A 115,343-nucleotide genomic window follows, 5' to 3' on the forward strand; every position below is an offset into this window, starting at 1 on the left:
CATGTATGTAGTTTTGAAGGTGCAAACCTTTATATTCCTCCTTAGCTCAGTCGGTAGAGCATTCGGCTGTTAACCGAAGTGTCGTTGGTTCGAGTCCAACAGGGGGAGTTTAATCGGAGCATGAAGCCCGATTTCATAAGGCTCCATGGTCAAGCGGTTAAGACACCGCCCTTTCACGGCGGTAACAGGGGTTCAAATCCCCTTGGAGTCATTCGCTTCGGCGAATAATTAAATAATATGGTGCCATAGCCAAGTGGTAAGGCAAAGGTCTGCAACACCTCTATCCCCAGTTCAAATCTGGGTGGCACCTCTTTAAGCTCTTGAATTTTCAAGAGCTTTTTTTATTATAAAGAAGCTAAAAAGTTTCGGAAAAGGCAATGACAAAAGAGAGTGTCAGTGCTATAATCCATATAACGATGGCGCAGGAAGAGGTTTCATGAACCTCTTTTTTGCGCTGGATTGCTATAGAATTTTTGGGGGTTACTAAAGGAGAAAGAGTAAAATGAAAAATGACAGACAGGACCTGACTTGTGGCTCTATCTGGGGGAAAATGCTGGTTTTCAGCATCCCGTTAATGCTTACAAATCTTTTACAGGTGTTGTTTAATATGGCGGATATTGCAGTTATCGGCCAGTTTGCCGGATCTTTGTCTCTGGGGGCAGTTGGGTCTACCACTACGCTGGTGACACTGTTTACAGGAATCCTGATCGGCATGGCAGGTGGAATCAATGTTCTGGTAGCCAGATTTTTTGGAGCGAAGGATAAGAGAAGCACGGTTCAGACCATTCATACAGCCCTTCTGGTAAGTCTGGCAACAGGTTTGATCGTACTGTTTTTTGGAATGGTTTTTTCCAAGGGAATCCTGGAGCTGATGAATACGAAGACAGAACTTCTTGGCGGGGCAGTACTGTATATACGAATCTATTTTCTGGGAATGCCAGCCCTTGCTTTGTATAATTTTGGAAATGCTGTGTGCAGTGCTTTTGGTGATACCCGGAAGCCGCTGTATTATCTGGCGGCAGCTGGTGTGGTCAATGTGCTTTTGAACCTGTTTTTTGTAATCGTCTGTAAAATGGATGTTGCAGGGGTTGCGACAGCAAGTATTATTTCCCAATATATATCTGCTTTTCTGATTTTGCGGGCACTTGTGAAAATGGGCGGAGATTACGCATTGCGCCTGTCAGAGCTGAAATTTGATAAGAGAATGGCGAAGTGTATTATTCAGATCGGTCTTCCGGCAGGTCTTCAGAATGGAATTTTCCAGCTGGCGAATCTGTTTATCCAGGCAGGTGTTAATTCTTTTGATGCCACAATGGTTGCCGGTAATTCAGCAGCTGCAAATGCAGATGCCCTTTTATATGACTCCATGGCTGCTTTTTATACGGCCTGTGGAAGCTTTATGGGACAGAATTATGGCGCTGGAAAAAGAGAGCGGGTACGGAACAGTTATCTGATCAGTCTCGCTTATTCCTTTGGAATCGGGCTGATAGGAGGCATTGCCCTGGTTATTTTTGGAAGACAATTCCTGGGGCTGTTTACAAATGATCTGGCAGTGGTGGAGGCCGGAATGAAGCGGCTTACCATTATGGGATACTGTTATGGATTTTCTGCTTTTATGGACAGTACCATTGCAGCTTCCCGTGCACTTGGCAAGAGCGTTGTTCCCACAATAATCGTTATTATGGGGTCCTGTGTATTTAGGATGATCTGGGTAAATACCGTGTTTGCATATTTCCGGACGATACCGTCTTTGTACCTGCTGTACATTTTCTCATGGGGAATTACGGCAATTGTGGAAATTATATATTTTGTACATGTTTATAAGAATACGAAGATTGGATAATGATGGTGGAAAATTGTAGCTGATAAACTATGATTTGGGTAGACGAAATTGTCGCGAAGAGTTATACTGCCAGAAAGAGCTATATAACCGGGAAAAACAGCATTCACGGAAATTGCTGTATTCCCGGAAAGATAGGAGGATTATTCATGGAAGAGAAGAAAAAAAAGATTTTCAGGGGGCAGATTCCCACAGCTGTTTTTTACCTTTTGTTTGGCTTATGCCTGGCACTTATGCCTGTAGAGACGGTAAATGTCCTTTGTAAAGTGGTATTTGGTCTGGTGCTGATCGGAGCTGGCATTTATCACGTTGTGATTTTTGTTCTGGAGAAGGAGAATTCTACCATACTGGATCTTTTTTCTGGAGTGATCGTATTGGTAATCGGTATTTTTCTGTTTATGAATCCCACGGTAGTTGTGAAACTTCTCACTTTAATGCTGGGTGCTTTTATTCTGGTAGACAGCATCTGGATGCTTCGGGGAAGTCTGAAGCTGAAAAAGAGAAAACAAGGAGTGTGGAAAGCATTTCTGGTGGAAAGTCTGATTTTTATCGGACTGGGTGTGTTGATTCTTGTAAACCCATTTTCTGAAATCAAGATGACAGTGCAGGTTTCCGGATGGATCTTTGTGGCAAATGGGGTGCTGGATATTATTTTTTATCTGATCCTGTGCCATGGACTGAAGAAAGAGACTGCACCTGACGAGAAGGATACTGGAAAGAATGTATCAGCAAGTGAGTCATTGGGAGCAAACGCTGATATGTCAGAAGAAGCTAAAAGTGAAAAAGCCCAGAGTGTGGGAGAGATAGATGATACTATAGGAGCAGAGACTGTAAGTGCCGATCAGGACAGCATGGAAAACTGGGAAAGCAAAGATGTCCAGGAACTAAAAGATCCTCAGGAGACAGGGGAAAACCAGGAAACTCAGGAAGAAGTTCTGGAGGAGTGGAAGGATTGAACTTAAATATTGTGATCATGAATTTTTCCGGAATTTATGAGGAAGAGCTGTTTTACCAGAATGAAGAAGTTTTCTGGCTTGATCTAAAGGATATTTCAGGGACAAACTGCTACTGTGATGAAGAAGCCGTAGATCAGATTCTGGAAAGGCTGGAAAAATGTCCTGGTTCCGGTATCTATTTTATCGATTCTGGTAATTATCATTATATGAGTCGGATTGGGGCACAGAGAGTGAAGGAGCCTTTTAATCTGTTGGTTTTTGATAATCATACGGACATGCAGCTGCCAGCTTTTGGAGGACTTTTGTCCTGCGGCGGGTGGATTGCCAGTGCATTGGAAGAGGTGGAGAACCTTAAGGAAGTCTGGCTGATCGGACCAGATGAAGAGGCGTACAGCCAGGTGGAAGAACCGTTTAAAGACAGGGTAAGGTTTTTGTCAAGAGAAGAATTGTCCCAGATGAGAATGTACCATGGAATCATACAAGATGATGAAAAAACAGGAATTAATGGAAAAGTACAAAAAAATATAGAAATACAGGATAAGAAAATCCGAAATTGGATACAGGAAATTCCAGCAGAGATTCCATTATATGTATCTATTGATAAAGATGTGCTTTGTAAAGAGAATGCCAGTACAACCTGGAGCCAGGGAGATATGACTCTGGAAGAGCTGTTGGAAATGTTAACTGATTTTACCACTGAGTTCTGGAAAAAAGGTGGCAGGATCCTGCAGGTAGATATCTGTGGGGAGTGTGATCCGGATGAAAGCGTGGAGAACAATAAGAACGACCATGCCAACCGGGAACTTCTGAAGTTTTGGAAAGGCTGCTTTGAGAGAGGAATTTTACTATGAAAAATGAACTTCTGAAGATAGGTCCATTTACCGTATATGGGTATGGATTGATGATCGCCATCGGTATTCTGGCTGCGTATTTTACAGGGGAAGCCAGGGCGAAGAAGCGGAAACTGCCTTATGAGCATGTTTTTTACCTGGTGGTATGGTGTGTTCTGGGTGGCTTTCTGGGTGCAAAAATTTTGTACTGGATCACGGAATGGAAAAGCATCGCAGAAAATCCAGGATTTCTTAGAGATACATTGACAGATGGATTTGTAGTATTTGGCGGCATTATCGGTGGAATCATTACTGCTTATGTATATTGTAAGGTGGAAAAGCTGGATTTTCTTCGCTTTTTTGATACATTGATGCCATCTGTGGCGTTGGCACAGGGCTTCGGCAGAATTGGGTGTCTGCTGGCTGGCTGCTGTTACGGAAAAGAGACCAGCAGTCACCTTTCCATAACGTTTCAGGACTCTGCATTTGCGCCTAATGGCATAGCATTGATTCCTACCCAGATTTATTCCAGTATTCTTGATTTCTTACATTATGGATTACTGCTTCTGATCTTGAAAAGACAGAAAAAGGATGGAGAGACTGCAGCTGCTTATTTGATTTTTTACAGTGCAGGACGGTTTATACTGGAATTTTTCCGTGGGGATCTGGCCCGCGGAAGTGTGGGCGTTTTGTCTACCTCGCAGTTTATTTCTTTGTTTACGTTTGCCGCGGGAGTTATATTGCTGGTGTATTTTGCTGGAAAAAGAAGTGTAAAGTCGTAACTGTCCAGAAAAAGACTGGAAATTAAATTGGGCTGATATCTTGTATAAAGCAATATGAAAGGCATGTTTCAGGACGAAAGTGAAGAATTGTGAAGCATTGTAAATGCATAACAAAGATAAAAGAAGCATACTTTATAATAAAAATTATAGGAGCAACCATGCAAAAAATGGACATGGAAAACAGGGTGTCACCAGCCCAGAATGAGATGTATGCAGATTTTATTGTAAAATATATGAGTGAGTTTCCGGAAGACCTGGGCGATGTCCCAGGTCTTAGTTTTCAGAGGATAAATGCAATATATGGGGTTGTTTATGCGCCTTTGACAGAAATTGGAGAGCTGAATATCAATACGTATTCCTATAGTTTTATCCCAAAATGTTATACTTATATGGATCTGGGCGGCTTAAGTGCATCTGGAATCACCAGATTACAGGAACAACCCTATCTGCAGCTGAAAGGGAAGGGAACGGCTATTGCAGTTGTGGATTCTGGAATTGATTACCGGAATCCTCTTTTTCAGAACGAAATGGGCAGCAGAATCCTTTGTATCTGGGATCAGACTCTGGAAGGGGATGGAAAAGAAGTACCTTATGGCCGTGTTTTCTGGAAAAATGATATTGACAGAGCTCTTTCCTCGGAAAATCCTTTGGAAATTGTACCGTCTACAGACACAAATGGGCATGGAACCAGAATGGCGGCCATTGCAGCCGGAAATTATTTTCCAGAAGAGAATTTCTCAGGAGCTGCACCGGAGGCTATGCTTATTATTGTGAAAGTAAAACAGGCAAAAAAATATCTCCAGGAATTTTATCTTTTTCCATCGGATGCTGAGCTGTTTCAGGAAAATGATATTATAATGGGGATGGATTTTGCGGTACAGACAGCTGGTGCCAGGAAACTTCCTCTTTCCATATGTCTTGGAATCGGAACCAGTCAGGGAGCCCATATTGGAAAAAATCCATTGAGCATTTATGTGGATTATGCATCCCAGTTTTCCCAGATTTCAGTGTCTATTGCTGCAGGAAATGAGGGGGCTGCGAGACATCACTACGCAGGACGTCTTACAGAACGGGAAAACCAGATTGGCGCAGAACTTAGGGTTGGAGAGAAGGAACCTGGATTTACTATGGAATTCTGGGGCGAGCCGCCGGAAATCTATCATCTTTCCCTGCAGTCACCTACCGGAGAAATTCTGGATATCAGCGCATCCATTGGGGATGTGACACAAGTGCTGAGGTTTGTTTTCGTGGAAACCAGGGTGGAGGTAAATTATATTCCAATTGAAAGGCAGACTGGACATACTCTTGTATATTTTCGGTTTATCCAGCCGGCGGCAGGGATATGGCGGATTCTGATAAACGGCCGGGATAACCAGAATGTAGGTTTCCATATGTGGCTGCCTGTGCAGAGCCTGATTTCTGAGGAAACTTACTTCCTGGAGCCATCTCCCTATAATACAGTGACTGCGCCGGGAGATTCCCTGGAAAGTATTACCGTGACATCCTACCAATATAGGGATAACAGTTTGTATGTGCAGGCAAGCAGGGGATTTATGCCAGATGGAAATATAGTGCCGCAGGTAGCCGCACCAGGAGTGGAGCTTCGTGTACCTTTACTGAACGGGCTTTATGGAACCGCTTCCGGAAGCAGTCTTTCTGCGGCGCAGACAGCAGGAGCTGCTGCACTTTTGTTTGAGTGGGCTCTGATACGCGGAAACCGTCCCTACTTTACCGGATCTAGTGTAAAAAATTACATTATAAGAGGGGCAAAACGGGAAGAAAAGATGCAGTATCCCAATAGGGAATGGGGGTTCGGCAGGCTGGATCTGTATCGGACGTTTGAGTTGCTGACGTGAATGGGTTCTAATCAGAATCAGGTTGAGTGCCTGATGGAAGCAGCTCTTTCCATCAGGCATAAATGTAAAGATTGCCGTCTATAAATATCCTTTTTAACTGCTAATTATTCTGCACTTTCTTCAGAAACTTGTGCTTTCTTTGTCTTGGACTTTCCAGATATCATTTTATGCCCTGAGTAGATTGACATGCTCATGCTGTTGCTAGAATATAAATAGTACAAGCCAAAATGAGAAATTTCAAATACACATAAGCATGGTACAATAGAAACATGCTGAAGGAGGATCTCATATGGCAAAGCAACATGACAAACAATTTAAACTTGATGCAGTCCAGTACTATCAGGATCACAAAGATCTCGGAGTACGTGGATGTGCAGAAAATCTTGGCATCGGCTACAGTACATTAACAAAGTGGCTGAAAGACTTCCGGGAATCAGGTGATATTCCTGTTCGTGGTTCTGGTAATTATGCATCTGATGAGCAGAAGGAAATTGCCCGTCTCAGGCGTGAATTACGTGATGCCCAAGATGCACTTGATGTGTTAAAAAAAGCAATCAACATTCTGGGAAAATGACGGAAGCCATTTATCTCGAAGTGTCTGAGAAGACGGAAGCTGCCAAAAAGGCTGGACGCCGGGTTTCCGTCTCCGGAATGTTGAAGTTTTTAGGTGTCTCTCGCTCAGGATATCTTGCATGGCTCCACCATGTACCTTCTGATACAGAAAAACGTCGTGAAGCTGTGAAAGCAAAAATACAGGATATTTATGATGATTCCAAGCAGAACTACGGTGCTCCGAAAATCACTGTAGAACTTCGAAAAACTGGTGAAGTCATTTCGGAAAGAACCGTTGGTACATATATGCGCCAAATGGGGATCCGTGCTCAGTGGAGCAAACCATGGACAATCACCACAAAAGATTCCGATTTCAGCACTGAATTACAAAATATCCTTGATGAGCAATTTAATCCTGATCGTCCGAATGCAGTCTGGTGTTCGGATATCACCTACATCTGGACAATAGATGGAAATCCGTATGAGAAAGAACATGATTTGGCACAGGAAGCATTTACGGAAAAATATGGAAAGTTCGGGGAAAATTGAAAACGGAAGAGGAGATTGCAAGGGAAAAGCGGGAGCATACGCGCCGTTTGTATACAATAAGCGATGTACCGGAATATGCGGAGATTTCAAAAAAGTGGATGACAGCCGAGGCTGAACTGCGCAAGTACAGGGATAAATGCATGAAACAGGGGATGGCACTCATGATTCCAAATTTATCACAGAGCAGAAATCCAATCAGCTGATCCGGAAATTGGAGAAGCTTTGCTGCAGGTCCGATGCAGAAATTCTGGCGAAGCAGGTTTTCGTGGTAAATCGTCCCAAAACAGAGAACGAAACTATTTATTATAACGTAGATGATATTCATACCGCTATATTTGAGAATAAGGAGATTTCCTTCCAATATGCGGAATGGACGGTACAAGAAGAAGCTGCGCCTGAAAAAGAATGGCGCCATGTATGAGGTGAGCCCCTGGGCACTGACCTGGGATGATGAGAATTATTACCTGGTTGCCTATGATGACAAAGCAGGAATCATTAAGCATTACCGGGTAGATAAGATGCTTCATATGTCTGTGCTGGATACAGAACGTAAGGGAAAAGAATGCTTTGATCATTTTGATCTGGCTGCATTTGCGAAGAAAACCTTCGGAATGTATGGAGGCGTTGATACGGAAGTTACGTTAAACTGTGCCAGTTATCTGGCTGGAGTGATCATCGACCGATTCGGGCATGATACCTGGATGGTGTCCATAGATCAGGAACATTTCAGGGCAAGAGTTCTGGCAGCAGTCAGTCCACAGTTCTTTGGATGGCTGACCGGCATTGGAGCAGGAATGCAGATTGAAGGACCGGAAAATGTCAGGGAGCAGTATAGGGAGTATCTGCAGGAGATCATTGAGAAATACTGAAGACAGTTTCCAATATTGACCGTTCAATGAATTGCAGACTTTATTTACAATAGAAAAAAGAAAGATGAAAAGAGCTGGATGATGGAAAGAAGATCATCTGGCTTTTTTTTGATACTGATTTTGGAAGTGCAGATTTTTGCACACCTATCTATGGCATAATACACCTATCAGGAACGAAGAAACGAGTTTTCAGACAGGAAGGTGAATGGAATGAAAGGTTATTTTGTCAAAGATGGTTACATGGGATTGGTAGACGGCGTTTACAGACTGTTCGCCGATGAAACTGATTACTATGAGTACATGGCTGATTAGAGCAAATAAGAAAATAAGAGACTAAAAATGATTGGATTAATTTACAATCTGGATTAATAAGAGTTCAAGCAAGGAGGAGAAGAACATGAGCAGTAAGGATGGTTACAGTAGAAAGGGATTTTTCGGTGAGATTAAACATTACGACAGCAAAGGACATAAGATTGGAGAGAGTAGACCGGGGCTCTTCGGTGGGTATAACAATTATGATGCAAGCGGTCACAAAGTAGGAGAGAGCAGACCAGGGCTTTTCGGCGGAATGAATCATTATGATACCAATGGTCACAAAATGGGAGAATCAAGACAGGGATTCTTTGGCGGTGTCAATCATTATGATTCAAACGGACATAAGACAGGTCACAGCAACAGAGGATTTTTTGGTGACTGGAATAATTATGATGACTGACAGGGAGGAAAGAAAGATGTCAAAACTTTATTTTACGCTTACAGGAACAAAGTACCCATCTATGCCAGAGCAAAAGAAAGCAAAAGCCGCGGTGTGATTTGTGATAAAAAAGCTGAGGAAATCGTCAGCAGGCTCGATTACGATTTTTCTCTTGCGGACAAAGATACCGCCATGCATAGCGGTGTTATTGCCCGCACCATCGTGCTGGACCGTTTGACAACGGCGTGGCTGGCAGCACATCCCGGTGGCGTTGTGGTTAACATTGCCTGCGGGCTGGACACCCGGTGTTATCGGATGAAAGGGTATGCACACTGGTATAACCTTGATCTGCCAGAAACGATGGCCGTACGTGCAGAACTCCTGTCGGAGAGTGGCTTGATTTCGCAGATTGCCATGTCCGCTATGGACAACTGGGGCGATGAAATCAAAGAGAAAACTGTACCGGTGCTGGTCATCATCGAAGGATTGACCATGTATCTGTCCGAAGCGGACGTGCAACGAATCTTTGCAGTAATTTCTGGGCGCTTTCGGAAAGCGACTGTGTTTGTGGAAACTATGAATCCGATGATTGTGAAGCGGTTCAAGGAAAAATCCATTGATGCCAGCAACGCAAAATTTGCGTGGGGTGTGAAAAATGGCGCTGCCCTTGCGGAACTTGTTCCGAATTTCCGACTTATGGAGGAACACAGCCTGACGGAAGGCATGGCGGTCTTTGTGCCGGTCTATAAGCTGCTGGACCAGCTGCCGTTTGTGAGGAACATTTCAAACAAAATCATCGTACTGGAAAAGGAGGCATAAAGAATGTTGTTGCAAACAATTCTGGAAGGGCTGGGACTGGGCGCACTGCTGGTTACAGTCTGTGCCGTCGGTATCCGCAAAAGTGCTGTTGGCATGGTGCATTTGTATGGCCAGAACGTGCAGGAACGGTGCATTGCACTGGGTCTGACCACGAAGGAGAATATCAAACGGAACGCGCTGCGCTTCAAGGTAATTTGTATTCCGATGTATCTTGCCTATGTGATGGCGTGCGTGTATGCCATCAATGGAGCGCAGGGCTTTTGGAATGGCTTCTGGCAGTGCTTCGTCATCCTGTCCGTGATGAATCTCATCGACCGACTTGGTATTGATGGTTATTGGGTCGGCCACACCAAAGCGTGGGTGATTCCGAAAACGGAGGATCTGATGCCGTATATCTCAAAAGCCGATAAGAAAAAGAAATGGTTGTTCGGAACCGTGGGAATGCTGCTGATCGCTCTGGTTCTTGCGGGGATTGGAACACTGCTGTAAGAGGAAAAGTAAAATGGAAATCAAACGGTTCGGCAACCTGGATGGGTAAAAGAACATGCTGGAGTGAACAAAATGAAACGAAATTATCTGATTGAGGTATTCTATAAAACGACTGTAAGCGATTTCTTTCAAGAAATATGTTGCAAACCATAAGCCGGAACACGCCTTCCGCTTTTCCAAGCGTGGATACCGTAAAGATGGTGACTTTACGAATCTTCCGCTTTACCTTGCCCGAAAAACCAAAGACCTGCTGTAATCTGGTTTTTATAACCGCAATTGACTGGATTCTTTTTTAACGAAATGGAAGAGGAAAGACGTAAGAGCCTGATGGAAGCGGCTCTTCCACCAGGCTCTCTTTTATACTTAAATTCATGAGACGGGGCTCTTACATGATGTAGCTATCAGCATTAATCATTTTAGTAGAGAGCAAATCATTAAAGCCGCCCGCCATTCCTGAAAATTTGTTGTCACCAGATTCTCCAATTTTAGCTACATTTTTGGCAACAGCAGCGATAGCACATTCCTGTTCCTCACTACAAGATACTTTGGCACAGTTTTCAATCATAAGACGATCCAGTATAAGTTCCGATGTTACATCTGGCGCAATCTTTATAGTAGCAGTATTTCTCAAAAGAACTTTATTAGGAGAACTTTCAAGCAGTGTCTTATCAACTCCGACATGTGGCTTATTTTCAATGATTCTACCTTCACATTTAAATTCCTCAAGATTAAGAAGAAAGCCCTTTTCCATTGTAATGACAGATTGGGTGTACTGACGTATCCCATTACATGGAAAGGGGCTTTTGTTCCGGATTATTTTCTATAGACGCATACCGGCAGTCCATCTTCTCCCAGAGGAAGCTCTACATTCCCTTGAATAAGAGGACGTGCATAATGGATAAAATCCTCTGTTACATCAGAGCCATCCTTACAGATCCAGGAAAGAGGAACTGTTTTTTCTTCGTTACAGATCAGATTTACATCTTCAAGGCCACATTTCATCTGGTAAACACCATCAGGTGTCTCCTGGCGCACAAAGGAGACCATTTTGCCTGTTTCGCCCTTAAGAGCAGCCTGGACACCGAAAATACCAGCAGCAATGGCTTCCTGGCGGTCTGTATCGGAAAGCATGGAAGCGCTGCAACGCTGGTTCACGTTCAGCTCAATGGAGCGGGCCTTTACGCCGAGGCGGTTACGAACCAGATTTTCCAGATATTTGCCGCAGCCTGCCAGCATTTTATGACCGAAAGTGTCTGTTCCAACGGAATTATCGTATTCGCAGATGAAGGTTCCGTTTGCATCATGGATTCCCTCGGAAACGCAAACCACAACATTACAATTCTTATCAAATGCTGCATTTACTTTATTAAGAAAATCCTCTGTATCAAAGGCTGTTTCCGGAAGATAAATGAGAAGCGGATTGTCACCTGTGTATCTGCGTGCCAGAGCACTTGCGGCAGTAAGCCATCCGGCATGGCGTCCCATGATCTCTACGATGGTTACAGATTTTTTTTCATAAACATTTGCATCCAGGGTGATTTCACGGACTGTAGAGGCTACATATCGGGCAGCACTTCCAAATCCGGGAGTGTGATCGGTGTGGACAAGGTCATTATCAATTGTTTTCGGCTCGCCGATGATGCGGATATCACTTCCGGTCATAGCAGCATAGCGGGAAAGCTTGCTTACCGTATCCATAGAATCATTGCCGCCGATGTAGAAGAACCAGCCAATGTTCATATTTTGGAATTTCTGGAAAAGCTTGGGATATACCGGGTCATCCAGGGATTCTGGAAGCTTATAGCGGCAGGAACCAAGATAAGCACCTGGAGTGTAGGTAAGGTATTCCAGTTTATCCCCTGGAAGGGCTTCTTCGAAGTCCAGAACAGTGCCTGCAAGGAAGCCTTCAATCCCATTTACCATGCCGTAAACATGTCCGATTTCTTCCTGACGGAGTCCTTCAGATACTACGCCGTAAAGACTACTGTTGATAACTGCGGTAGGTCCGCCGGATTGTCCGACGATCAGATTCTTTTTTGCCATTTCAATGAAACCTCCTGTGTTTTGTATCTACATTATAACAGGGGAAAGGGATTGTGGCAAATCTGAAAAATCCGATTGTAGGAAAAGAGGGATTGGATTATAATAGTAGGCAGGGAAACTGCGTGGAAGAAAAAATTATGGGCTTTAGAACCTTTTTCAAACAGGCTTTAGCATGGAGCAGAAATGGAAAAAGAACAGAATATGTTATACCGGAAATTCCAGACTACAGGTCAGGAGCGAATTAAGCTTGCCTGCGCCCTGGAGGGATTTTTTTCGGAAGAGGAAGATCAAAAAGAGCAAAAAGCAGACTATAGGGAATATCTGAAACGGAGAATCCGCCCGGCAATGGAGAAACTGATCAAAGAAGAAGACACGGCGGGAATGGAGCTTCTGGAGGCGCAGGGATGGTTTGGCGAGAAAGAACTGGAACTGTTTATCAGGATAGCCCGGCAGGAGAGAAGTCTGGAGAGTCTGGTATGGCTGATGAAGCTAAAGGATTCCAAATATGGATATACAGAGAAGAAATTTGAATTCTGAGAGAAAGAAAGCAGACCAGTATCAGGATATTGGGCTGGAGATATTGTACAACTGCCAGAAAGAAATTTGCGCGAGATTTCCTTACTTTTCCCGTGCACTGATGGAGCTTCCTTTTGTGGTAGAATCAGAGGAAAACGTGGGTGACATTGCAGATACGACTGGAATATTGGGCGGGTTTCATGGGATTGGTACAGATGGGGAAAAAATAAAAGCAGACGCCTTATTTCTAATCAGGACCTGTTCAGAGGAACCGGAAAAATTAAAACGTGGGTATCTGCACATGCTATTTCATTGCCTTTATCTCCATCCTTTCTATGGGGAAAAGAAAGAAAAAAGGATATGGAATCTGGCATGTGATCTGGCTGCGGAACTCCTTATACAGGCAGATATACCTGGAAATCTGTGGCCTTTTCAAGCACAAATACAAAGAAAAAGACAGTCGGTTTTTAATTTTTTTAAAGGGAAGATTCTCTCTCCAGAGGTAATTTATCAGCTCCTGACAGAGCAGAAAATCCCCTTTGAAATCGAAAATCTGGAGTCACTTTTTTCATTCGATGACCATTCTTTGTGGAATCAGAATACAGGTAGAAAAGAAGAAAAAAGAAGCAGGTGGGAGAGAATCCTGACTTATACAACTCTTGGAAAAGAGAGGCAGAAGCATCGGATCGGAGCAGCAAAAGGAAAACGCGAAGAGGAGCTGGAAGAACTATATAGAAGCAGATATGATTACCGGAAATTTCTCCGGAAGTTTGCCTTTCCAAGAGAAGAAATCCAATTGGATGAGGAAAGCTTTGACTATATTTTTTATAATCTAGGCATGGAAAAATATGGAAATCTTCCCTTGATCGAACCGTTGGAATACAAAGAAGTGAACCGTCTGGAAGAACTTGTGATCGCGATTGACACTTCCGGTTCCTGTTCCAAAGAGCTGGTACAGAGATTTCTGGGGGAAACCTATGAGATCCTTAGCAACAGGGAGAATTTCTTTCGGAAGATGAAAGTGTATATTCTACAATGTGACTGTTGTATTCAGTTGTATAAGGTAATCCATTCCGAAGAAGAGTGGAGAGAATATATTCGAAATGTAAAAATAGAGGGGCGTGGAGGAACGGATTTCAGACCTGTTTTTGAATTTATCCGTAAAGAAAAAGAAAAACAGAAACTTAAGAATCTGAAGGCTTTGATCTATTTTACAGACGGAGATGGAATCTATCCAAGGCAGAAACCGGATTATGAGACGGCTTTTGTATTTGTAAAAAAGACGGAAAATATGAGACTTGTGCCAGACTGGGCATATAAACTGGTCGTTGGTGAAAGGACATAAGGATGAACATAAAAGAAGCGAAAAGCGAAATCGTGCATACTCTTGCGGCATATCTGAAAAAAGATGAAAATGGAAATTATACCTATCCACTGGTACGGCAGCGGCCCATTCTTCTGATCGGTCCGCCAGGCATTGGCAAAACTGCCATTATGGAGCAGATTGCAGCGGAGTGCAAGGTAGGGATGGTTGCATATACCATTACCCATCATACCAGGCAGAGTGCAGTTGGCTTGCCCAAGATCGTTTCCAGAAATTATAGTGGTATCCAGATGAATATAACAGAATACACCATGAGTGAAATTATTGCTTCGGTTTATGATTGCATGGAACGGACTGGGAAAAAAGAGGGAATTCTCTTTATTGACGAGATCAATTGTGTTTCTGAGACTCTTGCCCCGGCCATGCTCCAGTTTCTGCAGAATAAGACCTTTGGAACCCATAAAGTACCGGATGGCTGGATCATTGTGGCAGCAGGAAATCCACCGGCGTATAACAAGTCTGTCCGGGAATTTGATATTGTTACCCTGGATCGTGTCCGGAAAATTTCCATACAGGCAGAAGCTGATGTATGGCTGGAATATGCCAGGAAAAGAAAGGTACATGAAGCAATCATATCGTATCTTTCCCTGAAAAAAGAGAATTTTTATGTAGTAGAAAATACGGTAGACGGTAAGTTTTTCGTGACGGCCAGAGGCTGGGAGGATCTTTCAGAAATCCTGAAAAGCTATGAGGAGCTTCAGATAGAAATAGGGGAAGAACTGATCGGGGAATTTCTACAAAAAGAGGAAATTGCAAGAGATTTTTGTTCTTATTATAAGCTGTATGATAAGTACAAAAATGACTATCAGATTCTGGAAATACTGAAAGAAACTGTTTCTGAAGAACGCTATCAGCTCAGTTGTGATATGGCAGAAAAGGCACCTTTTGAAGAGCGTTTTACAGTTACAGAATTGGTGCTGGATGCAGTTGAAAATCAGGTTTCTGCGTTTGAAAAATGTGATAAAAAGATAGAAAGGCTTTATGAAAATCTCAGGCAGTTAAAGCTTTATCTGCAGGGGAAAGAAAATATAGAAGCCATGCAGCAATTCATTCTTTCCAGAAGAAATTCACTTGAGGCAAAAATAAATGCAGAACTGCTAACTGCTGGTGAGAAAGCTATAGAGGAAGAACAGATAAGAATCCTGGAGAGGTATTTGCAGGCTATAAGAGAAAAGCATATTACGGATATTGCTGATGGGATCAGGCTGATCCTCAGAATGTTTGGAGAGCTTTGCCAGGATAGAAAAAAGAAGCTTGAAAAGACGAAAAAAATGCTGGAAAATGGTTTCCTCTTTTTGGAAAAATGTTTCGGGGAGGGGCAGGAGCTGTTACTTTTTGAAACCAGTCTGACAGCAGATGACAGGATTAATACTTTTATCGCAGAGTATGGATGCGATTCTTATTTCAGGCATTGCGATCTTATATTGTATCAGAAGCAGGAGCAAAAACTGCGGGAAGAGTGCAGAAAAGTTCTGGAAGAAGTAAAATGTGAAGATTACCAGAAATAAGTATGCAGAGGGTATAATCAGGTTACCGAGAGGTGTGTGAACAGAAGTCTGATCAGAAAAGGTTAAGTTTCTGTCTCATAGTTGCGTGAAATTCCCATACCCATTATAATAATGAAGGATTGTGGGAGTAGCATAGCTGCGGAACAATCCATGGCGTCGGGTTAGTGGCAAAAGATCTTTTCCATTAACATCATTATAAGAATATGGGAGTAAATTAGTATCTTACATAAAAGGAGGTTTGTATGAGCGAAGATAAGAAGCCGAAAAAAAAGAAAAAAGCAGGAGATGTTCTGCTGACAGTTGTACTGATTGCAGCAATCTGTATATTCTGTTATGCAGCGTATAATCTTTATCATATTTATACAGAGTATAAAAAAGGATCAGATGAGTACAATGCGATTGCGCAGATGGCAGTAACAGAGCGGGATCCGGATAAAGATAAGGAGAATAATGAGGTGGCAGGACCGAATGGCCCAACATTAAAAGCACCTCTGGATATCGATTTTGATTCTCTGAGAAGCATTAACACAGATGTGATCGGATGGATTTATGTGGAAGCGCTGGATGGTGTCAGTTATCCGGTTGTTAAGGGAACGGATAATGACCAGTATCTTCATATGACCTATGAGAAAAATTATAATTTCGCTGGAACAATTTTCATCGATTATGAAAATAAGGCAGATTTCAGTGACTGCAATACTTTGGTGTACGGCCACAATATGAAGAACGGAACTATGTTTGGACAGCTGAAGAATTTCAGTAAGGATGATTCTGCATATAATAAGAACAAATATTTCTGGATCTTTACCCCGGAGAAAACCTACAGATATGAGATTATTTCTGCATATACCACAGCGGTAAACAGTGATACCTATACGCTGTTCAAGGGGCCTGGTCAGGAATTTGTGGATTATATGAATAAAATTGTTTCTTATTCAGATATCAAGACTACACCAGGTGAGCTGGGCGTAGAGGACAAAATCGTGACCCTTTCCACCTGCACCGGCAATGAATCTACCCGTTATGTGGTTCAGGGAAAAAGAGTAGATACGCTGGATACTGTAAAGAAAAACGATAACACGGAGCAGAGCTCTACACCAAGTGGAAATTAGATATGCGCACTGAGTGAAAGTGAAATACACCGTAAAGTGGGAAGCGCAGATTGGAGGAATGGACATGAGTAAGGAAGTTGAAAGGCTTCAGGAGTTGATTGACCAGTATGACAATATTGTATTTTTCGGAGGTGCGGGAGTTTCTACTGAAAGCGGAATCCCGGATTTTAGAAGTCAGGACGGACTTTATAATCAGAAATACGATTATCCTCCGGAAACCATTTTAAGCCATACCTTTTTCATGCGTCATCCTGAGGAATTTTATCGTTTCTACCAGGACAAGATGTTGTGTGATACAGCGAAACCGAATGTGGCTCACCTGAAGCTGGCAGAGTTGGAAGAAGCTGGAAAATTGAAAGCTGTTATCACGCAAAACATTGATAACCTTCATCAGATGGCAGGCAGTAAAAATGTGCTGGAGCTTCATGGAAGTGTATATCGTAATTATTGTATGAAATGCAAAAAAGCATATGATTTCAAATATATGAAAGCTGCCAAAGGTGTTCCAAAGTGTTCCTGTGGTGGAAGCATAAAGCCGGATGTAGTTCTTTACGAGGAGGGACTGGATGACAGTACCATCAATGCGGCGGTACGTGCTATTTCCCAGGCACAGGTCCTGATCATAGGAGGGACTTCCCTGGCTGTTTATCCGGCAGCAGGACTGATCGATTATTTTTCAGGGGATCATCTGGTAGTGATCAATAAGTCTCCGACGCCCAGAGACAGATATGCGGATCTTTTGATCAAGGAGCCTATTGGCCAGGTCTTTTCCCAGATAAAAGTAAAAAAATAGAAGAAGTGAGCGTGTTTGAAAAAGGAGTTTATAAATAGATGGCAGCAGTTGTATATGAAATTGGAGATATTGTAACATTGAAAAAAGGCCATCCCTGCGGCAGCAGGGAATGGGAAATCCTAAGAGTAGGAGCGGATTTCCGTCTGAAGTGTATGGGATGCGGTCACCAGATCATGGTACCGCGTAAAATGGTGGAGAAAAACACAAAAAATCTTCAGAAAAAGGAAAAATAATGCTTTACAGTCCGTAAAAAGTATGTTAGAATCAAAAATCGTGATATATAAAATATCCTTGCTCTTTGACAGGCAAAGGGCCAACAGACCATAAGGAGGTAAGACAAGCATGAACAAGTACGAGTTAGCATTAGTTGTTAGCGCAAAAGTTGAAGACGAAGTACGTGATGCAGTAGTTGAGAAAGCTAAAGGATACATCACTCGTTACAACGGCGTTATCACAGACGTTGAAGAATGGGGTAAGAAGAAATTAGCTTACGAGATTCAGAAAATGCATGAAGGCTTCTACTACTTTATTCAGTTTGAGGCAGACGCACAGTGTCCGGCAGAAGTAGAAAGACATGTACGTATCATGGACAACGTATTAAGATACTTAGTTGTCAGAAAAGACGCATAATCTTTTTGCATAATCGGATTTAGAAAGCACCATTAAGAGCCCGTTCACTTAGCATATTAAGAGAGGTAAGAAAAATGAACAAAGTAATTTTAATGGGACGCTTAACCAGAGATCCTGAGGTAAGATATTCCGCAGGAGAGAATGCACTGGCGATTGCCAGATACACATTAGCGGTAGACAGAAGATTTCGTCGTGATGGAGAAGCAAGTGCGGATTTCATTCCATGTATTGCTTTTGGACGTGCAGCGGAATTTGCAGAGAAGTATTTCAGACAGGGACTGAAGATTGCTGTTACAGGCCGTATTCAGACTGGAAGCTATACCAACCGCGAGGGACAGAAAGTCTATACTACAGAGGTTGTTGTGGAGGATCAGGAGTTTGTTGAAAGCAAGGCTGCCAGCGACAATTATGCTGCTTCCCATCCACGTACAAGTGCTCCGGAGGCATCCATGCCGAACCCGGGAACTGCTGCAGAAGGCTTTATGAACATTCCAGATGGCATTGATGAAGAATTGCCATTTAACTAGAGCCTGGCTCTAAGAACTGAATAAAACAGGAGGAAAACCAACATGGCTTACAATAATAGAAGCGAAAGACCAGATTCTCCAATGAAGAGAAGAGGCGGCCGCAGAAGAAAAAAAGTTTGCGTATTCTGTGGTAAAGAGAATAACGAAATCGATTACAAGGATGTAGCTAAATTAAGAAAATATGTTTCTGAGAGAGGAAAAATCCTTCCTAGAAGAATCACAGGAAACTGTGCAAAACATCAGAGAGCTCTGACTGTTGCTGTTAAGAGAGCACGTCATCTTGCTATGATGCCATACATCCAGGACTAATTGGACGTATCAACCGCCATCCGGAAGGGTGGCGGTTTTTCTATCTAATCTTCTATGGAAAAATCCTTGGAAATCTGTTATACTATACTACAAAGACAGTTTTAACAGTAGTTATGTAAACAAGCTATCTGAGGTTTTGTAAGTGAGGATGAACTTATGAATAAAAAACTGAAATTCAAGGGCTCGATGAAACAGTTCATGAGATGGCCACTGTATCTGACGATACTTCTGGTGTGGTTAGATATTCTTATTTTTATGGTAAGTGTGAAAGCCGGGTTTCTTGCCACACTGGGAATCATCATTTATGTTGTGGCAGCTCTTTTACTTACCCGTTTTCACAGGCCGTTGATTCTTAATGACCTGATCGCGTTTGCGAATCAATATGAATCCCTTGAGAAGCGTCTTCTGGATGATTTGGCACTTCCCTATGCGATCATGGATTCCAATGGAAGAATGATTTGGTCAAATAAAGTGTTTTCAGAGCTTACTGGGAAAGAACAGCTCTATAATAAAAATATCAGCACTATTTTTCCAGAGATAACTTCGGAACGTCTTCCGATACCGGAGAAGCAGGAAATCGCAGAAATGAGCACCAGCTTTGGTGACCGTATTTACCGGGTTTCCATGCAGCTGGTGACTATGAAGGATGTGGTGAATGAAGCGCGTATCCTGGAAAACGTAGACACAGATATCAATCTTATCGCAATGTTTTTCTACGATGAGACAGAACTGCAGGAATATATCCAGAAAAATGAGGATGATAAGCTTGTAGTGGCACTTGCATATCTGGACAACTATGAAGAAGCGCTGGAAGGCGTGGAAGAGGTAAGGCGCTCCCTTTTGATTGCACTGATCGACCGTAAGATCACCAAATATTTTTCCAATTTCGATGGCCTTGTCCGTAAGCTGGAAAGAGATAAGTATTTCCTGATCATGCGTCAAAGTTCCCTGGAGGCCTTGAAGGAACAGAGGTTTCACATTCTGGATGAAGTCAAGACGGTCAATATAGGTAATGAAATGGCAGTTACGTTAAGTATTGGTATCGGGCTCAACGGTGCTAATTATCTGCAGAATTACGAATATTGCCGTATTGCCATTGAGATGGCACTTGGGCGGGGCGGAGACCAGGTTGTGATTAAGAATGGGGATTCCATTACTTATTTTGGCGGGAAATCCCAGCAGATGGAGAAGAATACAAGGGTAAAGGCGAGAGTAAAAGCACAGGCCCTGAAAGAGTTTATGAGCACAAAGGACCGTGTGGTAGTTATGGGGCACAAGATCACAGACGTGGATGCTCTTGGAGCTGCTATCGGTATTTACCGCGCCGGTAAGACACTTGGGAAGCCGGTACACATTGTGGTAAATGATCCGACTACATCGATCCGGCCGCTGATGGCAGGATATATCAATAATCCGGACTATGAACCATCTATGTTTGTAGACTGCAGCCAGGCAAAAGAGCTTGTAGATAATAATACCGTTGTGGTTGTGGTTGATACGAATAAACCAAGCTATACAGAATGTCAGGATCTTTTGTATCTTACCAGGACGATAGTAGTTCTGGATCACCACAGAAGGGGCAGCGAAGTAATCCAGAATGCGGTCCTTTCTTATGTGGAGCCTTATGCGTCCTCTACGTGCGAGATGGTCGCCGAGATCCTTCAGTATTTCGATGAGGACTTAAGGCTTCGCAGTCTGGAAGCAGATTGTCTGTATGCAGGTATGGTGATCGACACCAATAATTTTACTACACGTTCCGGTGTGCGTACCTTCGAGGCAGCTGCATATCTTAGGAGAAACGGTGCGGATATTACAAGAGTACGCAAAATGCTCCGGGACAATATAGATGCATATAAGGCCAGAGCCGAGGTAGTGCGGACGGCACAGATCTATAGAAACTGTTTTGCCATCGGAAGATGTCCAAGCAAGGGGCTGGAGAGTCCTACTGTAGTAGGTGCACAGGCTGCAAATGAACTTCTGAACATTGCAGGCGTAAAGGCTTCTTTTGTTCTGACTCCATATAATAACGAGGTATATGTAAGTGCACGTGCCATTGATGAAGTAAATGTGCAGGTTATGATGGAACGCATGGGCGGCGGCGGACATCTGAACATTGCAGGAGCCCAGGTGAAGGCTACCGAGGATGAGACAGAGCAGATGATCAAAGAAATTATAGATCAGTTATACCAGGAAGGAGAATTTAAAGAATGAAAGTAATTTTATTAGAAGATGTAAAATCTCTTGGAAAAAAAGGTGAAATCGTAAATGTCAGCGACGGATATGCAAGAAATATGATCCTGCCGAAGAAGCTCGGCCTTGAGGCAACGCCGAAGAACCTCAACGACCTGAAGCTTCAGAAAGCAAATGAAGAAAAGGTTGCCCAGGAGAATCTGGAAGCTGCAAGAGCATTTGCCAAGAATCTGGAAGATAAAGAGGTTATCCTTACCCTGAAAGTCGGAGAAGGCGGAAGAACATTCGGCTCTGTTTCCACCAAGGAAATTTCAGAGGCAGCGAAGAAACAGCTGAATCTTGATATTGAGAAAAAGAAGCTGGTTCTGCCGAATCCAATCCGCAATCTTGGAGTGACAAATGTGCCGGTTAAGCTTCATCCTAAGGTAACGGGAAGTCTGAAGGTGTGGATAAAAGAAGAGGCATAATGCAGATTACAAGAGAGGATGTTTGTCACTAAATGGAAGAAGCGTTGATCAAAAGGATCCTGCCTCATAGCATTGAAGCGGAGCAGTCCGTGATCGGTTCCATGATTCTGGACCGGGATGCGATTCTGGTGGCATCAGAGATTCTTACAAGTGATGATTTCTATCAAAGCCAGTATGGTATTATTTTTGATGCCATGGTGGAATTGTGCAATGAAGGAAAACCAGTGGATCTGATCACTCTCCAGAACCGTCTGAGGGAGAAAGAGCTTCCGCCGGATATCAGCAGCATGGAATATGTCAGAGATCTGATCTCTGCTGTTCCTACCTCTGCAAACGTGAAATATTATGCAAATATTGTCAGTGAGAAAGCAGTTCTTAGAAGGCTGATCAAGGTAAATGAAGAAGTTGAGAATGCCTGCTATCTGGAAAAAGAGGGCACGCAGATGATCCTGGAGGAGGCGGAAAAGAGGCTGTTTAATGTTCTTCAGCGCCGTTCCAGTGATGAATTTGTGCCGATCCAGCAGGTTGTTCTGAATGCAGTCAATAATATCGAAAAAGCATCTAAGATGAAAGGAACGGTGACTGGTATTCCTACCGGTTTTGTGGATCTGGATTACAAAACATCGGGAATGCATGCTTCTGATCTGGTATTGATCGCAGCACGTCCGTCCATGGGAAAGACCGCTTTTGTCCTTAATATTGCCCAGTATATGGCTTTCCGTAAAGATGTCACAGTTGCTATATTTAGTCTTGAGATGTCCAAGGAACAACTTGTAAACCGTCTCCTTGCAATGGAATCACATGTAGATTCCCAGAATATGAGGACTGGTAACCTGAAGGACGAAGATTGGACCAAGCTGGTGGAAGGTGCTGATATCATTGGCCGTTCCAATCTGATCATTGATGATACACCTGGTATTTCCATTTCGGAGCTTCGTTCCAAGTGCAGGAAATACAAGCTGGAGCATAATCTTGGAATTATCATGATCGATTATCTTCAGCTGATGAGTGGAAGCGGACATTCGGATTCCAGACAGCAGGAAATTTCAGATATTTCCCGTTCTCTGAAGGCTCTTGCCCGTGAGATAAATGTCCCGGTTATTGCACTTTCCCAGTTAAGCCGAGCAGTTGAACAGCGTCCGGATCACAGACCGATGCTTTCTGACCTTCGTGAATCAGGTGCTATTGAGCAGGATGCGGATATGGTAATGTTCATTTACCGTGATGATTATTACCATAAAGACACAGAGAAAAAGGGAATTGCTGAGATCATCATTGCCAAACAGAGAAACGGTCCTATCGGTACTGTGGAACTGGTATGGCTGCCACAGTATACCCAGTTTGTTAATATGAAAAAATAAAAGTGATGATTTAATAGTAATCTTATAAAGCTTTTGCAGGAATGCTGATAAGTTTTAGAAGTTTAGGGAAAAGGCCGGCAGGTTATGTCGACCTTTTTTTCTTGCATTTGAATATCCCTTTGTTATAATAAAAACAGTAGATTTTATGCTATTGCCTGTGGGAAATATGTGTATGTGTCTGGTAGATAGCAGTAAATTTATGAGGAGGGGTAGTATGGAAAAATGCTATACCGTGGCCGAGACTGTGAAAATGACAGGCGTGAAATCTTATGTCCTTCGCTACTGGGAAGAAGAGCTTTCACTTCCAATCCGCAGAACTGAGCTGGGGCACCGATGCTACACCAAAGATGATATTCAGCTGATTTTGAATATCAAGGAACTAAAGAACAGAGGCTTACAACTGAGGGCAATACACGATCTTCTTCCGAAACTTGTGAGAACAGAAGGACAAGAGGTGAGCACCCCTGCGGATTTAGGAAAAATACATCTGCCTGATACGGAAATAATAGGAGAATTGGAAGAACAGAGTCAGGAAAATATTGTGATTCCTGGAAATAACCAAAAGAAGGTAGAAAAATCAGAAGAAAGTAACGAAAAAATACTGGAATTTCAGGAAATACTGGAACGCCTGATCACCCAGGAGCTTCATGCGAAAAAAGAGGGAGAGGAAAGATGGCGGACTCTGGATGCAGCAATCAGAAGACAGCAGATGGCAAGAAAAGAGGCTGCGGCAGCATCTGAGAAGATGAGTAAAAAGAAAAAGAGGACAGGTAAATAAAAAAGAGGGGCTTCCTGTGGAAGCTCCTCTTCATGCTATCATTACTTATACGGGGAAAATCAACCCTCGCTGATAGCGCCTGTAGGACAGGCATCGGCACAAGTTCCGCACTCCATGCAGGAATCAGCGTCGATTACGTAATGATCATCTCCCTGAGAAATAGCACCTGCTGGGCACTCGCTCTCGCATGTTCCACAGCTTACGCACTCGTCAGAAATTACATATGCCATTATTATATCCTCCTTTGATCTCTTTAGTTCCCTTTCGGGATATGGTTATATTCTAATATATCTGGCATAGGATATCAAGTACAAAATTATAAACAAATTTTTAGAATTGTGGTGGTTGCGCAAATGTGTATTTGGTATTATAATGATGAAACGTGGATAATTGTTGCTTTTTAGAAGCGGCAGATTTTTTCATGGATTATGCCACATCTACGAAATGCGAAGCATTTTGGAGGTCGGCTCTGAACAATTATGATGTTTTAATAAAAAAGGAGGAAACAGATCATGGCACAGGTAACAAAAGATATGCTGATCGGTCAGCTTCTTCAGTTAGATCCAAATATGGCAGGTATTCTTATGGCATCCGGTATGGGATGTGTAGGATGCCCATCTGCACAGATGGAATCTCTGGAGGAGGCTGCTATGGTACACGGAATTGATGCTGATGTTTTACTTCAGCAGCTGAATGATTATCTTGCAGGCCGTTAGTATGTGAGAACCTGGAAAGGTTTTTGTGGCTTGAAGCGATAATAAGCTATAAATAAAAGGGACTGGCACTTGCACCAGTCTCTTTTATTTATAGCTTATTATAGTTTTTACAGCTTTCAGATTTTAGCCAGCTGCTGTAATGCTTTGCGGGAAATCAATTCGCCGTGTTCTTTAAGATGTGCCTCACCGGCAAGGGTAAAGGAACGGCCGTTTCCATATTCGGAAAGAATATTGCAGACTTTATTAAACTCTTCAGCAGTGCAGGAGGACTGCTGTATGATCAGCTGATAGTGTGCATTTTCATCTTTGTAAAGTGTATTAGTCCCATTATAGTAGCCTTCCAATCCGTGGGCAGCTGCGATTACATCATCAAGAGTATGGAAGGTATAAAGCCGTACCAGATTTACGGAGATCTTTCTGGCCTTTGAACTGGAAGCTTTTTGGGAGGCTTCGCTGGAATCCGCAGTCTGAGAGTCCGAAGCTTCGTCAGAACTTTTTCCTTTCTGGGAAGTCTTATGTTCAGCGTTTTTTGCTTCTTCGTACAGCTTCTGGAAAATATCAATGATATTATCTGCGCCATCAAAGTGGAGGGTGTCAGGTTTGGATTTTTTATACGGTGAGAATTTGGAAAAACGGGTGTCAAGTTCCTCAGGATCCTCTACCTTTGTGATAATGAGGATCACACTTTCTCCATTTACGGGAATTGCCTCAATCATCAGTGGGATGTTATCAGCTTCAAAGCCGAATTCAATCTGAGCCTGCTGCATCATTTCCCTGAAAAGCTTCTTGGCTTTATCAGTGCCATAAGCTAGCTCACTGATACGGATCTGGTGGCTGTCAAGATCTTCCTTTGTGAGTGTGCAGCGGATCTGGTTGTCGCTGATTTTTTCGATTTTCATATGATCACATCCTGTTCTTTGTGGAATTGTATTATATTCGGTCTATAATAATGATGTCAGAGCCCTTTTTCAAACAGGCTCCAGGGTACCAAATGTCTTTTGTTCTTACAAAATGTATGGTATAAAACAAAAGCCATCTTGATTTTTCATTGTATAATATATGTCCCAAAAGTGCAATAGGTAAAAAACAGGTAAATCTGAGTCTGATTATTAAATTTTTCGAAACAGAGTAGAAAAAAAGAATAAACTGGTCAAAAGCTATTGCATAATGGAAAAAGAATCCGTATAATGAAGCACAAGAAAAAGGAAACGGCTCTGTGACTCACAAGAATAAAAGTGAAACTGATCACAAGTTCGTATTAAGTATTAACATTAACATCTGTTTTTTTCTAAAAGCAGCGCCAATCTGTCATACAGCGTTTCAGCTGTGGCGGTGTTTATATTCCCTGAAGATGAAAGGAAGCCATGTTCCGTCTCTTTTTTCTGTAAAATGATTCAGGTGCTTTCTGAATCCATAAAAAGGGAAAGGAGGTCAGGACACGAAGCGTATATCACGATCCGGAAATGAAGAATCCTGCAGATCATTGGAAGGTGAGCTGACCAGATACGAAGAACTTGGAATTGCTCTTTATCTGGAAGGAAAACCCAGTGATGCCAGAGCCATTGCAAAAGCCTGTCAGATTGCAGATGGTGGAGGATATATGCGGGATTATACAGAAGATGGACAAGGACATATTGCCCGGGTAGATTTTGATTTTGTAGAGGATGAGCAATAGTCTGTGAAAATGATGCAGCAGTTATTTTGAAGAATGCCGGAAATTCTTTTGAAACAGCAGTTTCCCCCTACTCATGCTTTTGCAAAAAGTTTTTCCGGCATTTAAAATCATACGAGAATGTAAATAATTTGTGAAAAGTCGAATTATGGAATACAATCCCTAAATAAAGTGTGTTATAATGTAAAACGGCTGTGGCGAAAAGTCAGCAGTGTATAGTTGCAATGAGATTTTTACCGAGAGGATAAAATTTATGAAGAAAAAAATTAGCCCTGTAGTTGTGGTTTGCATTTTGATCGCAGTGGTCGCGGTGATCGGAATCGTGTCAACTTTGATCATGCGCCGCATTCCTACCAGGAAACAGATGGATTTAACAGAATATTATGGACAGATGAATGATTCGGAAGCTGCGATCATAGTAGGAACCCAGATTCTTGAGCAGAAGGCAGTGATGTCAGGGGAACAGCCTTATCTTCCAGTTGATGTGGTTGATAGCTATCTGAATCAGAGATATTATTGGGATGAAGAAGGACAGCAGATTCTTTATGCCACCCCGTCTGAACTGATATATACGCCAGCTTCATCGGATGCAGGCAGTGATGTATGGTTAAAAGATGGAACTGTTTATCTGAGCCTTGATTTTATAAAGAGATATACAGACCTGGATACTTATGTGTACCAGCAGCCTAACCGTGTAGCCATTCAGAAGGATTTTTCAAATGTCTCTGTTGTTTCAGCCAAAAAGGATACTTATGTACGTTATCGCGGTGGAATCAAGTCTGAAGTTCTGACTCAGGTGAAGAAGGGCGATAACCTGATTCTTATGGAAGAGCTTGAGAATTGGGATCAGGTGGCAACCTGGGATGGATATATCGGTTATATAGAGAAGAAAAGCGTAAGCGATATACAGAATTTGAATATGGACCGGGAAGCTGTGGGAGAGGCTTATACTTATCTTACCATGGATCAGCCGGTAAACCTGGTATGGCACCAGGTAATGTCTACAGATGCAAATGCAGGGCTTTCAGATTCCATCCAGAATATGACTGGTGTGAATGTAATTTCCCCAACCTGGTTTTATGTAACCGACAATAGTGGAAATATAATCAATAATGCTACTATTGATTATGTGACACTAGCCCATGAAAGAGGTCTGAAGGTATGGGGACTTGTGGATAATTTTACTCAGGATATCAGCACTTATGAAGTGTTGTCTAAGACAAGCTCCAGACAGAATCTGATCACACAGCTGGTGAACGCAGCAGTAGGTGCGGGAATTGATGGAATCAATGTGGATTTCGAGCAGCTTAGCGAGGATGTAGGGGTACACTTTCTGGAATTTCTCCGGGAGCTTTCTATAGAGTGCCATAAGAATAATCTGGTTCTTTCTGTAGATAATCCTGTCCCGGAGGATTTTACCAGCCATTATGACCGTGCTGAGCAGGGCAAAGTAGTGGATTATGTAATTATTATGGGATATGATGAGCATTATGTTGGATCGGAGCAGGCTGGTTCTGTAGCTTCTCTTCCGTGGGTGGAAAAAGGAATTCAGGATACCATTGCAGAAGTTCCAGCAGAACGGGTGATCAATGCAGTGCCGTTTTATACAAGACTCTGGAAGACAGAGGCTGGCAGCCTGTCAAGCGAAGCGATAGGAATGGACACTGCACAGGAAGTGGTAAACACCAATAATGCCCAGGTATACTGGGATAGTGATGTGAGCCAGAATTATGGAAGCTTTGAGAAGGACGGATGTACTTACCAGATCTGGATCGAAGATTCCCAGTCTATTGCAGCCAAGGTACAGCTGGTTCAGAAGTATAATCTTGCCGGAGTGGCAGCATGGAAGCTTGGTTTTGAGAATAGCGGTATCTGGCAGGTGATTACAGATAACCTGTCTGGCAATACAGCACAGTAAACTTTTATACGAATGATAAAAACATTCTCTGAAACATATATATAATGTGAAAGGCAAAATGGCTTTGCATTTAATATATGGCGGGGAGTGTTTTTCTATTGAAAAAGCATATAGTGGAATTACTTATGGGATGTCTTTTACTGCTGTGCTTTTACTATCTGTCCAGGGAAGCTGCGGCAGTCTCTGTGGAGATGAATCAGAAAAAAGTGATCGTAGTAGACTGCGGGCATGGAGGAAGTGATCCGGGAATGATCGGAATTGATGGATTGAAAGAAAAGGATTTTAATCTTGCCATAGGTCTGAAAGTGAAAGATGCATTGGAAAAAAGAGATTTTCAGGTGGTGATGACAAGAGAGACGGATCAGGGGCTATATGAAGAGGGCGCGAAGAACAAAAAAGCACAGGATATGCAAAAAAGAATTCTTCTTATACAGGAAGTGAAACCAGTTCTTACATTGAGCATTCATCAGAACAGTTATGAAGACTCTGCTGTAAAAGGACCACAGGTATTTTATTACCGGGATTCTGTACAGGGAGAACAGCTGGCGAAGATCATTCAGGAGAAACTGAATGAGTATCTTCAGGTGGAAAGACCAAGAGCGGCAAAGGGCAACACGACCTATTATCTTCTGAAACGGAGTCCGGGAGTTTTGAATATTGTAGAGTGTGGATTCCTTACAAATCCAGAAGAAGCTGCAAGCCTGTCTCAGGAGAAGTATCAGGAAAGAGTAGCAGAAGCCATTGCGGACGGAGCCGTCCAATATGTAAAAAGCATGCAAGGATGAGAAAATTCGTCATGTTTCGCTGGAACTATATACTTTTCAGAAGTATTAGATTCTGCTATACTGGACAGGAAAAAATAAGTGGGAGAGTACTATGTTTGGATGTTTTTATCTGATTCTGGCAGTGCTTTTGGGGAAAGAGATCACCAGACCACTTTTGTCAGAACAAAAAATAAAAGAAAAAGGAGTAACCCCCTTCTGGGTAGGATTTTCCTGCGCATTTGGAAGTGGAGTGCTGCTTCTGACCTGGGCAGTGTACATAGCGGCGTGGCTGCTTAGCGTGTGTGGTGGGATGGAAACCCCGCTTTTGGGTGCAGATCTGATCGTGATGCTGGCAGCAGGATGTCTGTTGGCGCTGATCTATTATAAAAGAAGGCACTCGTTAAAAGAAATCCGGGAAGTGGTTTGCCGGGAAATTCCACCGGGAAAGGAAATTGCCTTTTTTCTGGTTCTATTGGCCCTGATCACATGGATTATGTTTTTCGTTTTTCATGTAAGCGGAGAATATTTATATTCTGGATTTACTGTATTTGGGGACTATGCACCTCATACTGCAATGATGAGATCCTTTTCTCTTGGCAACAATTTTCCGACCCAGTATCCGCACTTTGGCGGTGAGGACGTGAAATATCATTTTATGTTTCAGTTTCTTACCGGGAATCTGGAATATCTGGGAATGCGTATTGATGTTGCCTATAATCTTGTGAGCAGCTTGTCACTCTGGTGCTTTTTTATGATGCTGTATTCCATAGCGAAGCGGTTAAATGAAAATATGGCTTCTGGGGTGCTGGCAGTTGTTTTTGTGGTATTCCGAAGTGGAACTGCCTTTTTCAGGTTTGTATATGAACATTTACAGGCAGGAGACCTTTGGGAGACGCTTTCACAAAATACAGCTTTTATTGGCTATACGGCAAATGAAAACTGGGGGTTATGGAATTTTAATGTTTATCTGAATCAGCGACATTTAAGCTTTGGCCTTCTGATGGCAGCCATGGTGTTATGGATTTTTATGGAGTGGCTGGAAGACGGCTGCGCTCATGCTGAAAAAGGAATCGCGTGGCTAAAAAAACGTTTCTTTACCATAGAAGCCTGGAAATGTAAAAAGCCGGAGACCGCTCTTATGGCTGGTCTGCTTTTGGGGCTTTGCTCTTTCTGGAATGGAGCTGCTGTAATTGCAGGGCTTTTAATTCTGATGGGCTTTGCTGCTTTTTCAGATGGGAAGCTGGATTATCTTATCATGGCGATGGTAACGGTCGTGTTTTCCGAAATCCAGTCTAAAATGTTTGTGTGGGGAAGCGTTATCTCGCCATCTGTATATTGGGGATTTCTCGCGGATGACAAGTCACTTACAGGGATAACAGCATATCTGTTTGAAATCAGTGGTGTGGTTTTTCTGGGGATTATCGTACTTGTGTTTTTTATGAAAAGAATGGAAAGAACCGTTGCGCTAAGTGTACTTTTCCCTGCCATAATTGCTTTTATTGTTTCACTTACCCCTGATGTGAATGTAAACCATAAATACATTATGATCTCATATGCGTTTCTTACGATTTTCTGGGCAGGGGCAGTGTGCAGACTGTTCCACAAATGTCTGCCTGGGAAAATCCTCAGTGTACTGTTGGCACTAAGTCTTACGGTTACAGGAATCTATGATTTTGTGGTAATATTAAAAGATAATGATTCCGGACACCGGGTAACAGTCAATCTGAAGAGCAGCCTTACCACCTGGCTGTCAGAAAATCTTGAAAAAGATGATTTTATCCTTACTCCGGAATACAGCATGAATGAGGTGACCATGTCCGGGGTAATGCTGTATCTGGGATGGCCTTATTATGCATGGTCAGCTGGATATGATACTTATTACAGAGCTGAACAGGCAGTGGAAATTTACACCACTTTGGATGCACAGGTGTTGAAAGAAACAGTAGAGAAAGAGCATATTACCCATATTCTTTTTGAGGATGGGATGAAATTTGAGGAAAAAGAATGCCGTGAGGATGTGATCGCGGATACTTATCCTCTGGTTTATCAATCAGATGATGGGAGAATCAGAATTTATGGAACAGAGCAATAAGAAAAAAATAAAGGTACAAATGATCATAAAGCTTTTGCTGGCAGCAGTCCTGCTTGTCTTGTCTGCATTTTTGCTAAAAGGAGATGTGTGGACCTTCTGGACCTGGTGGCTTTTGGCGGGAGTGCTGGGATTTGCCGCAATGCCTGTTACGGGCAAGCTGTTTTGGCGTTTTGAGGATAAAGGATGGATTTTTTCAAAAGTTCTGGCAATTGCAGCAACCGGATTTATTACCTGGTTTCTGGTTTCAATTAAACTGCTTTCTTTTAATGCTTTGACATGTGTGGCTGTAACTGTAATATGTGCGGTTATCTGTCTGCTATTATTGAAAAAACAATCAAAAGATGGGATTGAGTGCTTTCCGGCAGATCATATTTCTTTAATTTATTGGGAAGAAATTCTGTTTTTTGCAGCATTTCTTATGTGGACATATCTGGCAGGCTTCCATCCTGCAGCATATGGGACTGAGAAATTCATGGATTATGGCTTTATGGAAGCCATGATGAGAAGTACTACACTTCCGGCAAGGGATCTGTGGTATTCAGAAGGACATATTAATTATTATTACGGTGGACAGTACTTTGCAGTATTTCTCACGAAGCTTTCTCATACAAAGGTGGAACTGACTTATAATCTTATGCGCTCCTTTGTTGCAGGACTGGCTTTTGTGATGCCGTTTTCCCTGGTTTACCAGATGATGGCAGATCGTATGAAAGGACAGCAAAAAAGTGGGAAAACAATCAGACGACTTCCCTTTATAGCTGGATTTACAGCAGGTACAGCTGTTTCAATTGCAGGAAATATGCATTATGTGATCTATGCACAGATCATACCATTGATCGAGAAGCTGACTGGTCAGGAAGTAAGCAGCTACTGGTTTCCGGACGCGACACGTTACATCGGGTATAATCCTTATCGGGAAGAAGACCGTACCATACATGAATTTCCATGCTATTCCTTTGTGCTGGGTGACCTTCATGCCCATGTAGTAAATATTATGTTTGTGCTTCTTGTGATAGCACTTCTTTATGTGTGGCTCAGAGGCGTGCGTAAAAAGACCGTAGCTGTGGATGTCTCCATGAAAGATGGAAAATTCTGGAAAGAACAGCTTCTTGTGCCCCATTTGCTGGTGGTAAGTGTCCTTCTTGGAATGTTCCAATGGACAAATTTCTGGGATTTTGTAATTTATTATGTAGTAACTCTTGGAACGGTACTGTTTGCAAACATTCTCAGATTTCAGGGCAAAATAAAGAAAATCATTGCTGTGACATTTGTCCAGATGGTGGAAATTTATCTGGTGGCTTATCTTGTAATCCTGCCATTTACTTTACAGTTTGATACCATGGTGGATGGCGTTGGAATAGCGAAATACCATTCTTATTTTTATCAGCTCATGGTATTGTGGGGGCTTCCTGCTGTTCTTACAGTTGCTTTTATAATTGCGATTCTTTGGGAAAAGTTAAGGGGAATGGAGAATAAAAGTCTGTACCGTCTTATGAAAGCGATACGCACAGCTGACCTTTTTGCGATTATTACAGGGCTTTGCGCTATAGGTCTTGTTGCTATTCCGGAATTTGTGTATGTGCGTGATATCTATGAAAATGGTAATGCAAGGGCGAACACTATGTTCAAGCTTACTTATCAGGCATATATTCTCTTTGCTCTGACTATGGGATATGGGATCTACAGACTTCTGGTGGTATCCAGACAAAAAATATTTAAATTTATTTCCGGGTTATGTCTGTTTTTCCTGGTCTGGACAGTGGGGTATTTTGGAAAAAGTGTTACCTCCTGGTTTGGAAATGTATTGAATCCGTCTGGATACCAGGGCCTTTATGCACTGGGCTATCTGGAGACGGATTTTTCAGAGGATGCCCCAGCAATTCAGTGGCTAAAGGAAAATGTGAAAGGGGCACCTGTTGTACTGGAAGCAAATGGAGACAGCTATACTGGATTTGAACGTGTTTCCGCATCCACAGGTCTTCCAACGATTCTTGGCTGGTATGTCCATGAGTGGCTGTGGAGAAACGATACAGATGACCTGAACCAGAAGAGTGGGGACATTACGGTTATTTATACATCCGAGGATGAAGAACAGGTGCGATCACTTCTGAAAGAGTATGATGTTTCCTATATATTTGTGGGATCCAAGGAGAAGGAAAAATATGAAGACTCTTTGAATGATGCATTACTGCAGACGTTAGGAGAAATCGTATTTATGGATGAAAATTCAGGTACATATATTGTGAAGGTACAGTGATGAATTGAGTGAATGATTATGTCGCGGTGAACAGAGAGTAGTAGCACATCAAGGGGAGTAAATCCGGGACATGAACAGTCGCTTGACATCAATTCGGAACTGGTGTTATAGTAAGGAATGCTGAAAAGTAGCAACTGTTTGGCCTATTTTGAACAGTACCAAAATAAAGAAAGCTGGATTAGAATGAAAGCAGAGATTGTAACCATGACGGCAAAGGAAATTGACCAGGAAGCCATTGCCCGGGGTGGAGAAATATTAAAAAAAGGTGGGTTGGTTGCATTTCCCACTGAGACCGTCTATGGACTTGGTGGAAATGCCCTGGATCCTATGGCATCAAAAAAAATATATGCAGCCAAGGGACGCCCATCGGATAATCCGCTGATCGTACACATTGCAGAGCTTAAGGCTCTTACTCCCATTGTGAAAACTGTACCGGAAAAGGCTAAGATTCTGGCGGAGAAATTCTGGCCGGGTCCCCTTACCATGATCTTTGAAAAATCAGATCTGGTTCCACTTGAAACGACAGGTGGTCTTAACAGTGTGGCAGTGCGTTATCCAAGTGATCCGATTGCCGCACAGCTGATTCTGGCAGCCGGGGGATATGTGGCTGCACCAAGTGCCAATACTTCCGGAAGACCAAGCCCGACTACAGCGCAGCATGTGGAAGAGGATCTTGGGGATGCTATTGATATGATCATTGATGGGGGGCCTGTGGGAATCGGCCTGGAATCTACAATCGTAGATTTTACTGAAGAGGTTCCAGTGGTTTTAAGACCTGGATATATTTCCCTGGAAATGCTTCAGGAGGTTCTTGGGGATGTAAGGATGGATAAAGGCCTGATAAAGTCTGACAGTAATGTTCACCCTAAGGCACCGGGGATGAAATACCGGCATTATGCGCCAAAGGCAGATCTTACTATAGTGGAAGGCTCCACAGAAGATGTTATAAATGCCATTAATCAGTTTGTAAAAGAAGATCAGACAAATGGACTTCAGGCAGGAATTATTGCTACAGAGGAGACTATATCGGAATATCCTTTGGGAATTGTGAAATGCATTGGCAGCAGGGAAGCTGAGGAGACCATTGCACATAATCTTTACGAGGTATTGCGTGAATTTGACCAGTGCCAGGTAAGTAAAATTTATTCAGAAGCCTTTTATACCCCTAAGATGGGACAGGCTATCATGAACAGGCTGTTAAAAGCAGCCGGACACAAAATTATCAAGGTAGGGAGAGAAGAAGAATGAGAATAGCATTAGGTTGTGATCATGGTGGATTTGAACTGAAACAGGAAATTATGAAACATCTGGAAGAGAGAAAGATTGAATATAAGGACTACGGCTGCCATAGTACTCAGTCAACAGACTATCCGATTTACGCAAAGAAGGTTGCACATGCTATTCTGGACGGAGAATGTGATCTTGGTATCCTGGTATGCGGAACAGGCATAGGAATCTCTATTACAGCGAACAAGATTAAGGGAATCCGTGCAGCAGTTTGCACAGACTGTTTTACTGCTGAGGCTACAAGACTTCATAATGATGCAAATATTCTGGCACTTGGCGGACGCGTAGTAGGTCCTGGACTTGCTCTTAAGATCGTAGACACTTTCCTGGATACTCCATTTTCAGGAGAAGAAAGACATATGCGCAGAATCGCCCAGATTGAGACCGAATAGAAAGGAGTGCTTTCCTATGGAAAAAAATGTGCAGATGGCGCCAGTAAGTGCAGCTGTAAATTTGAACCACAAAAGAGAAGGATACCTGACCTGGGATGAATATTTTATGGGGGTAGCCATGCTTTCCGGAATGCGTTCCAAGGATCCGAATTCCCAGGTGGGAGCGTGTATTGTCAGTGAAGACAATAAGATCCTTTCCATGGGATATAATGGTTTTCCGAAAGGCTGCTCAGATGATGAGTTCCCATGGGCAAGGGAAGGGGAGCCGCTGGACACCAAATATCTGTATGTGACCCATAGTGAGCTGAATGCGATTCTGAATTACCGGGGAGGAAGCCTTGAAGGGGCAAAGATGTATGTAACTCTTTTTCCCTGCAATGAATGTGCCAAGGCAATCATTCAGGCAGGAATCAAGACGTTAGTTTATGACAGTGATAAATATGCAAGCACTCCGTCTGTTCTGGCATCCAAGAGAATGCTGGATTCAGCTGGTGTGCGTTATTATCAGTATAAGAGAACCGAAAGAGAAATTTTGCTTACGGTGTAAGATGAGGTCGGTTGTGAAAAATACGAATGAAAATATAAGTGTAAATACAGGTATGTTAAAAACTGGTAGCTGGAAAAAGGTCACGGGAGCAGTTTTTAGTACAGCAGTACTTTTGCTGGTTGATTTTTTGATTATTTATACCCTTTCCAGCAGTGAAGATGGTATTAATCTTGCAGATAAGAAAAAGCTTTTTTTAATTCTTTTGGGAAATGTGATTTTTGTTATATTTCTGGTATTTGGAGAGAAGCTTTCCAAAAGGATGCAATCAAAATCATTTTTTAAGATTGCAGATGGAGTTATTCTTGTAATAACACCTCCTGTTATGCTGGTTTTTGTACAGATGATTTCCTGGCTGACAGGATTTAGGGGAAGATCAGTTTCTACCTTTACAGGATTAGTAAAAAGAGTACTTTCCATGAAAGGGTTTTATATTTTTACGAATCTGATAATTTATTATCTGCTTCTGGGAGTTCTGATCCTTATTTTTAGAAAAATAAAAACTGCTTCAGTAGTATTTTGTTACCTGGTAGTGATTTTGGTAATGATCAATTACTTTGTTATGGAATTTCGTGGAGAACCATTTGTTGTTCTTGACATTGTTGGGATGGGAACTGCTGCTGAAGTTGTCGGGGAATATGAATTTAAGATTCCTTTAATGCTGGGGATACCGATCGTTTATTCCATAGCATTTGCACAGTTTCTTTCCAGATTCCAGACACTGGAGCTGGGGAAAAAATCCAAAAAGAATTTTGCGGCAAGAATGGGAGTGCTGGCTGTACTGGCTGCAGCAGTTATTGTATCTTTTTTGCCAATCATGCATAAACTGGAACCGGTTTCTTTATGGAATATTAATAAGGAATATAAAAGAAAAGGATATATTTATACGCTTACAAGGGAAACCCAATATATCTATATAGAGGAGCCAGACGGATATTCAGTGGAAAAAGCAGAAGAATATGCCAATGAGATTGAAGAGAAGAAAGATGATTCTGCCGCAGCATCAGATCCTGAAACGATAACTCCAAAGAATATCATTATGATCATGAATGAGAGCCTTACGGATTTTGAAAGCATAGGTGAAGTTAAGTCAAATATGGAAATTCTGCCATACATAAGAAGTCTGGATAAGAATGTAAAGCATGGACTGATACATGTTCCTACATTTGGAGCAGGAACGGCACGTTCAGAATATGAGGCACTTACAGGAAATAGTATGAGCTTTCTGCCATCTGGAAGTGTACCGTATCAGTTATATATCCGTGATCCGGAATATGGTATGGCAGATATTTTAAAAGCACAGGGATATTATACTATTGCAATGCATCCGAACAAGGCTCATAACTGGAATCGTGCTTCTGTATATCCAAGTATGGGATTTGATGAATTTATCAGTCTTGAAAACTGGGGAGATGAGCATCAGGAATTAGTTCGTGAATATGTCAGCGATAAAGCTACATTTGAAAAACTGATCAGTGTTTATGAGGATAAAGATCCAGATGAAAAATTGTTTACATTCTGTGTAACGATGCAGAATCACGGCGGTTATACAGTAAGCAGCAGAGGATCTTTTGATGCAGAAGTAAAGCTTAATTATGATAAGAAATATCCTTTGGCAGAAACTTATTTATCTCTGGCAAGAGAGTCTGATTCAGCATTTAAGGAATTACTGGAATATTTTGAAAAGGTTGATGAACCTACCATGATCGTTATGTTTGGTGATCACTGGCCGAAAATCGAGGAGGATTTCCTGGCACAGGTTCTTGGAGCAAACAGAATGAGTCTGGATCTTGTTGATAGCCAGAAATATTACACAACACCTTATGTAATCTGGACGAATTATCCATCTGAGACAGTGGAGGAAGATTTCAGTTCGAATTATCTTGGCAGTTATGTGATGAAACTGGCAGGACTTGAAATGCCAGGCTATAACCAGTTCCTCATGGATCTGAAGGAACAGCTTCCGATCATTGGGGTTGGAGCTGTCTGTGATAAAGATGGAAACTGGTATGCAACTGATGATCTTCCAGATAATTATCAGAAGCTGATGGATGAATATGATATTTTGGAATATAATAATCAGTTTGAAAAGAAAACGATACTAGAGAATTTGTTTACCTTGAATAAGTAAAAGAAAATACCCAGACAAACAGCTGACGTGCACCTGTTTGTCTGGGTATTTGTAACATTCTGGAGGTTGTCTCTGAACAGTTTCGGGTATTTTTATTTCTGTACTTGACATGAGCAAAAAATTCGCATAAAATAAACACGTCTAACAGGCGATATAGAAAATTTTGTTTATATGAAAACAGCGATGAAGAGAATAGTACATGAGGAGCAATCCCAGAGAGAAATCCAGCCGTAAGGCAATGGTGTGAGGATTTTGTGCGCAAGTCATGGAACCGGCCTCGGAGCTCCGTATGATTGAAGTACGGCGTATGTCCTACGTTACCAGGAATGTTGAGTGAGCAGTGGAATATATCTATTGGAATGAAATTCCGTTAATCCGGTGCTAATCAGGGTGGTACCGCCGAAGCCTTTCGGTCCCTTTTACAGGGATGGAAGGTCTTTTTTTATGTAAAGGAAAAGCTTTCTGCCCCTGACAGAATTTGTATGAAAATGAAAAAAGGAGAAAAATCATGGCAAAAGAAAAGAAAATGGTAGAAGCCATCACATCTATGGATGTGGATTTTGCACAGTGGTATACTGATGTTGTAAAAAAAGCAGAGCTGTGCGGCTACACAAGTGTAAAAGGATGTATGGCAATCAAACCAGCAGGATATGCAATCTGGGAGAATATCCAGAAAGAGCTTGACCGCAGATTCAAAGAGACCGGCGTAGAAAATGTATATATGCCAATGTTTATTCCGGAATCTCTTCTGGATAAAGAGAAAGATCATGTAGAAGGATTTGCACCGGAGGTAGCATGGGTAACACATGGCGGACTTGACCAGCTTCAGGAGCGTCTCTGTGTACGTCCTACTTCCGAGACTCTTTTCTGTGATTTTTACCAGAAAGAGATCCAGTCTCATAGAGATCTTCCGAAGGTATACAATCAGTGGTGCTCTGTAGTACGATGGGAGAAAACAACCCGTCCGTTTTTACGTTCCCGTGAGTTCTTATGGCAGGAGGGACATACTGCGCATGCTACAGCTGAGGAAGCGAAAGAACGTACCATCCAGATGCTGAATCTGTATGCGGACTTCTGTGAGGAAGTACTGGCAATTCCGGTTATCAAAGGTCAGAAGACAGAGAAAGAGAAATTTGCAGGTGCAGAGGCTACTTACACAATCGAATCCCTTATGCACGATGGAAAGGCACTCCAGTCCGGAACCAGCCATAACTTCGGCGACGGATTTGCAAGAGCATTCGGTATCCAGTATACAGATAAAAATAACCAGCTCCAGTATGTACATCAGACATCCTGGGGAATGACTACCCGTATGATCGGTGCCCTGATCATGGTTCATGGCGATAACAGCGGACTTGTACTTCCGCCAAGAATTGCACCTGTCCAGGCAGTTGTGATCCCGATCCAGCAGAGAAAAGAGGGCGTTCTGGAGAAAGCTGATGAGCTGACACAGATCCTGAAAGCAGCTGGAATCCGTGTGAAAGCTGATGTTACAGACAAGAGCCCGGGATTCAAATTTGCAGAGCAGGAAATGCGTGGTATTCCGGTAAGAATCGAGTGTGGTCCGAAGGATATTGAGAACGGACAGGCTGTTATCTGCCGAAGAGATACCAGAGAGAAATACATTGTGAAATTCGAAGAGCTTGCAGTTAAGGTTCAGGAAGTTCTGGATACCATGCAGAAGGAAATGCTTGAAAGAGCAAGAGCTCACAGGGACGCTCATACTTATGTAGCAACAAATTACGAGGAATTTAAAGAAACTATCAACACAAAACCTGGTTTCGTAAAAGCTATGTGGTGCGGTAACCGTGAGTGCGAAGACAAGATTAAAGAAGACGTTCAGGCAACCTCCAGATGTATGCCATTTGAGCAGGAGCATTTAAGCGACGTATGTGTATGCTGTGGAAAACCTGCCAAGAAGATGGTATATTGGGGACGTGCTTATTAAAGATTAAGGGTTACTGTTCACATTGTGTCCAGTAATACAAAAGGGGCAAATTTATTTTGCCCCATTTTATTTAAGGCAGGTGATCCAGATGCAATTTGAAATTCCGCAAAAAGTTGAAATTATTATAAATACTCTGGAAGATGCCGGATTTGAGGCCTATGCAGTAGGAGGCTGTGTCCGTGATGCACTTCTTGGAAGGACGCCAAATGACTGGGATATCACGACCTCTGCAAAGCCAGAGCAGGTGAAAAATCTGTTCCGAAGAACAGTAGACACCGGGATCGCACATGGAACGGTAACGGTTTTGCTGGATAAAGAAGGGTTTGAGGTTACGACCTATCGGGTGGATGGGGAATATGAAGATGGGCGCCATCCAAAAGAAGTAACATTTACCGCCAGTCTTGAGGAGGATCTGAAGCGGCGTGATTTCACTATCAATGCTATGGCGTATAATCCTGAAAAAGGCCTGGTGGATCTTTTCAATGGTCAAAAAGACCTGGAGAATAAAGTAATCCGCTGTGTAGGTGATCCGCTGGAACGCTTTACAGAGGACGCACTTAGAATTATGCGTGCCGTCCGTTTTTCTGCCCAGCTTGGCTTTTCTCTTGAGGAAGAAACGAGAAAGGCACTTTCTGTACTGGCACCAAATCTGAAGCATGTGAGTGCAGAGCGGATTCAGGTAGAGCTGGTAAAGCTTCTGGTATCCCCCCATCCGGACTATCTGCGGATCGCCTATGAGGCTGGGGTTACGAAAGAGTTTCTTCCGGAATTTGACCGTTGCATGGAGACACCTCAGAACACCCCTCATCATTGTTATAATGTAGGGGAACACATTCTTCACAGCCTTCTGTATGTCCGTGGGGATAAAGTACTCCGGCTGACGATGCTTCTCCACGATATAGCGAAGCCAGTAGTAAGAAAAACAGATGAAAATGGCAGGGATCATTTTAAAACCCATGCTGTTGCAGGGGAAAAAATGTCTAAAGAAATTCTCCGCCGTCTGAAATTCGATAACGACACTATTGCGAAGGTAAGCCGTCTGATCCGGTGGCATGATCTGCGCCCAACCCCGGAACCCGCTGATGTGAGAAAAACAGTGAACACAGTAGGTGAAGATCTTTTCCCCATGTGGATGGAGGTCCAGTATGCGGATAATAAGGCAAAAAGCGACTACCGCGGGGAAGAAAAAGCTGCCCGGCAGGCTGGCGTGAAAAGAACCTGGGAAGAAATCCTGGAAAAAGGAGAATGTGTTTCTATGAAAGGGCTTGCAGTTACTGGAAGTGATCTGATCGCGGCAGGAATGAAGCCTGGAAAAGAAATGGGAACCGTGCTTCACAGGCTGCTGGATGCGGTATTGGAAGATCCCAGGCTGAATGAGAAAGAGAAGCTTCTTTCCCTGGCATTTGAGAAGGGCTAAAGGTAACTTGCGCATAAATCCCCTTGGCTCTGAACGGTTAAAGATAAAGAGAATAACGTATCCCTCCCATTCATAAGATAGAAGGTATAAAAAAACCGTTTGTATATATGAGTGACGGGGGGATTTTTATTGTATGATTATGGTCTCAGCACCCTGGTCCAGTATGGGATAGAAGCGAAATCCTCGTCCCGGACCCGCGGTGCGCTGTTATGCAGGACAGAGCAGGGAAGTCTGCTTATCCGGGAATTTCATGGCTCAGAGAAAAAATTGCTTTTTCAGCAGGAACTTTTAAAAAAACTTTCTGAGGAAGGCTGTCTGGTGGATACTTTTATCGAAAATCAGGAAGGTTCTCTGGTTACCCGCGATAAAGACAATATTCCATATACACTTCAGAGGTGGTATGAAGGTCATGAATGCGATACAAAGTCTAGGGAAGATATTCTAAAAAGTGTGCAGACTCTGGCAAGAATACATAAGTTTATGAATATGCCTGTGGATGATTCCTATGCAGTGCGTTCTCTTGTGGAAGAGTATACACGACATAATCAGGAAATCCGCAAGATCCGCAAATTTGTGCGCAGGAAAGGTGCCAGTGCCAGATTTGAAAAAAGTTTTCTGGGAAGTGTGGAGTATTTCCTGGAAAAAGGAGAAAGAGCGCTGGAAACACTTGTAAAGTCTGACTATGATAAGCTCCGGGACAAGGCACAAAAAAATGGAGCGGTATGCCATGGCGAGTATAACCAGCATAATGTGATTCTTTGTAAAAAACAGATCGCAGTAACAAATTTTGGCCACTTTGGATTTGACATTCAGATCAGTGATCTGTACTGCTTTATGCGTAAAATCCTGGAAAAATACAACTGGGATGTTTCGCTGGCCTTAAAAATGCTGGAGCAGTACGAAAAAATACGTCACATTTCGGAAGAGGAATGGGAAAACCTTAAAATACGTTTTATGTATCCCGAAAAGTACTGGAAACTGGCAAATTATTACTTCTCCCACAATAAAGCGTGGATATCCGGTAAGAATACAGAAAAACTGGAAAAGGTGATCGCACAGAGAGAACTATGGGGAGAATTCCCCGGAAAATGCTTTGGAAAATACCCTTTCTGACGCAAAAACCTTGACAATACAGGGCAAAAGGTATATATATAGATAGAAGAATCTTTAGAGGAGGAAACACCATGAATAAGACTGAATTAGTAGCAGCTATGGCGAAAGAAACCAATCTGTCCAAGAAGGACGTTGAAGCTGTTTTAAAATCATTCATCGACGTTGTATCAGAAGAATTAAAAAAAGGTGAGAAAGTTCAGTTAGTTGGCTTTGGTACATTTGAAGTCAGCGAGAGAGCAGCCAGAGAGGGAAGAAATCCTCAGACTGGTGAGACCATGAAGATCGAGGCTTCCAAGGCTCCGAAGTTTAAAGCTGGTAAAGCTTTAAAAGATATGGTAAACGCATAAATAGCGGAGGCTTTTGCCAGGGGGAACTTTTTCGGTTCCCTCTTTTTTTGATTAAATTACAGGAGAAGAGTATGAGATTAGATAAATTTTTGAAGGTATCCCGCCTGATCAAACGCAGAACCGTAGCCAATGAGGCCTGCGATGCAGGCAGAGTCCTGGTGAACGATAAGCCTGCCAAGGCTTCTGTGCAGGTGAAAATGGGAGACACCATTGAAATCCAGTTTGGAAGCCGCAATGTGAAAGTGGAAGTGCTGGATGTAAAGGAAACTGTGAAGAAAGAAGAAGTGGAGAGCCTGTACAGATATATTTAGTATGAAAGTCCTGTGCAGCAGCCATGAATCCAGCATGCTTGCATGTTGGATTTATGGATATTGCACAGGCTAGACTGTATGAGTAAGTAGGGCGATAGCCCGGATTACGAATACAGTCAGCGATTGTGGGAGCGCCATAGGCGCGGAGCAATCGACTTTCATTTATGGTGATGTCTGCGTAAGCAGACATGTCCGTTTAGTATGAAAGTCCTGTGCGGCAGTAACTGTCTGGTTATATTTTTGTAGTAAATTTCATAGATTATCTGTGAACCCACATATTCGGGAGAGAGGGATTTGGAAGAAAAGGTTATGCATTCCCATAAGCTGACTCTGGATAACAGGAAAGAAGCATTTGTCACAGGTGTGAAGGATGTGATCTCTTTTGATGAGAAAGAAATCCTCCTTCAGACTGCTGACGGACGGCTGCAGATTAGAGGCAGCCAGCTTCATGTGAAAGGACTGAATCTGGAAAAAGGAGAAGCTGCTCTTGCCGGACATGTGGATTCTCTTGTCTATTTGTCTAAAGATTCCCCGCGAAAAGAAGAACCATTTTTTACAAGGCTGTTCCGCTAGACTGTGAGTTCTTATATTTATAATGAGGTCTGGCTTTTTGCACAAGCCTTTATAGGTGGAGCAGGACTGCTGCTTTGTTATAGTCTGCTCCAGATAATGAGAAGGCTGTTTGTTCACAGTCCGGCGTCAGTTGGGATATTTGACCTTTTTTACTGGCTGGCAGCAGGTTTGCTGATTTTTGTAAGGATTTACCAGATAAACCAGGGGGTATTGAGAAGTTTTCTGTTTTTGGGTATCCTATCAGGAGCAGTTCTTACATATCTGACAATAAGACCGGTATTTGAAAAAATTTGCTATATAATCCTGGAGGTTCCTGTCAGATTTATAAAAAAAATTTCAAAAAAATATATAAACAGGTTGCTATTTTGTGGTAAACGTTGTAAAATTTTGGTTAGACAATCTGCAAATCAGTACAAAAATAGTACTGGAAAACATTTGCGGACGAGAAGAGGCAGGAAATTTGGGAAAATCAGGGAAAAAGCGAAGAAAAAAGACAATAGGGTATAATCATCTCGGGATGTTCGGTATTTCTCTGATCGTTCTGATACTTATGCTGTCCCTTATGGTACAGAGCCTGGATCTTAAGGAGTCTCTTGCAGGTTATGAGACCAGGGCAGAGGCGCTTAGCCAGCAGATCGAGGAAGAACAGGCGCGTACCCAGGCGATTGAAGAACAGAAAGAATATATGCTTACCGATGAGTACGCGGAGCAGATTGCCCGGGAGAAGCTTGGACTTGTAAAGGAGAATGAGATTATTTTCCAGGAAGAGAAATAGTGGAGATGTTATCTTTCAGAGAGAGTACCACGAAGTTTAGAAATTTTTGACGATATATTTTTTGAAATCGCCGTCTTTGTTTGACATATATTTTCATACCCATCCCGTATAATGATGTCAGGGTTGAAAGGGGAGGGGAGAATATGCAGGAATGGATCATTGCCATGCTCGTAATCAGTGTACTGCTGGTGCTGCGGGACATGGCAAAAACTTTTTTCAGGGGAAGAAGTTTCCTTAAGGCGGAACAGCCAGCCGAAGAGAAAAATCCCCAGAAGGAGAAAGTTGAGCGGTATGCAGCTTCTTTTCGGAAGCTTGCAGACAGCTTTTACGGATTGCCCTATCGGAAAGATTATTTGAGCAGTGGCCAGGTGGAGGGAATCATACAGGAAACATGCGATGAGGTATGCAGCCATTGTTACCAGAGAGAGATGTGCTGGGGAGCACGGTCACAGGATATGTATCTGGGAAGCGAGCATCTGGTCCGTTCCATGGAAGAAGGTACCCAGGAGAAGCTGCAGGAAGCGAAAAGCAGCTGGATGAGTATATGCAGCCGCTTTTCCCAGTATTACGAGACCCTTGGAAATGCTTATATGCGGGAGCGGCAGCAGCTTCTTTTTGATAACCGGATGATCGAGAGCCGCCTGGCAGTGGCGCAGCAGCTTCAGGAAATGTCCAGGATCATGGATATGGTGGCGGAAGACCTGTATGATATCTCTCTTGCGGATCCTCAGCTGAAACTGAAGCTTTCTAAGCTGCTAAGGAAACGTCATATTGTGTTGAAGCAGGCCTGGGTAATGGATAAAGTGGAAGGCAGGAGACAGATTTTCCTTACCATGCGGGCAAGAAGCGGGCAGTGCATTTCTGTAAATGAGGTAGCACAGCTGTTATCCAGGGAATTTGAGACGCCCATGGCTGCTTCCAGTGGTGGCAGAAGAATTGTCAATGGGGAGTATCATACGGTCCATTTTGTAGAGGATGTAAGCTATCAGATCCTTTATGGGGTGTCAAAGCTTACCAAGGAACAGGAGAAGGTGTCCGGGGATAATTATATCTGCAGACAGGAGGACGCAGGACGCTTTGTTATGTGCCTTTCAGATGGTATGGGCTCTGGCATGGATGCCAACAGGGAGAGTGAGGAAGTGGTAGAGCTTCTGGAGCAGCTTCTGGAATCCGGGTTTTCCCAGGAAACAGCGGCGAAGCTGGTAAATTCTGCACTTGTGATGAAAGGACAGGAGGGAAATTTTTCCACGGTGGATATCTGTGCTGTGGATCTATATACTGGAATCTGCAATTTCCTGAAGGCTGGAGCTTCTGCTACTTTTATCAAGAGAGATCATTGGGTAGAAGCTATTTCTTCCGAAAGTCTGGCCGCAGGATTGATGCAGCAGATAGATTTTGAGACTTCATCCAGAAAACTGTACCATGGTGACTATCTGATCATGATGACGGATGGGGTACTGGATGCGCTTCCAGCTATGCGGGAAGAGGAAACAATGAAAGAGATCATCATGGACATCCATGAAGAGACGCCTAAGGAAATGAGCAGAGGAATACTAGAACGGGTGTTGGGATACAGTGATTATACAGCCAGGGATGACATGACTGTGCTGGTGGCCGGGATGTGGAAAAAGTAAGTCCAGGGCAGAGGAACATTTCTTAGCGAAGCGGAATGTAAATTTATATAAAGAAAAAAGCAATACAGGGGCAGACATAGTATGTATCAGAAGGTAAAAGCATATATTAAAGAACACAGCATGATAGCAGAGGGCAACATAATACTTGCAGGAGTTTCCGGGGGCGGGGATTCCATGGCGATGCTGGCGATGCTGAATAAATATAAAGAAGAGACCGCTTTTTCCCTGTGCGCGGTACATGTACATCATGGAATCCGTGGTGCGGAGGCTGACCGGGATGAGCGGTTGGTAAAGGATACCTGTGAGAAGTGGAACATCCCCTTTTTATCCTACCATTATCCGGTTCCGCAGCTTGCCAGGGAGTGGAAGATGGGGCTTGAGGAAGCCGGGCGTAGGGTAAGGCAGGAGGCATTTATGCGTGCGAAAAGGGATTTTGGGAAAAAGCTTCAAGAAAGGCGTTTCGAGGAATGCTTGGAAGGTTCAGGCAGGAATGTGGAAGAGACGGGCCGGGTACTGGTAGCGCTTGCCCATAACGAAAATGATGTGGTGGAAACCATGCTTCATAATTTATGCAGGGGAACCGGACTTAAGGGGCTTGCTGGTATTCTGCCAGTGCGAGGTGAGATCATCCGTCCTGTTTTATGTTTAAGCAAACAGGAAATTGTGAATTATTTAATAGAAGAACAGATTCCCTATGTGACAGACAGCACCAACCTGACAGACGAATACACCAGAAACAAGCTGCGCCATCAGGTTCTCCCTCTTTTGGAAGAGCAGGTCAATCCAGCGGTGGTCCGGCACATGGCCGAAGCTGCCCGTCTGGTAAGTGAAGCAGAAGAATATTTGTCCCGCCAGGGTGCGGTACTTGTGGAAAAGTACGGGCAGCAGCGGGAACAGGGAATTTTCATTTCTGAGGAATTGTGGAAAGAAGAGCCATTCGTGGCATCTTATGGTATTCTGCAGGTTTTGGAGAAACTGGCAGGAAAACGGAAAGATTTTACGGCTGTGCATGTGAATGGTGTGAAAAATCTTCTGGGGCTGCAGGTTGGAAAAAGGATAGATCTTCCCTATGGTCTTGTGGCACGCAGGACTTATGGAGGAATCCTGCTTGGAAAGGCAGACCAGTGGGAGCGGTCAGAGTCTGCTTTTTTCCAGGAGGTTCCAGAGAGTATGATACAGGATACTGATCTGGGAAAAAATTTATCTGATCAGCAGTTTCAGATAAAAATATTTTTTAATGAAGGACAGAAGATTGAAGAAAAAACGTATACGAAATGGCTGGATTATGATAAAATAAAACAGGAACTGTCCATCCGGACCAGAAGACCGGGAGATTATCTTATTGTGGATGATAAAGGAAGCCATAAGAAGCTGAACCGTTATTTCATAGATGAGAAGATTCCATCAGAGGAAAGAGACAGGATCTTACTTCTGACAGCCGGCTCAGAGGTTTTGTGGGTGGTGGGAGGCAGAATAAACGGAAATTATAAAATTACTCCCAGAACCAGGAGAATATTGGAAATACAATACCAAGGAGGAAAAGATAACCATGAGTGAAAAGATCAGAGTTTTACTGGATGAGGAAACAGTGGAAAAACGAATCTGCGAAGTTGCAGCTAGGATCAGTGAAGAGTACAAGGGCAAAGAAATTCACATGATCTGTGTCCTTAAAGGCGGAGTGTTCTTTATGTGTGAACTGGCTAAGAGAATCACAGTACCGGTAACTCTTGATTTTATGTCTGTTTCCAGCTATGGAGATGACACCAAATCAAGCGGAGTTGTAAAGATCGTGAAGGATCTTGATCAGCCTCTTGAAGATAAAGAAGTTCTTGTTGTAGAAGATATTATCGATTCCGGAAGAACATTAAGCTATCTGCTGGATGTTCTGAAAAGACGTAATCCGAACAGCGTGAAGCTTTGTACCCTGCTGGATAAACCAGACCGCAGAGTTGTAGAAGGTGTTGATGTGGATTACTGCTGCTTCAATATTCCGGATGAGTTTGTTGTGGGCTATGGTCTTGATTATGCCCAGAAATACAGAAATCTGCCATACATCGGAGTGGTAGAGTTCGAATGAAAGGAGAATCATACAAGTGAATAAGCAGTCAGGCAGAATTGGCTTGTATCTTGTTCTGATCGTAGCCTTGATCGCTGGTTACCTGTATCTGAATAACCAGGTTACGGCACAGAGTGATTACACTTATGGACAGCTGGAGCAGGCTGTTGCAGATGGCAGGGTGACCAGTGCCACGATCCATCAGAACAGTGAGGTTCCTACCGGTTCTGTGATCGCGACGATCAAGGACGAGGGACAGAAGCGTATTTATGTGGCAGATGTAAATGAGGCAGAGCAGCTTCTTCGTGAAAACGGGCTTGATCCTGCTGTGGAGGATGTGCCAAGGCAGAGTGTATTTTTATCCTCTGTATTTCCAGTGCTTCTTACATGCGGTCTTATCATTTTTCTCATGATGATGATGAACCGTCAGATGTCAGGCGGAGGTGGCGGCACCAATGCCAAGATGATGAATTTCGGCAAAAGCAGGGCAAGAATGTCCATGCCGGATGATAAAAAAGTAACGTTCCAGAATGTGGCAGGTCTGGAAGAAGAGAAAGAAGAGCTTAAGGAAGTGGTAGACTTTCTGAAAAATCCACAGAAATATACCAAGGTTGGCGCCAGAATCCCGAAAGGAGTGATCCTTGTAGGACCTCCAGGAACAGGTAAGACGCTTCTTGCCAAGGCGGTTGCAGGAGAGGCGGGAGTTCCTTTCTTTTCTATTTCCGGTTCAGATTTCGTGGAGATGTTTGTTGGTGTGGGTGCTTCCCGTGTAAGAGATCTTTTTGAAGAGGGAAAACGCCATGCACCTTGTATTATCTTCATTGATGAGATCGATGCAGTTGCAAGACAGCGTGGAACCGGTATGGGCGGCGGTCATGACGAGAGAGAGCAGACACTGAACCAGCTTCTTGTAGAGATGGATGGTTTCGGGGTCAATGAGGGAATCATTGTGATGGCAGCGACCAACCGTGTGGATATTCTGGATCCTGCGATTCTTCGTCCGGGACGTTTTGACCGTAAGGTTGGTGTGGGACGTCCGGATATTAAGGGCAGGGAGGAGATCCTTCGTGTCCATGCCAAGGATAAACCGCTTGGCGAGGATGTAGACCTGAAACAGATCGCCCAGACCACAGCCGGCTTTACCGGTGCAGATCTGGAGAATCTGATGAATGAGGCTGCAATCGCTGCTGCAAAGACAGGGCATGCTTTTATCCGCCAGAAAGATATCAAGAATGCCTTTATCAAGGTGGGAATCGGTGCGGAGAAGAAGAGCAAGGTGATTTCCGATAAAGAAAAAAGAATCACAGCTTACCATGAAGCCGGCCATGCGATTTTATTCCATGTGCTGCCGGATATGGAACCTGTTTATACCATTTCCATCATTCCTACAGGAATGGGAGCTGCCGGTTATACCATGCCCCTTCCGGAAAATGATGAAATGTTTAACACAAAGGGTAAGATGATCCAGGATATTACCACACTTCTTGGAGGACGTGTGGCTGAGGAGCTGATCTTTGGCGATATTACGACCGGTGCTTCTAATGATATCAAGCGTGCTACAAGTGAAGCACGGGCTATGGTGACCAAGTATGGTATGTCCGATAAGATTGGACTTATTTCCTACGGAGATGATGATGACGAGGTATTCATTGGAAGGGATCTGGCTCACACCCGCGGCTATAGTGAGGATGTAGCCAAAGCAATCGACAGTGAGATTCACCGTATTATTGAGGAATGCCACGAGAATGCGACGAAGATCATTTCTCAGCATATGGACGTTCTTCATGGCTGTGCGAAGCTTCTTCTCGAGAAGGAAAAAGTGCACCGGGAAGAGTTTGAAGCACTTTTTACAATGGAAAATCAGGGAGAAAACAACAAGAGTATATAACATGCACAAAAAACAATATCGATTTTTGTGAAGTTTGTGCACACTTTTTGGTGGACACGTGGTACTATATACAACGTAAAAACCCCCCAATACATTATATAGTTTTTGCTACACCCCATAAGAAGAAATACCTTCTCCAAAAAAGACAGCTTTTACCAGCTGTCTTTTTTACGTTAAGGGGAAACTTGAAATGATTTGGTGAAAACGTCGGTAAGTTTTGGTGAAGTTTGGAGGATAAGCCGAATTTTAACTGTTGTGGAAGAGACACATTTCAGTTAAAATAGTATACAGTTGTCATATTTCCAAAAAAGAAGGTTCTTTTTGGACAGAAATGCTATGATGTTAGTGTCAAAAGGTCTTTTGACACTAACTCGATACCACGGATTGTTCCGCAGCTAAGCTGCTCCCACAATCCGGGGGCATGCGAAATCCGCTGATTTACTGCGTAAATCGCTACTTTCTCATGTTTGGCGGGTCCCAAGATCAAAAGCTTTATCGTGCAAGCACGAACAGCTTTTGGATCTTTTGACCCTGGTATCATGCTATCTTTTGTAAAGCATAATCATGAAAGAGGGATATTATGGATCGTAATAATGCAGATATAATGAAGAAAATGCAGTATATATTAAATATGAGGCCGGTTTTGAATACAGAGGCATTGTTCAGCGATGGTTCTGATTATTACCGTTGTCCGTCAAATCCCAAGGCAGGAGAAAAAGTGCGAATCCGTTTCCGTACCAAACGTAATAATGTAGACATGGTTTATCTGGTTTATGATGGGAAACGTCAGCAGATGGAACGCTGTGCCAAAGCCAATGGCTTTGATTATTATGAAACTTCTATTATCATGGGAGAAGAGATCATACGGTATCATTTTGAAATTATCTATGGCTGGGTAACCTGTTATTACAACTATCAGGGAGTATCCATGAATCCGGAGGAACGTCTGGAATTTGAGATCTATCCGGACTATGACACTCCACAGTGGGCGAAAGGCGCAGTTATGTACCAAATTTTTGTGGATCGTTTCTGCAACGGAGATCCTACGAATGATGTGGAGGACAGAGAGTATTTCTACATCGGAGATACCACATCCCGTGTACGGGACTGGGGAAAGATTCCCGCAGTTATGGGAGTAAGAGAATTCTATGGTGGTGACCTGCAGGGAATTATGGATAAGCTGGATTACCTTCAGGACCTTGGAGTTGATGTCATTTATCTGAATCCAATCTTTGTTTCCCCAAGTAACCATAAATATGATATTCAGGATTATGAGTATGTAGATCCCCATTACGGAAAAATCGTGGAGGACATGGAAGGTGGTCTGCTGAATGAAGGTGACCGTGAGAATGCCCATGCCTATAAGTTTATCAAGCGTGTGACAGATAAGAGAAACCTGGAAGCAAGCAATGAGCTGTTTGCCAGACTTGTGGAAGAGATCCACAAAAGAGGAATGAAGGTTATTCTGGATGGCGTATTTAACCATTGCGGTTCTTTTAATAAGTGGATGGACAGAGAGCGGATTTACGAGAATCAGGAAGGTTATCCAAAGGGAGCTTATATTTCCGCTGACAGTCCATACAGATATTATTTCAATTTTTATGATGAGAATCGTTGGCCTTATAATCCCACATATGATGGCTGGTGGACGCATGACACTTTGCCGAAGCTGAATTACGAGGCGTCAAGAGAGCTTTATGACAAGATTCTGGAGGTTGGTAAGAAATGGGTCTCCCCACCTTATAATGTAGATGGATGGAGACTGGATGTGGCAGCAGACCTGGGACACAGCAACGAGTTTAACCACCAGTTCTGGAAAGATTTCCGGAAAGCAGTAAAAGAAGCCAATCCAAATGCTATTATTCTTGCAGAGCATTACGGTAATCCGGAAAGCTGGCTGCAGGGAGATGAGTGGGACACGGTTATGAACTATGATGCTTTTATGGAACCCCTGACCTGGTTCCTGACTGGTATGGAGAAGCATAGTGATGAATGCAGGGATGATCTTTATGGCAACAGTGATGCATTTATCGGTGCTATGAAGACACACATGCGGGCACTTCACATGTCAGCCCTTTATACTTCCATGAATGAGCTGTCCAATCACGACCATTCCAGATTTCTGACAAGGACCAACCGGCGTGTGGGAAGAATTTCCTATGCAGGTGCTGAGGCTGCTTCCCAGAATGTGAATCCTGCAGTTATGCGTGAGGGCGTTGTGGTGCAGATGACATGGCCAGGGGCACCTACGGTTTATTACGGCGATGAGGCTGGTGTCTGTGGATTTACGGACCCGGATAATAGAAGAACCTATCCATGGGGACATGAGGACCAGATGATGATCGCTTTCCACAGGGACATGATCCGGATCCATAAGGAATATAAATTCCTCAGCAATGGATCCTTGGTATTCTTGTGGAATGATTACCAGGGACTTTGCTTCGGAAGATTTTCCCATGATGAAAGAATGATCGTGATCCTGAATAACCGTGCAGAAGAACGGGAAGTTGAGATAGAAGTGTGGAAGACCGGAATCAGCAGACTGAAGGATTCTACATTGAAGAGAATCATGCTGTCCTACCATGATGGTTATATCACTGAGGAATATGAGTATACTGCCAAGGCAGGCGTGATCAAGGTTCCAATGCCAGCATTTGGTGCAATGGTATTGTACCATAAATGTGAGAATCCGACTATTTTTGTTGAATAAGATGTGAATATTTTTTTAGTTTTTCTTCAAAGAGGTAGACGAATGGGGAAAAATCTGCTAAACTACAGACAATGGAAATAGTTAAGGTGTTTCCAAAGATAGGAGGAATTTTATCATGTATGAGTTAGTTAATGCAACAGAAATGCTTAAAAAAGCAAAAGCTGGACATTATGCTGTTGGTCAGTTCAATATCAACAACCTTGAGTGGACAAAAGCAATCCTGCTTACAGCACAGGAACTGAACTCCCCGGTTATCCTGGGTGTTTCCGAAGGCGCTGGTAAGTATATGACTGGTTACAAGACAGTTGTTGGTATGGTTAAGGGAATGATGGAAGAGCTGAAGATCACTGTTCCGGTTGCACTTCACCTGGATCACGGCTCCTATGAAGGATGCCTGAAATGTGTTGAGGCTGGATTCTCATCTATCATGTTCGATGGTTCCCATTATCCGATCGAGGAGAACGTTGCTAAGACTAAAGAGCTGGTTAAGATCACAAGAGAGCACGGAATGTCCTTAGAGGCAGAGGTTGGCTCCATCGGTGGTGAGGAAGACGGTGTTGTAGGTATGGGCGAGTGTGCAGATCCTAAGGAATGCAAGATGATCGCCGACCTTGGTATCGATTTCCTGGCAGCAGGTATTGGTAACATCCATGGTAAATATCCGGCTAACTGGAAGGGCTTAAGCTTTGAGACTCTGGATGCGATCCAGCAGCTTACAGGCGACATGCCATTAGTACTTCACGGTGGTACAGGTATTCCTACAGATATGATCAAGAAAGCTATCGATCTCGGTGTTTCCAAGATCAATGTTAACACAGAGTGCCAGCTTTCCTTTGCAGCAGCTACACGTAAATACATCGAAGAGGGTAAAGATGAGCAGGGTAAAGGATATGACCCACGTAAGCTTCTTGCACCTGGCTTCGATGCAATTAAGGCTACTGTTAAAGAGAAAATGGAAATCTTTGGATCCGTTGGAAAAGCCTGAATATAATTTTTCTCCGTATATGCGGACTAAGAGGGGACTGCGATTTGCAGTCCCCTCTTTATAAGTTGGAAAAGGTTCACTTATATGTGTTCCTTTTTTTATACAAATTGTGACAATATATCCATATTCAAATTTTACTTTCTAAAAAAATGAACATGTTTCTTGATTTTTTATCATGGTTTTTTTAATAGAAAAAACAGTATTATATAAACATCTTAAGAAACGGTTCTCAAAGAAAAGGAGAGTAAAATTATGAAGATGAGAAAAATCGCAGCAATGGGACTTAGCGCAGTTATGGCAACTTCTATGGTACCGGTATTACCGGTTATGGCTGATGATGCAGCTGGAAAGGTTTACTACTTAAACTTCAAACCAGAGCAGGATGAAGCTTGGCAGAATCTGGCAGCTAAATATACAGAAGAGACTGGCGTTCCGGTAACAGTTGTTACAGCAGCTTCCGGACAGTATGAGACCACACTTCAGTCTGAGATGGCTAAGAGCGATGCTCCTACACTTTTCCAGGTAAACGGACCTGTAGGACTTAAGAACTGGAAGGATTATTGCTATGATCTGTCCGGATCTGATATCTACTCACAGCTTACATCTGATGCCTACACTGTAAAAGACGGTGATGCAGTTGATGGTATTGCATACGTAATCGAGTCCTATGGACTGATCGTAAACAAAACCTTACTGGAAAAAGCTGGTTACACAGTAGACGATATTAAGAGCTTTGATGATCTGAAAAAGGTTGCTGATGATATCCAGGCAAGAAAAGATGAGCTTGGAGTGAAAGGTGCTTTCACAAGCGCTGGTATGGATGGATCCTCTGACTGGAGATTCAAAACACACCTTGCAAACCTTCCAATCTACTATGAGTATCAGGCAGATGGCATCGATGATACAGATGCAATCAAGGGAACATACCTTGACAATTACAAGAATGTATTTGATCTTTATATTACAGATTCTACCTGCGATGGAGCAGAGCTTTCTGCTAAGACAGCAGATGACTCCCGTAACGAGTTTATCAACGGAGATGCAGTATTCTATCAGAATGGTTCCTGGGAATATGGCGAACTGTCCAAGACATACAGTGATGACGAGCTGGCTATGATCCCGATTTATTTTGGTGTTGATGATGAGAACGAAGGCCTTGCAACCGGTACAGAGAACTTCTGGTGTGTAAACAAAGAAGCTTCCGAGGAAGATATCCAGGCAACACTTGATTTCATGAACTGGTGTGTAACTTCTGAGGATGGAACAAAGGCTATGTCAGAAGACATGGGCTTCACAATTCCTTTCAAAACAGCACAGGAGTCCACAAACGTATTTGTAAAACAGGATGCAGAGTATACAGCAGCTGGTCTTACACCTGTATCATGGAACTTCACAACAATGCCATCTGAAGAGTGGAAGAACGGTCTTGGTACAGCACTTACATTATATGCAGCAGGAAGCGGTTCCTGGGATGATGTAGTTTCCGCATTCGTTGACAATTGGGCAACTGAGAAAGCTCTTTCTGAATAAGAATCTGGTAATAAATTTCTTTCCAACAGCATATAATATGGCAGGGAGAAATCTCATGACATAATATAGAATGGTGAACAGGGTGGGGAGGCAAAATACAGCCTCCCTGTTTTGTTGGGAAAAGAACAGGAAGTAACAGTCTGGGAAACTAAAAAAGTGCAGAACTGTTATTGATTAAAAGGTGTCGTGGCAGGAAAAGGAGGAGTGAAAAATGGTAGGAAAATCTCTGAAAAAATGGTGGCCGGTATTTGTTCTGCCTACGCTGGCAGCGTTTATCATTGGCTTTTTATGGCCGTTTATCTGGGGCATTTATCTTTCATTTTGTAAATTTACAACTGTAAAAGACGTGGTCTGGGTTGGACTTTCCAACTATAAAAAGATTTTTATCGGTGGTGATTTCAGTCATGCATTCTGGCTGACTGTAGTATTTGCATTTGTTTCCAGTATTCTGATCAATGTGCTGGCATTTGCCATTGCACTTGCCCTTACCAAGGGCTATAAGGGAACCAATGTGTTCCGTACCGTATTTTTTATGCCAAACCTGATCGGTGGTATTGTACTTGGTTATATCTGGCAGACACTGTTAAATGGTCTGCTTTCTATGTGGGGACAGCCTCTTCTGAAACTGTCTGCAACCAATGGTTTTATTGGAATGATCGTTCTTCTGTTATGGCAGCAGATCGGATATATGATGATCATTTATGTAGCTGGTCTTAACAATGTATCTCCGGATCTTATCGAGGCAGCACAGATCGATGGTGCAACAGCAAGACAGATCCTGTTCAAGATCAAGATTCCGATGATCATGCCATCTGTTACCATTTGTACATTCCTTACTCTTACAAACGGATTCAAGATGTTCGACCAGAACCTTTCCCTTACAGGTGGAGATCCTGGAAAGCAGTCCCAGTTGCTGGCTCTGAACATTTATGATACATTTTATGGACGAAGCGGCCCGGCATGGAAGGGTATCGGCCAGGCAAAAGCAGTTGTATTCTTTGTACTGGTTGTTGTGATCGCCCTGATCCAGCTTCGTGCAACATCATCTAAGGAGGTGCAGGCATAATGGCAGATAAGAAAAAAAGTATTATTCCGACCATAATCCTTTCCATTATTTCAATTATCTGGATCTATCCCATCGTTATGATCCTGTTTAACTCCCTGAAAGTGGAGTCTGCGATCACTACTTCCGGTGTGTTCCAGCTTCCGACAGCGGAAACCTGGAATGGTATCCACAACTTTATCACCAGTGTGACACAGATGGATTTCCTGAAATCTTTCTGGTATAGCCTTGTAATTTCTGTAATGTCTGTTATTCTGATTTTACTTTGCTGTTCTATGTGTGCATGGTATATTGTCCGTGTAAATGGACTGCTCTCCAAGGTTTTATATTACCTTTGCGTGTTTAGTATGGTTGTTCCTTTCCAGATGGTAATGTTTACCCTGGCAAAAACAGCAGATACATTATGTCTGAATAATCCATACACCATTTGTATTGTTTATCTTGGTTTTGGTGCTGGACTTGCAGTATTCATGTTTACCGGTTTTGTAAAAGGAAGTCCTCTTGAAATTGAGGAGGCTGCAATGATTGATGGCTGCAGTCCTTTGCAGGTTTATTTCAAAATCCTGATCCCGATCCTGAAGCCAACGATTATTTCTACCGCTATTCTGGAGCTGATGTGGGTATGGAATGATTACCTTCTTCCAACACTGGTTCTGGATATCAAAAATTACAAAACTATTCCCATGGCGATTCAGTATTTCCGTGGAAGCTATGGACATGTACAGATGGGACCGATGATGGCATGTATTATGATCGATATCATTCCGATTGTTATTGTTTATCTGGTCTGCCAGAAATACATTATTGAGGGTGTTGTTGCCGGTGCGGTAAAAGGCTGATAATCTGGAAAAAATTCCCTTTTCAATATGACACCTGGATGTTAAAATAAAGATAGTTCTTTGCAAAAATGCAGAGGGCTATCTTTATCTTTATATCAAAAAAGTTAACTGTTCAGAGCCTGATGATTTATAGAACAGTTATAAAATAATGAAGATCGGAGTACACAGATATGTACAAAGTTTTGATTACAGATGACGAAAAAATTGAACGTGAGGGAATCAAATTCCTTTTATCTATGGAAGAGGGAGAATATGAGATTTATGAAGCCTCTAATGGAAAGCAGGCCTTGACCATTCTGCGCACCCAAAAAATCGATTTTCTTTTGACGGATATAAAAATGCCCCATATGGATGGCCTGGAATTGGCTGGGAAGGCAAGAGAGGAGAATCCTGATCTTCCAATCGTGATCTTTAGCGGATACAGTGATTTTTCTTTTGCGCAGGAGGCTATGCGTTACGGAGTAAAAGACTACGTGCTCAAGCCGGTGGATCCGGATACGTTTCATGAAACCATCGGGAAAATAAAAGCGGAAATATTAAATGTCCAGTCCCAGAAGCAAAAAGCAGAGCGTGAGCAGAATTTTCTGTTGCAGTATTTTCTTCAGACATATCTGTATTCCGGCAATGAAGAAATATTGAAAAAAGCAGGAGAAATCCTGGAAAGATCAAGCTGGGAGCAGTGGCATTGTGCGATTCTCATTGAAGCGGACAAGGCGTTTTTTGATGTGGCTCCGGATGATATTGATGAGCAGCTTATGCAGGGATTACACCGCAAATTCTTCTATCTGAATCTGAATACCAGACAGTCTGTATTATTTTTTTCAGACGTATACTGCGATTATCAGCTGGTTGCCAAGCTCTTGTATGACCTTCTGAAGCAGAACTATTCTGGCAGCTTTCATCTGGCTGTGAGCAGCCGCTTTGAAGGACATGAGGCACTTCCCCAGATTATGTCCCAGCTGGAGCAGACGATGGAAGAGAAATTTTATCATCCGGATGTACATGTATTTACCAATGAGACGGATGAAAATCAGCTGGTGAATGCAGAAACCCAGGATTCCCGCCTGATGGAGAAGATTTCAGAGGATATTTCCCGTAAGGATGTGGATCAGCTGAAGAAGCATTTTGAGTGCCTGGTAAAGAAATATGAGAATGACACCAGATTTTCTGCTATGTACGTGAAATTTGTTTTTTCCAATGTGATTCAGGAGCTTTTTCAGGAAAATCAGTTCTCTGAGGAGCGTAAGCTGGATCATGAAGTGGAAAGGCTGTACAGCTGTACGGATCTGAAGCAGATCCTGGCAATCACCCAGGAGAATATAAAGGAGTACGAAGCATTTCTGGAGCGTTCCATGAGTGGTTCCAGGGATGAGGTAGCTTCTGTAAAGAATTATATTTATCAGCATTATGCGGAAGATTTAAGCCTGGAGACCCTGGCAGAAAAGGTGTATCTGTCTTCCGGCTATCTCAGCTTTATTTTCAAAAAAGAGACCGGCATGAACCTGAACCGTTTTATCCGTGTGGTACGAATGGAGAAGGCGAAAGAGCTTCTTTGCAATTCCAGCATGAAGGTTGCACAGGTCAGTGAACAGGTAGGAATCCCTAACGTTTCTTATTTCTGCAGAAGCTTCCGGGAGTATTATGGAAGCAGTCCGGAATCCTACCGGAAAGGAACCGGTGAAGAAGATGAGAATACCGGCAGCCATAAAGAATAAATTTAAGAATATGAAATATCGTCACAAGCTGACCCTTCTTCTTGTGACAGCAAGCCTTGTGCCCATGATACTGCTTGTGTGGTACAGCCATGACCGCATGAGCAGCCTGCTTAGGGAAAAGGAAATGGAGGATATGTCGTCCATCCTGGAACAGACGGGAGAGGGAATTGACAGCCAGATAGAGGTCTTTTCCAGTCTGTTAAATTATCTGACCTATTCCCCGGATATAGAGGATCTGATTTCCGAAAAAAATATGGACAATTACTATGCCTATAAGAAATATACAGAGGTGGCAGATCCTCTTTTGTCTGTGCCAAAATCCTATCACGATGCGATTACGCAGATCCAGCTGTTTGCAAACAGTATCAAGGTGCGTCATGAATATACACTTGTTCCATTGTCTGAGGTGGATAAGGAATGGTGGTATGATAAGCTGGCGGATGATGTTTTCGTTCAGTGGGTTGTAGACAGCAAAAAGCCGGAAATTGCAGCGGTAAGAAGAATTTACGAGGGAAAAGCACAGACTGCAGTTCTTTGTGTTACCCTGGATTATAATAAAATCTTCCAGCCCTTTGAGAACATTATTTCCACGGAATCAGGAGGTATGATCCTGGATAAGGATGGAAATGTGATTTTTCAGAAAGAAATCGAGGGATATGTTTCTGAAGGTGCAGTATCTGACGAAGAACGTATGGTTTCCAGAAATATGCTGGAAAACGGTCAGAAGGATTATGCATATGTGAAACGAGAAAATACAACCTGTGGCTGGAGTTTTTATTTATATAAACAACAGTCTGCGGTGGACAGTTCTGTGTCGGGAATCCTGGTCAGTGAGATTCCGCTGATCGTGGCCTGTGTAGCGATTATTTTGATACTGGGGCTTTCTTTTTCCAGAATTTTTACAAAAAAAATCGAGGAGCTTACGGCCAACATGAACCGTGTGAATCAGGGAAGCCGCGAGGTTACGGTGGACAGTGACTCTGGTGATGAGATCGGTCTTCTTGTGCGCAGCTTCCGCAGCATGATGGATGAGATCAATCGTCTGATTCATGAGGTGTATGAAAATAAGATCGCACTTAAGGAGTTTGAACTGAAGGCCTTGACTGCCCAGATCAATCCTCATTTCCTGTATAATTCCCTGTCTGTTATTAACTGGATGGCTATTCGCAGCAATCAGAAGGAAATCAGCAGGGTAACCTTGTCTCTTTCTATGTTTTATCGTACTGCTTTAAGCAAGGGACAGGATATGGTTACGGTAGATAACTGCATTCAGAATATTAAGGCATATCTGGATATCCAGCTGGTTATGCATGATAATGATTTCCAGGTTATCTGGGATATTGATCCAGAGGTAAAGGGAGATATTGTGCCGAAGCTGCTTTTGCAGCCGGTTGTGGAGAATGCGCTGGAGCATGGCCTTGATATGAAAGAAGAAGGAGAAAAGATCCTGAAGCTGTTCTTTGTAAAGGATGGGGAGGATGTTCTTCTGGCAGTAGAGGACAATGGACCTGGAATGGAACAGGAGGAAGCGGATAAGCTGGTAACCTATCAGGCTTCCGGATATGGACTTAAGAATGTAAACGACAGAATGCAGCTTCTGTATGGAGAGAAATATGGAATCCGCGTGCTTAGTAAAATAACCCAGGGGACAAGAGTGGAAATGCGTATTCCCAGGGAAAAAGCAGATGAGAAGACTATCGCAGCAGGAGAATTTTCCGCAAAGAAGTATTTGCAGGACTCAGAGACAGCGGATGGAAAGAATAGAGAGGGTGGTGGAAAAAGTGAATAACAGATGGAGAATCTTTGTGCTGGGAATGGCTTTTTCCATGGCTGCCTCTCTTGCTGGCTGCAAAGATGCCGGTAAAAATGAGACGGAAGGAATTAGAAGTGAAACGCAAAACAGTGCGCAGGATAGTGTCCGGGATGGGGAGCAGAATAATATTCCGGCTGCTGATGAGAGCGATGATGACAATATAGAATGGGAAGAAAAAAAGGCAGCGACAACCCCTTATGGAAAATATCCGGAGCTTGTGACGTATACCCTTGGGCAGATCAGCGGGGCGAACAATTCCAACCTGCCAGAGGGCAATACCTACGAAGACAATGCTTACACCAGGTATCTGAAGGAAATTCTGAATATCCAGAATAAAAATACTTATATGGAGCGGGAAGACCGGTACAATGCTTATGTGAATGTGCTGGTAAATGACCACACTTTGCCGGATGTGCTGGTGGTTTCCGACCGTGAAACTTTAAATACTCTTGTGGAAAATGATCTGGTGGAGGATCTGACAAAGGTTTATGCCAATTGTACCTCGCCCAGGATCAAGGCCATGTACAACAGCTACGGTCCCCAGCTTCTTGGTGCAGGAACTTTTGACGGTAAGCTTATGGCACTGCCGGAGGCAGTAATCGACCATGGACCTTGTCTTTTGTGGATGAGGAAGGACTGGATGGAACAACTGGGGTTGGAAGAACCAGATACTCTGGAAGAGGCTATGGACATTATCCAGTGCTTCCAGGAAAACCGGATGGGCGCTGAAGAAGGAGAGGAACCGGTTGGACTGGTCTGTGATACGAACTTTGTATCCAATACCAGCCAGAACTATTCTGTAGAGCCTGTTTTTGAGAAATTTTATGCATATCCAAGACGGTGGATCAAGGATGAAAATGGAGAGATTGTATATGGTTCCCTGACAGAAGAAACCAGATCTGCAGTTGCCTATCTTCGTGAACTTTATGAGAGGGGAATCCTGGATCAGAATTTTGCACTCCGTGCCCAGAATAATCTCCGGGATCTTGTGGTAGAGGGAAAGTGTGGTGCATTTTTTGGTCTTTGGTGGGCGCCGAATAATCCGCTTATGGATGAAATCGAAAATGACCCAGAGGCAGACTGGGAACCTTATTATCTCACAGCCGATTATCAGGAAAAGGACAATGTTTATGCTTCTTTTATGGATAATAAGTATGTAGTGGTACGAAAAGGATATGAACATCCGGAAATCGTGATGAAAATTATCAGTGTATTGTTTGACTACAGCCGGTTTGAGGATGTGGAAAATACAGATGAGATAAACAGTTATTTTGCCCTGAATGTGGATCCCACTGCCCGCCCGCTGGTGATCAATGTGGATTATAATGAGGCAATTTACAATGTGACAAAGGATATCCGCAGAGTCATGGTCGGGACGCAAAATGTGAGCAATTTAAGTGCTTTGGAGAAGTCTTACTATGATGCCTGTATGAAATATGTGAATGGGGAAAATGTAACTGCAGAGGACTGGGCTGCATATAAGTCCAGGATTTCGGCTGTAGGTGTTCTTGTGGATGGACATTATAAGGCGGTTCGCCGACAGTATCTGATGGCGTTAGATGGTGAAGTCCCGAATATGCTGGCTACTCTGGAAAAAAATGCGTTTATCCAGATGATCATGGGAGAGCAGCCGCTGGATTATTTTGATACTTTTGTAAAGGAATGGTATGAACAAGGGGGACAGGAACTGACAGAGAAGATCAGAGAGGAGAATTCGTGAGTTTATGTTTGAGGAATTACTTGGAAACTGTACTTTGTGTCCCCGGCAATGTAAAGTGAACCGTCTGGAAGGCAGACCTGGATATTGTGGCATGGACAGCACTGTAAGAGTTGCCCGTGCCGCTCTGCATATGTGGGAGGAACCCTGTATTTCAGGGAAAAAAGGCTCCGGGGCAGTGTTTTTTTCCGGATGTGGGCTTCGGTGCTGTTTTTGCCAGAATCGCGATATTGCCATAGGAGATTGTGGAAAAGAAATTACAGTGGAACGATTGTCAGAAATTTTTCTGGAATTACAGGAAAAAGGAGCTGCAAATCTGAATCTGGTTACAGGAGCACATTATGTCCCACAGATCGTTCAGGCACTGGAGATGGCGAAGGGAAAAGGATTCAGGCTTCCGGTTGTCTATAATTCCAGTGGATACGAACAGGTTGGGACACTACGTATGCTGGAGGGATATGTGGATGTTTATCTGCCTGACATGAAGTATGCGGACGGAAAGCTGGCGGCGGATTTTTCCCATGCAGAGGATTATCCTCTGGTGGCAAAGGCGGCAATTGCAGAAATGGTACGCCAGACTGGTTCCTGTGAATTTGGGGAGGATGGATACATTCAGAAAGGCACGATCATACGGCATCTTATCCTTCCGGGACATACCCGGAATTCCATTGCAGTACTGGACTATCTTCACAGAACTTATGGAAATAAGGTCTTTATCAGTGTGATGAATCAGTATACGCCTGTATGGCAGCAGGAAAAATATCCGGAGCTGAACCGGAAAGTGACCAGACGGGAATATGAAAAAGTATTGGATGCGGCAGTGGAGCTTGGAATTGAGAACGGATATTTCCAGGAGGGAGAGACTGCGAAGGAAAGCTTTATACCAGCGTTTGATTATGAGGGAGTGTAGGGAAATCCAGGCGGGGATATGCCAGAACGCTTTTTATGCGTTCCGGCATATTCCCGCCTGATGGTATAAATTGCAATATTATTTCATCTGGCTTCAGGTCCACAGCTTGCTTTGCATGGATTGTCAAAGCTTGGGTTAAAAGCATAGAAGTTATTGGCATCCAGTTTTTCCTGAATGGAGCGCAGGGCTTCACCGAAACGCTGGAAGTGGACGATTTCCCTTGCACGCAGGAAACGGATGGGATCTGCCACTTCCGGGGTATTTCGAACTACCCGTAAAATATTGTCGTATGTGCAGCGGGCTTTCTGCTCTGCTGCAAGGTCTTCGAAAAGGTCTGTGATGGGATCCCCATTGCTCTGGAAGATGGTGGAGCTGAAGGGGACGCCGCCAGCAGATTGTGGCCATACTCCAATTGTATGGTCAATATAGTAGGGGCCAAGACCGGAATTCTCAATTTCCTCCATGGAAAGGTCACGGGTGAGCTGGTGAACGATGGTGGAGACCATCTCCAGGTGTGCCAGTTCTTCTGTGCCTATATCATTTAATACAGCCATAGAAGTGCGGTCCGGCATAGTAAACCGTTGGGAAAGATAACGCAGGGAAGCGCCAATTTCACCATCGGGGCCACCATACTGACTGGAAATGAACTGCGCCAGCTTAGCATTCGGGGTAGTAATGTTAACAGGATACTGTAATCTTTTCTCATAATTCCACATAAACGATCACACTCCTTTTCCTTCCCAGGGGAATGGCTGTTGCGACCACTTCCATGAGGTTTCATTGTTTTTGACTGCGTCATCAATGGTGAGAGGTCCATATTTTTCTGCATATTCGGTCATCAGCTGATTACGTCTGGAGGAAACTTCTTTGAAAAATTTCAAAGCTTTCTCATCATCTGGGTGTGTATCCAGATAGAGAAGCATATCGTTAACGGCAAAACTTACTTCATTGATCTGACGAAGAAGACAGGAACGTTCGGAACTTTTTTTCTGACTCATTTGCATACACCTCTCTTTCCACAGAACGGTTTACAAAGCTGTGGGAAAACAGTCCCGACAGATAAAGCATAATCAAGCTCATATGCAGAGGTGAAAAACTGGAAAGGTACATATGCCATTGCTGGTGTAAGATGTTTCAGATGTGCGTACATAGAATTATCATTTGGAAAATGGTTTGCCAGAGCTGGTGTATTATTTGGGCAGGGAGCGGGTGTGCAGGATGGTTGGTCATTGCGGAAATTACAGCCTGGATTTTCACTAATCTTGCTGCCTGTAGGATTAGTGCGGCGTGCCGGAGTGGAATTCATCATTCCGCAGGTTCTATTATAAGGGCGGCACCCTGAACGATTCATAGGATAGTTTTCCATAAAGAAATCCCTTCAGATTTAATTCTTACTTTCTCTTTATTTTATGTAGGAACGGCTAGAAGTGTTTCTCAAATAATTTCTGTTGATATTGTTTTGAAAGATATGTTTTCTAACCGTTTATCTTCTGGAGGGGATGTCTTTCTTAGCAGACTATCAGGCTTTGGGTTTTAGCAGGTATACATGTATAAAATGAATCAGCGCCGGAAACAGAAAAACAAGATTGATTCCATTTACACAAAAAGCTGGAACCTGGTTTCCCTGTAAGGTAAGCGCAAGAAAGAAGTATAACGCGCAAGAAAGAGTACTGACAGGCCAGCTCCCAAAACCAAGCCAGCCGAAAATACCTGCCACAATAAGAAAAAGTTCCTTGTAATACTGTCCAATATTGCCCAATAAAAAGGAGAGGTCATTCCGTAAAAGATAGAAGCCAAGCAGGATGCCTAGAATATTTATTGCGCGCATGAGTTCAAAGATCAGGCTGGTGCTTTTCAGGAGAGAACAGTTGTCCCATAATTTTACATCTAATTTATTGGCAGCACTTATGGCGGCTTTGGTAAAGGTGCCATTGGTCATAACGATATAATGGTCACAGTCGTAATATTTGCCCCCGGCATATACCTCCTGTACGGCTTTATTGCCCACGGGGTAGGAATAGTATTTGCACTGGATCGCATATTTGGAAAATCTTTTATATGCAATAATATCAACGCCCTGGTCACCACTTTTCTTAGTGACCTCTACGTGGTGGAATCCCTTTCGACGTAGCATACGCGCACATTTGTATTCAAATTTATGTCCGTTCATTTAGCAGAGTTCCTTTAATATCCTTAAAAGTTGATTCTTTTATACAAAAAGAAAGAAAATCATTTCACTTTTTTTTCAAAAGTATTTCACATTTTTATCACATTTGCTTAGTATATTATTAACTGTAGAAAGCACCAAGTCTTTCTTAATTTAATATTTTTCTTTTTCATACGCGCCGGTGCGAAAGCACCGGCCTCCTTCCATTTCTGGAGAAATTTCCTATTATTATTTTAGAAAAAATGGGAACGATAATTAGGCGTAACGGTTCAGAGCCAGCTAGAATTTTGTTTATGTACGTATTTTACTATAAGAATCTTAAAAAGTAAACATCTGTTCGAATATATTTGCAAAAAAACAATCTGCTCAAACAGTATTTACTGTAAGAAAATGACTATTTCCAAAAACATACAAGAGTGATATAATAGCGCTGTTTATAGAGCATCAGGGCAGAAATGATTTCATTTCTGCCTGTTGATGTTTTCTTATTATTTAGTAACTGCCTGAACAGTTACATTATTTATACATTTGGAGGAGTTATGCAAATAATAATTGTCGGGTGCGGAAAAGTTGGACGTACCCTTGCAGAGCAGTTACAGGAAGAGGACACAGACATAACCCTGATCGATATCAATGCAGATACGATTAATGAAATAACAGATGAAGTAGATGCCATGGGTGTGGTTGGAAATGGTGCAAGTATCAATACCCTTATGGAAGCAGGCATTGAGACAGCAGATATTCTTATTGCGGTTACGGTGTCTGATGAGATGAATCTTTTGTGCTGTCTGATCGCGCAGAAGACAGGACATTGCCATACCATCGCACGTGTACGTAACCCGATTTACAGTAAGGAGATCGGATTTATCAAGGAGCGTCTGGGAGTTACCATGATCATCAATCCGGAGCTGGCAGCAGCCCAGGAGATTTCCAGGCTTTTACGGTTCCCTTCTGCGATTAAAATTGACACATTTGCCCGTGGCAAGGTGGAGCTTTTGAAGTTTAAGGTGATGCCGGAATTTGACCTGGATGGGAAGACAATCCAGCAGATCACGGAGCACTTCCGTTGTGATGTCCTTTTCTGCGCGATTGAGGGAAAGGATTACACGACGATCCCAGGTGGTACGAATATGATCCGTAACGGAGATGTGGTCTCTATTCTTGCCACACCTCAGAATGCAGCTGCATTTTTTAAGAAGATCGGCTTGAAGACCCATCAGGTAAAGAATACCGTTATCGTAGGCGGCGGTACCATTTCCTATTATCTTGCCAAGGCATTGCTTGCGATGAAGATTAAGGTAAAGGTTATCGAGAAAGATAAGAACCGTTGTGAATTTTTAAGTGAAGAGCTTGCTGATGCAACGATTATCAATGGAGACGGTACAGACCGCTCGCTGCTTCTGGAAGAAGGCCTGGAAAGTGCAGAATCCTTTGTAACCCTGACCAATATGGATGAAGAGAATGTATTCCTGTCACTTTTTGCCAAGACAATCTCAAATGCCAAGCTTGTTGCCAAAGTAAACAGGCTTGCCTATGACGATATTATTGACAGTCTTGACATTGGAAGTGTTATCTATCCGAAATACATCACAGCAGATTATATTCTGCAGTATGTAAGGGCTACTCAGAATTCAATCGGAAGCAACGTGGAAACCTTGTATCATATTCTGGATGGTAAGGCAGAAGCGCTGGAATTCAAAATCAGTGATAATTCCCCAATCGTAGGGCGGACTTTGTCCGAGTTGAATCTGAAGAAGAACCTTCTGGTCGGATGTCTTTACCGGGATGGAAGTGTCCGCATCCCCCGTGGCCATGATACACTGGAAATTGGCGACAGCGTGGTGATCGTAACGACAAATAAAGGTCTTCGGGACATTCAAGACATTTTAGAGAGGTAAAGGAGTCCGGACATGAATTATTCCATGATATCTTATATTCTTGGCTGGATCTTCAATTTTGAAGCGGCATTCATGATTCTGCCGGGAATTACTGCAATTATTTACCGGGAAAAAAATGGTCTGGCTTTTCTGCTCACAATGGTGATCTGCCTGGCAATCGGGATTCCCCTTACCAGAAAGAAAAGGAAGAATAAAGTATTTCATGCCAGAGAGGGTGCTGTTACGGTTGCTCTTAGCTGGCTGGTATTAAGTATTACAGGAGCGCTTCCGTTTATTATATCAGGAAGTATTCCCCACCCGGTAGACGCAATCTTTGAGACAGTCTCCGGTTTTACCACTACAGGAGCCAGCATTCTGAATGATGTAGAGGCTCTTTCCCATTGTATGCTGATCTGGAGAAGCTTTACCCACTGGATCGGCGGTATGGGAGTTCTGGTATTTATTCTCTGCCTGCTTCCATTAACTGGTGGTTATCACATGAATCTGATGAAAGCAGAGAGCCCTGGTCCATCTGTCAGCAAGCTGGTGCCAAAGGTACAGTCTACAGCTAAGATTTTGTATACGATTTACATTATACTCACGATTGTGGAGATGATCTTCCTCCTTATTGGAAGGATGCCGTTGTTTGATACGCTATGCCTCAGCTTCGGTACTGCTGGTACCGGTGGATTTGGCATCAAGAATGACAGTATTGCAGGATATAGTACCTATAATCAGGTAGTGATCACGGTTTTTATGATTCTCTTTGGAATCAATTTTAATGCGTATTATCTTCTTCTTACCAAGAAAGTAATGCAGGCAGCTAAGAATGAAGAAGTACGTTATTATCTTGGGATTATTGGACTGGCAATCGTTGCTATTGCCATCAATACAAGAGGAATGTTTACCAGCTTTGGAAGAGCTTTCCAGCAGGCTGCGTTCCAGGTTGGATCGATTATCACGACCACAGGATATGCAACTACAGATTTTAATGTCTGGCCTGTTTTTTCCAAGACGATCCTGGTGATCCTGATGTTTGTCGGGGCTTGTGCAGGAAGTACCGGTGGTGGTATCAAGGTATCCCGTCTTTTGATCCTTTGCAAATCTGCTCGCAAAGAGCTGCAGCTTTATCTGCATTCTAATGCAGTTAAGAAGATCAAGATGGATGAAAAGGCCATTCCCCATGAAGTGGTGAGAGCTACGAATATGTTTCTGTTCGTATATATTCTGATTTTTGTCAGCTCACTGTTGGTTATCAGTTTGGATAACCTGGATATGGTTTCTAACTTTACTGCGATCGCAGCGACTCTGAACAATATCGGACCTGGTCTTGGTGCGGTTGGGCCTACCGGAAATTTTAACACCTATTCTTATTTATCAAAAATTGTGATGATTTTTGATATGCTGGCAGGAAGACTTGAGGTATTCCCATTGCTTCTCTTATTTAAAAGGGATACCTGGAGAAAATTCTAAGTATTTAATAAATAATATGTATCAGAAACTCCTTAAAATGGTAAGCATTATCATTTTGAGGAGTTTTTTGTAACACAAAAGATTAAATACGAACATATGGTTGCACATAAAGAAGCAGGATGCTATACTAAATGATATGAGATTACAGGGATGATTTTTCAAACAGGCTCTAAAGACAGGGTGTGCAGGAAGCTTTCGGGAACGAAGCCCAAAAGAAAGGCATGGAGGATGGTAAATGGAAATTCTGGATCGGTTAAATGAAGCACAGAGGGAAGCGGTGACAGCTACGGAAGGCTATATCCGTGTAATTGCCGGGGCAGGCTCTGGCAAGACACGTGCACTTTCCTACAGATTTGCATTTCTGGTAAATGAGATCGGGATCTTACCCGGGAATATTCTGTGTGTTACATTTACGAATAAATCAGCCAATGAAATGCGCCAGCGTATCCACAATCTGACTGGTGACAATGACACAGGTTATATTAATACATTTCATGGATTCTGCGTATCGGTTCTCCAGGAAGAGAGCTATGCAGTGCAATATCCTAAGAGTTTTCTGGTGCTGGACAATTCTGATATAGATTCTATGCTTAAGATCATATATGAGGAAAGAGGACTGACTCTGCGCAATATGACTTTTTCCAAGGCAAGGGATATGATCGAGATCCGTAAACTTTATAAGGACCCGGAATACTATCAGGATATGATCACCATGTCCATTGACCAGATCTATGAGAAATACAGGAAAGCAACTGAGACCGGTGATATTATTTTTTACGGTTACCTGTACCAGGAGAAGAAGTGCTTTGGCCTTGACTATAACGATCTTATCAAATTTACACTATATATATTTGAAAATAATGAAGAAATCAAACAAAAATGGCAAAAACGTCTGGAATATATTATGATAGATGAATTCCAGGATATCGATGACTTACAATACCGGCTGATGTGCGTTTTATGTGGCTACCATAAGAATCTGTTTATTGTAGGAGACCCGGACCAGACCATTTATACCTGGAGAGGGGCGAATGTGAAATATCTGCTTGATTTTCACAGAAATTTTCCGGCTGTACAGACGGTTATGATGATGGAAAATTACCGTTCTACGCCACAGATCCTGGATGTGGCCAATTCCCTGATTAGTAAGAACCATCTCCGCATGGAAAAGAAGCTTTTTCCAACTTTGCCTGCCGGGGAATCTGTGCTTTGCTGCCATGCCCAGAATCAGGAGAAGGAAGCACTCTGGATCTCGCAGGAGATCAGGAAACTGAAGGAAAGCGGTGTTTCATACAAAGATATTACGATCCTGTATCGTGCTCATTATCTGACCAGAAGTATTGAACAGGTATTTCTGAAAGAAGAGATTCCTTATACCATATACAGTGGCGTACAGTTTTTCGGGAGAATGGAGATTAAGGATGCTCTTTGTTATCTGCGGATGGTTGCATACAAGGATGATCTGTCTTTTGTAAGAATCGCAAATGTTCCCAAGCGGAACTTAGGAGAGCGGCGGATGAAATTTCTTCAGGAATATGCCTCCCAGAATGGCTGCAGCCTGTATGAGGCACTCTGCCGGAATCTGGAACTGGATATTTTTAAAGGAACAAAAGCGGGAGAATTTGTCCAGCTGATAGAACGCTTTGCCTCTGATTACCAGGAAAGGCCAGTATCAGAAGTACTTTCCTCCCTGCTGGATCTGTCGGGATATGAGAGAATGCTTCGTACAGAGGGAAATCAGGAGAGACTGGACAATCTTGCAGAGCTAAAGCAGTCTGTGTACGAATATGAGACTGGCTGTGGGGAGGAAGCAACGCTGGAGCATTATCTGGCGCATGTGGCACTTTTTTCTAATAGCGATGTGCAGACAGAACAGGATAAAGTGAAGCTGATGACGGTACATACCTCGAAGGGACTTGAATTTCCCTATGTGTTTATATGTGGGCTGAATGAGGGGATTTTCCCATCCAGGAAGACCAGGACAAAGGAAGGAATGGAAGAGGAACGCAGGCTGGCTTTTGTTGCAATGACAAGAGCAAAGAAACGGCTGTACCTGTCTGAGGCGAAGGGGCGCAATCTGGATGGTTCTCCCAGATATCCTTCCAGATTTATTCTGGATATTGACCAGGAGCTACTTACATATGCAGATAAGCCGGAAGAGAGCCTGATAAAAGAGGCCAGGGAATATATAGAGCTGAGCAGCCGTTATCTTATGGCGGATGAGCAGCCTACACATTATCCGGTTGGGCAGAAGATTTTACATAAAATCTTCGGAATTGGGACGATTGCAGAGGTGGATGTTGAGAAAAATGCGTATGCTATTTTATTTGAAGGCATGGAAACACCCAGAACCATATCTTTTAAGGTGAAACTGGAATGTGTTTGAAAAACTGTAAGGCAAAATCTGCGAAACATAAAAAAGATTCCATCAGACAGGTAAGATGATGCAGAATGCAGCTGCTAAATGTCTGGTGGAATTTTTAATGCTATAGGAAATTCCATTGGAATTCCCTATAGCATTAAAAGCCCTGCCGGGCAGGATCGCACTGCGGCGGAAAGGTAGATGTCGCTTATAGCGACCCGCCGCAGGCGGAGAATCCTGCAAAGCAGGATTCTTTCTTGTAAAAGATTGTATAAACAGGATGTTCTCAATCATCAAAATGATTATCTGAAACAACATCCATAGGGCTTGGGAAGGAAGCCGTTCCCTCGCTGGGATTATGGACAAATGCCTGGAGAATACAGTCGATGGTCTTATGCAGATACGGTCTGTATTCAGCAAGACAGACTGGCTGGGAATGGAGAATACAGCTGTAGCTTGTGGAGCTTACCAGTTCGATAATGGTAAAAAGAAGAAGCTCCGGGGAATCATACTGGACATCTGCTTTTCCCAGAAGATCCAGATATTCCTGATAAAACTGGAAATCGTCATCATCTGCCTGTTCCTGAAAAGCATCTTTAAAAACGCCCCAGGAAAGGTTCTTGGAAATAAATCCAAGGAGGCTGCTCTGCGTCTCAAGCCGGTCCAGTATATTATCTACAAGGAAATGAAGCTGAGCAGTGAATCCGGTGATGCCGGCAGCTTCCAATGCATCATGAGCTTCTGAAAATAATTCTCCTGCTTTATGGGAAATCAGTTTATTACGGATATCATATTTATCTTTAAAATACAGGTAAAATGTACCCTTGGCGACGCCTGCATTTTCTACAATATCTGAAATGGTTGTTTTGGCCAGTCCTTTGGTGGTAAAGAGATCAAAGGCAGTGTTATATAGAGCACTTTTCTTTCTTTTCTTATTTAACTCCAGTTTTCCCATGCCTGTTCCTCCTTAATTTGTACGGTTATACGGTAGTTTGATTTTTATTTTAAACAAAAATGACCAAAAGTCAATATCAAAACAGGGAAAGATTTGGATAAAAAACAGATATTGACTACTGGTCAGTTTTGTTGTATAACTTTCATAGGCTAAGAGATGACTAACTGATGCCGGGATAAAAGGAAAAGGCTGTAGGACAGCCAGAGAGTCCCAAGACATCAGATTTTAATTAAGGAGTTGTATAGCATGAATAGAAATAAAAAGATCATGAATGTTACTATGGCTGCCGGAATGGCGGCTGTCCTTGGAACTACACCGGTAATTGCTGCAGCACAGGAAGCAGATAATGCAGTATCCAAGGAAGAGACAGTATATGTAAATGCCACCGCAGAAGGCGAGGTAAAAGATATCACAGTATCTGACTGGCTGAAGAATTCCGGGGCAGCAGAGGGTGACGTATCCGATGTATCTGATCTGGAAGGAATCAAAAATGTAAAAGGTGATGAGACCTTCACCCAGGATGGAACGAATGTTACCTGGAGCACAGACAGCAGCGATATCTATTATCAGGGAACTTCTAATAAAGAACTTCCTGTAGATATGAAGATTAAATATTATCTGGATGACCAGGAAATCACACCGGATGAACTGGCTGGAAAAAGCGGTCATCTCCGTATGGAAGTATCTTATACAAATAAATCCAAAAAGACAGTAAAAGTTGATAAAAAGGACGTAGAAGTTTATTCCCCATTTGTTATGGTTACGGGAATGATCCTTTCTTCTGATAATTTTTCCAATGTTACCATTGATAATGGAAAAGTAATTTCAGACGGTGATAAAGAAATGGTTGTAGGAGTTGCCATTCCTGGATTAAAGGACAGCCTGGATTTAAGCGATGACCTTTCAGACAAAATCGATATTCCGGAAGGCTTTACAATGGAAGCTGATGTTACAGACTGTTCTATGGGAAATACATTCACTATGGCAGTAACAGACCTTCTCAGCAGCTTGGACCTTGAGAACTCTGATGACCTGGATGATCTCCAGGATTCCCTTGATGAACTTGATGATGCAGCTGTGAAGCTGGTAGACGGTTCTAAAGACCTGTTTGATGGAACCAAGGAGCTTTACGATGGAACCAAAGATCTGAAGGATGGAACAAGTCAGCTTTATGATGGCGCTAAGGAACTGGATGATGGAGCAAAAGAGCTGTCAGATGGAACCGGTACATTGTATGATGGAACCAAAGAGCTGGATGATGGAGCAAAGACTTTAAATACAGGAGCGGGCCAGCTTTATGACGGAACTTCTTCCTTATATGCAGGAACGAAAACACTTTATGATGGAACAAGAACTCTTTATGGTGGAGCAAGCACACTGGCTTCCAGCTATAATGAATTTGATGCAGGTGTTGCAAGTGCCAAGAGCGGAGCTTCCCAGTTGAACAGCGGAGCGAAAACACTGCAGAGCGGTATATCACAGTATACTTCCGGTGTTGATACACTGGCTTCTGGTGTAAACAGCTATACCAAAGGTGTAGATACTGTAAACAGTAATATGAAAGAATATAATAAAGGAATGAAGTCCCTTACAGATGGTGTAAACCAGTATGTGGCAGGTGGAAATCAGCTGGCTTCTGGTGTAACTGCTTATGTAAATGGTGCTACCAAGCTTACAGATGGTGTGAGTCAGTATGTGACAGGTACGCATTCACTTGCAGAGGGAACCAAGTCCTACGTAGAAGGAACAAGTGCCCTGGTAGAAGGTGTCGGACAGTTGGCTCCTGGAATCCAGCAGGCTGCCACCGGAATCAGTACAGCAGCAACGAAGCTGGCTGATATTGCTGCAAATGTTGAGAAAGCACAGCCGGATAAGATGGTGGAGAATCTGACTACCTATGTGGATGGGGCTGATTCACTGGCAGATGGTGTGACTGCATATGTTGGCAAGGTTGGAGAAGCAGCAGCTGGAGCAGCAAGTGTTGCAGAAGGTGCAAAGAACCTGGCAGATGGAACAGGAACTCTGGTTTCTGGTGCAACCCAGGTAAAAGAAGGCCTTGGCAAACTGAAAGAGGGTACCAGTTATTCCATCAACCAGATCAGCAGCAGTGCTTCTACCACAATGAATAATTCTGCTGCAAGTATACGTGAGGCGGCAGCACAGATCCAGACAAGTGTTTCTGCACAGTCAGCAGGAGTATCCACAGATGGTGCAGCAGGGGAAATCAGTGCAGCACAGAGTTCTATGAGCAATGCGATTGCTACCTTACAGGGAGCACTTGGAAACGAAGATCTTGATGAGGGTACAGCGGCAGCAATCAGTGCTGCAATTGATGAACTGAGTTCTGGACTTGGCAGTGCATCTGCTGCCCAGGGAGAGCTTGGAAATATTGCAGCCCAGTCCCAGGTAAGCGTTCAGGCTGAAACAAACGGAGCGGATGTGCAGGCGGTTCTGGAAACAATCGCATCTGACCTTGAGGGAGCAGCCGGAAGTATTTCTGGTGCAAGTGAAGAGAGCGTAAATACTTTAGCTGGTGAAATAGATAAATTAATCTCTGGTGCTTCTGCTGTAGAAGCTGGAGCACAGAGCGTGAATGCAGGTGCAGCAGAATTAAGCACTGGCGCAGCAAGTGTAAACAGCGGACTGGCACAGCTTAAATCAGCAGGTGAAGAACAGCTGGCAACAGGTGCATCCAGTCTTAAAGAAGGTGGTGCACAGGTTCGTGAAAGCCTGACGGCTGTAAGCAGTCTGGTTGCAGGACTTGGAGATCTTTCCAGCATGACCGCTGATGTGAATAAACTTGTAGAAGGTTCTAAAGCAATTACAGAAGGTAACATTGCACTTCAGGCTGGCTATAACAAGCTGCAGAAGACAGGTGCTGCTAAGCAGTTGACAGCAGGTGCAGATCAGCTCCTTGCCAACGAGAGTACTCTTACAGATGGTATCACAGCACTTCAGGGTAAAGATAATGCAAATGCAAACGCACTTCTTAGTGGTGCAAGCACTCTTCAGAAAGCGAAATCCAGCCTTGACAGTGGTATCAGTTCAATCAGTAAGGCAACTGGCCAGCTGGTAACAGGTGTAGGTACGATCGCAGCAAACAGTGTAGCCCTTAGAAGTGGAGCTTCCCAGCTGACTTCCAACAGTGATTCCTTAAATGATGGAGCAGCACAGCTGACAGCAGGCACAAGAAGCCTGGTAAGCGGAGCAGGTACACTGGTAGCAGCAAGCGGACAGGTGAAATCTGGTATCGCCCAGTTAAAGAGTGGTGCATCTGATCTTAGAAGCGGAGCATCCCAGTTAAGAAGCGGTGCTAATAGTGTCAATAACGGAACACGTGAATTGAAATCCGGTACAGAATCCCTGGCAAGCGGAACCAAGACTCTGAAAGATGGAGCAAAGGACCTGAATGACGGTGCTAAAACACTGAAAGACGGAACCAGCACATTGAAGGACGGAGCTAAGGATCTTGACGATGGAGCAAAGGATCTGCAGGATGGCGCTAAGAAGCTGAAAGACGGTGCAAAAGACCTGAAAGACGGCGAGAAGGAATTCTATGATGAAGGTATCAAGAAACTGAAAGATACCATGGAGGATGATTTCCAGAGCGTTCTGGATCGTCTGGAGGCAATCCAGTCTGATGATGCAGCTTATACATCCTTCACTGGAAAAGATGATTCCATGAGTGGCAATGTGAAGTTTATTATTGAAACCGAAGGTTTTGACGATGGAAGCGAAGACTGATCTGTGAAAGAATAAAGCGCATTCATTGAATACGGGAAATAAGCCAGCTGATAACCAGAAGGGATAGGGCGGTTGTCGGTGCAGCATAAAAGAAAAAGAAGGGGAATAGGTGCAGATCCTACCCCTTCTTTTTTGTTCCTGTTTACGGGGAGTATTTTTCTTGCGCCATAAAAAGGAGTCTGCTATAATGAGAACAATTGAGAAGCAAAAAATGTAGAAACAGATTCAGAAACAGGTGATTAATTGGATAATTCGAATAACAGATCGGCAAATCTCCAATCTGGAAAAAGAAATGTAAGAACAGCTAATAAAAAGAAAAGCATATTAGACCGGCTAAAGTCTGATTATTACGATTTCAACTTAGTTGCGGTTATCATTCTCATCATGTGCTTTGGACTGATCATGCTTTATAGCACAAGCTCTTATATGGCACAGATCAATGAGGGAGATGACATGTTTTATTTCAAGAAACAGGCTTTGTATAGCATAGGCTGCCTGATCCTTGCCATTGTAGAATCTTATTTTGATTATCATATTCTGGCGAAGCTCCCATTTCTGATCTATGGGGTGGCAGCACTTCTTATGGTGCTTGTTAAATCGCCTCTTGGAGTTACCTCCCATGGCGCCAGAAGATGGCTGAAGATCGGTGTCCAGTTTCAGCCGGCAGAGATTGCCAAGATTGCGGTGATCATTACATTATCGTATTTGATCGTCAAGATGGGAAAAAGAGTAAAGACACTGAAAGCCACCATGGTCCTTTTGGGAGCAGGAGGTATCCAGGCTTTGTTTGCCTATGTGTTTACAGATAACTTAAGCACAGCACTGATCATATTTGGAATTACAGTCGGACTTGTGTTTATCGCACATCCAAAAACCAAGCCATTTATTATAATAGCGGCTGTAGTGATCGTGCTTGCCGTGATCATGGTGTATAGTCTTTCCAACATGGACCAGAGCTCCAATTTCCGTCTGCGTCGTATCCAGGTATGGCTTCATCCGGAGGATTATGCAAGTGGAGATGGCTATCAGACCCTTCAGGCGCTGTATGCCATTGGTTCAGGCGGATTCTTTGGAAGAGGGCTTGGAAACAGTATCCAGAAGCTTGGAAGTGTGCCTGAGGCACAGAACGATATGATCTTTTCTATTATCTGTGAGGAGCTTGGAATTTTTGGTGCGATCATGGTGCTGGCCTTGTTTGCATATCTTTTGTACCGACTGTTTTTTATTGCACAGAACGCGCCGGATATGTTTGGATCGCTGCTGGTAAGCGGTGTGTTCGTACATATTGCCCTGCAGGTTATCATGAATGTAGCCGTTGTGCTGAATATTATGCCGAATACAGGTGTTACCCTGCCATTTATCAGCTATGGTGGTACATCCATTTTGTTTTTGATGGCAGAGATGGGACTGGCACTTAGCGTGGCAAGACAGATTAAATTCCAGGAGCCGGAATTTATCATATAATTCTCTTGACAAATGCGTCAGCAGATTATATACTTTCCGCAGTATATGACATACGGCAGATAAGAAGCCGGTTTCCGAGATATTTATTTAAAGGAGAATGAGCAATGTTAGAAAAGATGAGTGAAATGATCGCAGAGCAGCTTAGCTGTGACGCAGAGACAATTACAGCAGACACTTCCTTCAAGGATGACCTGGGAGCAGATTCCCTTGACCTCTTCGAGCTTGTTATGGCTCTGGAGGATGAGTATAACATCGAGATCCCGGCAGAGGAGCTTACAGAGCTGAATACAGTTGGTGATGTTATCGATTATCTGAGAGATAAAGGAATCGATGCATAATTGTTCTTACAGATGATGATCTCCCTGAGGCTGGACTTCGGGGAGATTTTTTCGTTACTGCTCACTGGCAGCATTTTTCGCTGTTTCCCCTATGGACATTTTGAATGGAACAGGTATATAATGTGAAAAGACAGTTGTCATTCAGACTGCTGGACACAGAGTGATCATGAACGGATCCAGAGAATGGATGACAGTGGAAGATAAGAATTAATAAACAAATAAACAGGGAGAATTAAGAAGAATATGGCTAAGATCAGAACCAGATTTGCACCAAGCCCTACAGGCCGGATGCATGTTGGAAATTTACGTACTGCGTTATACGCATATCTTATTACCAAGCATGAAGGTGGAGATTTTATTCTCCGTATCGAGGATACAGACCAGGAGCGTTATGTAGAAGGCGCTGTTGATATTATTTACCGTACCATGGAGAAGACCGGTCTTATTCATGATGAAGGTCCGGATAAAGATGGAGGCTTCGGTCCTTACGTGCAGAGTGAGCGTCAGGCGCAGGGAATTTATCTGAAATATGCCCAGCAGCTTGTCGAGCAGGGTGACGCATATTACTGCTTCTGCCAGAAGGAAGAGCTGGAGAGCATGAAGCGCGTAGTTGCAGGCAAGGAGATTTCCATTTATGACAAACGCTGCCTGAAGCTTTCCAAGGAAGAGGTACAGCGCCGTCTGGATGCTGGAGAGCCTCATGTAATCCGTTTTAACATGCCTACAGAGGGAACCACTACGTTCCATGATGTTATTTATGGTGATATCACAGTAAACAATGAGGAGCTTGAGGATCTGATCCTGATCAAATCCGATGGATATCCTACTTATAATTTTGCCAATGTTGTGGATGACCACCTGATGGGAATCACCCACGTAGTAAGAGGTAATGAATACCTTTCTTCTTCACCGAAATATAACCGTATTTACGAGGCTTTTGGCTGGGAGATTCCGGTATATGTACATTGTCCGCTGATCACAGACGAGAAACATGCCAAGCTGTCCAAGCGTTCCGGACATTCTTCTTATGAGGATCTTTTAGATCAGGGCTTTGTTTCAGAAGCAATTGTAAACTATGTGGCACTTCTTGGCTGGAGCCCGGCTGATAATAATGAGATCTTCACTCTCCAGGAGCTGGTTGAGAAATTTGATTACCATCACATCAATAAATCTCCGGCTGTATTTGACATCAACAAGCTTCGCTGGATGAATGGAGAGTACATTAAGAAAATGGATCCGGAAGTATTTTATGAGAGAGCACTTCCGTATATGAAAGAAGTTCTTAAAGGAGATTTTAACTTTAAGAAAATTGCAGGAATGGTTCAGACAAGAATCGAGACCTTCCCGGATATTCCAGGGCTGATCGATTTCTTCCAGGCGGTTCCGGAATATGACGCATCCATGTACTGTCACAAGAAAATGAAAACAAACGAAGAGACTTCTCTTGCTGTTCTGAAGGAAGTCCTTCCTGTCCTGGAGGCACAGGAGGATTATACCAATGATCCACTGTTTGCTTCTTTAAGCGAATTTGTTAAGGAGAAAGGTTACAAGAACGGCTTTGTAATGTGGCCGCTCCGTACAGCTGTATCTGGTAAGCAGATGACACCGGCAGGTGCTACCGAGATCATGGAGATCATTGGCAAGGATGAAACCATCCGTCGTGTGAAAGCTGCTATCGAGAAGCTTGAGAATCTGTAATGAAGAAAAATCCATCTCAATTAAGGGCAATCGCCCACCTGTCAGGACCTATGATGGTTCTGGCAGGCCCCGGTTCGGGGAAAACCTCAGTGATCGTTGAAAGAACTGCATATATGACAGGAGAGGGGAAGATACCGCCGTCCTCTGTTCTTGTTGTGACTTTTTCCAGGGCTGCAGCCAGGGAGATGAAGGAACGCTTCCTGAAATTTACTGGGCAGACCTCCACTGCTGTCACCTTTGGGACATTTCACGGCGTATTTTATGGGATTCTGAAACAGGCTTATGGACTTGGTGCAGGAAATATTCTGTCAGAAGAGGAAAAATATGCCATTTTGAAAGAAATGACCCTGGAATTTGGGCAGGAGCTTGCCCAGGAGGGGGATTTCCAGGAGGATGTGGCAAAGGAAATCAGTGTTGTGAAAGGAAACCGTATTTCCCTGGATCACTACTATTCATCCTGCTGTCCGGATGAGGTGTTCCGTCAGATCTACAATGGTTACCAGAAAACCCTGAGGCAGAGGCGGAAGCTGGACTTTGATGATATGCTGCTTTGCTGTTATGAGCTGTTTGACCAGAGAAAGGATATTCTGAAAGCATGGCAGAACAAATTCCAGTATATCATGGTAGATGAGTTTCAGGACATTAACCGTCTTCAATATGATACGGTCCGGATGCTGGCCCAGCCAAGGGATAATCTGTTTATCGTGGGGGATGATGATCAGTCCATCTATCATTTCCGTGGGGCAAAGCCGGAGATCATGTTGAATTTTACCAAAGATTATCCAAAGGCCAAGACGGTTCTTCTGAATATTAATTACCGCTGTACGAAAAATGTCTTACAGGCAGCCATGAATGTAGTAGACTGTAACCAGAAACGATTTAAGAAGCAGTTGTCTACTCCTAATGAGCAGGGAAAACCGGTAAAGGTGATGGAATTTGATAATCCAAGGGAAGAGTATGTGAAGGTGACCTCTTTTTTGAAAAAAAGACTGGAATCAGGTGAAAATCTGGAAGATACAGCAGTACTTTTCCGTACCAATCAGGAAGCGGAAGGTCTGGTTGGAGCATTGATGGAGTACCAGATCCCGTTCACCATGAAGGAACAGCTGCCGAACCTTTTCCGGCACTGGATCAGCCGAAACCTGATGGCATATCTGAAAATGGCGGCAGGGGACCGGACAAGGAAAACGTTTCTGGAAATCATGAACCGCCCGAACCGGTATATTGCAGGGGATGCCCTGACACAGACCAATGTGTCTTTTACAGCTCTTAGAGAGTTTTACAAAGACAAAGACTGGATGTGTGACCGTATCACCACCCTGGAGACACATCTTAGAATTCTTTCCACACTGGCACCTTATGCGGCGGTGAATTTTATCCGCAAAGGAATGGGGTATGAGCAGTATCTGGTAGAGTATGCCCAGTACCGCAGAATACGTCCGGAGGAACTGATCGAGGTTCTTGACCGGATACAGGAAAGCGCCAAAGGAATGAAAAGTCTTGCGGAATGGGAGAAATACATAGAAGACTATACGAAAAAGCTGACAGAGCAGGCAAAGAAGCAGGAAACGAAAAGAGAAGGAATCATAATATCTACTCTTCATGCAGTAAAAGGACTGGAATACGATAAAGTCTATATCATGAATGTGAATGAAGGCAGTATTCCCTATAAAAAGGCAGTCCTTGCAGAGGCATTGGAGGAAGAAAGAAGACTCTTTTATGTTGGCATGACCAGAGCGAAGAAAGAGTTAATGCTTTGCTATGTGAGACGACAGTACGACAAAGAACGTGATCCATCCAGGTTTCTGGAAGAAACCGGATTGTATTGATACTTACCCTTGTAAATGTGTAGGATATCAAGTATAATAAGAAACGTTGTAAAAAAATAACAATGTTGTAACAAAAGAGTAATATTGCGGAAGCAGTGTAAATAAATGACGAAAAAAATGAAATGGAGAAACCGCATTTTCTGGTTTCGGATTCTGATAATGGTACTGGTGATCGCGGGATCTTATCTTGCTTATGCCTTTGTATACAGAGGAAGAAATGAGCCGCCGACCAAAAGAAAGACAACCAATCAGGAGGCAGCTTATTATACCTTGCGGGGACAGATCCAGATGCTTTCCCAAAAGGAAGAACTGATGGCATTTGCCTTTGAGAACCGGAAAAAGGAACGGGAATACGGAACCTACATCATTCCCGGACTGAAAGCAACACGGACCCTCCTTACCAGTGAAGGAGACATGCCGGCCATGTGCACGACCATGACGCCGCAAGGGCTGGCTGTAACAGAGGATTATGTTTTTATAAGTGCTTATTGCCATGCGAAGAAGCATAATTCTGTGATCTATATGATCAACAAGAAATCACATCGTTTTATAAAAGAAATTGTTTTGCCTGGACAGCCCCATGTGGGCGGTCTGGCTTATGACAGTGAACATCAGATTTTGTGGTACTCCTCCAACACGCAGGAGCTTGCACAGGCAGTAAGCCTTACCATGGAATCTATTGAAAATTACGACTATGATGAGAGCCAGCGTCCCATTACCATCAATCAGGTGGCCAGTCTTTATGGAATTGTGAGAGATTCCTTTATGACCTTTTATGAAGGGTGTCTGTACGTTGGCTGTTTTACAAAATATACAGATAGCGCGATCGCACGATATGCAGTGGATGAGAATGGAAATCTGGTTAATACCATGGATGAAGGTCTGGGAATGAATTTTGAGATGGCAGTGCCCCTGGATTATTCCACGATTTCTGAACAGGCCCAGGGAATGGCCTTTTATAATGACAAGCTTCTTTTGTCCCATTCTTTTGGAATTCTGCCTTCCAGGGTGGTGTTCTATGAGAAATCGGATAAACGGCTTTATGTTGATAAAAATTCTGCGGTCAGCTATCGTTTCCCGGAGCGTATTGAGCAGATCTTTGTGGATGGAGATGACTTGTATGTATTGTTTGAATCAGCAGCCTATGCATACAGTTCTGCCTCTGTGAATATCGTTGACAGGGTTTTGAAGCTGAGTCTGCCGAGGATGGAAGAATACCAGCAGAGTACCACAAAAGAAACAAGCCAGTATTAGAACTGGTATGGGAGTCTGTTTCAGACATGGTCAATGAGTGCCAGGAAGTCTACGATATTATAAGAATGAATCCGGGATTGTCCACATATACTAAAATTGAGAGGTGATACAAGATAGAAGCAGAGCAGATTCAGAACCTGTTTGCAGGCAATATCCGCAGGCTGTTGATGAATGCAAACCTTGATTACGATAAAATATACGAGATACGGCTGAGAGTGGGAAGACCACTGTTTTATACCTATGATGGTGGAGAAGGCTTTCTCACAGATCATGATGGCAAATATGTGGTGACAAGAGAGGACCTGAAGGAAACCATGGAGTATGTGAGCGGCTACTCCCTGTATTCATATGAAGATGAAGTACGCCAGGGGTTTCTCACAGTCCAGGGCGGACACCGGGTTGGGGTTACCGGAAAGGTGATCTTAGATGGAAATGAGATCAGGGGAATGAAATATATTTCCTGTATCAATGTGCGTCTGGCCCATGAGGTGATTGGCTGCGCAGACTGTGTCATGCCCTATATTCGCAAAAAGGACTGGGTAGCCCATACACTGATCGTTTCCCCGCCAAGAGGGGGAAAGACCACCTTGCTTCGGGACATTATCCGGCAGCTAAGCAATGGACAGGAAAAAGAAAAACTGCCAGGTGTAACGGTTGGCGTGGTGGATGAAAGAAGCGAGCTTGCAGGCTCCTACCAGGGAGTTCCGCAAAATGACCTGGGAATGCGTACCGATGTGCTGGACGGCTGCCCGAAAGCAGAAGGAATGGAAATGCTGATCCGTTCCATGTCGCCTGCTGTTGTGGCTGTTGATGAACTGGGGCGGAAAGAAGATTTTAAAGCTGTGGAAGCGGTGATCCACAGTGGATGTAAGGTGATCGCGACTGCCCACGGAAACTCCATCGAGGATGTGACCCATCAGCCCTATTTTGAAAAGCTGGTGCGAAGGAGAGTGTTTGAACGGTATATATTCCTGGATAAAGGAGACCATGCAGGAACCATACTAGGAATCTATGACAGAAATGGGAGGCCTTGTTGAAAACAGCAGGAATCATTCTGATCCTTTTTTCAGGGGCTGGCCTTGGACTTTGCAAAAGCATGGAAGTGACGGCCAGACTGAAGATTCTGGAAAAACTGGTTCAGATACTTCTGTTACTGAAGGGAGAAATCCGATGTACGGGAGCCACGCTGGAGGATGCATTCCTTGATGTGGCGGCAAAAATGCCGGGAATTTACAGGAAGTTTCTGGAAGAAATGGCAGCACAGCTTCAGAGGCGGCCTGGGATCACTTTTACCGGTATTTTCAGGGAGTGTGCTTTAAGGAATCTTCCTTTGCAGAAGATATCAAAGGAAGAGAGGGAATGTTTTCTTTCTCTTGGGGAAAAGCTGGGATATCTGGATAAGGAAATGCAGGTGGCACAGCTGACACTTCTGGAGGAAGAGCTTAGCACCAGGATGAAAACATTAAAAAGCGAGGCACCTAAAATGCAGAAGGTATATCAGAGCATGGGAGTGCTGGGCGGGATTTTGCTGGCGGTATTGATGTGGTAAGGAAAGGAGACACCTTGGAAGTCAGTATTATATTCAAAATTGCTGCTGTGGGGATCCTGGTCTCCATACTTTCCCAGGTGCTCAAACACAGCGGACGGGAAGAACAGGCGTTTCTGGTCAGTCTGGCAGGCCTTTTGGTAGTGCTTTTCTGGATCGTACCATATATCTATGAACTGTTCGACAGTATAAAAAAATTATTTGAATTATAATAAAAGTATTTGAAATATAGTAAAAATATTTGGATTATGGTGAAAGCTTTTGATCGTCAAAACCTGCCGGAAGTGAACTGGAGGTGGAACATGGACATTATAAAGATTTCTTTACTGGGCGTATGCGGTGTTATGCTGGGATTCCTTATGAAGGGAACCAGACCGGAATACGCCTGTTTTATTACAGTGGGAATCGGGCTTGTGATCATGGGACTGGCTGTGGGAAAAATAGGTTATCTCTTTGATTCCCTTGGGAAAATAAAGGAGGCTCTTCCTGTAGATACAGAATATATTTCAGTTCTGGTAAAAATGATCGGGATTACTTACATCGGCCAGTTTGCTTCGGGAATCTGTAAGGATGCAGGCTACAGCACTACAGCTGCACAGATCGAGTTGTTTTGTAAGCTTTCGGTAATGGTACTGAGTATGCCGGTGCTGATGGCACTTTTAAAGACCATTCAGGAGTTTATGGTATGAAAACTGGCGCAGCAAAAAGATATTATGGAATTTTTGCAGCTTGTGTCAGTTTCTCTTTTATGATTTTTGTGAGCTGCTGGCAAAATGAAAACAGGATAGTCAAAGCAGAAGCACAGAGTGGACAAAGCTTTGCAGCTACAGAAAGAACAGACATTATGGATGAAGAGTCAGAAACGACCCATGCAGATTCCGGGATTTCAGAAAGTGTCACCAGCCAAATGGTTTCTGATATGTCCTTCGAACAGGTGCAGAAGCTGATGGACGAAATGCTGGGAAATAACAGTTTTTCCATAGGAACAGCATTGGAAAATATGATAAACGGCAAGAGCGTAGTTTCAAAAGAGGCGGTGCAGCAATTTCTGCGCAGCCTCTTTTTTGACAGAATAGAAAAAGAACGGGAAAATTTTTTCCGGATTCTGCTCCTGGTGCTGGCAGCAGCAGTGTTTTCCAATTTTGCAGCAGTATTTGAGAACAGCCAGATCGGAGATGTAAGCTTTTATATGGTATACCTTCTGTTATTTACCATTTTAATGGACAGCTACCAGCAGCTTGGGATTTCTCTGGGAAAGCAGCTGGACTGGATGACACAGTTCATGAAAGGTCTGGCACCTGCTTATTTCATAGCAATTTCAGCAGCTTCCGGAACCGTTACTGCATCTGTATTCTACCAGGGGGTATTACTTCTGGTGTGGCTGGTACAATGGCTGCTTTTGACGTTGATCCTGCCTGGCGCGAATCTGTATGTGCTTCTCTGTCTGGTAAATCATCTTTCCAAGGAGGACATGCTAAGCAAAATGGCAGAGCTTCTGGAAACTTTGATCAGCTGGAGCTTAAAGACCATGCTGGGGGCAGTGCTGGGACTTCAGGCAGTGCGGGGGCTTGTGGCGCCTGCCATGGATGCACTCAAAAGAACTGCCATAGGAAAAACTGCAGGGGCGATTCCGGCAGTGGGAAATGCGGTGAACGTGGTGACTGAGCTGATCCTGACGGGGGCATTGCTTGTGAAAAACTGCCTGGGTGCGGTCTCTGTGCTGGCATTGTTCCTTGTAGGAGCAGGACCCGTTATCCACTATGGACTGCTTTCCCTTGGCTATCGCTTTTTAGGGGCAATCGCGCAGCCGGTATCCGATAAACGGATCGTTGGCTGCCTTGGAACAATGGGGGAAGGATGTGCTATGCTGCTTCGGATTATGCTGACAGCAGAAATATTGTGTATTCTTACATTTGTGATCCTTATGGCGTCAGTGGGGAGATGAGCCTATGAAAGAAGCAATCTACAGCTGGGTGAAGTGTCTTGCCATATTTTATATCCTCCTCACCATGTTCATTTATCTGGTGCCCACAGAGAAGTACCAACGATATGTACGTTTTTTTATGGGACTGCTGCTGATTGTCATGTTGATCACACCTGTGCTTTCGATTCTGGAAAAAAGCAGGGAGCTGCCTGAGAGCTTTTTGAATCTATACCAAGAGGAGGAAAGACAGCGGCTTACAATGGATATGGAAAATCTTCAGAAAAGTCTTCTGGAAAAAGGTGTGGAGAAGCAATTGGGAAAAAATATCCTGGAAGCTTTGCAGAAAAAAGGCATAGAAGCCATACAGTGTGAAGTACATATAGAAGGAGAGCTGCTAAAAGCGTCTGTATGGACAAAGGAGGTGCCAGATTCAGGAAGTGAGAGGGGGATAAAAGATGAACTTGCAGCAAACTGGGGAATCCGGGAAGAAAACTGTGAAATCTTTGTTGGGGAAAATGGGGAGCAGACAGTGGGTGATCCTGCTTCTTCTGGGACTGCTTCTCACAGTGATAGCACTTCCGGTGTCGGATAAGAAAGATAGTTCTCTGGCGGCAGGCAGCGAAAGTAGTTCTTTTTTTGCTGATACTTCTTATGAGAGCACAGAAGCAGAGCGGACTACATTAGAAAAAAAGCTGGAAGATCTTTTGTCCCAGGTGGAAGGGGTGGGAAAAGTACGTGTGATCCTTATGACCGGGGAGGAAAAAGACAGCAGCAGCTTCTACAGCTCCGGGAAAGAAGCAGTGACAGGAGTGCTGATCGCAGCGCAGGGAGCAGACAATTCTGTGGTTTCCAGGAATATTGTGGAGGGAGTTATGGCATTATTTCAGCTGGATGCCCATAAAATAAAAGTGATCAAAATGAAATGAGGAGAGGTAAAGTGAAAAAGATTCTGAAAAAGAACCAGGTAATCATTACTTCACTGGCGGTATTGATCGCAGTTGCAGGATACCTGAATTTTGCAGATGTAGATCTTGGCCTGAAAAACAAAGAGACCAGTGCGGATAGCAGTAGTATCCTTGAGGATGTGAACTACGACCTTACTGATGAAACAGCACTTCTGGATGAGAATGGGACAGAAGACAGCCTTACAGATGTACAGGACCAGACCACAAGTACACCGGGAGAAGCGGTACTTACAGCAGCTTCTGATTTTGCTGCCCAGGCAAAACTGTCAAGGGAACAGATCCGTTCCCAGAACAAGGCAGATCTGCAGGCAATCATCAATAACCAGGATCTGGAGGATGATCAGAAGCAGGAGGCTGTAAGCACCATGGTTTCCATGGCTGATCTGACTGAAAAGGAAGCGGCAGCAGAGCTTCTTCTTGAGGCAAAAGGCTTTGAAAATGTAATCGTAAACCTGACTGGTGAGACCGCTGATGTAGTGGTGCCGGAAGCAGATCTGACAGATGCCAAAAGAGCACAGATAGAAGATATCGTAAAACGGAAAACCGGAATTGCTCCGGAGAACATAGTGATCACACCTTTAAATGAAAGTGAAGAGGAGCTGGTGAATAAAGATGAATCCTTGGAGACTTCGGTAGATCTGGATGATGATACGGCTATATCAGAAAACATACCGGATTAGAAATACAGCTAATGGACAATTGGGATAAGTTTCGGTACAATCTGCCAAGATACCCCCTTGACAGTGCAGCTATCCTTATACTAGAATAGGAATGCTGCAAAAAAGTAAGAATACAGGCATACTGTACAGGAAATGCGGTTGTCCGTCAGAGATGACGTAAGCAGATGTACAGATGTAGGTTTTGGAATATAGAATTCAAATAGGAGGCTAAACGTGTCGAAGTATACGAAAGAAATAGAAAAAAGAAGAACCTTTGCCATCATTTCCCACCCGGATGCAGGTAAGACTACTCTGACTGAGAAATTCCTGCTGTATGGCGGAGCCATTAATCTGGCCGGCAGTGTTAAAGGAAAGGCAACGGCCCGCCATGCAGTATCAGACTGGATGGAAATTGAGAAGGAGAGAGGTATTTCCGTTACTTCTTCCGTATTGCAGTTCCACTATGATGGATATTGTATCAACATTCTGGATACACCGGGACATCAGGACTTCTCTGAGGATACTTACCGTACCCTGATGGCGGCAGACTCTGCAGTCATGGTAATTGACGGATCCAAGGGTGTTGAGGCACAGACAAGAAAATTGTTCAAGGTCTGTGTTATGAGACACATTCCTATTTTTACCTTTATCAATAAAATGGACCGTGATGCCAATGACACCTTTGACCTTCTGGACGAGATCGAGAAGGAGCTTGGAATCGCAACCTGTCCGATCAACTGGCCCATTGGTTCCGGTAAGAAATTCCGTGGTGTTTATGATCGTAATACAAATAAAGTTCTTACCTTTACAGATACCCAGAAGGGTACCAAAGAGGGAAATTTTGAGGAAATCGATCTGGATGATCCTCATGCACTTGAGGTTATGGATCCGGAACAGAAGGATCAGCTTCTGGAGGAAATCGAGCTTCTGGACGGCGCAAGTGCAGAATTTGACCAGGAGATGGTAAGCAAGGGAGAGCTGACACCAGTATTCTTTGGATCAGCCCTTACCAACTTTGGTGTGGAGACTTTCCTGGAGCACTTTTTGAAAATGACCACATCCCCTCTACCAAGAATGGCAGATACCGGTCTTGTGGATCCTATGAGTGATGATTTTTCAGCCTTCGTATTTAAAATCCAGGCAAATATGAATAAAGCACACCGCGACAGAATTGCATTTATGCGTATCTGCTCCGGCAAATTTGATGCGTCTCAGGAGGTTTACCATGTACAGGGTGACAAGAAGATGCGTCTTCTCCAGCCACAGCAGATGATGGCTGAGTCCCGCCATGTAGTTGATGAGGCTTATGCAGGAGACATCATCGGAGTCTTTGACCCGGGTATTTTTTCCATTGGAGATACCATCTGCAGTCCTGGAAACAAATTTGCATTTGAAGGAATCCCTACATTCGCACCAGAGCATTTCGCAAGGGTAAGACTTCTGGACACCATGAAGAGAAAGCAGTTTGTAAAGGGAATCAATCAGATCGCACAGGAGGGTGCTATCCAGATTTTCCAGGAGCTTTACGGAAATATGGAAGAGATCATCGTGGGTGTTGTTGGTGTGCTTCAGTTCGACGTTTTGAAATACCGTCTGGAAAATGAGTATAATGTGGAAATCCGTCTGGAAAATCTGCCTTATGAGCATATCAGGTGGATCGCAAATAAGGACGAGGTAAATGTGGACAAGATCGTTGGAACTTCTGACATGAAGAAGGTTACTGACCTGAAGGGCAATCCACTGCTTCTGTTTATCAATGCATGGAGTGTTGGTATGACAGAGGACCGTAATCCAGATTTAATATTAACCGAATTCAGCAAATAACTCTTTTCATTTTTTGAGTGTTTTGATATAATGTTAATAATTACTATGAAAGTCCTGTGCGGCAGCACCAAGGGCGCACCTGACAGATTAAACCTAGGAGGTTTGTGAGCATGGCAGAAAAGAGAACAACATATAAAATACAGGATATTGAAGGAATCGGAGAAGTTCAGATCGCAGATGAGGTAGTTACCATTATCGCCGGACTGGCTGCTACAGAAGTAGATGGTGTTGCTTCCATGGCTGGTAATATTACTAACGAGCTGGTAAGCAAGCTTGGAATGAAGAATCTTTCCAAGGGCGTTAAGGTAGAGATCGTTGACGGTGTGGTAAGCGTAGATCTTACCCTGAATATTGAATATGGCATGAATATCCTTGAGACCAGCAAGAAGGTCCAGGAGAAGGTTAAGGCAGCCATTGAGAATATGACCGGACTTGAAGTTGCAGATGTGAATATTCATATTGCAAGCGTAGATATGGAGAATGAAAAAGGAAAGTAAACCTTTCCTTTTTTTACTATGAAAGTCCTGTGAGGCAGCTATGAATAAGGCATGCTTGCATGCCTTATTCATAGATATTGCACAGGATAGGGAGTTAAATAATAGGAGGAAGCATGAGAAGAAGGGAACAGAGAGAACACATATTTAAGCTGCTTTTTATCAGCGAGTTTAATACACAGAAGGAAATGGAAGAGCAGCTCGCTTTATATTTCGAAGATATTGAGAATCTGGAAGAAGCTGATAAAGAATATATCAGCCGTAAGTATATGAACATTATGAATCATACCAAAGAACTTGACGAGAAGCTGAACAGCATCAGTATGGGCTGGAAGACCAGCCGTATGAACCGGGTTGACCTGACCGTACTTCGTCTGGCTGTGTATGAGCTTGAATATGAGAAAGAAGAAGTGCCGGTAGGAGTTGCTATCAACGAGGCGGTTGAACTTGCCAAATGCTTCGGTTCTGAAGAGTCCGGTGCATTTGTAAACGGTATTCTTGGTAAGATCGCAAATCCTGATAAGAAAGTTGCTGCGAAAAAAACAGCTGCGAAAAACCAGGAGAAAGAGCCGGCAAGACCGAAGTCTGGCTTCAAGGTAAAAGATCCGTCCAAGACGATTGTGGTAGTTAACCGTAATGTAAGCTCCAAGGCACCGGAAAATAAGAATGAATAATGTATATTCTGTTGGCCAGGTAAACCGATATGTGAAGAACATGTTTACCCAGGATTACTTTTTACAGAATATTTATATAAAGGGAGAGGTATCCAACTGCAAATACCACTCCAAAGGGCACATTTATTTTTCCCTGAAGGATGAGACCGGGATCATAAAATGTGTAATGTTTGCCGGATCACGAAGAGGTCTTGCTTTTCGCATGAAGGATGGGGACAATGTGATCGCAGGTGGAAAGATCGAAGTCTACGAGAGGGACGGAGCTTATCAGTTTTATGCAAGGGAGATCACTCTGGAAGGTGCAGGTGCATTATATGAGAGATATCTTGCCCTGAAGCAGGAACTGGAAGATATGGGGATGTTTGCCCAGGAGTACAAGCAGCCGGTACCGGAATACTGTCACAGAGTGGGTATCGTTACGTCTCCTACAGGAGCTGCGATCAAAGACATAGCTAATGTTTCCTTCAGACGGAATCCTTTTATCCAGACGATCCTTTATCCTGCCCTGGTGCAGGGAGAAGGCGCAGCTGCCAGTATCGTGCAGGGAATCCGGACGCTGGATAAGGTAGATGTGGATGTGATCATCGTAGGCCGTGGCGGCGGCTCCATCGAGGAATTATGGGCCTTTAACGAAGAAGAAGTGGCAAGGGCCATATTTGAATGTCATACACCTGTGATTTCGGCGGTAGGACATGAGACTGATTTTACCATCGCTGATTTTGTAGCAGATCTACGCGCTCCTACTCCGTCTGCTGCGGCGGAGCTTGCCTATTTTGACTGCAGAAGCTTTCTGGATTCCATGAAGGGCTATCAGGAGCGGCTGGAGCGGGGCGTGTGGAATAAAATAGATGTAAGCAGGGCAATGCTGGAAAAATACAGGACACGTCTGCAATATCTGAATCCTGTAAGGCGCCTGCAGGATCACCAGCAGTACGCGACAGATATGCAGGAACGTATCCAGTCTGCCATGGAACAAAAGATAAAAGACAAAAGACACAGACTGTCCCTCTATCTGGAACGGTTCAACGGTCTTTCTCCTCTTAGGAAGCTGAATCAGGGATATTCTTACGTTTCAGATAAAGAGGGAAAAACGGTGACATCTGTTTCCCAGGTAAAACAAGGGGATAGTCTGCTGGTTTATGTAACAGATGGTACGGTCGAAGCCACTGTACAGAATACGAAAAAGGAGGCACGGGATGATGGCTGAAGAAAAGAAAGAAGAGAAGTCTTTAGAGGAGGCTTTTGCACAGCTGGACGATCTGGCTGGCAGGCTGGAAGACCGTGAGACCTCCCTGGAGGACTCTTTCCGGCTGTATAAGCAGGGAATGGAGCTTCTGAAATACTGCAACGATAAACTTGACACTGTAGAAAAGAAAATGCTGCAGATGAATGAGGATGGTACGCTTAGTGAATTTTCAAGATGAGTTAAAAAAAAGAACGGAAGAAATTGAAAAAGTGCTGGAGTCTTATCTTCCGGCAGAAGAAGGGTTTGCGCGGACCATGGCACAGGCCATGAATTACAGTGTTCTAGCAGGGGGAAAGCGTCTTCGTCCTATGCTGATCCTGGAGACTCTGAGAATGTTTGGCGGTGAGGAGAAGCTTGCTTATCCGTTTATGGCAGCCATGGAGATGATTCATACCCATTCCCTGGTCCACGATGACCTGCCGGCTCTTGATAATGATGATTACCGCAGAGGCCGTCTCACAACCCACAAGGTTTACGGGGAGGCAATGGGAGTCCTTAGCGGCGTGGCTCTTCTGAATTATGCTTATGAAGTGATGTTCACAGCCTTTGACCTGAAAGAAACACAGGGAAACCAGGCTTGTGTGATCCAGGCTCTTAAAGTGATGTCCCATAAGACCGGACTTTATGGAATGCTGGGCGGACAGAGCGTAGATGTGGAAAATGATGGCAAACCCATGAGCCGTGAGATGATCGATTATATTTATGAAAACAAGACTTCTGCGCTTATTGAGGCGTCCATGATGACAGGTGCTATTCTTGGCGGGGCTTCTGAAGAGGAAGTCTCTGTGATAGAAAAGGCAGCGGGAAATATTGGCCTTGCATTCCAGATCCAGGACGATATCCTGGATGTGACAAGCACTGCAGAGGAGCTGGGAAAGCCTATCCACAGTGATGAGAAGAACCATAAAACTACCTATGTGACCCTCATGGGAACCGAAAAAGCGTCACAGCAGGTGAAAAAGCTGTCTGATGAGGCAGTAGAGCTTCTGGAAGGCTTGAATAAGAAAAATGAATTTCTGTTTACCCTGATAAGGGAACTTGTGGGACGCAGAAAGTGAAAGAAGGATACGAATGATTCTGGATAAAATAGAAAAGCCCAACGATATTCACAAGATTCCTCTGGCTGAATTTCCACAGCTGGCTGATGAAATACGAAGCTTTTTGATTGAATCCGTCAGCAGGACAGGAGGACATCTGGCGTCCAATCTTGGGGTGGTAGAGCTTACACTGGCACTGCATAATGTACTGGATTTTCCAGATGATAAGCTGATCTGGGATGTAGGCCACCAGGCTTACACCCATAAGATCCTGACCGGACGAAAAGGAGAATTTGATACGCTGCGCAAGGAAGGTGGCTTAAGCGGTTTCCCAAAGAGAGGAGAGAGCAGCTGCGATTCTTTTGACGCAGGGCATAGCTCAGATTCTATTTCAGCAGGTCTCGGATATGTGCGCGCAAGGGATCTCCTTGGGGAGAAATACCATGTGGTTTCCGTGATCGGGGACGGTGCACTTACTGGCGGTATGGCTTATGAGGCGTTAAATAACGCTGCTGAGCTGGAAACGAATTTTATCATTGTCCTGAATGACAATAATATGTCCATTTCCCCAAATGTAGGAGGAATGTCAAATTATCTCAGTGCCCTTCGTACGGCAGAAGCTTATACCGGGATGAAGATGAGCCTGAACAAGGCTGTAAAGAAGATTCCTCATGTGGGAACGGCCATGGTGGATGCCGTAAGAAGGACAAAAAGCAGTATTAAACAGCTGTTTATTCCGGGAATGCTCTTCGAAAATATGGGACTGACTTATCTTGGCCCTGTAGATGGACATAATATGCGTCAGATGATGCGGCTGTTTAATGAGGCAAAGAGAGTGAAAGGACCGGTTGTAGTTCATGTACTTACTGAGAAAGGCCGGGGATATGAGCCCGCAAGGCGTAATCCGGATCTGTTCCATGGAATTGGCCCTTTTGATATCAAGACAGGCAGACCAACCCAGAAAAAAGTCTGTCCAGGTTATACAGATGTTTTTGCAGACGCTTTGTGCGAGGCTGGAGTGGAAGAGAAGAAGCTGGTTGCAATCACAGCGGCCATGCCAGATGGCACGGGGCTGAAGAAATTTTCCCAGAGATTCCCGGACCGTTTTTTTGATGTGGGAATTGCAGAAGAACATGCAGTTTCTTTTGCAGCAGGACTGGCACTTGGCGGGATGATTCCGGTAGTGGCGATTTATTCTTCGTTTTTACAAAGAGCGGTGGATCAGATGCTCCATGACGTGTGTATGCAGAAGCTCCACGTGATCTTTGCTGTGGACAGAGCCGGACTGGTTGGTGCAGACGGAGAGACTCATCAGGGTAATTTTGATATTTCCTATCTTAGCATGATGCCGGAAATGACCGTGATGGCACCGAAAAATGACTGGGAATTAAAGGAAATGTTCCGTTTTGCTGTAGAAGCAGAAGGACCTGTGGCAATCCGTTACCCGAGAGGAAATGCTTACCAGGGACTGCAGGAATACCAGACTCCTGTGGAACTTGGCAAAAGCGAAGTACTCCATAAGGGGAAAGAAATCGCAGTTCTGGCATTGGGCAGTATGGTAGAAATCTGTGAGGATGTCTGCCGGAAACTGAAAAAAGAGGGATACGATCCTACTTTTGTAAATGTCCGTTTTGTGAAGCCATTGGATACCGCATTGCTGGATGAGCTGGCGACAGATCACAGCCTGCTCGTAACGGTAGAGGAAAATGTGGAAAATGGCGGTTTCGGACAGCATGTATGCGGTTATATGGAGGAAAAGCATCCTGGTATCCAGGTGATGCCGGTAGCGATTCCAGACCGTTTTGTGCCCCATGGAAGCGTTGACAGCCTCAGGGAACAGCTGGGACTTAGCAGTCAGGGAATTGTAGATATAATAGTAAAAAGATAACTGTTTGAAAACTTTGAACAGTTGAAATAAAATTTCGGAAGCGGGAATGGAAGAATGAAGAAACGATTGGATATGATGCTGGTGGAGCGCGCTCTTGCACCTTCCAGGGAAAAAGCAAAAGCATATATTATGGCCGGACAGGTTTATGTGGATGGACAGAAAGAAGACAAAGCAGGCTCCATGTTTGCAGACACAGTGAAAGTGGAGGTACGTGGAAATACACTTCCCTATGTAAGTCGTGGAGGTCTGAAGCTTGAGAAGGCCATGAATGAATTTGATGTGTCCCTTGAGGGAAAGGTATGTATGGATGTGGGGGCTTCTACCGGAGGCTTTACAGACTGCATGCTCCAGAACGGCGGTGTGAAGGTTTATTCAATTGATGTTGGATATGGTCAGCTGGACTGGAAGCTCCGCAATGATCCGCGGGTAGTCTGCATGGAGAAAACAAATATCCGTTATGTGGTTCCGGAGGATATTCAGGAAAAACCTGAATTTTCATCGATTGATGTTTCTTTTATTTCCCTGACGAAAGTGCTGGGCCCTGTGAGAAATCTTCTTACAGAGGATGGTGAGATCGTCTGCCTGATCAAGCCTCAGTTCGAGGCTGGCAGGGAAAAAGTAGGGAAGAAAGGCGTTGTCCGTGATCCTGCCGTACATGAGGAGGTCATAGAGAAAGTCAGGGATTTTGCCATGAGTATCGCTCTTGAGCCATGCCATTTATCCTTTTCCCCGATCAAAGGACCCGAGGGAAACATTGAATACCTGCTTCATCTGAAAAAAAGACCGGAGGGAACCAAAGTGCCGGACAGCCTTACTGTAAAGGTAGAGGATGTGGTTGCACAGGCTCATGGGGCGCTGGATAAACCTGCGGCGAATTAAAAGAATTGATCTGCTTATGCGGATATCACCATATAGGAATACAGGAACTTAAGTTATGAATGAGTTTTATATTATAACGAATAGTGAAAAGGATAAAAATCTGGAATTTACAGGTCAGGTAGTAGATTACCTCGAAAAAAGGGGAAGCCACTGTGAAGTACAGCTTGCAGGAAGACAGCCAGATGGACCCTTTCACTATACAGAACCAGGAAAGATCCCGGAAGAAACCCAGTGTATTATTGTGCTTGGCGGTGACGGAACCCTTCTGCAGGCTGCCAGAGACATTCAGGCGGCCCATGATGAAAAACGCAGCCAGATTCCTCTTCTGGGAGTAAATCTTGGAAATCTGGGCTTTCTGGCTGAGGTGGACAGACAGTCTGTTTACCAGGCACTTGATAAGCTGGTGGCAGATATATATGAGGTGGAAGAGCGGATGATGCTTTCTGGTACAGTTTACCGGGGAGATAAGGTCATCGGTGAGGATATTGCGTTAAATGACATTGTAATTGCAAGGGAAGGACCTCTTCGCGTAGTCAGGTTTAAGAATTTTGTCAATGACGAGTATCTGAATTCTTACAATGCAGATGGAATCATTATTTCTACACCTACCGGTTCCACTGGATACAGCCTTTCCGTAGGTGGTCCGATTGTTTCCCCAAGTGGGGAGATGACCATTATGACTCCCATCGCACCGCACACTTTAAACAGCAGGAGCATTGTCTTTCCTGCTGATGATGTGATCACGGTGGAAATGGGCGAGGGACGCCATCAGGATTGTGAAAAGGGACTGGCTTCCTTTGATGGGGATTCTGAGATTCCTATGATTACGGGAGACCGGATCGTGATTCGGAAAGCTAAAGTAAAAACCAGAATTTTGAAGCTGAACCATCTCAGTTTTGTGGAAGTGCTGAGACAGAAAATGCGGGACAGCTGAAAAAAAGAGTTGTTCTTAGCTTCATAGTTCTTAAGCAACGCTTTCTGCAGGGAGGTTAAAACGTGAAATTAGCAAGACATGAGAAGATTATCGAGCTGATAAAAGAATATGACATAGATACACAGGAAGAGCTTGCAGCCAGATTGAATGAAGCCGGTTTTAAGGTGACACAGGCAACGGTTTCACGAGATATCCGTGCACTGAAAATGACGAAGGTTGCAGGAAAAGACGGGAAATCCCGTTATGCTATCCTGCAGGATGCCCAGCCCAGACTGGGAGATCAGTATACAAGAGTATTAAATGATGCGGTTGTGTCCATTGACGTGGGACAGAATCTGGTAGTGATCAAGACGGTTACCGGAATGGCAATGGGAGTTGCTACTGCCCTGGATGCTCTGAAATGGCCGGAAATCCTGGGGTGCATTGCAGGAGATGATACCATTATGTGTGCCTGCAAGAGTGTCGAGCTGGCAGAAGGCGTTATGGAGAAACTGGGCGGTATTTTGAACAGAAGATAATAGTGGAAAAAATCTGCTTTTATAGAGCAGACTGGAAACATAGAGTAAATCGGGCAGGAATTTCCTGCTCGATTGCTGTTATTTGAGAGGTAAGGAGGTCAACTTTGTTAGTACATTTACATGTAAAAAACCTTGCACTTATCGATGAAATCGAAGTAGAATTCGGACCTGGGCTGAATATTCTCACTGGTGAGACTGGCGCTGGTAAGTCCATTCTTCTGGGCTCTATGCAGCTGATCCTAGGGGGAAAGACATCCAGAAGCATGATCAGGGAAAATGCACCGTATGCACTGGTGGAGCTTTTATTTCAGGTGGAAAATACGAAAGCGAAAGAGGCTCTTGCAGCACTTGACATTTATCCGGAAGATGGACAGGTACTTATGTCCAGGAAAATTATGGATGGCAGGAGCATTAATAAGATAAATGGGGAGACAAGTACGGTAAGCCAGATGAAGGCTGCGGCGGCATGCCTTCTTGATATTCACGGGCAGCATGAGCACCAGTCTCTTCTTTATGAGGAGAAGCAGCTGGAGATTCTGGACGCGTACGGCCGGGAGAGAATCCTTCCGGAAAAAGAGAAAGTGAAAGCTGCTTACCAGGAATATAAGAAATGCCAGGCAGAGCTGAAATCCCTTGATATGGATGAGGAACAAAAAAACAGGGAGATGGCTTTTCTGGAATTTGAAATCAATGAGATCGAGAAAGCTTCCCTTGTACCAGGTGAGGATGAGGAACTGGAAAAGCAATACCGGAAACTGTCAAATGGACGCCGGATCATCGATTCCCTCCAAAGTGCCCATGCTCTTACCGGATATGACGGACAGGGAGCTGGTGAAGCGGTAGGGGAAGCTCTCAGGGAGCTTTCCAGGGTGACAGAGTATGACGAACAGCTGGAATCTCTTTCCCAGACACTTTCTGAGGTGGATGGACTTCTCAATGATTTTAACAGAGAGCTGTCCTCCTATATGGATGATATGACCTTTGACGAATCGGTATTTTATGAGACAGAGCGTCGGTTGGATCTGATCAACGGCCTGAAAGCAAAATACGGCCAGCAGATAGAGGAAATTCAGGCCTATCAGAAAAAACAGCAGGAAAAACTGGAAAAGCTTCAGAAATATGAAGAGATCTTTGAAGCGGCCAAAGAGGAACTGAAAAAGACACAGAAAAAACTGGAAGCTGCATGCAGCAGTCTTTCAGAAGTTCGTAAAGAATACAGCAGGCAGCTGGAAGAGAAGGTAATCCAGGGACTGAAAGACCTGAATTTCCTTGATGTGAAATTTGCGATCACGTTTAACCGGAAAAACAGTTTCACAGACAATGGATTTGATGAAATTGAATATGAAATTTCTACAAATCCGGGAGAAAGCCTGAAGCCACTTGGTAAAATCGTTTCTGGTGGTGAGCTTTCCCGAATCATGCTTGCATTGAAGGCAATTCTGGCAGACCGTGATCAGATTGAGACCTTGATCTTCGATGAAATTGATACCGGAATCAGTGGACGTACGGCCCAGAAGGTTTCGGAGAAGATGGCAGTGATCGGTCATCATCACCAGGTGCTTTGCATTACCCATCTGCCCCAGATCGCAGCAATGGCAGATTCCCATTTCGAGATTGAGAAGCACGTGGAAGGGACAGAAACCACCACGCAGATACATACCCTGGATGAAGAAGCTTCAATCCGGGAGCTTGCCCGCCTTCTCGGTGGCGCACAGATCACAGGGGCAGTGCTGGAGAATGCCAGGGAGATGAAGAAGCTGGCAGGAGAGTGTAAAGCTAGGCTGGATGGTGCAGTATTTACGAAATAATTGTCCTATCCGTTTGTATGCGGATGCCATTGCCCAGGTAAAATTTCTATGTAGTTAGGAAATAAAATATAGAAAGTAATTTCCCACGAAATGTATGACTGTAATTTTAAGAGAAAAGGGGAGGATTTTTGAAATGGAAATCCTTCCCTTTTCTCAATCTACGAAATTTCCAGCATATTTTCAATAAAAATCCCATACCCGCTTGTGGCGTCCTGGACAAAAACATGGGTAATGGCACCGATCACCTTGCCGTTTTGCAGCACGGGGCTGCCAGACATGCCCTGTACAATACCTCCGGTGGCATCAAGGAGCTCCTGGTCGGTTATATGGATAACGAAGCTTTTGTTGCTGTTCTCATGGTTCATATCAATTCTGGTGATTTCTGCACTGTATTCTTTTACCCCATTTCCGATATTGCATAAAATAGAGGCTGGTCCGGTCTGGACTTCCTGCTTATAGCCGATTTTCATCTGGCGGAGAGAAATTTGTTGTAAGGTATTATCAGAAAAACAATGTGAAAAATCCCAGGAATTATTATTCTTTTGGCTGGAAGCTTTGACAGAACTATCTGTTTGGCTATTTCCTGAATTATTTGGAATTTGATCTATAAAGCTTCCATAAATTCCGTTTGTGTTATTAGTGCGAATATGCCCGATCACATTATCATTTCGGTATCGGATCAGCCCGGAAAGCTCCCCGGGACTTCCTTTTTCCCCTTTTTGCACCCCGAGAATCTGGGCACAATAAAGATTTCCACCTTTGATGGAAAGGAGATTTCCAGTGTCGATATCACTGATTCCGTGACCTAGAGCGCCAAAATTACCATCTTTTGTCACATAGGTAAGAGTACCGATACCCTGAGTATCATCCCGTACCCAGACTCCCAGCTTGTAATTTCCAGAAGAATCCTGTACCGGAGTGATAGAAACAGGGATGGTACTGTTATCTCTTCGCACATCCATGGTGACAGTGCTTCCGTCTATATTTTCCAGATCATTGATTAAATCCTGCTTACAGGATATTTTCTGTTGATTTAGTGAAACAATATAGTCACCGGGCTTTAAAATATTTTTTGCAGGATCCTGTAGCTGACCGTCACCGGAAAGAATTTCCCCGGTATCAATTACCAGAACTCCGGCTGTTTCCATGTAAATACCCACTGTGCTTCCACTGACCAGAATGCTGTCTGATTCAGTTGGGGTAACTTTTATTTCTTTAAAAGGAATTTTTCCAAAAAGCCTGCAGGTCAGGTGGTAACTCCCTTCGCCTGATGCGGTAACCGCGTCTCCAAAAGTCATAAAAGGAAGCTTTTCCAATTGTGAAAGGTTTACACCGCCTTTTCTGTCAATGTGTATTTCGTCCGGAATTTTCCGGTCCAGATAACGATATCCTAGAAATATCATTGCCAGAAGGTCAAGGACGAGGCAGAGCAGGATAAAATTTTTGTATTTTCGTTTCTGGTACATGTGTTCACATCCTTTTCTTTTGTTTTTGATGTTGCAACTGTAAAAATCTATTTGGCGGATACTTATTTATATTGTGTTGTGCTTCTGCACTTTCTAGTATGGGACAAAAATATAATTTCAGTCTTGTATTTTTATGAATGGATGCCATTTCTTTCAATCCAAAAACGCGAAAAAAGAAAAACTGTTTTAAAAAGAGAATCTGTGTAAAATGCTGTCTTATTATGAAAAAAACAATCGGAAATATGTTTTTTTTGTAGTAAAAATAAGCAAAAAAACTCGAAACAAATCGAACGAAAATCCAGTAAAATCGGCACTTTCAGCTTGATTTCCCCATGAGAGTTCCACTATAATAGACGTTGTTACAGCAAAGGAAAATTTTTCTGAAAAATGTGCAAGAGCAAATAGGGCCCTGCTGTTTTGTACATGCGCTAGAGCATGTTTGAAAAAGGCTTTCTGCAAGATGTGCATCACAATTTGTGGGAGATTTTGTTCGATTGAGGGAGGCGTAGCGGGCTACGCCGACTGAAAGAGGGCAAAATCTCCCGCAAAGTGGGGCGTGCAGCTTGCAGGAATGATTTTTCAAACAGGCTCGAGGAAGATATCTGGAAATATATTCAAAATAGTAGGAGGAGAAGAGCCTCATGGAAAAATTGAATGTGGCAATTGCGGACGATAATGAGAAAATGGTGGAAATACTGAGCAAGATGATCGACCAGGATGAAGAACTTAAGCTGGTTGGAAAAGCACATAATGGAGAAGAAATCTGTAACATCATAAAAGAAAAACAGCCTGATGTGGTTGTACTGGATATTATTATGCCGAAAGTGGATGGACTTTCTGTAATGGAGCGGTTCAGCCATGATGAAAATCTGAAAAAAGTGCCGTCTTTTATTGTAGTATCTGCAGTGGGACAGGAGCGGATCACAGAGGATGCGTTTGATCTTGGAGCAGATTATTTTATGCTGAAACCATTTGACAACAAAATGCTGCTGAACCGGATCAAACATATCCGCCGGGCAGGAGAGCGGCGGGCCCGGGAAATGAACCGGCCGCGTCCAAAGGAAGAAGAGAACCCGTATAATCCGGGAAACCTGGAAACAGATGTGACAGATATCATACATGAGATCGGAGTCCCGGCCCATATTAAAGGTTATCAGTATCTGCGGGATGCGATCATTTTATCTGTAAATGACATGGAAATGCTCAATTCCATTACAAAAATCCTGTATCCTACCATAGCCAAAAGGCATCAGACCACACCCAGCCGTGTGGAACGTGCTATCCGTCACGCAATCGAAGTAGCATGGAGCCGTGGTAAAATGGATACCATTGACCAGCTATTTGGCTATACAGTAAGTAATGGGAAGGGAAAACCTACAAATTCTGAATTTATTGCTCTGATCGCAGATAAAATCCGGCTGGAATATAAAAATCGTTCTTTCCAATAGGAAAAATATAGGGTATAATAGAAATTATAAGAAGCTATGCGCTATTACTAAGGAGGGTTTTTTGAATGAAAAGAATTCTTTTTGCAACATCAGAAGCAGTACCTTTTATTAAGACCGGAGGTCTGGCCGACGTAGCTGGTTCACTGCCGAAATGCTTTGATAAACGCTATTTTGACATTCGCGTGATTTTACCGAAATATGCCTGCATGAAACAGGAATGGAAGGATAAAATGGAATATGTCACACACTTCTATATGGGTCTGGGATATAAGAACTGCTATGTAGGCGTTCTTCAGATGGAGTATGATGGCATCCAGTTTTATTTTATTGATAATGAATACTATTTCAGTGGTCCGAAGCCATATGACAGTGCACCATGGGATCTGGAGAAATTTGCATTCTTCTCCAAGGCAGTGCTTTCTGTACTTCCTGTGATCGGTTTCCGTCCGGACATTATCCATTGCCATGACTGGCAGACCGGACTGGTTCCTGTTTATCTTCATGACAGCTTCCAGCAGAATCAGTTCTTCTGGGGAATCAAGACGATCATGACCATACATAACCTGAAATTCCAGGGAGTGTACGATGTGAAGACGATCAAGGAGCTTACCGGACTTTCAGACTATTACTTTACACCGGATAAGCTGGAAGCCTACAAGGACGGTAACTTCCTGAAAGGTGGTATCGTTTTTGCAGATGCAGTTACAACTGTAAGTAATACGTATGCCGATGAGATTAAGACACCGTTCTACGGAGAGGGCCTTGACGGATTGCTTCGTGCACGTTCCAACAGCCTGAGAGGAATTGTAAATGGCATCGACTATAACGATTTCAATCCGGAGACAGACAACAATCTGACTGCCCGTTATAATGCAACTACCTTCCGTAAGGAGAAGGTGAAGAACAAGATTCAGCTTCAGAAGGATTTAGGTCTTGAGCAGGATCCGAAGGCCATGATGATCGGTATTGTTTCCCGTCTGACAGACCAGAAGGGATTTGACCTGATCGCGTATATCATGGATGAGCTTTGCCAGGATTCCGTTCAGATCGTAGCTCTTGGTACAGGGGATGAACGCTATGAGAATATGTTCCGTCATTTTGACTGGAAATATCATGGCAAAGTTTCTGCACAGATTTATTATGACGAGAGTATGTCTCACAGAATTTATGCAGCTTCTGACGCGTTCCTTATGCCGTCCCTGTTTGAGCCATGCGGCCTGAGCCAGCTGATGAGCCTTCGTTACGGTACACTTCCGATCGTCAGGGAGACCGGCGGTCTGAAGGATACTGTAGAGCCTTACAATGAATTTGAAGGCACTGGAACCGGATTTTCTTTCAGCAATTACAATGCGCATGAGATGCTTTCCACGATCCGCTATGCAGAGCATATTTACTATGATAAAAAGCGTGAGTGGAATAAGATGGTAGACCGCGCGATGGCGAAAGATTTCTCATGGGGCAATTCTGCGCGCCAGTATGAAGAAATGTATAACTGGCTGATCGGAGAATAAAGTCTGCGATTTTATACAGCGAAGTATTACCTGTGGGTAATTGCAATTAAATACATAATAAGAGAAAAATGCGGGCATACTGCTTCTTGTAAGGTGTCCGGTTCAGGATACAGGGGAAATTTATTTCTCCTGTATTTTGCGTAAACGGATATGTTAATGGAAAATGATAAACAGGAGGCAGGTTATATGAACCAAATTTCAGAACTGGATTTACAGAATTTGCGCCATTTGATCGGTGGATTTGACACCACTCACTGTAAAATGGATGAATATGCGAAGCAGGCTACAGATGCCCAGGTGAAGCAGTTTTTCCAGAAGTCAGCACAGTCAGCTGTAGACAGCAAAAACCAGCTGATGCAGTATTTACAGTAGGAGGTGGCCCGGATGAATGAGAAAGTTATGGTAGCAGATACTCTTGCGGGAATTAACGGTGAACTGACACGTTATGGGGAAATGATCCCGCAGACAGAGAATCCTCAGCTGAAGCAGACGTTAAAGCAGATGAGAAACCAGTGTGAGATGTCCCAGGAGGAAATTTACCAGATTGCCCGTGCCAGGGGATACTATGTGCCGGCAGCCCAGGCTACAAGGGAAGAAGTGGAGCATGTAAGAAGTGTGCTGAGCCAGGGATAAGTATAGCAATGCCAGAACATCCGGAATTACAGATATTGTAAATAATCCTTGTAATTTCGGATGTTTTGCTATATAGTAAAATTACTGACAGAAAAGTAAGAGAAGAATTTACAGATGATTCATTTCGGGTTGCCGGAGGTTCCTTTCCGGCCCACATAAGAATTTCACACCCGTATTCCGGGAAGCTTCCATTGGATAAAATAATATTTATATGGTGAGTAGGGGCTTGACAAGTAAGCAGATTTAAGATACTATTACAACAGAAAGAAACGAACATAGGTTCGCATTTAGACAAGTGAGAGAATGATACAGTCCAATTTATGTAACTGTTTGCAGGACTTCCTGTGGATTGTACAGATTATGAAGAATAAGGAGATCTGAGATTATGATAAATGAAGAGAAGAAAAAGGCGCTGGAAGCAGCCCTTGGACAGATTGAGAAGCAGTATGGTAAGGGCTCTGTAATGAAGCTTGGAGAATCCAGTGCCAATATGCAGGTTGAGACAGTTCCTACCGGTTCCCTCAGCCTTGACATTGCACTTGGAGTAGGCGGTGTGCCGAAGGGACGTATTGTAGAGATCTACGGACCAGAATCCAGTGGTAAGACTACCGTTGCTTTACATATGGTAGCTGAGGTACAGAAGCGTGGTGGAATCGCTGGTTTTATTGATGCAGAGCATGCTCTGGATCCGGTATATGCCAAGAATATCGGTGTAGATATTGATAACCTTTATATTTCCCAGCCGGATAATGGGGAGCAGGCTCTTGAGATAGCAGAGACCATGGTACGTTCAGGTGCTGTTGACATTATCATCGTTGACTCTGTTGCAGCGCTGGTTCCGAAGGCTGAGATTGATGGTGATATGGGAGACAGCCATGTTGGTCTGCAGGCACGTCTTATGTCACAGGCACTTCGTAAGCTGACAGCCATTATCAGTAAGTCTAACTGTGTTGTGATCTTTATCAACCAGCTTCGTGAGAAGGTTGGTGTTATGTTTGGTAATCCAGAGACGACTACAGGTGGACGTGCCCTTAAGTTCTATTCCTCTGTGCGTCTTGATGTACGTCGCGTAGAGACCCTGAAACAGGGCGGCGAGATGGTTGGTAACCATACCAGGATCAAGGTGGTTAAGAATAAAGTTGCTCCGCCATTTAAGCAGGCTGAGTTTGATATTATGTTTGGTACGGGTATTTCCAAGGAGGGAGATATTCTTGATCTGGCAGCAGAGAATTCCATTGTGAATAAGAGTGGCGCCTGGTATGCATACGAGGGAAATAAGATTGGCCAGGGCCGTGAGAATGCCAAGTTATTCCTGAAGGAGCATCCGGATATCTGTGATGAAATCGAGCGTAAAGTGCGAATTCATTACCATCTCCTTCCAGGAGAGGAAGAAGAACAGCAGGATACGAAATCTGCGAAAACATCTTCCAAGGAAAAAACGGTGAAACCAGAGCAGTCAGGAGAAGAATTACCGGTAACAGACACTCCGGCTGAAGAGGAATAAAATATGGCGGTTACACCTGAAGAGCAGAAGAATGCCAGAAGAAAGGCGATGCTTCTGTTAGAACATATGGACCGTACAGAGAAAGGCCTGTCTGACCGGTTGCGTCAGGCGGGCTTTTCCTTGGAAGCTATTGAGGACGCCATGAACTATGTGCGTTCCTATGGGTATCTGAATGATCATAGATATGCTATGAATTACATTTCTTTTCGTATGGGCTCTAAGAGCCGCCAGAAAATCCTTCAGGAACTGGCTGGAAAGGGAATTGACAGAGAGACGGCCCTTGCGGCTTGGGAAGAAGCAGCTGAGGTGGAGGAGCCGGATGAACTGGCAGTCCTTCGTGCAACAGTAGAGAAGAAGTGCCAGCCAGATACTGTATTAGATGAGAAAGGGATGCGAAGACTCCAGGAATTTCTTCTACGGAGGGGATTTTCCTACGGGGATATTTCCCATGTGTTGGGTGAAATGCAGATCACTTGTGAGCGCAATTTCTGAATTTTTATTTTGGGATTGAAAAATCATTCCTGCAATCTGCATGCCCCACTTTGCGGTATATTTTGCCCTCTTTCAGTCAGCGTAGCCCGCTACGCCTCCCTCAATCGGACAAAATCTCCCACAAATTGTGACGCACATCTTGCAGAAAGCTTTTTGGGGGCACGCTCTAGCGTGATGAAATTAAAATTGTGTTTTTGAGTAGAAAAACTTGACATAATTATAAAAAAAAGATAAACTTGTATTGTTGTGATTGCACAATGAAAACTAAATATTGAGGAGGTGCTCCTGTGACAACAATAATTATTGTTGCAGTTGTCGCTGTAGTAGCCACTCTACTGATTGCAGTTCCTATTACTAGTAAAGTTTCTGTGGATAATAAGGTTAAGAAAGACGCAGAAACGATTGGGTCAGCTGAAGAAAAGGCCAGAGGCATCATTGATGAAGCCTTAAAAACGGCCGAAACAAAGAAACGTGAAACTTTATTGGAAGTAAAGGAAGAATCTCTCCGTACCAAAAATGAACTGGAGAAAGAAACCAAGGAACGTAGAAATGAACTGCAGAAATATGAGAAGCGTGTCTTAGCGAAGGAAGAAACCGTCGATAAGAAAGCGGAAGCAGTTGAAAAGCGCGAGGCAGAGTGCACAGCGAGATTTGCTGAATTACAGAAGAAAGAAAAGAGAGTAGATGAACTCGAACTGAAAGGAGTACAGGAACTGGAACGTGTTTCCGGTCTGACCTCCGAACAGGCAAAAGAAGAATTGCTCAGATCTGTGGAAGATGATGTGAAAGTTGATGTTGCCAGACTTTACAAAGAGCTTGAGAGCCAGGCGAAGGAAGAAGCAGGAAAGAAAGCCAAGGAATATGTGGTAAATGCCATTCAGAAATGTGCAGTAGACCATGTTGCTGAGACTACTATTTCCGTAGTGCAGCTTCCAAGTGATGAGATGAAGGGACGTATTATCGGACGTGAAGGCCGTAATATCCGTACAATGGAGACTTTGACGGGTGTAGACCTTATCATTGATGATACTCCGGAAGCAGTGGTTCTTTCATCATTCGATCCTATCAGACGTGAAGTGGCAAGAGTAGCACTTGAGAAACTGATTGTAGATGGACGTATCCATCCAGCCAGAATCGAAGAAATGGTTGAAAAGGCACAGAAAGAAGTTGAGACTCAGATCCGCGAGGATGGTGAGAATGCAGCTATGGACGTTGGAGTTCATGGCATTCATCCAGAACTTTTGAAGCTTCTTGGACGTATGAAGTTCCGTTCAAGCTATGGACAGAATGCATTGAAACATTCCATTGAGGTTGCACAGCTTTCAGGTCTGCTTGCTGGTGAGATTGGTGTAGATGTACGCATGGCGAAACGTGCAGGTCTGCTTCATGATATCGGTAAATCTATTGACCATGAAGTTGAGGGATCCCATATTGAAATCGGTGTAAATCTTTGTAAGAAATATAAGGAATCACCGCTTGTGATCAATGCGGTAGCAGCCCATCACGGCGATGTGGAGCCAGAGAGTCTTATTGCATGTATCGTACAGGCAGCAGATGCAATTTCCGCAGCACGGCCAGGTGCCAGAAGAGAGACTCTGGAGACTTATACCAACAGGCTGAAACAGCTTGAGGATATCACAAACCAGTTCAAGGGTGTTGAGAAATCCTTCGCAATCCAGGCTGGTAGAGAAATTCGTGTTATGGTAGTTCCTGAGCATGTGAACGATTCTGAGATGGTACTTCTCGCAAGAGATATTGCGAAGCAGATTGAGGCTGAGCTTGAGTATCCAGGCCAGATCAAGGTCAATGTGATCCGTGAGAGCAGAGCCGTTGATTATGCCAAATAGTCGGAGTTAATTTACATTAGAAATTAGAAGCCGCTTCTGCATTTTTCATAAATATGGGAAATGCAGGGGCGGTTTTTTTGTGCTATAGGAAATTCCGTTGGAATTCCCTATAGCATAAAAAGCCCTGCCGGGCAGGATCCAGAAGCGGCGGAAAGGTAGATGTCGCTTATAGCGACCCGCCGCAGGCGGAGAATCCTGCAAAGCAGGATTCTTTCTTGTAATAGAAAACTCTGTTGGAATTTATAAAATATCTGGAATTCATAAAATATCCTGGCAACGCGTACAATGTACAGGGTGAATGTATGGAAAATTTACTTAGTATTAAAACAAAAAGTCCTTTTCCAGGACTGGCTTTACTCCTGTGCGGTTTTCTTGCGGGGCTGGTGATTCCAAATCTGGTATATCGTTTTGAATGGAAACAGCAGGCATTTTCTGCAATCTATCTTTTGACTGCTTATGGGAAAACGGTGGCGGGAGGAAGGGAATATTTCATTCAGCTTTTGGGGATGCGCGGTGGAGTTTTCTTTTTTTCCCTGATATGCGGGTTTACTGTATTTGGTGTGCCTATAGCAGTTGGGGCAATGTTGTTTATTGGTCTGGAACTGGGAATGGTATTTGCTATGTCTATTTTGCAGTTTGGACTGCTGGGAGGAGCGGTTGCTGCCGGACTACTGCTGCCACAATATCTGGTTTATTTACCTCTTTGGAATGCAATCTATCAGATGGTTTACCAGGAATCAAAGGGAATATGGCGGAATCACGGGATTTTTCCGCAGAGGGTAAGAAATTATCTTGTGCGGGTACTTTTGTATACAGTACTTTATGGGATGGGGATATTTCTGGAATGGTATGTAAATCCCTGGATTTTAGGCAGAATCCTTGATTTCGCCAATTTTTTGTAACTTGCCTGAAAAAATATTTTTGAGAGAAATTGATTGGAAGAATACAAGATATGGTGTTGGTTACCATAAAACTGTCTCTATTTTGTAAAAAGAGTGAAAAAGGCTTGATTTATAAGATTTCTGGCTGAAAAAAAGATTTGATTTTATGTCAATTACACAGTATAATACAGATACATTTTTAGAGTAGTTATTGTGGGGGAGTAGCCTGTACGCAAAATATATCGTGATAGATACAATTTATGTAACTGTTCAGAATTAAACTCCAGAATGCTTTGCATTTCGCCGATGTGGTGTATCCGTCAAATGGCTGAATAGTTACCAACTTATAACAAAAGAGACAGGAAGTAAACAAGATGGAACAGGAAATACGCGAATTTATAGATTATTTACATAATACGAAGAAAACATCCCAGAATACAGAAGTTTCCTACCAGCGGGATCTGAATAAGATGGCGGTATATCTGGAAACGAAGGGGATTACTTCCGTGGCAGAGGTCCGGGAATTCGATCTTATGGGATATATGGATTATATGGAAAAAGAGAATTTCGCGTCTTCCACTATTTCCAGAAGTGTTGCTTCTATGCGCGCCTTTTTTCAGCACATGTTTGCTCTCAGGAAAATTGAGGAGAATCCGACAGATAATCTGAAATCCCCCAAGGTGGAGAAGAAGCTTCCGGAGATTCTTAGCATCCAGGAGGTGGACAATCTTCTGAAGCAGCCTGATCTGACGACTCCTAAGGGAATCCGTGATAAGGCAATGCTGGAGCTTTTGTATGCCACTGGTATGCGGGTAAGTGAGCTGATCCATTTGGAGACCACAGATGTGAATCTGCAGCTTGGCTATGTGGTATGTCAGGAGAATAAAGAGCGTATCATCCCCATTGGAAATGTCAGTAAAGAAGCACTGACTTTATATCTGAATGAGGGACGTAAGGCATTTGTAAAAGATGACAGGGAGCAGGCACTTTTTACGAACTGTTCAGGAAAAGCCATGAGCCGCCAGGGCTTCTGGAAAATGCTGAAAGGCTATGCCCAGGAAGCAGGTATCCACAGAGACATTACTCCTCATACATTGAGACATTCTTTTGCAGTACATATGCTGCAGAATGGCGCAGATATCCGGAGCGTCCAGGAAATGCTGGGACATTCCGATATTTCCACTACACAGGTATATTTAAGCATGAATATTAATAGAATGCGGGATGTGTATATGAAAGCACATCCGAGACATTAGAAAACTTTTGAAGGATAGTCGGCTGTCTGGTTTCTTGCCAGGCAGTCTTTTTTGTTTTGTGTATTCTGGTACATGAAGCAGAAAATAAAATCTCCCGTATTTTTGCAAACAAAATACAGGAGATTCATTTTATACTTTTATGAACAAGCGCAGGAAATGCCCAAATATTTTTTAGCACATTTCTGCAATAGTATAAAGAAGCTTCTCGGACTCATCCCAACCAAGACATGCGTCAGTAATGGATTTGCCATATACATGGTTCGGTCCGATCTTCTGGTTGCCTGGTTCGATGTAGCTCTCGATCATAAGTCCCTTAACCAGTCCGTGAACGTCAGAATCAACCTGACGGCTGTGAAGCACCTCTTTGGCAATACGAATCTGCTGTTCATACTGCTTATTGGAATTAGAATGGTTGGTATCTACGATGGTAGCCATATTCTTCAGGTTCTTTGCAGAATACTTCTCAAAAAGAAGGCGAAGATCTTCATAATGGTAGTTCGGAATTGCTTCCCCATGTTTGTTGACAGCACCACGAAGAATGGTATGCGTTAATTCATTACCAGTCGTCTCAACCTCCCAGCCTCTGTAAAGGAAAGTGTGGCTGCCCTGGGCTGCGACAACAGAATTCAGCATAACGCTGTAGTCACCACTGGTCGGATTCTTCATTCCGGCTGGAACATCCATACCGCTGACAGTAAGACGGTGCTGCTGGTCCTCAACAGAACGTGCACCTACAGCGACATAAGAAAGAAGGTCGGAAAGGTAACGCCAGTTCTCAGGATAAAGCATTTCGTCTGCACAGGTAAATTCACTCTCCTCGATGGCACGGATGTGCATTTTACGGATTGCGATAAGACCTGCAAGCATATTTGGCTTCTTCTCCGGGTCTGGCTGGTGAACCATTCCTTTGTAACCCTCACCGGTAGTACGTGGTTTATTGGTATAAACTCTAGGAATGATTAAGACTTTATCCGCGATCTTGTCCTGAACTTTGCGAAGTCTCAGCAGATAGTCGCATACAGCGTCTTCATTATCTGCAGAACAGGGACCGATGATTGCAAGAAATTTATCGGATTTTCCAGTGAATACGTCACGGATCTCCTGGTCACGTTTCTCTTTCAGTGCCTTGATCTTTGCATCAATGGGATATTGGTTGCGGATCTCGTCAGGTGTTGGAAGCTTTTTGATGAATTCAAATCCCATGGTATTTTCTCCTTTTATCGGCAAAATTTGCTTTCGATTCAATATTATAGACCATGATGGAAAAAATGTCGATAGGCAAATTTCGTGAAAATCAATCCGATATTTCCATCCGGATTAGATAAATGAAATGAAGCACACTGAGAATCAGCTGGGAAACCAGCATTCCATAGAAGTATCCTCGTATTCCAAGCTGTGGAATGGAAAAAAGTACAAAACCGATGCGGATGCACACACCAGCTACATTGTGAAGAAGACAGGCATCAGGCCGTCCAAGTCCATTCAGGATACTTTCCAGGGCTGTGTTTGTATAAAGAAAGGGACAGATAAAAGCGAGGGTTTTTATGTATACTCCTGCTGTATCATTATGAAAAAGAAAAATCCCCAGATTTTTTCCGAAAATAAAGAAAAACAAAGTGCAGAAAGCCCCAAAGAAAAAACAGCTTTCGCAGGTGCGCCGGATCACAAAGCGGATTCTTTTTTCGTGCCCAAGTGCCTGTAAGCCTGCCACGGAAGGCATAAGCATGACAGAAGCAGAGTTGGTAATGGTCGCTGGAAAAAGAATCAGAGGCAGTGCCATTCCAGTGAAAATACCGTATATGGAAAGAGAATCTGCCTGGGAAATGCCAGATAGCAGAAGCCGCTGTGGAATCAGGACCATTTCAATACCTGAGAGGGAGGTGAGAAGCAGCTTGTTGGCGGAATGGGGAACTGCAATCCGGGAAAGCTCTTTTACAAGAGAAACATAGGAATGCTTCTGAATGGACAAAGCAGGGTGTCCTTTTTTATTTTTGAGATGTAGGAAAAAATGGGAAACAGGATGATAATTTTCTCGGGAAAAATCCAGGGCAAGTGCCAAAAGACAGGCAGAAGCTGCCACAAGCTCACTAAAAAGTGCACCTCCTGCCGCAATCATGGGCGTGATCTCTTGCTGGCGTGACATGAGAACCAGATAGATCACGTAGGTGCTCCCAATCCTGGAAGTCTGTTCGAGAAGCAGTATAAAAGCCGGAATCCACGTCTTTTTCCGGGCATAATAGAAACTGTTTATGCATGAATGAAGGGCACTGAGGGGAAAACTAAAGGCGAGAATACGAAGCAGGGTGGCAGTGCGGGGCTCTTTTAATAAAACAGAAGCGGTAAAGTCTGCATTCACATATACCAGAAGGGACAAAAATCCGGAAAGTCCCATGGAGAGGAAAATTCCAAGAAGAAGACTGTCACGGGCCTTCTTTTCTTTTCCAAGAGCAGTAAAAGAAGCACAAAGCCTGGAAATGGCAGCCTGGATGCCCATACAGGAGGCTGCCAGCACGATCGTGTGAACTGGAAGGGTGAGCTGGAAAACCCCGACTCCCTGTGCACCAATGGTGTGAGATAGGAATATTCTATAGAAGAAACCCATAAGGCGGCTGGCAAGACCAGTGAATGTGAGAATCAGGGTTCCTTTGAAAAAAAGTCTGTCGGACATAGGAAATCTCCTGTAAGATTACGGATTCTCGCTTTGGGTCGTAATCTTATCTGTCTTTTTAGTTAGTCTATGCTATAAATGTACCTTGACAGAACTGTTATTATCTGGTAAAGTGAACTAGAAATCCAAGTGAAATACTAGGAAATAGAAAAGTACCTAAGGAGATAGATGAAAAATCCCTTTTCCAGGAGTCTTTCATATCGAATTGATACCAATAAACCAGGAGGAAGAAAAATGGGAAAAATGATATATCTGGATAATGCGGCTACCACAAAGACCGCTCCGGAAGTAGTCGAAGCAATGCTTCCCTATTTTACTGAAATGTATGGAAATCCATCCAGCATTTATGATTTCGCATCCAAGAGTAAAGAAGGTGTCAGCAAGGCAAGAGGTCAGATCGCAGACGCACTTGGTGCGAAGAAGGAAGAAATCTATTTCACAGCTGGCGGTTCAGAGTCTGATAACTGGGCACTGAAGGCCACTTTTGAAGCATATAAATCCAAAGGAAACCACATTATCACTACCAAGATTGAGCATCATGCGATCCTTCACACCTGCGAGTATCTGGAGAAAGAGCGTGGGGCGAAGATCACATACCTTGATGTGGATGAGAATGGTATTGTGAAGCTTGATGAGCTCGAGAAGGCTATTACACCAGAGACCATCCTGATCTCCGTTATGTTTGCTAACAATGAGATCGGATCCATCCAGCCAATCAAGGAAATCGGTGCAATCGCGAAAGAGCACGGAATCCTTTTCCATACAGATGCAGTACAGGCTTTTGGACAGGTGCCGATCAATGTAGATGAGTTAGGCATTGACATGCTCAGCTCCAGTGGACATAAGCTGAATGGACCGAAAGGAATCGGTTTCCTTTACATCCGTAAGGGTGTTAAGATCCGTTCTTTCGTACACGGCGGAGCCCAGGAGAGAAAGCGCCGTGCTGGTACAGAGAATGTTCCGGGAATCGTAGGCTACGGTGTGGCAGCAGAGCGTGCGGTCCGCACCATGAAAGAGCGTACCGATAAGGAGATTCAGGTAAGAGACCATTTCATTGACAGAATTCTGAAAGAGATTCCTTATGTGAAATTAAACGGTGACCGTACCAAACGTCTTCCGAATAACGTAAACGTAAGCTTCCAGTTCATCGAAGGAGAGTCCATGCTGCTTATGCTCGATAACTATGGTGTTTGTGCATCCAGTGGTTCTGCCTGCACATCAGGTTCACTGGATCCATCCCATGTGCTTCTGGCAATCGGACTTCCTCATGAGATTGCGCATGGTTCCCTGCGTATGACCTTAAGTGAGGAGACCACCATGGAAGATGCTGATTTCGTAGTAGATAAGCTGAAAGAAATCGTGGCATACTTAAGATCAATGTCTCCATTATATGAAGATTTTATAAAAAAACAGAAAAATTGATTAAAACACTTGCCAGGAGGAAAAAAAGATGTATAGTGAGAAAGTAATGGATCATTTCCAGCATCCACGTAATGTTGGAGAAATAGAGAATGCAAGCGGTGTCGGTACAGTAGGAAACGCCAAATGCGGCGATATCATGAGAATTTTCCTGGATATCGATGACGAGACACATATTATCAAAGACTGCAAATTCAAAACCTTCGGTTGTGGCGCTGCAGTAGCAACCAGCAGTATGGCTACTGAGATGGTAAAAGGCAAGACAATCGAAGAGGCTATGAAGCTCACCAACAAGGCAGTTATGGAAGCACTTGACGGACTTCCGCCAGTGAAGGTACATTGTTCTCTTCTTGCAGAAGAGGCTGTACATGCTGCACTGTGGGATTATGCACAGAAGCATCATATCGAGATCGAAGGTCTGAAGAAACCGAAGTCTGACATCCATGAGGGTGAAGAGGACGAGGCAGAAGAGTATTAATTTGTGATTTTGTCATCGCATATAAATAGAATATTTTTTACAGGAAACCGAATCCTTAAGCAGATTTATTTCGTTACAGATAAATAAGTGGTAAAGATGAGGCAGACCGTAAAGAGAGTTTATCAGGGCGGATGTTATCATCTGCCCTGATTTTTAATGTAATGGATATTTCGTTGGAATTTCCCATTACATTAAAATATCCGGAACATGTTTCATAAACATATCCGGTAATAAGGAAATATTTCTGACAGAATATTTCTGCCAGAATTTTCGAAGGAAAACACAAGAATGAAGGAAGTAACGATGACAGGACTGACGAACGAACAGGTACAACAAAGAATTGAAGAGGGAAAAGTCAATGCCAATGAGAATCCCAACACAAGGAGCTACAAGCAGATTGTAAAAGAAAATGTGCTTACATTTTTCAACTTTCTGAACCTGGCTCTTATGGCCATGGTGTTATTGGTGGGTTCCTATAAAAACTCCATGTTTATGGGAATCATTGTGATCAATACTATAATTGGAATCATACAGGAGGTCCGTGCGAAGAAAACACTGGACAAGCTGGCAATTCTGACAGAGAGTAAGGCAGTAGTGCTAAGGGAAGGTAAGAAATGGACCATTTCCACTGAGAAGCTTGTACTGGATGATATTCTTTTTCTGAAAACAGGAGACCAGGTACCAGCAGATGCCAAGGTACTGGAAGGCAGCATTGAGGTTAACGAATCCCTTCTTACCGGAGAATCTGATAATCTTCAGAAAAATGAGGGGGATGAGCTGTTTTCAGGAAGTTTTGTTACATCTGGTGAGGCATGCTGCCAGGTTATTCATGTTGGAAAGGATAATTATGCATCCCAGATTACCAGCGAGGCGAAGGAATTTAAGCGCCATAACTCAGAACTCCGCAATTCCCTGAATGCGATTTTGAAGACCATCAGTGTGATCATTGTTCCTATGGGAATGCTGTTATTTTACAAGCAGTATTATATTGCAGGTAACGGAATACGGGATGCTGTGGTAAATATGGTGGCAGCAGTTCTTGGAATGATCCCGGAGGGACTGGTTCTTCTTACCAGTGTGGCACTGACCCTGGGAGCACTTGCGCTCACCAGAAAAAATACTTTGGTGCAGGAGTTGTATTGTATTGAAACTCTGGCCAGAGTGGATACCCTTTGCCTGGATAAGACCGGAACTATTACAGCCGGAACCATG

Annotated in this window: 110 protein-coding genes, 3 tRNA genes and 4 pseudogenes (1 of these 117 running past the window's edge); 102 read left to right on the forward strand and 15 right to left on the reverse strand. The window is 43.5% G+C overall.

Going from position 1 to position 115,343, the window contains the following annotated elements; genetic code table 11:
- Positions 1-35: 35 nt before the first annotated feature.
- The 8 genes from ACTQWB_RS06335 (at position 36) to ACTQWB_RS06370 (ending at position 6,264) form a co-directional block, all read left to right on the forward strand.
- Positions 36-108: transfer RNA gene (locus tag ACTQWB_RS06335), tRNA-Asn, on the forward strand.
- 31 nt (positions 109-139) lie between these two features.
- A tRNA-Glu gene (locus ACTQWB_RS06340) sits at positions 140-211 on the forward strand.
- A 28-nt stretch (positions 212-239) separates the two neighbouring features.
- A tRNA-Cys gene (locus tag ACTQWB_RS06345) sits at positions 240-310 on the forward strand.
- A gap of 192 nt (positions 311-502) precedes the next feature.
- Positions 503-1,843: an MATE family efflux transporter gene (locus ACTQWB_RS06350; RefSeq protein ID WP_441501134.1), complete on the forward strand. Its 1,341-nt coding sequence runs from the start codon at positions 503-505 to the stop codon at positions 1,841-1,843.
- Between the two features lie 146 nt (positions 1,844-1,989).
- Positions 1,990-2,796, forward strand: a complete 807-nt coding sequence (locus tag ACTQWB_RS06355; RefSeq protein WP_441501135.1) for a DUF308 domain-containing protein — start codon at positions 1,990-1,992, stop codon at positions 2,794-2,796.
- A complete protein-coding gene (locus tag ACTQWB_RS06360; RefSeq protein WP_441501136.1) occupies positions 2,793-3,647 on the forward strand; it encodes an arginase family protein in 855 nt (284 codons plus the stop codon). Before ACTQWB_RS06355 ends, ACTQWB_RS06360 begins: the two co-directional genes overlap by 4 nt.
- The gene (locus tag ACTQWB_RS06365) at positions 3,644-4,408 is read left to right on the forward strand and encodes a prolipoprotein diacylglyceryl transferase (RefSeq protein ID WP_441501137.1); all 765 of its coding nucleotides are present in this window, start codon (positions 3,644-3,646) and stop codon (positions 4,406-4,408) included. Before ACTQWB_RS06360 ends, ACTQWB_RS06365 begins: the two co-directional genes overlap by 4 nt.
- Positions 4,409-4,566: 158 nt before the next feature.
- Positions 4,567-6,264, forward strand: coding sequence for a S8 family peptidase (locus ACTQWB_RS06370; RefSeq protein ID WP_441501138.1), 1,698 nt, complete (start codon positions 4,567-4,569; stop codon positions 6,262-6,264).
- A gap of 104 nt (positions 6,265-6,368) precedes the next feature.
- Here the strand turns inward: ACTQWB_RS06370 and ACTQWB_RS06375 are convergent, their stop codons facing one another.
- Positions 6,369-6,458, reverse strand: coding sequence for a DUF6219 family protein (locus ACTQWB_RS06375; RefSeq protein WP_441501139.1), 90 nt, complete (start codon positions 6,456-6,458; stop codon positions 6,369-6,371).
- 95 nt (positions 6,459-6,553) lie between these two features.
- On the opposite strand from ACTQWB_RS06375, the gene ACTQWB_RS06380 reads away from it, so the two are divergent.
- From ACTQWB_RS06380 to ACTQWB_RS06410, 7 genes are all read left to right on the forward strand, one after another.
- The gene (locus ACTQWB_RS06380) at positions 6,554-6,838 is read left to right on the forward strand and encodes a transposase (protein WP_005612369.1); all 285 of its coding nucleotides are present in this window, start codon (positions 6,554-6,556) and stop codon (positions 6,836-6,838) included.
- Positions 6,839-6,858: 20 nt separating this feature from the next.
- Complete coding sequence (locus ACTQWB_RS06385) at positions 6,859-7,365, forward strand: IS3 family transposase (protein ID WP_441501140.1); 507 nt, start codon at positions 6,859-6,861, stop codon at positions 7,363-7,365.
- Between the two features lie 136 nt (positions 7,366-7,501).
- Entirely contained in the window at positions 7,502-7,786 is a 285-nt protein-coding gene (locus ACTQWB_RS06390) for a hypothetical protein (RefSeq protein WP_441501141.1), read from the forward strand.
- Positions 7,728-8,234: a helix-turn-helix transcriptional regulator gene (locus ACTQWB_RS06395; RefSeq protein ID WP_441501142.1), complete on the forward strand. Its 507-nt coding sequence runs from the start codon at positions 7,728-7,730 to the stop codon at positions 8,232-8,234. Before ACTQWB_RS06390 ends, ACTQWB_RS06395 begins: the two co-directional genes overlap by 59 nt.
- Before the next feature lie 397 nt (positions 8,235-8,631).
- Positions 8,632-8,949 (forward strand): hypothetical protein, encoded by a 318-nt coding sequence (locus tag ACTQWB_RS06400; RefSeq protein WP_441501143.1) that lies wholly within the window; start codon positions 8,632-8,634, stop codon positions 8,947-8,949.
- A gap of 57 nt (positions 8,950-9,006) precedes the next feature.
- Complete coding sequence (locus ACTQWB_RS06405) at positions 9,007-9,747, forward strand: class I SAM-dependent methyltransferase (protein WP_441501345.1); 741 nt, start codon at positions 9,007-9,009, stop codon at positions 9,745-9,747.
- 3 nt (positions 9,748-9,750) lie between these two features.
- Positions 9,751-10,236 carry a hypothetical protein gene (locus tag ACTQWB_RS06410; protein WP_441501144.1) on the forward strand — a complete coding sequence of 162 codons (486 nt, stop codon included), beginning with the start codon at positions 9,751-9,753 and terminating at the stop codon, positions 10,234-10,236.
- Between the two features lie 385 nt (positions 10,237-10,621).
- Here ACTQWB_RS06410 and ACTQWB_RS06415 read toward each other — a convergent pair whose 3' ends face one another.
- On the reverse strand, positions 10,622-10,987 hold the full coding sequence (locus ACTQWB_RS06415; RefSeq protein ID WP_441501145.1) for a hypothetical protein: 366 nt from the start codon (positions 10,985-10,987) through the stop codon (positions 10,622-10,624).
- A gap of 62 nt (positions 10,988-11,049) precedes the next feature.
- Positions 11,050-12,279 carry a 6-phosphofructokinase gene (locus tag ACTQWB_RS06420; protein ID WP_441501146.1) on the reverse strand — a complete coding sequence of 410 codons (1,230 nt, stop codon included), beginning with the start codon at positions 12,277-12,279 and terminating at the stop codon, positions 11,050-11,052.
- 53 nt (positions 12,280-12,332) lie between these two features.
- Between ACTQWB_RS06420 and ACTQWB_RS06425 the strand changes: the two genes are divergently transcribed.
- The 14 genes from ACTQWB_RS06425 (at position 12,333) to ACTQWB_RS06490 (ending at position 23,854) form a co-directional block, all read left to right on the forward strand.
- Positions 12,333-12,524 carry a hypothetical protein gene (locus ACTQWB_RS06425; protein ID WP_441501147.1) on the forward strand — a complete coding sequence of 64 codons (192 nt, stop codon included), beginning with the start codon at positions 12,333-12,335 and terminating at the stop codon, positions 12,522-12,524.
- Positions 12,463-12,816, forward strand: a complete 354-nt coding sequence (locus ACTQWB_RS06430) for a hypothetical protein (RefSeq protein WP_441501148.1) — start codon at positions 12,463-12,465, stop codon at positions 12,814-12,816. The genes ACTQWB_RS06425 and ACTQWB_RS06430 overlap by 62 nt, the downstream gene beginning before the upstream one ends.
- Positions 12,785-14,140 (forward strand): vWA domain-containing protein, encoded by a 1,356-nt coding sequence (locus ACTQWB_RS06435; protein ID WP_441501149.1) that lies wholly within the window; start codon positions 12,785-12,787, stop codon positions 14,138-14,140. The genes ACTQWB_RS06430 and ACTQWB_RS06435 overlap by 32 nt, the downstream gene beginning before the upstream one ends.
- Before the next feature lie 2 nt (positions 14,141-14,142).
- Entirely contained in the window at positions 14,143-15,687 is a 1,545-nt protein-coding gene (locus tag ACTQWB_RS06440; RefSeq protein ID WP_441501150.1) for an AAA family ATPase, read from the forward strand.
- 242 nt (positions 15,688-15,929) lie between these two features.
- Positions 15,930-16,799, forward strand: coding sequence for a class B sortase (gene srtB, locus ACTQWB_RS06445; protein WP_441501151.1), 870 nt, complete (start codon positions 15,930-15,932; stop codon positions 16,797-16,799).
- 64 nt (positions 16,800-16,863) lie between these two features.
- On the forward strand, positions 16,864-17,592 hold the full coding sequence (locus ACTQWB_RS06450; protein ID WP_441501152.1) for an NAD-dependent protein deacylase: 729 nt from the start codon (positions 16,864-16,866) through the stop codon (positions 17,590-17,592).
- Positions 17,593-17,630: 38 nt separating this feature from the next.
- The gene (locus ACTQWB_RS06455) at positions 17,631-17,825 is read left to right on the forward strand and encodes a DUF951 domain-containing protein (protein WP_441501153.1); all 195 of its coding nucleotides are present in this window, start codon (positions 17,631-17,633) and stop codon (positions 17,823-17,825) included.
- A 109-nt stretch (positions 17,826-17,934) separates the two neighbouring features.
- Positions 17,935-18,222: a 30S ribosomal protein S6 gene (rpsF, locus tag ACTQWB_RS06460; RefSeq protein WP_117851485.1), complete on the forward strand. Its 288-nt coding sequence runs from the start codon at positions 17,935-17,937 to the stop codon at positions 18,220-18,222.
- 74 nt (positions 18,223-18,296) lie between these two features.
- Complete coding sequence (locus ACTQWB_RS06465) at positions 18,297-18,749, forward strand: single-stranded DNA-binding protein (protein WP_441501154.1); 453 nt, start codon at positions 18,297-18,299, stop codon at positions 18,747-18,749.
- A gap of 42 nt (positions 18,750-18,791) precedes the next feature.
- The gene (gene rpsR, locus ACTQWB_RS06470; protein WP_118583682.1) at positions 18,792-19,058 is read left to right on the forward strand and encodes a 30S ribosomal protein S18; all 267 of its coding nucleotides are present in this window, start codon (positions 18,792-18,794) and stop codon (positions 19,056-19,058) included.
- A gap of 156 nt (positions 19,059-19,214) precedes the next feature.
- Positions 19,215-21,269: a DHH family phosphoesterase gene (locus ACTQWB_RS06475; protein WP_441501155.1), complete on the forward strand. Its 2,055-nt coding sequence runs from the start codon at positions 19,215-19,217 to the stop codon at positions 21,267-21,269.
- Positions 21,266-21,715: a 50S ribosomal protein L9 gene (gene rplI, locus ACTQWB_RS06480; protein ID WP_441501156.1), complete on the forward strand. Its 450-nt coding sequence runs from the start codon at positions 21,266-21,268 to the stop codon at positions 21,713-21,715. Before ACTQWB_RS06475 ends, rplI begins: the two co-directional genes overlap by 4 nt.
- A 32-nt stretch (positions 21,716-21,747) precedes the next feature.
- Positions 21,748-23,076 (forward strand): replicative DNA helicase, encoded by a 1,329-nt coding sequence (dnaB, locus tag ACTQWB_RS06485; RefSeq protein WP_441501157.1) that lies wholly within the window; start codon positions 21,748-21,750, stop codon positions 23,074-23,076.
- A 214-nt stretch (positions 23,077-23,290) separates the two neighbouring features.
- Complete coding sequence (locus ACTQWB_RS06490) at positions 23,291-23,854, forward strand: helix-turn-helix domain-containing protein (protein ID WP_441501158.1); 564 nt, start codon at positions 23,291-23,293, stop codon at positions 23,852-23,854.
- Positions 23,855-23,913: 59 nt separating this feature from the next.
- Here ACTQWB_RS06490 and ACTQWB_RS06495 read toward each other — a convergent pair whose 3' ends face one another.
- Positions 23,914-24,084 carry a DUF362 domain-containing protein gene (locus ACTQWB_RS06495; RefSeq protein ID WP_226819241.1) on the reverse strand — a complete coding sequence of 57 codons (171 nt, stop codon included), beginning with the start codon at positions 24,082-24,084 and terminating at the stop codon, positions 23,914-23,916.
- Positions 24,085-24,366: 282 nt separating this feature from the next.
- Here ACTQWB_RS06495 and ACTQWB_RS06500 point away from each other — a divergent pair, with 282 nt between their 5' ends.
- Positions 24,367-24,570: a DUF1858 domain-containing protein gene (locus tag ACTQWB_RS06500; RefSeq protein WP_226819240.1), complete on the forward strand. Its 204-nt coding sequence runs from the start codon at positions 24,367-24,369 to the stop codon at positions 24,568-24,570.
- A gap of 116 nt (positions 24,571-24,686) precedes the next feature.
- Here the strand turns inward: ACTQWB_RS06500 and ACTQWB_RS06505 are convergent, their stop codons facing one another.
- Positions 24,687-25,469, reverse strand: coding sequence for an adaptor protein MecA (locus ACTQWB_RS06505; protein ID WP_441501159.1), 783 nt, complete (start codon positions 25,467-25,469; stop codon positions 24,687-24,689).
- A 584-nt stretch (positions 25,470-26,053) separates the two neighbouring features.
- Here ACTQWB_RS06505 and ACTQWB_RS06510 point away from each other — a divergent pair.
- From ACTQWB_RS06510 to ACTQWB_RS06655, 30 genes are all read left to right on the forward strand, one after another.
- Positions 26,054-26,245 carry a hypothetical protein gene (locus ACTQWB_RS06510; protein WP_441501160.1) on the forward strand — a complete coding sequence of 64 codons (192 nt, stop codon included), beginning with the start codon at positions 26,054-26,056 and terminating at the stop codon, positions 26,243-26,245.
- 250 nt (positions 26,246-26,495) lie between these two features.
- The gene (locus tag ACTQWB_RS06515) at positions 26,496-28,160 is read left to right on the forward strand and encodes a glycosyl hydrolase family 18 protein (protein ID WP_441501161.1); all 1,665 of its coding nucleotides are present in this window, start codon (positions 26,496-26,498) and stop codon (positions 28,158-28,160) included.
- 98 nt (positions 28,161-28,258) lie between these two features.
- Positions 28,259-28,945 carry an N-acetylmuramoyl-L-alanine amidase gene (locus ACTQWB_RS06520; protein ID WP_441501162.1) on the forward strand — a complete coding sequence of 229 codons (687 nt, stop codon included), beginning with the start codon at positions 28,259-28,261 and terminating at the stop codon, positions 28,943-28,945.
- Between the two features lie 91 nt (positions 28,946-29,036).
- Positions 29,037-31,016, forward strand: coding sequence for a hypothetical protein (locus tag ACTQWB_RS06525; RefSeq protein ID WP_441501163.1), 1,980 nt, complete (start codon positions 29,037-29,039; stop codon positions 31,014-31,016).
- Positions 31,000-33,273 carry a DUF2298 domain-containing protein gene (locus ACTQWB_RS06530; protein WP_441501164.1) on the forward strand — a complete coding sequence of 758 codons (2,274 nt, stop codon included), beginning with the start codon at positions 31,000-31,002 and terminating at the stop codon, positions 33,271-33,273. The genes ACTQWB_RS06525 and ACTQWB_RS06530 overlap by 17 nt, the downstream gene beginning before the upstream one ends.
- 183 nt (positions 33,274-33,456) lie before the next feature.
- Complete coding sequence (locus ACTQWB_RS06535) at positions 33,457-34,521, forward strand: L-threonylcarbamoyladenylate synthase (RefSeq protein ID WP_441501165.1); 1,065 nt, start codon at positions 33,457-33,459, stop codon at positions 34,519-34,521.
- Entirely contained in the window at positions 34,518-34,952 is a 435-nt protein-coding gene (gene rpiB, locus ACTQWB_RS06540) for a ribose 5-phosphate isomerase B (protein WP_441501166.1), read from the forward strand. Before ACTQWB_RS06535 ends, rpiB begins: the two co-directional genes overlap by 4 nt.
- A 16-nt stretch (positions 34,953-34,968) precedes the next feature.
- On the forward strand, positions 34,969-35,499 hold the full coding sequence (locus tag ACTQWB_RS06545) for a deoxycytidylate deaminase (protein WP_441501167.1): 531 nt from the start codon (positions 34,969-34,971) through the stop codon (positions 35,497-35,499).
- Positions 35,500-35,512: 13 nt separating this feature from the next.
- Complete coding sequence (locus tag ACTQWB_RS06550; protein WP_441501168.1) at positions 35,513-37,627, forward strand: LTA synthase family protein; 2,115 nt, start codon at positions 35,513-35,515, stop codon at positions 37,625-37,627.
- Between the two features lie 508 nt (positions 37,628-38,135).
- Positions 38,136-39,575, forward strand: a complete 1,440-nt coding sequence (proS, locus tag ACTQWB_RS06555; protein WP_441501169.1) for a proline--tRNA ligase — start codon at positions 38,136-38,138, stop codon at positions 39,573-39,575.
- Positions 39,576-39,663: 88 nt separating this feature from the next.
- Positions 39,664-40,992, forward strand: a complete 1,329-nt coding sequence (locus ACTQWB_RS06560; protein WP_441501170.1) for a CCA tRNA nucleotidyltransferase — start codon at positions 39,664-39,666, stop codon at positions 40,990-40,992.
- Between the two features lie 129 nt (positions 40,993-41,121).
- A complete protein-coding gene (locus ACTQWB_RS06565) occupies positions 41,122-42,105 on the forward strand; it encodes a CotS family spore coat protein (RefSeq protein ID WP_441501171.1) in 984 nt (327 codons plus the stop codon).
- A 71-nt stretch (positions 42,106-42,176) separates the two neighbouring features.
- Entirely contained in the window at positions 42,177-42,452 is a 276-nt protein-coding gene (locus ACTQWB_RS06570; RefSeq protein WP_117851504.1) for an HU family DNA-binding protein, read from the forward strand.
- A 71-nt stretch (positions 42,453-42,523) separates the two neighbouring features.
- The gene (locus ACTQWB_RS06575) at positions 42,524-42,763 is read left to right on the forward strand and encodes an RNA-binding S4 domain-containing protein (RefSeq protein ID WP_441501172.1); all 240 of its coding nucleotides are present in this window, start codon (positions 42,524-42,526) and stop codon (positions 42,761-42,763) included.
- Between the two features lie 294 nt (positions 42,764-43,057).
- Positions 43,058-43,336 carry a sporulation protein YabP gene (yabP, locus tag ACTQWB_RS06580; RefSeq protein WP_441501173.1) on the forward strand — a complete coding sequence of 93 codons (279 nt, stop codon included), beginning with the start codon at positions 43,058-43,060 and terminating at the stop codon, positions 43,334-43,336.
- 3 nt (positions 43,337-43,339) lie between these two features.
- Positions 43,340-43,843 carry a spore cortex biosynthesis protein YabQ gene (yabQ, locus tag ACTQWB_RS06585; RefSeq protein WP_441501174.1) on the forward strand — a complete coding sequence of 168 codons (504 nt, stop codon included), beginning with the start codon at positions 43,340-43,342 and terminating at the stop codon, positions 43,841-43,843.
- Positions 43,797-44,111: an FtsB family cell division protein gene (locus tag ACTQWB_RS06590; protein WP_441501175.1), complete on the forward strand. Its 315-nt coding sequence runs from the start codon at positions 43,797-43,799 to the stop codon at positions 44,109-44,111. The genes yabQ and ACTQWB_RS06590 overlap by 47 nt, the downstream gene beginning before the upstream one ends.
- Positions 44,112-44,254: 143 nt before the next feature.
- Positions 44,255-45,745 carry a SpoIIE family protein phosphatase gene (locus ACTQWB_RS06595; RefSeq protein WP_441501176.1) on the forward strand — a complete coding sequence of 497 codons (1,491 nt, stop codon included), beginning with the start codon at positions 44,255-44,257 and terminating at the stop codon, positions 45,743-45,745.
- Positions 45,746-45,826: 81 nt separating this feature from the next.
- Positions 45,827-47,302, forward strand: a complete 1,476-nt coding sequence (gene tilS, locus ACTQWB_RS06600; protein ID WP_441501177.1) for a tRNA lysidine(34) synthetase TilS — start codon at positions 45,827-45,829, stop codon at positions 47,300-47,302.
- A complete protein-coding gene (gene hpt / locus ACTQWB_RS06605) occupies positions 47,295-47,822 on the forward strand; it encodes a hypoxanthine phosphoribosyltransferase (RefSeq protein ID WP_441501178.1) in 528 nt (175 codons plus the stop codon). The genes tilS and hpt overlap by 8 nt, the downstream gene beginning before the upstream one ends.
- A 16-nt stretch (positions 47,823-47,838) precedes the next feature.
- A complete protein-coding gene (gene ftsH / locus ACTQWB_RS06610) occupies positions 47,839-49,689 on the forward strand; it encodes an ATP-dependent zinc metalloprotease FtsH (RefSeq protein WP_441501179.1) in 1,851 nt (616 codons plus the stop codon).
- A gap of 580 nt (positions 49,690-50,269) precedes the next feature.
- Positions 50,270-52,399, forward strand: a complete 2,130-nt coding sequence (locus tag ACTQWB_RS06615; RefSeq protein ID WP_441501180.1) for a glycoside hydrolase family 13 protein — start codon at positions 50,270-50,272, stop codon at positions 52,397-52,399.
- 115 nt (positions 52,400-52,514) lie between these two features.
- Positions 52,515-53,384 (forward strand): class II fructose-1,6-bisphosphate aldolase, encoded by an 870-nt coding sequence (gene fba / locus ACTQWB_RS06620; RefSeq protein WP_441501181.1) that lies wholly within the window; start codon positions 52,515-52,517, stop codon positions 53,382-53,384.
- A gap of 252 nt (positions 53,385-53,636) precedes the next feature.
- On the forward strand, positions 53,637-54,914 hold the full coding sequence (locus ACTQWB_RS06625) for an ABC transporter substrate-binding protein (RefSeq protein ID WP_441501182.1): 1,278 nt from the start codon (positions 53,637-53,639) through the stop codon (positions 54,912-54,914).
- A gap of 211 nt (positions 54,915-55,125) precedes the next feature.
- A complete protein-coding gene (locus ACTQWB_RS06630) occupies positions 55,126-55,980 on the forward strand; it encodes a carbohydrate ABC transporter permease (protein ID WP_441501183.1) in 855 nt (284 codons plus the stop codon).
- A complete protein-coding gene (locus ACTQWB_RS06635; protein WP_441501184.1) occupies positions 55,980-56,816 on the forward strand; it encodes a carbohydrate ABC transporter permease in 837 nt (278 codons plus the stop codon). The genes ACTQWB_RS06630 and ACTQWB_RS06635 overlap by 1 nt, the downstream gene beginning before the upstream one ends.
- A gap of 170 nt (positions 56,817-56,986) precedes the next feature.
- Positions 56,987-58,531 (forward strand): response regulator transcription factor, encoded by a 1,545-nt coding sequence (locus tag ACTQWB_RS06640; RefSeq protein WP_441501185.1) that lies wholly within the window; start codon positions 56,987-56,989, stop codon positions 58,529-58,531.
- Positions 58,458-60,320 (forward strand): sensor histidine kinase, encoded by a 1,863-nt coding sequence (locus ACTQWB_RS06645; RefSeq protein ID WP_441501186.1) that lies wholly within the window; start codon positions 58,458-58,460, stop codon positions 60,318-60,320. The genes ACTQWB_RS06640 and ACTQWB_RS06645 overlap by 74 nt, the downstream gene beginning before the upstream one ends.
- Entirely contained in the window at positions 60,283-62,064 is a 1,782-nt protein-coding gene (locus tag ACTQWB_RS06650; protein ID WP_441501187.1) for an extracellular solute-binding protein, read from the forward strand. Before ACTQWB_RS06645 ends, ACTQWB_RS06650 begins: the two co-directional genes overlap by 38 nt.
- A 4-nt stretch (positions 62,065-62,068) precedes the next feature.
- Positions 62,069-62,971 carry a 4Fe-4S cluster-binding domain-containing protein gene (locus ACTQWB_RS06655; protein WP_441501188.1) on the forward strand — a complete coding sequence of 301 codons (903 nt, stop codon included), beginning with the start codon at positions 62,069-62,071 and terminating at the stop codon, positions 62,969-62,971.
- A gap of 83 nt (positions 62,972-63,054) precedes the next feature.
- Here ACTQWB_RS06655 and ACTQWB_RS06660 read toward each other — a convergent pair whose 3' ends face one another.
- The 4 genes from ACTQWB_RS06660 to ACTQWB_RS06675 form a co-directional block, all read right to left on the reverse strand.
- Complete coding sequence (locus tag ACTQWB_RS06660; RefSeq protein ID WP_441501189.1) at positions 63,055-63,687, reverse strand: manganese catalase family protein; 633 nt, start codon at positions 63,685-63,687, stop codon at positions 63,055-63,057.
- 6 nt (positions 63,688-63,693) lie between these two features.
- Entirely contained in the window at positions 63,694-63,969 is a 276-nt protein-coding gene (locus ACTQWB_RS06665) for a spore coat protein CotJB (protein ID WP_441501190.1), read from the reverse strand.
- A complete protein-coding gene (locus ACTQWB_RS06670; protein ID WP_441501191.1) occupies positions 63,966-64,322 on the reverse strand; it encodes a spore coat associated protein CotJA in 357 nt (118 codons plus the stop codon). Before ACTQWB_RS06670 ends, ACTQWB_RS06665 begins: the two co-directional genes overlap by 4 nt.
- Positions 64,323-64,490: 168 nt before the next feature.
- Positions 64,491-65,141, reverse strand: a complete 651-nt coding sequence (locus tag ACTQWB_RS06675; RefSeq protein WP_441501192.1) for a restriction endonuclease — start codon at positions 65,139-65,141, stop codon at positions 64,491-64,493.
- 536 nt (positions 65,142-65,677) lie between these two features.
- On the opposite strand from ACTQWB_RS06675, the gene trkA reads away from it, so the two are divergent.
- The 3 genes from trkA to ACTQWB_RS06690 all read left to right on the forward strand — a co-directional run bounded on the left by trkA (position 65,678) and on the right by ACTQWB_RS06690 (position 70,874).
- Positions 65,678-67,036 carry a Trk system potassium transporter TrkA gene (gene trkA / locus ACTQWB_RS06680; protein WP_441501193.1) on the forward strand — a complete coding sequence of 453 codons (1,359 nt, stop codon included), beginning with the start codon at positions 65,678-65,680 and terminating at the stop codon, positions 67,034-67,036.
- A gap of 12 nt (positions 67,037-67,048) precedes the next feature.
- Positions 67,049-68,488 carry a TrkH family potassium uptake protein gene (locus ACTQWB_RS06685; RefSeq protein ID WP_441501194.1) on the forward strand — a complete coding sequence of 480 codons (1,440 nt, stop codon included), beginning with the start codon at positions 67,049-67,051 and terminating at the stop codon, positions 68,486-68,488.
- 235 nt (positions 68,489-68,723) lie between these two features.
- Positions 68,724-70,874: an ATP-dependent helicase gene (locus tag ACTQWB_RS06690; protein WP_441501195.1), complete on the forward strand. Its 2,151-nt coding sequence runs from the start codon at positions 68,724-68,726 to the stop codon at positions 70,872-70,874.
- A gap of 262 nt (positions 70,875-71,136) precedes the next feature.
- On the opposite strand, the gene ACTQWB_RS06695 is transcribed toward ACTQWB_RS06690, so the two are convergent.
- Positions 71,137-71,805, reverse strand: a complete 669-nt coding sequence (locus ACTQWB_RS06695; RefSeq protein WP_441501196.1) for a TetR/AcrR family transcriptional regulator — start codon at positions 71,803-71,805, stop codon at positions 71,137-71,139.
- Positions 71,806-72,051: 246 nt separating this feature from the next.
- On the opposite strand from ACTQWB_RS06695, the gene ACTQWB_RS06700 reads away from it, so the two are divergent.
- From ACTQWB_RS06700 to recN, 25 genes are all read left to right on the forward strand, one after another.
- Positions 72,052-75,549: a hypothetical protein gene (locus ACTQWB_RS06700; RefSeq protein ID WP_441501197.1), complete on the forward strand. Its 3,498-nt coding sequence runs from the start codon at positions 72,052-72,054 to the stop codon at positions 75,547-75,549.
- A 321-nt stretch (positions 75,550-75,870) separates the two neighbouring features.
- Entirely contained in the window at positions 75,871-77,013 is a 1,143-nt protein-coding gene (locus ACTQWB_RS06705; protein WP_441501346.1) for an FtsW/RodA/SpoVE family cell cycle protein, read from the forward strand.
- A gap of 104 nt (positions 77,014-77,117) precedes the next feature.
- Positions 77,118-77,351, forward strand: a complete 234-nt coding sequence (acpP, locus tag ACTQWB_RS06710) for an acyl carrier protein (protein WP_441501198.1) — start codon at positions 77,118-77,120, stop codon at positions 77,349-77,351.
- Between the two features lie 243 nt (positions 77,352-77,594).
- Positions 77,595-79,049 (forward strand): glutamate--tRNA ligase, encoded by a 1,455-nt coding sequence (gene gltX / locus ACTQWB_RS06715; protein ID WP_441501199.1) that lies wholly within the window; start codon positions 77,595-77,597, stop codon positions 79,047-79,049.
- Positions 79,049-80,878, forward strand: coding sequence for an ATP-dependent helicase (locus ACTQWB_RS06720; protein WP_441501200.1), 1,830 nt, complete (start codon positions 79,049-79,051; stop codon positions 80,876-80,878). The genes gltX and ACTQWB_RS06720 overlap by 1 nt, the downstream gene beginning before the upstream one ends.
- A 105-nt stretch (positions 80,879-80,983) precedes the next feature.
- The gene (locus ACTQWB_RS06725; RefSeq protein WP_441501201.1) at positions 80,984-82,132 is read left to right on the forward strand and encodes a hypothetical protein; all 1,149 of its coding nucleotides are present in this window, start codon (positions 80,984-80,986) and stop codon (positions 82,130-82,132) included.
- Positions 82,133-82,260: 128 nt separating this feature from the next.
- On the forward strand, positions 82,261-83,169 hold the full coding sequence (gene spoIIIAA / locus ACTQWB_RS06730; RefSeq protein WP_441501347.1) for a stage III sporulation protein AA: 909 nt from the start codon (positions 82,261-82,263) through the stop codon (positions 83,167-83,169).
- Positions 83,166-83,681, forward strand: coding sequence for a stage III sporulation protein AB (locus ACTQWB_RS06735; protein WP_441501202.1), 516 nt, complete (start codon positions 83,166-83,168; stop codon positions 83,679-83,681). Before spoIIIAA ends, ACTQWB_RS06735 begins: the two co-directional genes overlap by 4 nt.
- 14 nt (positions 83,682-83,695) lie before the next feature.
- Entirely contained in the window at positions 83,696-83,890 is a 195-nt protein-coding gene (gene spoIIIAC / locus ACTQWB_RS06740) for a stage III sporulation protein AC (protein ID WP_441501203.1), read from the forward strand.
- 90 nt (positions 83,891-83,980) lie between these two features.
- Positions 83,981-84,367, forward strand: coding sequence for a SpoIIIAC/SpoIIIAD family protein (locus ACTQWB_RS06745; protein WP_441501204.1), 387 nt, complete (start codon positions 83,981-83,983; stop codon positions 84,365-84,367).
- Entirely contained in the window at positions 84,364-85,623 is a 1,260-nt protein-coding gene (locus ACTQWB_RS06750) for a stage III sporulation protein AE (RefSeq protein ID WP_441501205.1), read from the forward strand. Before ACTQWB_RS06745 ends, ACTQWB_RS06750 begins: the two co-directional genes overlap by 4 nt.
- A 4-nt stretch (positions 85,624-85,627) precedes the next feature.
- Positions 85,628-86,194: a stage III sporulation protein AF gene (locus tag ACTQWB_RS06755; protein ID WP_441501206.1), complete on the forward strand. Its 567-nt coding sequence runs from the start codon at positions 85,628-85,630 to the stop codon at positions 86,192-86,194.
- A complete protein-coding gene (locus tag ACTQWB_RS06760; RefSeq protein ID WP_441501207.1) occupies positions 86,136-86,528 on the forward strand; it encodes a hypothetical protein in 393 nt (130 codons plus the stop codon). Before ACTQWB_RS06755 ends, ACTQWB_RS06760 begins: the two co-directional genes overlap by 59 nt.
- Positions 86,529-86,539: 11 nt before the next feature.
- On the forward strand, positions 86,540-87,247 hold the full coding sequence (locus ACTQWB_RS06765) for a SpoIIIAH-like family protein (RefSeq protein ID WP_441501208.1): 708 nt from the start codon (positions 86,540-86,542) through the stop codon (positions 87,245-87,247).
- A gap of 213 nt (positions 87,248-87,460) precedes the next feature.
- Positions 87,461-89,050, forward strand: coding sequence for a peptide chain release factor 3 (locus tag ACTQWB_RS06770; RefSeq protein ID WP_441501209.1), 1,590 nt, complete (start codon positions 87,461-87,463; stop codon positions 89,048-89,050).
- A gap of 110 nt (positions 89,051-89,160) precedes the next feature.
- Entirely contained in the window at positions 89,161-89,547 is a 387-nt protein-coding gene (locus tag ACTQWB_RS06775; RefSeq protein ID WP_441501210.1) for an Asp23/Gls24 family envelope stress response protein, read from the forward strand.
- Between the two features lie 113 nt (positions 89,548-89,660).
- Entirely contained in the window at positions 89,661-90,218 is a 558-nt protein-coding gene (gene nusB / locus ACTQWB_RS06780; RefSeq protein ID WP_441501211.1) for a transcription antitermination factor NusB, read from the forward strand.
- Entirely contained in the window at positions 90,211-91,425 is a 1,215-nt protein-coding gene (gene xseA / locus ACTQWB_RS06785; RefSeq protein ID WP_441501212.1) for an exodeoxyribonuclease VII large subunit, read from the forward strand. Before nusB ends, xseA begins: the two co-directional genes overlap by 8 nt.
- Entirely contained in the window at positions 91,418-91,642 is a 225-nt protein-coding gene (xseB, locus tag ACTQWB_RS06790) for an exodeoxyribonuclease VII small subunit (protein ID WP_441501348.1), read from the forward strand. The genes xseA and xseB overlap by 8 nt, the downstream gene beginning before the upstream one ends.
- Positions 91,626-92,522 (forward strand): polyprenyl synthetase family protein, encoded by an 897-nt coding sequence (locus tag ACTQWB_RS06795; RefSeq protein ID WP_441501213.1) that lies wholly within the window; start codon positions 91,626-91,628, stop codon positions 92,520-92,522. Before xseB ends, ACTQWB_RS06795 begins: the two co-directional genes overlap by 17 nt.
- 13 nt (positions 92,523-92,535) lie before the next feature.
- The gene (gene dxs / locus ACTQWB_RS06800) at positions 92,536-94,389 is read left to right on the forward strand and encodes a 1-deoxy-D-xylulose-5-phosphate synthase (RefSeq protein WP_441501214.1); all 1,854 of its coding nucleotides are present in this window, start codon (positions 92,536-92,538) and stop codon (positions 94,387-94,389) included.
- A gap of 54 nt (positions 94,390-94,443) precedes the next feature.
- Positions 94,444-95,268, forward strand: a complete 825-nt coding sequence (locus tag ACTQWB_RS06805; RefSeq protein ID WP_441501215.1) for a TlyA family RNA methyltransferase — start codon at positions 94,444-94,446, stop codon at positions 95,266-95,268.
- Positions 95,269-95,323: 55 nt separating this feature from the next.
- On the forward strand, positions 95,324-96,202 hold the full coding sequence (locus ACTQWB_RS06810; RefSeq protein ID WP_441501216.1) for an NAD(+)/NADH kinase: 879 nt from the start codon (positions 95,324-95,326) through the stop codon (positions 96,200-96,202).
- A 62-nt stretch (positions 96,203-96,264) separates the two neighbouring features.
- Positions 96,265-96,720, forward strand: coding sequence for an arginine repressor (gene argR / locus ACTQWB_RS06815; protein WP_441501217.1), 456 nt, complete (start codon positions 96,265-96,267; stop codon positions 96,718-96,720).
- A 104-nt stretch (positions 96,721-96,824) separates the two neighbouring features.
- Positions 96,825-98,528 (forward strand): DNA repair protein RecN, encoded by a 1,704-nt coding sequence (recN, locus tag ACTQWB_RS06820; RefSeq protein WP_441501218.1) that lies wholly within the window; start codon positions 96,825-96,827, stop codon positions 98,526-98,528.
- A 158-nt stretch (positions 98,529-98,686) separates the two neighbouring features.
- Here recN and ACTQWB_RS06825 read toward each other — a convergent pair whose 3' ends face one another.
- Entirely contained in the window at positions 98,687-99,994 is a 1,308-nt protein-coding gene (locus tag ACTQWB_RS06825; protein WP_441501219.1) for a SpoIVB peptidase S55 domain-containing protein, read from the reverse strand.
- Between the two features lie 316 nt (positions 99,995-100,310).
- Positions 100,311-100,517 (reverse strand): annotated as a pseudogene (locus tag ACTQWB_RS06830) (DUF6783 domain-containing protein); the annotation flags it as partial.
- Between ACTQWB_RS06830 and ACTQWB_RS06835 the strand changes: the two are divergent.
- The 7 genes and pseudogenes from ACTQWB_RS06835 to ACTQWB_RS06865 all read left to right on the forward strand — a co-directional run bounded on the left by ACTQWB_RS06835 (position 100,455) and on the right by ACTQWB_RS06865 (position 105,582).
- Positions 100,455-100,670, forward strand: a pseudogene (locus ACTQWB_RS06835) (DUF6783 domain-containing protein). The pseudogenes ACTQWB_RS06830 and ACTQWB_RS06835 sit on opposite strands and share 63 nt — an antisense overlap.
- Entirely contained in the window at positions 100,636-101,442 is an 807-nt protein-coding gene (gene spo0A, locus ACTQWB_RS06840; RefSeq protein ID WP_441501220.1) for a sporulation transcription factor Spo0A, read from the forward strand. Before ACTQWB_RS06835 ends, spo0A begins: the two are co-directional and overlap by 35 nt.
- 65 nt (positions 101,443-101,507) lie before the next feature.
- Positions 101,508-102,953: a glycogen synthase GlgA gene (gene glgA, locus ACTQWB_RS06845; RefSeq protein ID WP_441501221.1), complete on the forward strand. Its 1,446-nt coding sequence runs from the start codon at positions 101,508-101,510 to the stop codon at positions 102,951-102,953.
- A 186-nt stretch (positions 102,954-103,139) separates the two neighbouring features.
- Complete coding sequence (locus ACTQWB_RS06850) at positions 103,140-103,325, forward strand: hypothetical protein (protein WP_441501222.1); 186 nt, start codon at positions 103,140-103,142, stop codon at positions 103,323-103,325.
- 12 nt (positions 103,326-103,337) lie between these two features.
- Positions 103,338-103,586, forward strand: coding sequence for a spore coat protein (locus ACTQWB_RS06855; protein WP_226819117.1), 249 nt, complete (start codon positions 103,338-103,340; stop codon positions 103,584-103,586).
- Positions 103,587-103,971: 385 nt separating this feature from the next.
- Positions 103,972-105,090 carry a recombinase RecA gene (gene recA / locus ACTQWB_RS06860; RefSeq protein WP_441501223.1) on the forward strand — a complete coding sequence of 373 codons (1,119 nt, stop codon included), beginning with the start codon at positions 103,972-103,974 and terminating at the stop codon, positions 105,088-105,090.
- A 3-nt stretch (positions 105,091-105,093) separates the two neighbouring features.
- The gene (locus ACTQWB_RS06865; RefSeq protein WP_441501224.1) at positions 105,094-105,582 is read left to right on the forward strand and encodes a regulatory protein RecX; all 489 of its coding nucleotides are present in this window, start codon (positions 105,094-105,096) and stop codon (positions 105,580-105,582) included.
- On the opposite strand, the pseudogene ACTQWB_RS06870 reads toward ACTQWB_RS06865, so the two are convergent.
- Positions 105,505-105,708, reverse strand: a pseudogene (locus ACTQWB_RS06870) (DUF6783 domain-containing protein). The gene ACTQWB_RS06865 and the pseudogene ACTQWB_RS06870 sit on opposite strands and share 78 nt — an antisense overlap.
- Between ACTQWB_RS06870 and ACTQWB_RS06875 the strand changes: the two are divergent.
- The 4 genes and pseudogenes from ACTQWB_RS06875 to xerD form a co-directional block, all read left to right on the forward strand.
- A pseudogene (locus ACTQWB_RS06875) lies at positions 105,658-105,780 on the forward strand (DUF6783 domain-containing protein); the annotation flags it as partial. The pseudogenes ACTQWB_RS06870 and ACTQWB_RS06875 sit on opposite strands and share 51 nt — an antisense overlap.
- 104 nt (positions 105,781-105,884) lie before the next feature.
- Entirely contained in the window at positions 105,885-107,429 is a 1,545-nt protein-coding gene (gene rny / locus ACTQWB_RS06880) for a ribonuclease Y (protein WP_441501349.1), read from the forward strand.
- Between the two features lie 302 nt (positions 107,430-107,731).
- A complete protein-coding gene (locus tag ACTQWB_RS06885; RefSeq protein WP_441501225.1) occupies positions 107,732-108,331 on the forward strand; it encodes a stage II sporulation protein M in 600 nt (199 codons plus the stop codon).
- Between the two features lie 353 nt (positions 108,332-108,684).
- A complete protein-coding gene (gene xerD / locus ACTQWB_RS06890; RefSeq protein WP_441501226.1) occupies positions 108,685-109,566 on the forward strand; it encodes a site-specific tyrosine recombinase XerD in 882 nt (293 codons plus the stop codon).
- Between the two features lie 171 nt (positions 109,567-109,737).
- Here the strand turns inward: xerD and ACTQWB_RS06895 are convergent, their stop codons facing one another.
- On the reverse strand, positions 109,738-110,769 hold the full coding sequence (locus ACTQWB_RS06895) for a 3-deoxy-7-phosphoheptulonate synthase (protein ID WP_441501227.1): 1,032 nt from the start codon (positions 110,767-110,769) through the stop codon (positions 109,738-109,740).
- A gap of 91 nt (positions 110,770-110,860) precedes the next feature.
- Complete coding sequence (locus ACTQWB_RS06900) at positions 110,861-112,234, reverse strand: MATE family efflux transporter (RefSeq protein ID WP_441501228.1); 1,374 nt, start codon at positions 112,232-112,234, stop codon at positions 110,861-110,863.
- Between the two features lie 234 nt (positions 112,235-112,468).
- Between ACTQWB_RS06900 and nifS the strand changes: the two genes are divergently transcribed.
- The 3 genes from nifS to ACTQWB_RS06915 form a co-directional block, all read left to right on the forward strand.
- Positions 112,469-113,656, forward strand: coding sequence for a cysteine desulfurase NifS (nifS, locus tag ACTQWB_RS06905; protein ID WP_441501229.1), 1,188 nt, complete (start codon positions 112,469-112,471; stop codon positions 113,654-113,656).
- Between the two features lie 28 nt (positions 113,657-113,684).
- Complete coding sequence (gene nifU, locus ACTQWB_RS06910; RefSeq protein WP_441501230.1) at positions 113,685-114,131, forward strand: Fe-S cluster assembly scaffold protein NifU; 447 nt, start codon at positions 113,685-113,687, stop codon at positions 114,129-114,131.
- A 288-nt stretch (positions 114,132-114,419) separates the two neighbouring features.
- Positions 114,420-115,343, forward strand: the beginning of a protein-coding gene (locus tag ACTQWB_RS06915) for an HAD-IC family P-type ATPase (protein WP_441501231.1). Its footprint extends 1,632 nt past the window's final position; the window shows 924 of its 2,556 coding nt (coding positions 1-924); it begins with the start codon at positions 114,420-114,422; its stop codon lies off the right edge, out of view.

Source organism: Blautia sp. HCP3S3_H10_2 (genome assembly GCF_052122375.1).
Taxonomy (GTDB): Bacteria; Bacillota; Clostridia; order Lachnospirales; family Lachnospiraceae; genus Blautia_A.

What these genes read in the sequence shown, in the direction of transcription:
- ACTQWB_RS06825 (WP_441501219.1), bottom strand. Translation starts at nt 99,994, where the DNA reads ATGTACCAGAAACGAAAATACAAAAATTTTATCCTGCTCTGCCTCGTC.
- tilS (WP_441501177.1), top strand. Translation starts at nt 45,827, where the DNA reads ATGTATCAGAAGGTAAAAGCATATATTAAAGAACACAGCATGATAGCA.
- ACTQWB_RS06850 (WP_441501222.1), top strand. Translation starts at nt 103,140, where the DNA reads ATGAACCAAATTTCAGAACTGGATTTACAGAATTTGCGCCATTTGATC.
- ACTQWB_RS06355 (WP_441501135.1), top strand. Translation starts at nt 1,990, where the DNA reads ATGGAAGAGAAGAAAAAAAAGATTTTCAGGGGGCAGATTCCCACAGCT.
- ACTQWB_RS06810 (WP_441501216.1), top strand. Translation starts at nt 95,324, where the DNA reads ATGAATGAGTTTTATATTATAACGAATAGTGAAAAGGATAAAAATCTG.
- ACTQWB_RS06640 (WP_441501185.1), top strand. Translation starts at nt 56,987, where the DNA reads ATGTACAAAGTTTTGATTACAGATGACGAAAAAATTGAACGTGAGGGA.
- ACTQWB_RS06750 (WP_441501205.1), top strand. Translation starts at nt 84,364, where the DNA reads ATGAAAACTGGCGCAGCAAAAAGATATTATGGAATTTTTGCAGCTTGT.
- nifS (WP_441501229.1), top strand. Translation starts at nt 112,469, where the DNA reads ATGGGAAAAATGATATATCTGGATAATGCGGCTACCACAAAGACCGCT.
- ACTQWB_RS06395 (WP_441501142.1), top strand. Translation starts at nt 7,728, where the DNA reads ATGCGGAATGGACGGTACAAGAAGAAGCTGCGCCTGAAAAAGAATGGC.
- ACTQWB_RS06625 (WP_441501182.1), top strand. Translation starts at nt 53,637, where the DNA reads ATGAAGATGAGAAAAATCGCAGCAATGGGACTTAGCGCAGTTATGGCA.
- ACTQWB_RS06900 (WP_441501228.1), bottom strand. Translation starts at nt 112,234, where the DNA reads ATGTCCGACAGACTTTTTTTCAAAGGAACCCTGATTCTCACATTCACT.
- ACTQWB_RS06380 (WP_005612369.1), top strand. Translation starts at nt 6,554, where the DNA reads ATGGCAAAGCAACATGACAAACAATTTAAACTTGATGCAGTCCAGTAC.
- srtB (WP_441501151.1), top strand. Translation starts at nt 15,930, where the DNA reads ATGAGCGAAGATAAGAAGCCGAAAAAAAAGAAAAAAGCAGGAGATGTT.
- ACTQWB_RS06455 (WP_441501153.1), top strand. Translation starts at nt 17,631, where the DNA reads ATGGCAGCAGTTGTATATGAAATTGGAGATATTGTAACATTGAAAAAA.
- ACTQWB_RS06650 (WP_441501187.1), top strand. Translation starts at nt 60,283, where the DNA reads ATGGAAAGAATAGAGAGGGTGGTGGAAAAAGTGAATAACAGATGGAGA.
- ACTQWB_RS06755 (WP_441501206.1), top strand. Translation starts at nt 85,628, where the DNA reads ATGAAAGAAGCAATCTACAGCTGGGTGAAGTGTCTTGCCATATTTTAT.
- ACTQWB_RS06435 (WP_441501149.1), top strand. Translation starts at nt 12,785, where the DNA reads ATGGATATACAGAGAAGAAATTTGAATTCTGAGAGAAAGAAAGCAGAC.
- ACTQWB_RS06630 (WP_441501183.1), top strand. Translation starts at nt 55,126, where the DNA reads ATGGTAGGAAAATCTCTGAAAAAATGGTGGCCGGTATTTGTTCTGCCT.
- ACTQWB_RS06475 (WP_441501155.1), top strand. Translation starts at nt 19,215, where the DNA reads ATGAATAAAAAACTGAAATTCAAGGGCTCGATGAAACAGTTCATGAGA.
- rpsF (WP_117851485.1), top strand. Translation starts at nt 17,935, where the DNA reads ATGAACAAGTACGAGTTAGCATTAGTTGTTAGCGCAAAAGTTGAAGAC.
- rpiB (WP_441501166.1), top strand. Translation starts at nt 34,518, where the DNA reads ATGAGAATAGCATTAGGTTGTGATCATGGTGGATTTGAACTGAAACAG.
- nifU (WP_441501230.1), top strand. Translation starts at nt 113,685, where the DNA reads ATGTATAGTGAGAAAGTAATGGATCATTTCCAGCATCCACGTAATGTT.
- acpP (WP_441501198.1), top strand. Translation starts at nt 77,118, where the DNA reads ATGTTAGAAAAGATGAGTGAAATGATCGCAGAGCAGCTTAGCTGTGAC.
- fba (WP_441501181.1), top strand. Translation starts at nt 52,515, where the DNA reads ATGTATGAGTTAGTTAATGCAACAGAAATGCTTAAAAAAGCAAAAGCT.
- nusB (WP_441501211.1), top strand. Translation starts at nt 89,661, where the DNA reads ATGAGAAGAAGGGAACAGAGAGAACACATATTTAAGCTGCTTTTTATC.
- ACTQWB_RS06515 (WP_441501161.1), top strand. Translation starts at nt 26,496, where the DNA reads ATGAAGAAAAAAATTAGCCCTGTAGTTGTGGTTTGCATTTTGATCGCA.
- ACTQWB_RS06530 (WP_441501164.1), top strand. Translation starts at nt 31,000, where the DNA reads ATGGAACAGAGCAATAAGAAAAAAATAAAGGTACAAATGATCATAAAG.
- ACTQWB_RS06570 (WP_117851504.1), top strand. Translation starts at nt 42,177, where the DNA reads ATGAATAAGACTGAATTAGTAGCAGCTATGGCGAAAGAAACCAATCTG.
- ACTQWB_RS06410 (WP_441501144.1), top strand. Translation starts at nt 9,751, where the DNA reads ATGTTGTTGCAAACAATTCTGGAAGGGCTGGGACTGGGCGCACTGCTG.
- glgA (WP_441501221.1), top strand. Translation starts at nt 101,508, where the DNA reads ATGAAAAGAATTCTTTTTGCAACATCAGAAGCAGTACCTTTTATTAAG.
- xerD (WP_441501226.1), top strand. Translation starts at nt 108,685, where the DNA reads ATGGAACAGGAAATACGCGAATTTATAGATTATTTACATAATACGAAG.
- hpt (WP_441501178.1), top strand. Translation starts at nt 47,295, where the DNA reads ATGAGTGAAAAGATCAGAGTTTTACTGGATGAGGAAACAGTGGAAAAA.
- ACTQWB_RS06490 (WP_441501158.1), top strand. Translation starts at nt 23,291, where the DNA reads ATGGAAAAATGCTATACCGTGGCCGAGACTGTGAAAATGACAGGCGTG.
- ACTQWB_RS06745 (WP_441501204.1), top strand. Translation starts at nt 83,981, where the DNA reads ATGGACATTATAAAGATTTCTTTACTGGGCGTATGCGGTGTTATGCTG.
- ACTQWB_RS06525 (WP_441501163.1), top strand. Translation starts at nt 29,037, where the DNA reads ATGTTTGGATGTTTTTATCTGATTCTGGCAGTGCTTTTGGGGAAAGAG.
- ACTQWB_RS06415 (WP_441501145.1), bottom strand. Translation starts at nt 10,987, where the DNA reads ATGGAAAAGGGCTTTCTTCTTAATCTTGAGGAATTTAAATGTGAAGGT.
- ACTQWB_RS06645 (WP_441501186.1), top strand. Translation starts at nt 58,458, where the DNA reads ATGGAAGCAGTCCGGAATCCTACCGGAAAGGAACCGGTGAAGAAGATG.
- ACTQWB_RS06440 (WP_441501150.1), top strand. Translation starts at nt 14,143, where the DNA reads ATGAACATAAAAGAAGCGAAAAGCGAAATCGTGCATACTCTTGCGGCA.
- ACTQWB_RS06595 (WP_441501176.1), top strand. Translation starts at nt 44,255, where the DNA reads ATGCAGGAATGGATCATTGCCATGCTCGTAATCAGTGTACTGCTGGTG.
- ACTQWB_RS06855 (WP_226819117.1), top strand. Translation starts at nt 103,338, where the DNA reads ATGAATGAGAAAGTTATGGTAGCAGATACTCTTGCGGGAATTAACGGT.
- ACTQWB_RS06805 (WP_441501215.1), top strand. Translation starts at nt 94,444, where the DNA reads ATGAAGAAACGATTGGATATGATGCTGGTGGAGCGCGCTCTTGCACCT.
- ACTQWB_RS06695 (WP_441501196.1), bottom strand. Translation starts at nt 71,805, where the DNA reads ATGGGAAAACTGGAGTTAAATAAGAAAAGAAAGAAAAGTGCTCTATAT.
- ACTQWB_RS06660 (WP_441501189.1), bottom strand. Translation starts at nt 63,687, where the DNA reads ATGTGGAATTATGAGAAAAGATTACAGTATCCTGTTAACATTACTACC.
- ACTQWB_RS06495 (WP_226819241.1), bottom strand. Translation starts at nt 24,084, where the DNA reads ATGGCATATGTAATTTCTGACGAGTGCGTAAGCTGTGGAACATGCGAG.
- ACTQWB_RS06430 (WP_441501148.1), top strand. Translation starts at nt 12,463, where the DNA reads ATGGAAAAAGAACAGAATATGTTATACCGGAAATTCCAGACTACAGGT.
- gltX (WP_441501199.1), top strand. Translation starts at nt 77,595, where the DNA reads ATGGCTAAGATCAGAACCAGATTTGCACCAAGCCCTACAGGCCGGATG.
- ACTQWB_RS06665 (WP_441501190.1), bottom strand. Translation starts at nt 63,969, where the DNA reads ATGAGTCAGAAAAAAAGTTCCGAACGTTCCTGTCTTCTTCGTCAGATC.
- rpsR (WP_118583682.1), top strand. Translation starts at nt 18,792, where the DNA reads ATGGCTTACAATAATAGAAGCGAAAGACCAGATTCTCCAATGAAGAGA.
- xseA (WP_441501212.1), top strand. Translation starts at nt 90,211, where the DNA reads ATGAATAATGTATATTCTGTTGGCCAGGTAAACCGATATGTGAAGAAC.
- ACTQWB_RS06505 (WP_441501159.1), bottom strand. Translation starts at nt 25,469, where the DNA reads ATGAAAATCGAAAAAATCAGCGACAACCAGATCCGCTGCACACTCACA.
- ACTQWB_RS06895 (WP_441501227.1), bottom strand. Translation starts at nt 110,769, where the DNA reads ATGGGATTTGAATTCATCAAAAAGCTTCCAACACCTGACGAGATCCGC.
- recA (WP_441501223.1), top strand. Translation starts at nt 103,972, where the DNA reads ATGATAAATGAAGAGAAGAAAAAGGCGCTGGAAGCAGCCCTTGGACAG.
- dnaB (WP_441501157.1), top strand. Translation starts at nt 21,748, where the DNA reads ATGGAAGAAGCGTTGATCAAAAGGATCCTGCCTCATAGCATTGAAGCG.
- ACTQWB_RS06575 (WP_441501172.1), top strand. Translation starts at nt 42,524, where the DNA reads ATGAGATTAGATAAATTTTTGAAGGTATCCCGCCTGATCAAACGCAGA.
- xseB (WP_441501348.1), top strand. Translation starts at nt 91,418, where the DNA reads ATGGCTGAAGAAAAGAAAGAAGAGAAGTCTTTAGAGGAGGCTTTTGCA.
- ACTQWB_RS06350 (WP_441501134.1), top strand. Translation starts at nt 503, where the DNA reads ATGAAAAATGACAGACAGGACCTGACTTGTGGCTCTATCTGGGGGAAA.
- ACTQWB_RS06450 (WP_441501152.1), top strand. Translation starts at nt 16,864, where the DNA reads ATGAGTAAGGAAGTTGAAAGGCTTCAGGAGTTGATTGACCAGTATGAC.
- ACTQWB_RS06685 (WP_441501194.1), top strand. Translation starts at nt 67,049, where the DNA reads ATGAATTATTCCATGATATCTTATATTCTTGGCTGGATCTTCAATTTT.
- rplI (WP_441501156.1), top strand. Translation starts at nt 21,266, where the DNA reads ATGAAAGTAATTTTATTAGAAGATGTAAAATCTCTTGGAAAAAAAGGT.
- ACTQWB_RS06545 (WP_441501167.1), top strand. Translation starts at nt 34,969, where the DNA reads ATGGAAAAAAATGTGCAGATGGCGCCAGTAAGTGCAGCTGTAAATTTG.
- ACTQWB_RS06670 (WP_441501191.1), bottom strand. Translation starts at nt 64,322, where the DNA reads ATGAATCGTTCAGGGTGCCGCCCTTATAATAGAACCTGCGGAATGATG.
- ACTQWB_RS06725 (WP_441501201.1), top strand. Translation starts at nt 80,984, where the DNA reads ATGACGAAAAAAATGAAATGGAGAAACCGCATTTTCTGGTTTCGGATT.
- ACTQWB_RS06700 (WP_441501197.1), top strand. Translation starts at nt 72,052, where the DNA reads ATGAATAGAAATAAAAAGATCATGAATGTTACTATGGCTGCCGGAATG.
- ACTQWB_RS06375 (WP_441501139.1), bottom strand. Translation starts at nt 6,458, where the DNA reads ATGAGCATGTCAATCTACTCAGGGCATAAAATGATATCTGGAAAGTCC.
- ACTQWB_RS06465 (WP_441501154.1), top strand. Translation starts at nt 18,297, where the DNA reads ATGAACAAAGTAATTTTAATGGGACGCTTAACCAGAGATCCTGAGGTA.
- ACTQWB_RS06720 (WP_441501200.1), top strand. Translation starts at nt 79,049, where the DNA reads ATGAAGAAAAATCCATCTCAATTAAGGGCAATCGCCCACCTGTCAGGA.
- trkA (WP_441501193.1), top strand. Translation starts at nt 65,678, where the DNA reads ATGCAAATAATAATTGTCGGGTGCGGAAAAGTTGGACGTACCCTTGCA.
- dxs (WP_441501214.1), top strand. Translation starts at nt 92,536, where the DNA reads ATGATTCTGGATAAAATAGAAAAGCCCAACGATATTCACAAGATTCCT.
- ACTQWB_RS06675 (WP_441501192.1), bottom strand. Translation starts at nt 65,141, where the DNA reads ATGAACGGACATAAATTTGAATACAAATGTGCGCGTATGCTACGTCGA.
- ACTQWB_RS06535 (WP_441501165.1), top strand. Translation starts at nt 33,457, where the DNA reads ATGAAAGCAGAGATTGTAACCATGACGGCAAAGGAAATTGACCAGGAA.
- ACTQWB_RS06365 (WP_441501137.1), top strand. Translation starts at nt 3,644, where the DNA reads ATGAAAAATGAACTTCTGAAGATAGGTCCATTTACCGTATATGGGTAT.
- ACTQWB_RS06560 (WP_441501170.1), top strand. Translation starts at nt 39,664, where the DNA reads ATGCAATTTGAAATTCCGCAAAAAGTTGAAATTATTATAAATACTCTG.
- ACTQWB_RS06775 (WP_441501210.1), top strand. Translation starts at nt 89,161, where the DNA reads ATGGCAGAAAAGAGAACAACATATAAAATACAGGATATTGAAGGAATC.
- ACTQWB_RS06635 (WP_441501184.1), top strand. Translation starts at nt 55,980, where the DNA reads ATGGCAGATAAGAAAAAAAGTATTATTCCGACCATAATCCTTTCCATT.
- ACTQWB_RS06390 (WP_441501141.1), top strand. Translation starts at nt 7,502, where the DNA reads ATGCATGAAACAGGGGATGGCACTCATGATTCCAAATTTATCACAGAG.
- ACTQWB_RS06655 (WP_441501188.1), top strand. Translation starts at nt 62,069, where the DNA reads ATGTTTGAGGAATTACTTGGAAACTGTACTTTGTGTCCCCGGCAATGT.
- ACTQWB_RS06500 (WP_226819240.1), top strand. Translation starts at nt 24,367, where the DNA reads ATGGCACAGGTAACAAAAGATATGCTGATCGGTCAGCTTCTTCAGTTA.
- ACTQWB_RS06885 (WP_441501225.1), top strand. Translation starts at nt 107,732, where the DNA reads ATGGAAAATTTACTTAGTATTAAAACAAAAAGTCCTTTTCCAGGACTG.
- ACTQWB_RS06400 (WP_441501143.1), top strand. Translation starts at nt 8,632, where the DNA reads ATGAGCAGTAAGGATGGTTACAGTAGAAAGGGATTTTTCGGTGAGATT.
- ACTQWB_RS06370 (WP_441501138.1), top strand. Translation starts at nt 4,567, where the DNA reads ATGCAAAAAATGGACATGGAAAACAGGGTGTCACCAGCCCAGAATGAG.
- ACTQWB_RS06690 (WP_441501195.1), top strand. Translation starts at nt 68,724, where the DNA reads ATGGAAATTCTGGATCGGTTAAATGAAGCACAGAGGGAAGCGGTGACA.
- proS (WP_441501169.1), top strand. Translation starts at nt 38,136, where the DNA reads ATGGCAAAAGAAAAGAAAATGGTAGAAGCCATCACATCTATGGATGTG.
- spo0A (WP_441501220.1), top strand. Translation starts at nt 100,636, where the DNA reads ATGGAAAAATTGAATGTGGCAATTGCGGACGATAATGAGAAAATGGTG.
- ACTQWB_RS06865 (WP_441501224.1), top strand. Translation starts at nt 105,094, where the DNA reads ATGGCGGTTACACCTGAAGAGCAGAAGAATGCCAGAAGAAAGGCGATG.
- ACTQWB_RS06615 (WP_441501180.1), top strand. Translation starts at nt 50,270, where the DNA reads ATGGATCGTAATAATGCAGATATAATGAAGAAAATGCAGTATATATTA.
- ACTQWB_RS06420 (WP_441501146.1), bottom strand. Translation starts at nt 12,279, where the DNA reads ATGGCAAAAAAGAATCTGATCGTCGGACAATCCGGCGGACCTACCGCA.